Annotated in this window: 101 protein-coding genes, 2 tRNA genes and 1 pseudogene (2 of these 104 only partly in view); 28 read left to right on the top strand and 76 right to left on the bottom strand. The window is 64.8% G+C overall.

What is annotated here, in order from left to right; genetic code table 11:
- Together MY55_RS08675 and rnk are read left to right on the top strand one after the other, a co-directional pair.
- Positions 1-404, top strand: partial view of a flagellin N-terminal helical domain-containing protein gene (locus MY55_RS08675; protein ID WP_047243169.1) — the end only. 442 nt of this gene lie to the left of the window's left edge; the window shows 404 of its 846 coding nt (coding positions 443-846); its start codon lies off the left edge, out of view; it ends in the stop codon at positions 402-404.
- Positions 405-565: 161 nt separating this feature from the next.
- Positions 566-970 carry a nucleoside diphosphate kinase regulator gene (gene rnk, locus MY55_RS08680; protein ID WP_043572188.1) on the top strand — a complete coding sequence of 135 codons (405 nt, stop codon included), beginning with the start codon at positions 566-568 and terminating at the stop codon, positions 968-970.
- A gap of 27 nt (positions 971-997) precedes the next feature.
- Here the strand turns inward: rnk and MY55_RS08685 are convergent, their stop codons facing one another.
- The 7 genes from MY55_RS08685 to MY55_RS08715 all read right to left on the bottom strand — a co-directional run bounded on the left by MY55_RS08685 (position 998) and on the right by MY55_RS08715 (position 9635).
- Positions 998-2098 carry an HD-GYP domain-containing protein gene (locus MY55_RS08685; protein WP_047237179.1) on the bottom strand — a complete coding sequence of 367 codons (1101 nt, stop codon included), beginning with the start codon at positions 2096-2098 and terminating at the stop codon, positions 998-1000.
- The gene (locus MY55_RS08690) at positions 2095-5187 is read right to left on the bottom strand and encodes a response regulator (protein ID WP_160309796.1); all 3093 of its coding nucleotides are present in this window, start codon (positions 5185-5187) and stop codon (positions 2095-2097) included. Before MY55_RS08690 ends, MY55_RS08685 begins: the two co-directional genes overlap by 4 nt.
- 192 nt (positions 5188-5379) lie before the next feature.
- A complete protein-coding gene (locus tag MY55_RS08695; protein ID WP_043572192.1) occupies positions 5380-5955 on the bottom strand; it encodes an HD domain-containing protein in 576 nt (191 codons plus the stop codon).
- 56 nt (positions 5956-6011) lie between these two features.
- Positions 6012-6620, bottom strand: a complete 609-nt coding sequence (locus MY55_RS08700) for an alpha/beta hydrolase (RefSeq protein WP_043572193.1) — start codon at positions 6618-6620, stop codon at positions 6012-6014.
- On the bottom strand, positions 6620-6928 hold the full coding sequence (locus MY55_RS08705; RefSeq protein ID WP_047237180.1) for a (2Fe-2S) ferredoxin domain-containing protein: 309 nt from the start codon (positions 6926-6928) through the stop codon (positions 6620-6622). The genes MY55_RS08700 and MY55_RS08705 overlap by 1 nt, the downstream gene beginning before the upstream one ends.
- Before the next feature lie 22 nt (positions 6929-6950).
- Positions 6951-8360, bottom strand: a complete 1410-nt coding sequence (gene dnaB, locus MY55_RS08710) for a replicative DNA helicase (protein ID WP_043572197.1) — start codon at positions 8358-8360, stop codon at positions 6951-6953.
- A 102-nt stretch (positions 8361-8462) separates the two neighbouring features.
- A complete protein-coding gene (locus MY55_RS08715) occupies positions 8463-9635 on the bottom strand; it encodes a BaiN/RdsA family NAD(P)/FAD-dependent oxidoreductase (RefSeq protein ID WP_043572199.1) in 1173 nt (390 codons plus the stop codon).
- A 110-nt stretch (positions 9636-9745) separates the two neighbouring features.
- Here MY55_RS08715 and sodB point away from each other — a divergent pair, with 110 nt between their 5' ends.
- Positions 9746-10327 carry a superoxide dismutase [Fe] gene (sodB, locus tag MY55_RS08720; RefSeq protein WP_043572201.1) on the top strand — a complete coding sequence of 194 codons (582 nt, stop codon included), beginning with the start codon at positions 9746-9748 and terminating at the stop codon, positions 10325-10327.
- A gap of 64 nt (positions 10328-10391) precedes the next feature.
- On the opposite strand, the gene MY55_RS08725 is transcribed toward sodB, so the two are convergent.
- From MY55_RS08725 to MY55_RS08800, 17 genes and pseudogenes are all read right to left on the bottom strand, one after another.
- Positions 10392-11591: an EAL domain-containing response regulator gene (locus tag MY55_RS08725; RefSeq protein WP_043572206.1), complete on the bottom strand. Its 1200-nt coding sequence runs from the start codon at positions 11589-11591 to the stop codon at positions 10392-10394.
- Between the two features lie 3 nt (positions 11592-11594).
- A complete protein-coding gene (locus MY55_RS08730; RefSeq protein ID WP_047237181.1) occupies positions 11595-12686 on the bottom strand; it encodes a protein-glutamate methylesterase/protein-glutamine glutaminase in 1092 nt (363 codons plus the stop codon).
- Complete coding sequence (locus MY55_RS08735) at positions 12683-13531, bottom strand: CheR family methyltransferase (protein ID WP_043572215.1); 849 nt, start codon at positions 13529-13531, stop codon at positions 12683-12685. The genes MY55_RS08730 and MY55_RS08735 overlap by 4 nt, the downstream gene beginning before the upstream one ends.
- A 15-nt stretch (positions 13532-13546) precedes the next feature.
- Positions 13547-14086: a chemotaxis protein CheW gene (locus MY55_RS08740; protein ID WP_043572217.1), complete on the bottom strand. Its 540-nt coding sequence runs from the start codon at positions 14084-14086 to the stop codon at positions 13547-13549.
- A gap of 11 nt (positions 14087-14097) precedes the next feature.
- Positions 14098-15192, bottom strand: coding sequence for a methyl-accepting chemotaxis protein (locus tag MY55_RS08745; RefSeq protein ID WP_236687613.1), 1095 nt, complete (start codon positions 15190-15192; stop codon positions 14098-14100).
- Positions 15193-15219: 27 nt separating this feature from the next.
- Positions 15220-15780 (bottom strand): annotated as a pseudogene (locus MY55_RS24605) (MCP four helix bundle domain-containing protein); the annotation flags it as partial.
- 45 nt (positions 15781-15825) lie between these two features.
- Positions 15826-17994 (bottom strand): chemotaxis protein CheA, encoded by a 2169-nt coding sequence (locus tag MY55_RS08750; RefSeq protein WP_065202270.1) that lies wholly within the window; start codon positions 17992-17994, stop codon positions 15826-15828.
- A complete protein-coding gene (locus tag MY55_RS08755; protein WP_047236777.1) occupies positions 17984-18316 on the bottom strand; it encodes an STAS domain-containing protein in 333 nt (110 codons plus the stop codon). The genes MY55_RS08750 and MY55_RS08755 overlap by 11 nt, the downstream gene beginning before the upstream one ends.
- Before the next feature lie 12 nt (positions 18317-18328).
- Positions 18329-18697 (bottom strand): response regulator, encoded by a 369-nt coding sequence (locus MY55_RS08760; protein WP_047236778.1) that lies wholly within the window; start codon positions 18695-18697, stop codon positions 18329-18331.
- Between the two features lie 42 nt (positions 18698-18739).
- A complete protein-coding gene (locus MY55_RS08765; RefSeq protein ID WP_157889281.1) occupies positions 18740-19891 on the bottom strand; it encodes a methyl-accepting chemotaxis protein in 1152 nt (383 codons plus the stop codon).
- A 135-nt stretch (positions 19892-20026) separates the two neighbouring features.
- On the bottom strand, positions 20027-20770 hold the full coding sequence (locus tag MY55_RS08770; protein WP_043572231.1) for a substrate-binding periplasmic protein: 744 nt from the start codon (positions 20768-20770) through the stop codon (positions 20027-20029).
- Positions 20771-20876: 106 nt separating this feature from the next.
- Positions 20877-22409: an amidophosphoribosyltransferase gene (gene purF, locus MY55_RS08775; protein WP_043572233.1), complete on the bottom strand. Its 1533-nt coding sequence runs from the start codon at positions 22407-22409 to the stop codon at positions 20877-20879.
- A 96-nt stretch (positions 22410-22505) separates the two neighbouring features.
- The gene (locus MY55_RS08780) at positions 22506-23018 is read right to left on the bottom strand and encodes a CvpA family protein (protein ID WP_043572236.1); all 513 of its coding nucleotides are present in this window, start codon (positions 23016-23018) and stop codon (positions 22506-22508) included.
- 5 nt (positions 23019-23023) lie between these two features.
- Complete coding sequence (locus MY55_RS08785; protein ID WP_047236780.1) at positions 23024-23758, bottom strand: SPOR domain-containing protein; 735 nt, start codon at positions 23756-23758, stop codon at positions 23024-23026.
- A 7-nt stretch (positions 23759-23765) separates the two neighbouring features.
- Positions 23766-25034, bottom strand: coding sequence for a bifunctional tetrahydrofolate synthase/dihydrofolate synthase (gene folC / locus MY55_RS08790; RefSeq protein WP_047236781.1), 1269 nt, complete (start codon positions 25032-25034; stop codon positions 23766-23768).
- The gene (locus MY55_RS08795; protein WP_047236782.1) at positions 25031-25489 is read right to left on the bottom strand and encodes a protein YgfX; all 459 of its coding nucleotides are present in this window, start codon (positions 25487-25489) and stop codon (positions 25031-25033) included. The genes folC and MY55_RS08795 overlap by 4 nt, the downstream gene beginning before the upstream one ends.
- A gap of 8 nt (positions 25490-25497) precedes the next feature.
- Positions 25498-25854 carry a hypothetical protein gene (locus MY55_RS08800; protein WP_043572246.1) on the bottom strand — a complete coding sequence of 119 codons (357 nt, stop codon included), beginning with the start codon at positions 25852-25854 and terminating at the stop codon, positions 25498-25500.
- 143 nt (positions 25855-25997) lie between these two features.
- Here MY55_RS08800 and MY55_RS08805 point away from each other — a divergent pair, with 143 nt between their 5' ends.
- Positions 25998-27926: an ATP-binding cassette domain-containing protein gene (locus MY55_RS08805; protein ID WP_047236783.1), complete on the top strand. Its 1929-nt coding sequence runs from the start codon at positions 25998-26000 to the stop codon at positions 27924-27926.
- A 156-nt stretch (positions 27927-28082) separates the two neighbouring features.
- Positions 28083-28880 carry a substrate-binding periplasmic protein gene (locus tag MY55_RS08810; RefSeq protein ID WP_047236784.1) on the top strand — a complete coding sequence of 266 codons (798 nt, stop codon included), beginning with the start codon at positions 28083-28085 and terminating at the stop codon, positions 28878-28880.
- Positions 28881-28884: 4 nt separating this feature from the next.
- Here MY55_RS08810 and MY55_RS08815 read toward each other — a convergent pair whose 3' ends face one another.
- The gene (locus MY55_RS08815; protein ID WP_047236785.1) at positions 28885-29877 is read right to left on the bottom strand and encodes a substrate-binding domain-containing protein; all 993 of its coding nucleotides are present in this window, start codon (positions 29875-29877) and stop codon (positions 28885-28887) included.
- Positions 29878-30180: 303 nt separating this feature from the next.
- On the opposite strand from MY55_RS08815, the gene MY55_RS08820 reads away from it, so the two are divergent.
- The 4 genes from MY55_RS08820 (at position 30181) to MY55_RS08835 (ending at position 33139) form a co-directional block, all read left to right on the top strand.
- The gene (locus MY55_RS08820) at positions 30181-30750 is read left to right on the top strand and encodes a C40 family peptidase (RefSeq protein ID WP_047243179.1); all 570 of its coding nucleotides are present in this window, start codon (positions 30181-30183) and stop codon (positions 30748-30750) included.
- A gap of 287 nt (positions 30751-31037) precedes the next feature.
- Entirely contained in the window at positions 31038-31868 is an 831-nt protein-coding gene (dapF, locus tag MY55_RS08825) for a diaminopimelate epimerase (protein ID WP_043572258.1), read from the top strand.
- A 54-nt stretch (positions 31869-31922) separates the two neighbouring features.
- Positions 31923-32573: a DUF484 family protein gene (locus tag MY55_RS08830; RefSeq protein ID WP_047236787.1), complete on the top strand. Its 651-nt coding sequence runs from the start codon at positions 31923-31925 to the stop codon at positions 32571-32573.
- The gene (locus MY55_RS08835; protein WP_065202271.1) at positions 32570-33139 is read left to right on the top strand and encodes a hypothetical protein; all 570 of its coding nucleotides are present in this window, start codon (positions 32570-32572) and stop codon (positions 33137-33139) included. The genes MY55_RS08830 and MY55_RS08835 overlap by 4 nt, the downstream gene beginning before the upstream one ends.
- An 84-nt stretch (positions 33140-33223) precedes the next feature.
- On the opposite strand, the gene MY55_RS08840 is transcribed toward MY55_RS08835, so the two are convergent.
- From MY55_RS08840 to MY55_RS08875, 8 genes are all read right to left on the bottom strand, one after another.
- Positions 33224-34171 carry a DMT family transporter gene (locus MY55_RS08840; RefSeq protein WP_047236789.1) on the bottom strand — a complete coding sequence of 316 codons (948 nt, stop codon included), beginning with the start codon at positions 34169-34171 and terminating at the stop codon, positions 33224-33226.
- A gap of 168 nt (positions 34172-34339) precedes the next feature.
- Entirely contained in the window at positions 34340-35122 is a 783-nt protein-coding gene (locus tag MY55_RS08845; RefSeq protein WP_146008292.1) for an amino acid ABC transporter substrate-binding protein, read from the bottom strand.
- A 66-nt stretch (positions 35123-35188) separates the two neighbouring features.
- Entirely contained in the window at positions 35189-35800 is a 612-nt protein-coding gene (locus MY55_RS08850) for a PqiC family protein (protein ID WP_080509415.1), read from the bottom strand.
- Positions 35797-37422 carry a PqiB family protein gene (locus MY55_RS08855; RefSeq protein ID WP_043572266.1) on the bottom strand — a complete coding sequence of 542 codons (1626 nt, stop codon included), beginning with the start codon at positions 37420-37422 and terminating at the stop codon, positions 35797-35799. The genes MY55_RS08850 and MY55_RS08855 overlap by 4 nt, the downstream gene beginning before the upstream one ends.
- Positions 37412-38032 (bottom strand): paraquat-inducible protein A, encoded by a 621-nt coding sequence (locus MY55_RS08860; protein WP_043572268.1) that lies wholly within the window; start codon positions 38030-38032, stop codon positions 37412-37414. The genes MY55_RS08855 and MY55_RS08860 overlap by 11 nt, the downstream gene beginning before the upstream one ends.
- Positions 38029-38664, bottom strand: a complete 636-nt coding sequence (locus MY55_RS08865) for a paraquat-inducible protein A (RefSeq protein WP_043572271.1) — start codon at positions 38662-38664, stop codon at positions 38029-38031. Before MY55_RS08865 ends, MY55_RS08860 begins: the two co-directional genes overlap by 4 nt.
- On the bottom strand, positions 38652-38942 hold the full coding sequence (locus tag MY55_RS08870; RefSeq protein ID WP_047236790.1) for a helix-hairpin-helix domain-containing protein: 291 nt from the start codon (positions 38940-38942) through the stop codon (positions 38652-38654). Before MY55_RS08870 ends, MY55_RS08865 begins: the two co-directional genes overlap by 13 nt.
- A gap of 99 nt (positions 38943-39041) precedes the next feature.
- Positions 39042-39806, bottom strand: coding sequence for a sulfite exporter TauE/SafE family protein (locus MY55_RS08875; protein ID WP_197465929.1), 765 nt, complete (start codon positions 39804-39806; stop codon positions 39042-39044).
- A 90-nt stretch (positions 39807-39896) separates the two neighbouring features.
- Here MY55_RS08875 and MY55_RS08880 point away from each other — a divergent pair, with 90 nt between their 5' ends.
- Positions 39897-40811 (top strand): LysR family transcriptional regulator, encoded by a 915-nt coding sequence (locus MY55_RS08880; protein WP_065202272.1) that lies wholly within the window; start codon positions 39897-39899, stop codon positions 40809-40811.
- A gap of 51 nt (positions 40812-40862) precedes the next feature.
- Here the strand turns inward: MY55_RS08880 and MY55_RS08885 are convergent, their stop codons facing one another.
- The 8 genes from MY55_RS08885 to tig form a co-directional block, all read right to left on the bottom strand.
- Entirely contained in the window at positions 40863-42704 is a 1842-nt protein-coding gene (locus MY55_RS08885) for a SurA N-terminal domain-containing protein (protein WP_065202273.1), read from the bottom strand.
- A 72-nt stretch (positions 42705-42776) separates the two neighbouring features.
- Positions 42777-42853 (bottom strand) — tRNA-Asp (locus MY55_RS08890).
- A 6-nt stretch (positions 42854-42859) separates the two neighbouring features.
- A tRNA-Val gene (locus tag MY55_RS08895) sits at positions 42860-42935 on the bottom strand.
- Positions 42936-42986: 51 nt separating this feature from the next.
- Positions 42987-43256 (bottom strand): HU family DNA-binding protein, encoded by a 270-nt coding sequence (locus tag MY55_RS08900; RefSeq protein ID WP_043572292.1) that lies wholly within the window; start codon positions 43254-43256, stop codon positions 42987-42989.
- 174 nt (positions 43257-43430) lie between these two features.
- Complete coding sequence (gene lon / locus MY55_RS08905; protein ID WP_043572294.1) at positions 43431-45845, bottom strand: endopeptidase La; 2415 nt, start codon at positions 45843-45845, stop codon at positions 43431-43433.
- A gap of 144 nt (positions 45846-45989) precedes the next feature.
- Entirely contained in the window at positions 45990-47270 is a 1281-nt protein-coding gene (clpX, locus tag MY55_RS08910) for an ATP-dependent Clp protease ATP-binding subunit ClpX (protein WP_043572296.1), read from the bottom strand.
- A gap of 16 nt (positions 47271-47286) precedes the next feature.
- Positions 47287-47919, bottom strand: coding sequence for an ATP-dependent Clp endopeptidase proteolytic subunit ClpP (clpP, locus tag MY55_RS08915; RefSeq protein ID WP_043572302.1), 633 nt, complete (start codon positions 47917-47919; stop codon positions 47287-47289).
- Between the two features lie 22 nt (positions 47920-47941).
- The gene (gene tig, locus MY55_RS08920; protein ID WP_065202274.1) at positions 47942-49249 is read right to left on the bottom strand and encodes a trigger factor; all 1308 of its coding nucleotides are present in this window, start codon (positions 49247-49249) and stop codon (positions 47942-47944) included.
- A 424-nt stretch (positions 49250-49673) separates the two neighbouring features.
- On the opposite strand from tig, the gene MY55_RS08925 reads away from it, so the two are divergent.
- The 3 genes from MY55_RS08925 (at position 49674) to pbpC (ending at position 58450) form a co-directional block, all read left to right on the top strand.
- Positions 49674-55355 carry an alpha-2-macroglobulin family protein gene (locus MY55_RS08925; RefSeq protein ID WP_065202275.1) on the top strand — a complete coding sequence of 1894 codons (5682 nt, stop codon included), beginning with the start codon at positions 49674-49676 and terminating at the stop codon, positions 55353-55355.
- A 148-nt stretch (positions 55356-55503) separates the two neighbouring features.
- Positions 55504-56199 (top strand): DUF1963 domain-containing protein, encoded by a 696-nt coding sequence (locus MY55_RS08930; RefSeq protein ID WP_047236799.1) that lies wholly within the window; start codon positions 55504-55506, stop codon positions 56197-56199.
- Positions 56200-56236: 37 nt separating this feature from the next.
- The gene (gene pbpC, locus MY55_RS08935) at positions 56237-58450 is read left to right on the top strand and encodes a penicillin-binding protein 1C (RefSeq protein ID WP_244270673.1); all 2214 of its coding nucleotides are present in this window, start codon (positions 56237-56239) and stop codon (positions 58448-58450) included.
- An 18-nt stretch (positions 58451-58468) separates the two neighbouring features.
- Here the strand turns inward: pbpC and MY55_RS08940 are convergent, their stop codons facing one another.
- The 3 genes from MY55_RS08940 to MY55_RS08950 all read right to left on the bottom strand — a co-directional run bounded on the left by MY55_RS08940 (position 58469) and on the right by MY55_RS08950 (position 60661).
- Positions 58469-59173, bottom strand: a complete 705-nt coding sequence (locus MY55_RS08940; RefSeq protein ID WP_155419288.1) for a hypothetical protein — start codon at positions 59171-59173, stop codon at positions 58469-58471.
- 1 nt (position 59174) lies between these two features.
- A complete protein-coding gene (locus MY55_RS08945; RefSeq protein WP_043572313.1) occupies positions 59175-59726 on the bottom strand; it encodes a neutral zinc metallopeptidase in 552 nt (183 codons plus the stop codon).
- A 212-nt stretch (positions 59727-59938) separates the two neighbouring features.
- A complete protein-coding gene (locus tag MY55_RS08950) occupies positions 59939-60661 on the bottom strand; it encodes an SDR family oxidoreductase (RefSeq protein ID WP_047243189.1) in 723 nt (240 codons plus the stop codon).
- Between the two features lie 110 nt (positions 60662-60771).
- Between MY55_RS08950 and MY55_RS08955 the strand changes: the two genes are divergently transcribed.
- On the top strand, positions 60772-61629 hold the full coding sequence (locus MY55_RS08955; protein ID WP_065202276.1) for a LysR family transcriptional regulator: 858 nt from the start codon (positions 60772-60774) through the stop codon (positions 61627-61629).
- On the opposite strand, the gene MY55_RS08960 is transcribed toward MY55_RS08955, so the two are convergent.
- Both MY55_RS08960 and MY55_RS08965 read right to left on the bottom strand, forming a co-directional pair.
- Positions 61599-62234: a LysE/ArgO family amino acid transporter gene (locus MY55_RS08960; protein WP_043572597.1), complete on the bottom strand. Its 636-nt coding sequence runs from the start codon at positions 62232-62234 to the stop codon at positions 61599-61601. The two genes, MY55_RS08955 and MY55_RS08960, sit on opposite strands and share 31 nt — an antisense overlap.
- A 66-nt stretch (positions 62235-62300) precedes the next feature.
- The gene (locus tag MY55_RS08965) at positions 62301-64679 is read right to left on the bottom strand and encodes an EAL domain-containing protein (RefSeq protein ID WP_047237986.1); all 2379 of its coding nucleotides are present in this window, start codon (positions 64677-64679) and stop codon (positions 62301-62303) included.
- Positions 64680-64890: 211 nt separating this feature from the next.
- On the opposite strand from MY55_RS08965, the gene MY55_RS08970 reads away from it, so the two are divergent.
- A complete protein-coding gene (locus MY55_RS08970; RefSeq protein WP_043572321.1) occupies positions 64891-65820 on the top strand; it encodes an ArgP/LysG family DNA-binding transcriptional regulator in 930 nt (309 codons plus the stop codon).
- Between the two features lie 80 nt (positions 65821-65900).
- A complete protein-coding gene (locus MY55_RS08975; protein WP_047249418.1) occupies positions 65901-66338 on the top strand; it encodes a cytidine deaminase in 438 nt (145 codons plus the stop codon).
- A 72-nt stretch (positions 66339-66410) separates the two neighbouring features.
- On the opposite strand, the gene MY55_RS08980 is transcribed toward MY55_RS08975, so the two are convergent.
- The 4 genes from MY55_RS08980 to MY55_RS08995 all read right to left on the bottom strand — a co-directional run bounded on the left by MY55_RS08980 (position 66411) and on the right by MY55_RS08995 (position 71948).
- Positions 66411-67256, bottom strand: a complete 846-nt coding sequence (locus MY55_RS08980; RefSeq protein ID WP_065202277.1) for an HvfC/BufC N-terminal domain-containing protein — start codon at positions 67254-67256, stop codon at positions 66411-66413.
- Complete coding sequence (gene bufB / locus MY55_RS08985) at positions 67234-68118, bottom strand: MNIO family bufferin maturase (RefSeq protein WP_081284657.1); 885 nt, start codon at positions 68116-68118, stop codon at positions 67234-67236. The genes MY55_RS08980 and bufB overlap by 23 nt, the downstream gene beginning before the upstream one ends.
- Positions 68119-68131: 13 nt before the next feature.
- Positions 68132-70165 carry a ferritin-like domain-containing protein gene (locus tag MY55_RS08990; RefSeq protein WP_065202278.1) on the bottom strand — a complete coding sequence of 678 codons (2034 nt, stop codon included), beginning with the start codon at positions 70163-70165 and terminating at the stop codon, positions 68132-68134.
- A 178-nt stretch (positions 70166-70343) separates the two neighbouring features.
- Positions 70344-71948 carry an NAD(P)/FAD-dependent oxidoreductase gene (locus MY55_RS08995; protein ID WP_065202279.1) on the bottom strand — a complete coding sequence of 535 codons (1605 nt, stop codon included), beginning with the start codon at positions 71946-71948 and terminating at the stop codon, positions 70344-70346.
- A gap of 374 nt (positions 71949-72322) precedes the next feature.
- On the opposite strand from MY55_RS08995, the gene MY55_RS09000 reads away from it, so the two are divergent.
- The 4 genes from MY55_RS09000 to MY55_RS09015 all read left to right on the top strand — a co-directional run bounded on the left by MY55_RS09000 (position 72323) and on the right by MY55_RS09015 (position 76675).
- Complete coding sequence (locus tag MY55_RS09000) at positions 72323-72643, top strand: hypothetical protein (RefSeq protein WP_043572332.1); 321 nt, start codon at positions 72323-72325, stop codon at positions 72641-72643.
- An 87-nt stretch (positions 72644-72730) separates the two neighbouring features.
- Complete coding sequence (locus MY55_RS09005) at positions 72731-73936, top strand: EAL domain-containing response regulator (protein WP_047237993.1); 1206 nt, start codon at positions 72731-72733, stop codon at positions 73934-73936.
- 24 nt (positions 73937-73960) lie between these two features.
- Entirely contained in the window at positions 73961-74473 is a 513-nt protein-coding gene (locus MY55_RS09010) for a putative pterin-binding protein (protein WP_043572335.1), read from the top strand.
- Between the two features lie 3 nt (positions 74474-74476).
- Complete coding sequence (locus tag MY55_RS09015; RefSeq protein ID WP_052877923.1) at positions 74477-76675, top strand: ATP-binding protein; 2199 nt, start codon at positions 74477-74479, stop codon at positions 76673-76675.
- Positions 76676-76682: 7 nt separating this feature from the next.
- Here MY55_RS09015 and MY55_RS09020 read toward each other — a convergent pair whose 3' ends face one another.
- From MY55_RS09020 to MY55_RS09105, 18 genes are all read right to left on the bottom strand, one after another.
- Positions 76683-76898, bottom strand: a complete 216-nt coding sequence (locus MY55_RS09020) for a hypothetical protein (RefSeq protein ID WP_043572338.1) — start codon at positions 76896-76898, stop codon at positions 76683-76685.
- 36 nt (positions 76899-76934) lie between these two features.
- Complete coding sequence (locus tag MY55_RS09025) at positions 76935-77444, bottom strand: DNA-deoxyinosine glycosylase (RefSeq protein WP_065202280.1); 510 nt, start codon at positions 77442-77444, stop codon at positions 76935-76937.
- Between the two features lie 2 nt (positions 77445-77446).
- Positions 77447-78034 carry a ribonuclease HII gene (gene rnhB / locus MY55_RS09030; protein ID WP_173427785.1) on the bottom strand — a complete coding sequence of 196 codons (588 nt, stop codon included), beginning with the start codon at positions 78032-78034 and terminating at the stop codon, positions 77447-77449.
- Complete coding sequence (gene lpxB / locus MY55_RS09035; RefSeq protein WP_043572342.1) at positions 78025-79197, bottom strand: lipid-A-disaccharide synthase; 1173 nt, start codon at positions 79195-79197, stop codon at positions 78025-78027. The genes rnhB and lpxB overlap by 10 nt, the downstream gene beginning before the upstream one ends.
- A 5-nt stretch (positions 79198-79202) precedes the next feature.
- Positions 79203-79979, bottom strand: a complete 777-nt coding sequence (gene lpxA, locus MY55_RS09040; protein ID WP_047243195.1) for an acyl-ACP--UDP-N-acetylglucosamine O-acyltransferase — start codon at positions 79977-79979, stop codon at positions 79203-79205.
- Positions 79980-79981: 2 nt separating this feature from the next.
- Entirely contained in the window at positions 79982-80434 is a 453-nt protein-coding gene (fabZ, locus tag MY55_RS09045; protein ID WP_043572347.1) for a 3-hydroxyacyl-ACP dehydratase FabZ, read from the bottom strand.
- Positions 80427-81473, bottom strand: coding sequence for a UDP-3-O-(3-hydroxymyristoyl)glucosamine N-acyltransferase (gene lpxD / locus MY55_RS09050; RefSeq protein WP_043572350.1), 1047 nt, complete (start codon positions 81471-81473; stop codon positions 80427-80429). Before lpxD ends, fabZ begins: the two co-directional genes overlap by 8 nt.
- 51 nt (positions 81474-81524) lie before the next feature.
- The gene (locus tag MY55_RS09055; RefSeq protein ID WP_043572353.1) at positions 81525-82010 is read right to left on the bottom strand and encodes an OmpH/Skp family outer membrane protein; all 486 of its coding nucleotides are present in this window, start codon (positions 82008-82010) and stop codon (positions 81525-81527) included.
- A gap of 21 nt (positions 82011-82031) precedes the next feature.
- The gene (gene bamA, locus MY55_RS09060) at positions 82032-84344 is read right to left on the bottom strand and encodes an outer membrane protein assembly factor BamA (RefSeq protein ID WP_043572356.1); all 2313 of its coding nucleotides are present in this window, start codon (positions 84342-84344) and stop codon (positions 82032-82034) included.
- A 9-nt stretch (positions 84345-84353) separates the two neighbouring features.
- A complete protein-coding gene (gene rseP, locus MY55_RS09065) occupies positions 84354-85697 on the bottom strand; it encodes an RIP metalloprotease RseP (RefSeq protein WP_043572360.1) in 1344 nt (447 codons plus the stop codon).
- The gene (ispC, locus tag MY55_RS09070) at positions 85691-86875 is read right to left on the bottom strand and encodes a 1-deoxy-D-xylulose-5-phosphate reductoisomerase (RefSeq protein ID WP_043572363.1); all 1185 of its coding nucleotides are present in this window, start codon (positions 86873-86875) and stop codon (positions 85691-85693) included. The genes rseP and ispC overlap by 7 nt, the downstream gene beginning before the upstream one ends.
- Before the next feature lie 17 nt (positions 86876-86892).
- On the bottom strand, positions 86893-87699 hold the full coding sequence (locus tag MY55_RS09075) for a phosphatidate cytidylyltransferase (protein ID WP_043572366.1): 807 nt from the start codon (positions 87697-87699) through the stop codon (positions 86893-86895).
- A gap of 6 nt (positions 87700-87705) precedes the next feature.
- Positions 87706-88437: an isoprenyl transferase gene (locus tag MY55_RS09080; protein ID WP_043572369.1), complete on the bottom strand. Its 732-nt coding sequence runs from the start codon at positions 88435-88437 to the stop codon at positions 87706-87708.
- 34 nt (positions 88438-88471) lie between these two features.
- On the bottom strand, positions 88472-89029 hold the full coding sequence (frr, locus tag MY55_RS09085; protein WP_047237963.1) for a ribosome recycling factor: 558 nt from the start codon (positions 89027-89029) through the stop codon (positions 88472-88474).
- A 75-nt stretch (positions 89030-89104) separates the two neighbouring features.
- On the bottom strand, positions 89105-89824 hold the full coding sequence (gene pyrH, locus MY55_RS09090; RefSeq protein ID WP_043572372.1) for a UMP kinase: 720 nt from the start codon (positions 89822-89824) through the stop codon (positions 89105-89107).
- Between the two features lie 89 nt (positions 89825-89913).
- On the bottom strand, positions 89914-90780 hold the full coding sequence (gene tsf, locus MY55_RS09095; RefSeq protein WP_043572375.1) for a translation elongation factor Ts: 867 nt from the start codon (positions 90778-90780) through the stop codon (positions 89914-89916).
- Positions 90781-90855: 75 nt separating this feature from the next.
- Positions 90856-91587: a 30S ribosomal protein S2 gene (gene rpsB / locus MY55_RS09100; RefSeq protein WP_043572377.1), complete on the bottom strand. Its 732-nt coding sequence runs from the start codon at positions 91585-91587 to the stop codon at positions 90856-90858.
- A gap of 159 nt (positions 91588-91746) precedes the next feature.
- Positions 91747-91938: a hypothetical protein gene (locus MY55_RS09105; RefSeq protein ID WP_043572379.1), complete on the bottom strand. Its 192-nt coding sequence runs from the start codon at positions 91936-91938 to the stop codon at positions 91747-91749.
- A 52-nt stretch (positions 91939-91990) separates the two neighbouring features.
- On the opposite strand from MY55_RS09105, the gene MY55_RS09110 reads away from it, so the two are divergent.
- Complete coding sequence (locus tag MY55_RS09110) at positions 91991-93049, top strand: NAD(P)H-dependent flavin oxidoreductase (protein WP_279625443.1); 1059 nt, start codon at positions 91991-91993, stop codon at positions 93047-93049.
- Between the two features lie 49 nt (positions 93050-93098).
- Here the strand turns inward: MY55_RS09110 and MY55_RS09115 are convergent, their stop codons facing one another.
- The 4 genes from MY55_RS09115 to nrdD all read right to left on the bottom strand — a co-directional run bounded on the left by MY55_RS09115 (position 93099) and on the right by nrdD (position 98243).
- Positions 93099-94298, bottom strand: coding sequence for an MFS transporter (locus MY55_RS09115; RefSeq protein ID WP_047237961.1), 1200 nt, complete (start codon positions 94296-94298; stop codon positions 93099-93101).
- Positions 94299-94405: 107 nt separating this feature from the next.
- The gene (locus MY55_RS09120; protein ID WP_081284658.1) at positions 94406-95197 is read right to left on the bottom strand and encodes a substrate-binding periplasmic protein; all 792 of its coding nucleotides are present in this window, start codon (positions 95195-95197) and stop codon (positions 94406-94408) included.
- A 417-nt stretch (positions 95198-95614) separates the two neighbouring features.
- Entirely contained in the window at positions 95615-96100 is a 486-nt protein-coding gene (gene nrdG / locus MY55_RS09125; RefSeq protein WP_043572386.1) for an anaerobic ribonucleoside-triphosphate reductase activating protein, read from the bottom strand.
- A gap of 7 nt (positions 96101-96107) precedes the next feature.
- Positions 96108-98243 (bottom strand): anaerobic ribonucleoside-triphosphate reductase, encoded by a 2136-nt coding sequence (gene nrdD / locus MY55_RS09130; RefSeq protein WP_065202283.1) that lies wholly within the window; start codon positions 98241-98243, stop codon positions 96108-96110.
- Between the two features lie 249 nt (positions 98244-98492).
- On the opposite strand from nrdD, the gene MY55_RS09135 reads away from it, so the two are divergent.
- The gene (locus tag MY55_RS09135) at positions 98493-99047 is read left to right on the top strand and encodes a hypothetical protein (protein ID WP_043572390.1); all 555 of its coding nucleotides are present in this window, start codon (positions 98493-98495) and stop codon (positions 99045-99047) included.
- 77 nt (positions 99048-99124) lie between these two features.
- Here MY55_RS09135 and typA read toward each other — a convergent pair whose 3' ends face one another.
- Positions 99125-100942: a translational GTPase TypA gene (gene typA / locus MY55_RS09140; protein ID WP_043572393.1), complete on the bottom strand. Its 1818-nt coding sequence runs from the start codon at positions 100940-100942 to the stop codon at positions 99125-99127.
- Positions 100943-101131: 189 nt separating this feature from the next.
- Between typA and MY55_RS09145 the strand changes: the two genes are divergently transcribed.
- Together MY55_RS09145 and MY55_RS09150 are read left to right on the top strand one after the other, a co-directional pair.
- On the top strand, positions 101132-102004 hold the full coding sequence (locus tag MY55_RS09145; RefSeq protein WP_043572395.1) for a hypothetical protein: 873 nt from the start codon (positions 101132-101134) through the stop codon (positions 102002-102004).
- Between the two features lie 169 nt (positions 102005-102173).
- Positions 102174-103490 carry an enoyl ACP reductase FabMG family protein gene (locus MY55_RS09150; RefSeq protein ID WP_047237121.1) on the top strand — a complete coding sequence of 439 codons (1317 nt, stop codon included), beginning with the start codon at positions 102174-102176 and terminating at the stop codon, positions 103488-103490.
- A 56-nt stretch (positions 103491-103546) separates the two neighbouring features.
- Here the strand turns inward: MY55_RS09150 and MY55_RS09155 are convergent, their stop codons facing one another.
- The gene (locus MY55_RS09155) at positions 103547-104542 is read right to left on the bottom strand and encodes an NAD(P)H-quinone oxidoreductase (protein ID WP_047237120.1); all 996 of its coding nucleotides are present in this window, start codon (positions 104540-104542) and stop codon (positions 103547-103549) included.
- 144 nt (positions 104543-104686) lie between these two features.
- Between MY55_RS09155 and MY55_RS09160 the strand changes: the two genes are divergently transcribed.
- The 4 genes from MY55_RS09160 to MY55_RS09175 all read left to right on the top strand — a co-directional run bounded on the left by MY55_RS09160 (position 104687) and on the right by MY55_RS09175 (position 110133).
- Positions 104687-107122, top strand: a complete 2436-nt coding sequence (locus MY55_RS09160) for a heavy metal translocating P-type ATPase (protein ID WP_047257661.1) — start codon at positions 104687-104689, stop codon at positions 107120-107122.
- Positions 107122-107289 (top strand): cbb3-type cytochrome oxidase assembly protein CcoS, encoded by a 168-nt coding sequence (ccoS, locus tag MY55_RS09165; RefSeq protein WP_043572402.1) that lies wholly within the window; start codon positions 107122-107124, stop codon positions 107287-107289. The genes MY55_RS09160 and ccoS overlap by 1 nt, the downstream gene beginning before the upstream one ends.
- A gap of 157 nt (positions 107290-107446) precedes the next feature.
- Entirely contained in the window at positions 107447-108748 is a 1302-nt protein-coding gene (locus tag MY55_RS09170; protein ID WP_065202284.1) for a NupC/NupG family nucleoside CNT transporter, read from the top strand.
- Positions 108749-108816: 68 nt separating this feature from the next.
- The gene (locus MY55_RS09175) at positions 108817-110133 is read left to right on the top strand and encodes an MFS transporter (RefSeq protein WP_043572408.1); all 1317 of its coding nucleotides are present in this window, start codon (positions 108817-108819) and stop codon (positions 110131-110133) included.
- A 58-nt stretch (positions 110134-110191) separates the two neighbouring features.
- Here the strand turns inward: MY55_RS09175 and MY55_RS09180 are convergent, their stop codons facing one another.
- Together MY55_RS09180 and MY55_RS09185 are read right to left on the bottom strand one after the other, a co-directional pair.
- A complete protein-coding gene (locus MY55_RS09180; RefSeq protein ID WP_065202285.1) occupies positions 110192-112483 on the bottom strand; it encodes a CHASE domain-containing sensor histidine kinase in 2292 nt (763 codons plus the stop codon).
- 151 nt (positions 112484-112634) lie between these two features.
- A protein-coding gene (locus MY55_RS09185) for a dihydrolipoyl dehydrogenase (protein ID WP_065202286.1) crosses the window boundary here: on the bottom strand, positions 112635-113974 show its 3' portion. 64 nt of this gene lie beyond the right edge of the window; the window shows 1340 of its 1404 coding nt (coding positions 65-1404); its start codon lies beyond the right edge, outside the window; its stop codon occupies positions 112635-112637.

The raw sequence follows: 113974 nt of genomic DNA on the forward strand, positions 1-113974 counted from the left end.
GCACCAGTTCCAACCAGCTCACCGTGCCCGGCATCAATCTGTCGGCGGCGCCGGCGTCCGGCGGCCTCAACAGCTACAACGCCAACCTGGCGGCGACCAACACCATAGACATCACCACCCAGGCCAACGCGCTGACAGCCCAGCAATCCGCCCAGAACGACCTGAATGCCATCGGCGCGCAGCGGACCACGCTGGGAGCGGTCAACAATAGTTTCAATTCGGTGGTGGACAATCTGCAGACTTCCAACATCAGCACGCAGGCCGCCAACAGCCGGATCAGCGATGCGGATTACGCCGCCGCCAGCGCGCAGCTGGCTTCGCAGCAGATACTAGGCCAGTCGGCGGCCCTGGCGCAGCGGCAGGCCAACATCGCGCCGCAAGCCGCCTTGTCACTGCTAGGGTGAGGCAATATTCGGAAAAGTTCCACGGGATGAGGGGTAAATAATTGCGGGATCGGCCTTGTTGGCGCAGCTTTGAATCCTTTATGATCAAGATATGAATCCATCCAGGATTTGTCCATCGGGCACCCGTCGCGGTGCCCTTTGTCCATCTGAAGGAGTCTCATATGTCGATCACCCCAGCCATCACGGTTTCCTCTCTCGATTACGAGCGCCTGGCCGCCTTGCTGGAAACCTGCGAACAGGGGCACCCCGTTGCCGGACGCCTGGAAGCGGAACTGGAGCGTGCCGAGGTGGTGGAGCCTGAAGCCATGCCCGCAAACGTCATTACCATGAACAGCCGCGCCCGCATCCGCCTGGGCGACGGCCAGGAAAAGCTGCTCACCCTGGTGTATCCGCGCGAGGCGGATAGCGAACAAGGCCGGATTTCGGTGCTCGCGCCGATCGGGGCGGCGCTGCTTGGCCTGTCCATCGGCCAGGACATGCAATGGCCGACTCCCTCCGGCACTACCCGGCTGACTGTTCTGGAAATCGTTTACCAGCCGGAAGCTGCCGGCGAATACCACCGCTAAGCGTTAGCCGCGGCCGGGATCGTCCTGCTAGGAATTGTCGGCGTAGCGCAGCGCGATGGCGTGGAACTCGTCGGCGATCTGCAAGAAGGCCTTCACCATCTCCGGGTCGAAATGCCGGCCGCTGCCCTCGCGTATCATGTCCACCGCCTGGCTGTGAGGAAACGGCGGCTTGTAGGTTCTGCGCGATATCAACGCGTCGTAGACATCCGCCAGCGCCATCAATCGCGCGGAAACCGGTATCGCGTCGCCGGCCAGCCCTTCCGGATACCCGCTGCCGTCCCACTTTTCCTGATGGCTGTGGGCGATCTCCCTGGCCAGCCGCAGGAAATTGCTGGGCGTATCCAGCATTTTTTCCGCGGCCGCGATGGTATCCCGGCCCAGCGTGGTGTGGGTTTTCATGATTTCGAACTCCTGCGGCGTTAGCGGGCCGGGCTTGAGCAGGATGTGGTCCGGGATACCAACCTTGCCAATGTCATGCAATGGCGCCGACTTGTACAACATCATGATGGTTTCGTCGTCCAGTCCCTTGCGGTATTTGGGGTGGTTGCGCAGCTCCATCGCCAGCGCGCGGACGTAGTTCTGGGTTCGGCGCAGGTGGTTGCCGGTTTCGTGATCCCTTGTCTCCGCCAGCGAGGCCAGCGCCATGATGGTGACGTCCTGGATCACCTGCACTTCGCGGGTGCGCCGCTCCACCTCGCTTTGCAGAAAGGCCGCCTTGTCTTCGAGAAAATCCGAAGCGGCCTTGAGACGGAGATGAGTGGTGACGCGCGCCATGACGATAGGCGGCGAAATGGGCTTGATGATGTAGTCGACCGCGCCGGCATCGAACCCCGCTTGCTCGTCTTCGTTCTCGCTCATCGCCGTCAGGAAAATCACCGGGATTCCCATGGTGCGCGGATCGCTTTTCAGCCGGCGGCACACTTCCAGCCCGCCGATGCCCGGCATCATCACATCCAGCAGCACCAGATCGGGCAGGACATCGCCGGCGACGATCTGCAGCGCCCGCTCGCCGCTGTTGGCGATCTGGGTACGGTAATGATCCTTCAGCAAGCCATAAAGCTGGGTGAGGTTCTCCGGCGTGTCGTCCACGATCAGGACAGTCTGGCGCCTCAGTTCTGACGTGTTCATGATGCATCCTCAGGAAGGGCGATGCCGTGCTGTGTTGCCGCCGTGCGCAATGATGTCAAGGCGGTGGCGAAGTCGAAATTCGTCAATGCCTTTTCGAATGCGGCGTAGTCTCCGCCGGGGAAGGTTTCCCTCACTTCGGCGGCGTGCGACAGGAAATACCCCAAGGCTTCCCCGTCGCTGGCAGCCAACAGACGGGACAGCTCAAGCAGCAATTTACCTCCCTGCGCCACACCCTGATCGGGAGCCGGCGCCAGCGCGTCGAGCCCGCCCTTAAGCGCAGCCACCGCGCGCTCCATCTGCCGCATCAGCGTCGCCACGCCTTCTTTGCATTCGGTTCGGGAACGGATCGCCTGCTCCAGCTTCGCCGCGGTTTCGGGCAAGCCGGCCAGCCCTATGCTGCCGGTGGTGCCTTTCAGCGTGTGGGCGATGCGCTCGGCCAACGGATAGTCGCCGTCCTCCAATGCCTCGTCAAGCCGCGCGGCGGCGCCCGCCTCTTCAGCGACGAACTGCCGCAGCAGGTGCAGGTACAGCTCCCGATTGCCCGCGACGCGCCGCAGTCCTGCGGCGCTGTCGAGGCCTTCGATAAGCGGAATGACCCGTTCCTCTTGGTTTGGTTCCTGCTTTCGCGCGGGAGGACTCTCTACCGGCCGGGTCCAGCGCTTCAGCGTGGATAACATCAGATGGGGATCGATAGGTTTGGCGATATGGTCGACCATGCCAGCGCTCAGGCACCCTTCCCGCTCTTCCACCAGCGCGTCGGCGGTCATCGCGATGATGGGCAGCGCGGCGAAGCGGGCGTCCGCGCGTATCCGCCGCGTCGCCTCGATCCCGTCCATCACCGGCATCTGCACGTCCATCAATACCGCGTCGAATCCTTCCGGGCCATAGGTCTCCAGCTTGTCCAGCGCCAGCTGGCCGTTACCGGCGACCGTAACAGTGGCGCCCGCGCCCTCCAGCAGCTCCACCGCGATTTGCTGGTTGATGGCGTTATCTTCCGCCAGCAGCAGGTGCAGGCCGTTCAGACTGGTGAAATCATCGTTTTTCCGCGGCGACTCCGTCCGCGCGCCGCCGCCGAACACCTCCACCAGCACGTCGAACAACGACGACTGGCTGACCGGCTTCACCAGGAAGGCATCGCTGCCCGCCGCTTTGGCATCGGCGCGCACATCATCGCGGCCGAAGGCGGTCACCAGGATGATGTGCGCGGTGCGGGTGATTTCGCGGATGCGTCTGATCGTTTCGATGCCATCCATCTCCGGCATCATCCAGTCGATGAAAACGGCGTCGTAGGGTTGGTTGAGCGCCGCCTGGCGCACCAGCGGAATGGCCTCGCTGCCCAGCGTGCAGGTGCTTACCACGAAATCCAGCGCGCGCAGCTGTTCAGACAGGATGTCGCGCGCGGTGGCGTTGTCGTCCACCACCAGGATGCGCATGCCCTTGATATTGTGGGGCAAGGAATCGAGGCGAGCGTCGACAGCGCGCGACAAGCCGAGCCAGGAGCTGAAGATGAAGGAGCTACCCCAGTCGGGCGCAGACTCCACCTGTATCGTGCCGCCCATCAGCTCCACCAGCCGCCTGGAGATGGCTAGGCCCAATCCGGTGCCGCCGAAGCGGCGGGTGGTGGAGCCATCCGCCTGGCTGAAGGCCTGGAACAGCTTGGCTACCTGCTCTTCTGTCATGCCGATGCCGGTATCGTGCACGCAGAAGCGCAATTGAACCTTGTCGCCGATGCGGTCGGCCAGGGTGATGATGATGGCCACCTGGCCTTTCTCGGTGAACTTGATCGCGTTGTTGACCAGATTGGTCAGAATCTGCCCCAGCCGCAACGCGTCGCCCACCAACCCTTGCGGCACTTCCTTTCCCATCTCGAAAAGCAGCTCCAGGTTTTTGTCGGCGGCTTTTTGAGCAACCAGCGAGGAGATGCTCTCCAGCACGTCGTCCAGCCAGAACGGCTCAGACTCCAGGTCTAGCTTGCCGGCCTCCACCTTGGAAAAGTCCAGGATGTCGTTGATGATGCCCAGCAGCGAGGTGCCGGCGTTGTGGATTTTGCCGACATAATTGCGCTGCTGTTCGGTCAGCTCGGTTTTCAGCGCCAGATAGGACATGCCGATGATGGCGTTCATCGGCGTGCGGATTTCATGGCTCATATTGGCCAGGAACATCGATTTGGCTTGGGTTGCGGCTTCGGCCGCCTGTTTGGCGTCGCGCAATTCCGCCGACGAAGCGGCCAGCTTGGCGTAAAGCTTGCCGTTTTCCAGCAACAAGACGATCAGCACGAAGCTGGCGGCCATGAGGCCATAGACGCGGCCGACATAGAAGCCCAGATCGAAACGGCCGGCATTGAGCATGGCCGACAAGGCGACATCGCACAGCCAGGCGAACAGCACCACCATCAGCCACAGGTCTAGCAAACTGCGCGGACGCCTGAGGCCGACCGCCACCAGCGCCAGCAGGCTCATCCCCCAGACGCTGGACACCACTACCCACAGCAGCGGGCTATAACGGTTGCCTTGCATGATCACCGGCAGAAAGCCGTGGCCGGATGTGGCTAACGCCAGGAAGGTGAGGACCAGCACCAATGTCAGCAGAACCGATGCCAGGATGGAGCGCCCCACTCTGGCTGGCGACGGTTCCAGCAGCGGCCTGTCCGCCATCCAGGCATAAACCACCACTACCGCGGGGAAGCCGCCATGCCAGAACATATACATCCAGGCCGTGGTCTGCGCGCCCGAGCCCAGCAGCCCGTGTTCGGCGAACAAGCCGGGAAAGGTCAGCGAGTGCGCCATCGCCATCAGCGCGGTATACAGATAACCTATCGCCAACAGTTGCAGCGAGCGCAGCCTCAAGATGGCAAACTGGCCGAACAGTAGCACCGCGGTGACCAGATCGTTGATGGCCAGCGCCGACTGGTATACCGGAATGAAGGCCCACACCTTGGCCAGCGGAATTTTGGCGAACGGCACCGTAATGACGAACACCAGCGCGGAGATCAGCATGGCGCTGTAGGCCAAAGCGCTCTGGCCGCGCGTAGGCGGCAGGGTTGAGAGAAATTCCGGACTCTGGAGGTTCGCCGAGTCTGATTGCTGCATAAGCATCACTCTCCGCGGAAGCATGTCGCACCATTACCCAGCGTAGAGAACGATCAGGGTCGGCCGTGTCATTGTCGTATGATATCCAGCATAGGTGGAAAACCGGATTGCCGCATCTTTCCCGACTTGCTGACGGGATGAAAAGGCGGGCGCCATTCGCGCCCGCCTTTGGATGCTTGCCGCGTTGAGCGCCTATTTCAGCCAGCCGCTATCCCTGGCCTTCTCCAGCCGGCCTTCCAGGTATTCCCACATCGCCGGACAGCCCTGGCGCACCGGCGGGCCGATCCGGCTGACCACCTGCTCGTGGCGGATGCCGTTTTCCCGCCAGCTCTGGCCTTTGTTGGCCAGGTTCAGCAATACCGGCATCGCGCGGTCGGCGGCGTGGGCGAAACGCGCTTCGGCGCTCTCCCCGGCTTCGAACTCCTGCCACAAGGCGAGGAAGCGCCCGCCCTGCTCGGGCGGCAGCATGCCGAAAATGCGGGTGACGCAGGCCAGTTCCTGCGCCTTGCGCTCCTCCCAGCCGCCTTCGGCGTAGACGATGGTGTCGCCGGTTTCGATCTCGCCGATATCGTGCACCAGCAGCATCGCCACCACCTTGGCGATGTCCACCGGCTCGGCGGCGTAAGGCTGCAAGGATGCCGCCAGCAGGGCGATCTGCCAGCTATGCTCGGCCGAGTTTTCATAACGGTCGCTGTTCAGCACCCGGGTCTTGCGCGTCACTTGCTTCAGCTTGTCGATTTCCAGCACGAAATCCACGATGTCTTGCATTGGTTTTCTTTCTGTCGATACAAAAAAAGCAGACCGCGGTCTGCTTGCGCCGGCGCTCACCAGCACCGTTGAATCATCTGGGCCAACTGCACCAAGCGGCCGTGGAAAAAATGGCCCGCGCCGGGGAACACCAGCACCGGCAGGCTTTGCGGCCGCGCCCATTCCATCACCGCCGCCAGCGGAATCACTTCGTCTTCTTCGCCGTGGATCACCAGCGTGTCGGCAGGCACCTCCGGCGTCGGAATCGGGTATTTGCCCACCGCCACGCCCATCAGCAGCAGCTTGTCGGCGTCGATGCGGGCGCGGGTACGGGCGGCGACGAAGCCGCCGAAAGAAAAACCGGCCAATGCCAGCGGCAAGCCCGGATATTGCGATTTGGCATGGTCGACCACCGCGATGGCGTCGTCCACCTCGCCGTTGCCGTAATCGTGTTCGCCTTCGCTGTCGCCGACGCCGCGCAGATTGGGGCAATAGCAGACATAGCCCAGTTGCGACAGGGCCTTGGCCGCAGTCTGCACCACCTTGTTGGTGTGCGTGCCGCCTTGCAGCGGATTGGGGTGGCAGATCACCGCGACGCCGGTCGCTTCGCCCTGGGCATCCACCACGATGGTGTCCAGCATGCCGGCCGGGCCGGCGATGCCGACCTTGTTCATCGCCTTCAGCATCAGATCTTCAGCCTTTCCACCACGCGGCCGTTGACCATGTGCTCGTTGATGATCTCGTCGATGTCGTCCTTGTCGACGAAGGTGTACCAGGTTTCCTCCGGGTAGACCACCAGCACCGGGCCCTCGTTGCAGCGGTCCAGGCAGCCGGCCTTGTTGACGCGGATCTTGCCCTTGCCGGACAGGCCCTTGGCCTTGATCTGTTCCTTCATGTACGCGTGCAGTTCGCTGGCGCCCAGGTTGTTGCAGCAGCCCTCGCCGTTGGCGCGCTGGTTGCAGCAGACGAATACGTGCTTGTCGAAATAGCTCATCGGAATCTCTTGGTTGTGAGGGTCAGGAGTCGCTGTCGGCCCAGCCGCTGACGCCGACGGTGGCGGCGTTGTCGAACTTGGCGTATTTGCCGACGAAGGCCAGTCGCACCGCCCCGGTCGGGCCGTTACGGTGTTTGCCGATGATGGCTTCGGCCAAGCCCTTCACTTCCTGGTTGTCCGGACTGTAATACTCTTCGCGGTACATGAACACGATCAAGTCGGCGTCCTGCTCGATGGCGCCGGATTCTCGCAAGTCCGACATCATCGGCCGCTTGTTGGGACGCTGCTCCACCGCCCGCGACAGCTGCGACAGCGCGATCACCGGTACCTGCAGCTCTTTGGCCAGACCCTTCAGGCCGCGCGAGATTTCGCCCAGTTCTGCGGTACGGTTGTCGCCGCGGCCGGAGCCGGACATCAGTTGCAGGTAGTCGATCACGATCAGGCCGAGCTTGCCGCCGTGCTGGCGCGCCAGGCGCCGCGCGCGGGCGCGCACTTCCAGCGCGGTCAGCGCCGGGGTTTCGTCGATGTACATCGGCGCTTCCGACAGCTTGCCTATCGCGTAAGTGAGCTTCTGCCAGTCGTCGTCGCCTAGCTTGCCGGTGCGCAGCGTGTGCTGGTCCAGCCGGCCCACCGACCCCAGCATCCGCATCACCAGCTGCGCGCCGCCCATTTCCATCGAGAACACCGCCACCGGCAAGTGGGTTTCCACGGCCACGTGCTCGGCGATGTTCATCGAGAAGGCGGTTTTACCCATGGACGGCCGGCCGGCGACGATGATCAGGTCGCCCGGCTGCAGGCCGGAGGTTTTGGCGTCCAGGTCGACAAAGCCGGTGGGGATGCCGGTCACTTCGTCCGGGTTGTCGCGGCTGTACAGCATGTCGATCCGCTCCACCACTTCCTTCAGCAGGCCCGGCATTTCCAGGAAGCCCTGTTTGGACTTGGCGGTGGATTCGGCGATCTGGAACACTTTGCCTTCGGCTTCGTCCAGCAACTGCGAGGCGTCGCGGCCCATGGGCGAATATGCGGCCTCGGCGATTTCGGTGCCCACCAGCGCCAGCTGGCGCATCACCGAGCGTTCACGGACGATTTCCGCATAACGGCGGATATTGGCGGCCGACGGCGTGTTTTGCGCCAGCGTGGCGAGATAGGCCAAGCCGCCGATATTGCCGAGCTGGTCGTTCTTGTCCAGCGATTCCGCCACCGTCACCACGTCGGCCGGGCGCCCCAGCTCCACCAGTTTGGCGACATGCTTGTAGATCAGCCGGTGGTCGTGGCGGTAGAAGTCGGCCTCGGACACCACGTCGGCGATCTTGTCCCAGGCGCTGTTGTCCAGCAGCAAGCCGCCGATGACCGACTGTTCGGCCTCGATCGAATGCGGCGGCGTGCGGATGGCGGCCATCTCGCCATCAAAATTCTCGTACTGTTCTGTCATGTATATCCGGGGTGCTCAGCGCCGGATGGCGCCCAAAAGGCAAAAGACGATTCTAACCCGAAACCCGGCCCGGCTCACGCGCTTTGGCCGGGCTGCGGCCTGTCAGCAGTTCATTCCGGCCACGTAGCCGGACGACCAGGCCCACTGGAAATTGTAGCCGCCCAGCCAGCCGGTGACGTCCACCACCTCGCCGATGAAAAACAGGCCGGGCACATCGGCCGCCATCATGGTCTTGGACGACAGGGCCTTGGTGGAAACGCCGCCCAGCGTGACTTCGGCCTTCTTGTAGCCCTGGGTGCCGTTGGGCTTCACCCGCCAGCGGTGCAAGCTCTCCGCCAGCTGTTTGCGCTGCTTAAGCCCCAGGTCCTTCAGCCGCTTGTTGAAGCCCTCGCGGTCCAGCCAGGCCTCGGCGAAGCGCTTGGGCCAATGGAATTCGCCCAGCGCGTTGGAGATCAGCTGCTCGCTGCCCGCCCTTTCCTCCAGCCAGGCTTCTGCATCGGCGTCCGGCAGCAGATTGAGCGTCAGCTCCATGCCGGGCTGCCAGTAAGACGATATCTGCAGGATGGCCGGGCCGGACACGCCCTTGTGGGTGAACAGCACGTTCTCGCGGAACTTGCCCTTGCCGGCGCGCGCCTCGACGTCCAGCGACACCCCCGCCAGCGGCGAAAACGTGTCGGCGTCCTCCACGTGGAAGGTCAGCGGCACCAGCGCCGGCGTCAGCGGCGTCAACGGCAAGCCGAACTGCTCGGCCAGCTGATAGCCGAAAGGCGTCGCGCCTATCTGCGGGATGGACAGCCCGCCGGTGGCCACCACCAGAGATTCGGCGCGCAACTCGCCCATCGAGGTTTGCAGCGCGTAGCCCGACTCGACGCGCGCCACCTGCGAGATAGTGGTCTCCATCCGCCGCTCCACGCCGGCCTGCCGGCATTCCTCGTCCAGCATGGCTATAATCCGCTCGCTGCCGTCGTCGCAAAACAACTGGCCCAGCTTCTTTTCGTGATACGCGATGCCATGGCGCTCCACCATGGCGATGAAATCCTGCGGCGTGTATTGCGCTAGCGCCGAGCGGCAGAAATGCGGGTTGTCCGACAAGTAGCAGTCGAACTTGGCGTAAAGGTTGGTGAAGTTGCACCGCCCGCCGCCGGAGATGCGGATTTTTTCCGCCAGTTTGGCGGCATGGTCCAGCAACAGCACCTTGCGGCCGCGCTGGCCGGCGGTGGCGGCGCACATCAAACCGGCCGCGCCGGCGCCGATGACAATCACATCAAATTGCAAATTTCTATCCTTACCATTTCGGTCAACTATTGGCCTGTCCGCGCATCTTCCAGTAAACTGCGCGTAAAGCATCCGCTTATGCGGCTTACTTTCTCAACCAGGAGAGCATAATGGAACACAAACTGCCTGAACTGCCGTACGCGCTGGACGCCCTGGCGCCGCACATTTCCAAGGAAACCCTGGAATTCCACTACGGCAAGCATCACCAGACCTACATCACCAACCTGAACAACCTGATCAAGGGCACCGAGTTCGAGAACGCCTCCCTGGAAGAGATCGTGAAGAAATCCTCCGGCGGCATCTTCAACAACGCCGCTCAGGTTTGGAACCACACCTTCTACTGGTTCGGTCTGGCGCCGAACGCGGGCGGCGAACCGACCGGCGCGCTGGCCGACGCCATCAAGGCCAAGTGGGGTTCGTTCGAGGAATTCAAGAAGGCCTTCACCCAGACCGCCGTCGGCACCTTCGGTTCCGGCTGGGCCTGGCTGGTGAAGAACAGCGACGGCAGCCTGGACCTGGTATCCACCAGCAACGCCGCCACTCCGCTGACTACCGACAAGAAGCCGCTCTTGACCTGTGACGTGTGGGAACACGCGTATTATATCGATTACCGCAACAGCCGCCCGAACTATCTGGACAGCTTCTGGAAGCTGGTGAACTGGGACTTCGCGTCCAAGAACTTCGCCGCCTGATTCCGGCGCGCAAGACCAAAGGGGCTTCGGCCCCTTTTTTATTGTCGGCGGCCAAGCGGGCGGTTCAGCGCTCGGCCATCCACTGCAGGAACATTTCCGCCGACAGCGGACGGCTGCTGTAATACCCCTGCGCCACATCGCAACCCAGCGCCGACAGCTGCCGCCAGTCTTCTTCGTTCTCCACCCCTTCCGCCACCGACGACAGCCGCAGACGCTGGCACATGGCGATGGCCGCGGTGAGAATGGCCAGCTTCTTCGGACTGCTGGATGCGTCGTGGACGAATTCGCGGTCGATTTTCAGTTCGGTGAACGGGCTGCGCGACAGCTGCTTCATCGATGAGTACCCGGTGCCGTAGTCGTCCATCGCCAGGCCGAAGCCATTCAGCCGCAAGCGCGCCAGCGTGCCCAGCGAGGCCGCCAGGTTGGACATCAGCGAGGTTTCCGTCACCTCCACCACGATGGCATGGCAGGTCAGTCCGCATGACTGCACGATGCAGGTCATTTCATCCACCAGATTGGCGTCGTTGAGCAGCGGAACCGGCAGATTGATCGACGCGTGCAGATCCGGCTGCACGGCGAGAAAACGGTTCAACTCCAGGCAAACCTGGCGCAAGAACTGGTAAAAGAAGCGCAGCGCCAGCGGCCCCTGTTCCAGGTGATGGACGAACACCGCCGGCTGCAGCACGCCGAACTGCGGGTGCTCCCAGCGCACTAGCGCCTCCATCCCGAACAGACGTCCGTCGCCTATCGAGATCTTGGGCTGGAAGTACGGCACCAGTTGCCCCAGGCCCAGCGCCAGCGCCACCTCTTCCTGGCTGAGCTTGAGATTGCTGATGACGGCGCCGGACAGGTGCCAGTCCGGGTCGCAGCCGTCCAGCACCCGCCGCACTTCCGCCAGGCTCAGCGGCTTGGGAAACACCGCCAGCAGGTCCAGCTCGGACGCGTCCACCACCCCCTGCACCGTATCCAGCACGTCGCGCGGCACGCCGCTCATCACCGCGACGAACTTCACCTTGCCCTTGCAGGTCTTGGCGATGCTCTCCAGCAGCTTGACGCCGTCCATGCCGGGCATGTTGAGGTCAGTCACCACCAGGTCCACCGACGCCAGCACAGCCAATTGTCCCAGCGCGTCCAGTCCGTTCTCCGCCTCGTGCACCACGGCAAAACCAAACTCGCGCAACAGTCCGGCTGCCACCATGCGCTGGCTGGGGGAGTCGTCCACCACCATCGCGCTGCGGCCCAGCCATTTTTCCAGATGCGTCATGGTTCAACCCCTGATTCCGGCCAAGGTGTGGGTAATGCGCTCCAGCGACATCACCTCGTCCACCCCGCCATGGCTGATGGCCTCGTTAGGCATGCCGAACACCACGCAGGACTCCTCGTCCTGCGCCAGCGTCCGCGCGCCCGCGTCGTGCATCTCCCGCATGCCGCGGGCGCCGTCGTCGCCCATGCCGGTCATGATCACTCCCACCGCATTTTTGCCGGCATTCACCGCCACCGAGCGGAACAACACATCCACCGACGGCCGGTGGCGCGACACCAGCGGGCCGTCCTTGACCTCCGCCATGTATTGCGCGCCGCTGCGCTTGATCAGCAGATGCTTGCCGCCGGGGGCGATCAGCGCCACGCCGGAAATCAGCCGGTCGCCGCTTCTCGCCTCCCTCACCTCCACCTTGCATAGCCGGTTGAGGCGATCGGCGAAAGACGCGGTGAACTTCTCAGGCATGTGCTGCACCACCGCCACGCCGGGGCAGGTGGCGGGCAGCCTGGGCAGCAGATATTCCAGCGCCTGGGTGCCGCCGGTGGAGGTGCCGATGGCGATGATCTTCTCGGTGGCGTGGTATTTCTCCAGGCCCGATGGCGCGTCCAGCACCACATCGGCGGTAAGCTTGGGCGCCGGGCCTTGCTCGCCGCCCCTGGGATTGGCCGCGCTGCTGGCGATGCGCTTGAACACGCCCATCCGCGCGCCGGCGGCGTCGCGCACTTCCTGGATCAGTTCCTTGGCCGCCTCCTGCAGAAAGGATTTCAAATTGATGGTGGGCTTGGTGATGATGGCCACCGCGCCGGCCGACATCGCGTCCAGCGTGATGCGGGCGCCTTTTTCGGTCAACGACGAGCAGATGATGACCGGCGTCGGCCGCTCCTCCATGATTTTGCGCAGGAAAGTCAGGCCGTCCATCCGCGGCATCTCGATGTCCAGCAGGATCACGTCCGGCCAGCGCAGCTTCATCCGGTTCATCGCGAAGATGGGGTCGGGCGACGCGCCTATCACCTCGATGTCCGGCGCGGTGGCCAGCATCTGCCCCAGCACTTCGCGCACTACGGCGGAATCATCCACGATCAGGACGGCGATGCTCATTTCCCTCCTCCTCTCATCCGCGAGGCATCCAGCCGGTAGCGGGACGGTTCCTCCTGGACCAGCGGCAGCGCCAGCTTATGCAGCGATTCGGAATGCCCGATCAGCAGATGGCCGCCCTGCTTCATCCGGGTGCACAGATTGGACAGCACGCTCAGCTTGGTCGTCTCATTGAAGTAAATCAGAACATTGCGCAAAAAGACAATATCGAATTCGCCATGGTGGAACTTGTCGCAATGCAGCAGGTTGAGATTGGCGAAATCCACCCGCCGCGCCAGTTCCGGCGCCACCTTGACCATGCCTTCGTATTCATCGTGGCCGCGCAGAAAATATTTCTGCCAGAAATGCGGCGGCGTGCGGCGGGCGCGCTCTATCGGATACACCGCGCGCTTGGCGGCGGCCAGCACCTTGGTGTTGATGTCGGTGGCGTAGATCTTCCAGTTGCCGCTCAAACCCAGCGCCTCGGCCAGCACCATGGCGATGGTGTAGGGCTCTTCGCCGGTGGAACAGGCCGCCGACCACACTCTGAGCATGCCCGGCCGGATATCGCGCAGATGCTGCGCTTCCCGTTCCAGCCAGTGGAAATGCTGGGGCTCGCGGAAAAAATAGGTTTCGTTGGTGGACAGCAGGTTGATCGCCCGCTGGCGCTCGGCATGCGCGCTTGGGCTGCGCAGCAGCTGCCAGTAGGCCGAGTAGCTGGCCAGCCCCAAGTGGCGGATGCGTTTGGACAGCCGCGACTGCACCAGCGAGCGCTTGCCCGGCGGCAGGTCTATCCCCGCCTCGCGGAAAATGAACTGGCGGAAAAAGGCGAATTCCTCATCGCTTAGCACCGGGTCACGATTCAGCACGCGCCGCTCCCGCCCTCAGGCCACCTCGGCATCGTCGTTGAAGTGCTGCTGGGCGACCGACTCCGCCATCGCGCTCAACTCCGTCACCGACAGCGCCTGCTGCACATTCAGCAGAATGGCGAAGCGCTCGTTGATGGTGGCGATGCCCTGGATGAAATCGCCGCGTATGCTGACGCCGAAGGTCGGCGATGGGTCGATGTCGGTCTCCGGTATCTCCAGCACTTCGCACACCGCGTCCAGCAGGATGCCCACCTCGTTGTAGCCGTTGTCCAGCCCCGGCAGCGACAGAATGGCGACGCAGGTGGACGGTTTCAGCTCGGTCAGGCCGCGGCCGAAGCGGATCGACAGGTCTATCACCGGCACCACCGAGCCGCGCAGATTGATGATGCCGCGCACGAAGCTCGGCATCATCGGCACATGGGTGATGCCGTCCAGCTCGATGATCTCGCGGATGAAGTTGATCTGGATGCCGAACAAATCCTCGCCCAGGATGAAGGTGACGCAATGGAACTTGCCGCTGCCATGCGCGGCGCCCGGATTAGCGCGCTCGGTCATGTTGGTTCTCCTCAGTATTTGGAAAACTTGTCGTCGTCCACGCCTTCGTCGAAATCATCGTCGTCCGCCTGCATCGAGTGCGGCGGCGCCGAGGCCGTTTTGCGCGCGCCGCCGGCGCCATGGCCGCTCATGTGCAGCGATATGCCCTTGCGCGCGTGGCGGCTGCTGCGCAGCTTGAACTGCTGCATCAGGTCCTGCAGCTGCATCGCCGCCGAACTGAGCTCTTCCGAGGTGGAGCTCAGTTCCTCCGCCGACGACGCCGACGACTGCATGCCGGTGCTGATCTGCGAAACCGCGGTGTTGATCTGGTCGATGCCGGTGCGCTGCTCGCGCGAAGCGGCCGATATTTCCTGCACCAAGGTGGCGGTCTGGTCTATCCCCGGCAGCATTTCCTGCAGCAGCACCCCGGCGCGCTCCGCCACGCTGACCGAGCGCCCGGCCAGATCGCCGATTTCCTTGGCCGCCACCTGCGAGCGTTCGGCCAGCTTGCGCACTTCCACCGCCACGGTGGCGAAGCCCTTGCCGTGTTCGCCGGCGCGGGCCGCTTCGATCGCCGCGTTGATCGCCAGCAGGTCGGTTTTGTTGGCGATGTCGTTGATCACGGTGATGCGCGAGGCGATTTCCTTCATTGCGTGCACCATGTCGCCCACCGCCTTGCCGCTTTCGGTGGCGCTGTCGGCCGACTTCGACGCGATGCCCTCGGTGACGCGGGCGTTATCGGCGTTCTGGGTGACGGTGGACGCCATCTCCTCCACCGACGCGCTGGTTTCCTCCACGCTGGAGGCCAGTTCCGACGCCGTCTGCGCCAGCGAGCTGGCGGTGGACGACACCTGTTCCGACGCCGCGCCTATCGATTCGGACATCGAGCTGACCTCGGCCAGCGTATCGGACAGCCGGTGCGCCATGCCCTTGATCGAGTACAGCAGGCTGCTGCTGTCGTTGCCGTTCAGCTTGATCGGCACCGACAGGTCGCCGTCGGCCACCCGCGCCACCACCTGCATCGCGTAGGATGGATCGCCGCCCAGCTGGCGCAGGATGCTGCGCGTCACCAGCAGGGACAGCGCGCCGCAAATGAGCAATGAAATGATCGAAAGGGTGATCACCACTCGCGTTGTGGAGGCATATGTCTCCTGACCCAATGTATGCGTCTTTTCAGCGACTCTCTCATTCACTTCTTTCACGAGCGTCAGTGATTGCTCGACAATATCAAAAGCGGGTCGCGCCTTGCTTCTCACAATCTCCATTGCCCGTTTGCGCCCTTCCCCCGTGCCTGGGTCTTCATAAGCCAGCTTCATGGCTTCCTTGCTTGCGCTCAAATAAATAGGCCATTGCGTCTGCCAGCGCCTATTGGCATCAGCTTCTTCTGGCTCCATGGTCGAGCCTAGTTCCAACTTCATCTGCTGGAACAACTCCTTGTCATATTGATCCATGTGCGCCGCGGCATCATCCATTTTGGCCTTGTCGGTTTCTGCCAGATATCGATAAAGCGCTCGGTTGTGCGTCATCGCCGCGACTCTGGCGTTGCTGATGCCGATCAGTGGGCTGAACTGATTGGTGAATAAATCCTCGAGACCCGCATTCACTCTTGCGCTGGCTTGGTAACCGACGATACCCATCGTCAACAACAACGCCAGAAGCACGCCGAAACTAAGCAGCAGCTTGGTCCTGACTTGCAGGTTGTGAAACCAGTTCATGACAGACCTCTCTCCTGAAATTGTCAAAATTAGAACATTCAAGCTCTAATCCCAGTGCGTCGCCGCTTCCGTGCCCTGTTTTATCAACCGGCGTTCGCGCCGGCAGGCGTGATGGATCAACTGCGGAATGTCCAGCACCAGCGCCGGCTTGCCGTTGCCCAGGATGGTGGAGCCGCTGATGCCGCGCAGCGATTTGAAGATCTCGCCCAAGGGCTTGATCACCGCCTGCACTTCACCCATCAGCCGGTCCACCACGATGCCGGCGCGGTGCTCGCCGTAATGGACGATCACGATGTATTCCGGCTGGCCCGATGGCGGCAGGCCGAACAGCTCGCGCAGGGAGACGAAGGGCAGCCAGTCGCCGCGCAGGTTAACCTGGCGCGCGCGCTGGCTCATCGCGCCGGGCGGCATGTCCACGCATTCGATCATCATGTCCAGCGGCATCACCAGCGCCGATTCGTTCACTTCCACCCGGAAGCCGTCGATGATGGCCAGCGTCAGCGGCAGCCGCAGCCGGAAGGTGGAGCCCAGCCCCGGCTGCGACTGAATCTCTATCTCGCCGCGCAGCGATTCGATATTGCGCTTCACCACGTCCATGCCGACGCCTCGGCCGGACAGGTCGCTCACCGCTTCGGCGGTGGAAAAGCCGGGCAGGAAGATCAGCTGCAGGGTTTCCTGGTCGCTCAGAACCCGGCCCTCGGCGACCAGGCCGCGCTCCACTGCCTTGGCCAGCACCTTTTCGCGGTTGATGCCGCCGCCGTCGTCCTTCACCTCCACCACCACCGAGCCGGCGTCGTGGTAGGCATTCAGCGTGACCGTGCCCTCTGGCGGCTTGCCGGCGGCCAGGCGCTTGTCCGCCGACTCCAGGCCGTGGTCCACCGCGTTGCGGACGATGTGCATCAGCGGGTCGGTCAGCTTTTCCACCATCGATTTGTCGATTTCGGTGTCGCCGCCCTTGATTTCCAGGTGGATGGTCTTGCCCAGCTGCTTGGACACTTCGCGCACCATGCGCGGGAAGCGGCTGAAGATTTCGTCCACCGGCACCATGCGCAGGGTCAGCGCGTCGTCGCGTATGCTTTCCACCAGGGTGTTGATCACCGCCACCGATTCCAGCAGCTCGGCATCGCCGCGCGCCTGGGCGATCAGCTTGGTGCCGGACGAGGCGATCACCAGCTCGCCCACCCGGTTGATCAACCGGTCCAGCTTGCCAGCCTCGATGCGGATGTATTGGCCGTCGCCGCGGCCGGGCTTGCTTGGCGCGCCGCCGGCCGGCTGCGCGGCCGTTGACGCCGGCGCGGGGCCTTCCAGAACTGCGGCGGTTTCGGATTCGGGCTCGGGCTGCCCCAGGTCGCCGCGCTCAATGCGGGCGGCTTCGGCCTCGGTCAGCGCTCCCCGCCTGAGCCAGCGCGCCAACTGCTCGTCCAGCGGCTCGCCCAGGCGTTCCGCCAAGGCCAGGAAATCCGCCAGCGAGGCGTGCGGCGGCAGGATGCCGATCAGGCTGTCCTCGGCGATGAATTCGAAGGTGCCCGCGATGCGCTCCGGGCTCTCCGCCGACTCCAGGCTGAGATCCAGGCCCATGAAGCACTCGGTGGCGTCGAACAGCGGCAGCGGCGGCCAATTGCGCCACACCGGCTCCGCCTGCAGCACGGTGCCGCATCCGGCCAGATAGCGCAGAAAGGACAGCGGATCGAAGCCGTGGCGGAAGGTGTCGGCGTGGAAGCGCAGCGACAGCTGCCAATAAGGCGTCTGCGTCGCGACGGACTCGCTGGCGGCCGCTGCGGGCGGCGCAGCGCCCTCCGTCTGCGCGTCGGTTTCGACCGCCTCGCCGTCCTGATAGCGCCGCAGGCTGAGCAGCAGCGGCTCGCCTTCGGGCAGATCCTGGCGCGCCATATCGTCGCTGATCGAGGCGCTGTCCAGCAGCCGGCGCAAATGGTCATTGCAGGACAGCAGCAGGCCGATCAGGTCGTCGCTCAGCGCCACCTGTCCCGAACGCAGCCTTTCCAGCACGTTTTCCACCACGTGGGCGAAGCGGACCAAGGCGTCCAGGCCGAAAATGCCGGCCGACCCCTTGATGGTATGCGCGGTGCGGAACAGCAGGTTGTAGGTTTCGGCATTGGGCGGATAGGCCACCGGGTCGAGCAGCGCCGTTTCCAGCCCGTCGCACAGCTCGCGCGATTCCTCGAAGAATACCGCCTTGGCCTTGCTAAGATCCATGCTCCCCCTCCCCCGCGCTCTCCATCCGCGCGGCGCCTGTTTCTGCGGCGAAACCCAGCCAATTGCCCACCTCGTCCACCAGCGCGTTGCTGCCGGCAATGGAGACATCGCGCTCCATCCGCCGCGCCTCGGCCAACAGCACGCACAGCAATTGGGCGCCGCAGCCATCCAGCTCCGTTACTGCGGATAGGTCAAGCCGCACGCTTGGGTGATTGAGCAGGCCAAGCAGCTCATCCTGCAGCATCTCAATGGTGAAGATGGTCAATTCGCCGTCGATTGCGGCCCGCATCGCCTCGCCATCCTGCGTCACTTGAATCGGCATGATGGTTTCGGCTTATGGCTGGATCAGCTTGGACACCGCGTCCAGCAGCTTGAGCGGGTCGAAAGGCTTGACGATCCAGGCTTTGGCCCCGGCCTCCTTGCCCTGCATCTTCTTGTCGTCGCTGCCTTCGGTGGTCAGCATGATCACCGGCAGGAAACGGGTGGCGGCGCCTTCCTTCAGCCGCTTGAGCAAGGTGATGCCGTCCATGCCGGGCATATTGACGTCGGAGATGATCAGATTGACGCGAGCGCCGTTCAGCTTGGCCAGCGCGTCGTTGCCGTCGCAAGCCTCTATCACCTCGTAGCCGGCCCCCTTCAGCGCGATGCTCACCGTGGCGCGGATGCTGGCCGCGTCGTCGACTATCAGGATGGATTTGCCCATTGACACCTCCGGGTGGCGGACAGCCCCGCTGTCCTGGTCGGATCAGAAAAAGTCCACGTCGCCTTGCGAGGCCTGCGCCTTGGCGCCGGCGCCCTGATGCAGCGCCGCCTGCTCCAGCGTGGTATAGGTCGACTCCAGCCGCTTCATCCATTCCTGGCTGCTGATGGCGGGCGGCTCGCAGCCGGTTTTGCGCGCCTCGCGCGTCTGGCGCAGGTGCTCAAGCATGCGCTCCAGGTCGCTGGCGACATGCTGGATGATCTGGCTGACCCGGTCCTGGTATTGCAGCGCGACCAGCGAGGCGTTCAGTTCGCGCTCCACCTGCGAGCCGTCGCTCTGCATTTTCTGGTTGATTTCGGCCAGCCGGCCGGCGGCGGCGCTGAAGTCCTGCACCGAGGCGTCCAGCAAGCCCAGCGCGCCATTGCCCTTGTCAGCATCCTGGGCGCCCAGGCTGGTGGTGGATTGCCGGGTCTGCTCCAGCGCGGCGTTGATGGTTTCCACCTTTTCCGACATTTTGATGCCGGTTTGCGCCGATTGCTGCGACAGCTTGCGCACCTCGTCGGCCACCACCGCGAAGCCGCGGCCGAATTCGCCGACGCGCGCGGCTTCGATGCTGGCGTTCAGCGCCAGCAGATTGGTCTGATTGGAGATATTGCCCACTTCTTCGGCCATGGCGCGCAGCTCCACGGAAAAAGTGGTGAGCTTGGACACTTCGTCTATCAGCAACTGGCGATGGCTGACGATTTCCGACAGCACGTGGGAAATTTCCCGGCTGAGCATGCCGGCGTCGCTCACCATCTTATCCAGGCTGTCGGCGCCGATATCGGTGGCGGCCGAGCGCGAAGCCTCGATGGTGGCATGCAGGCTGCCTGCGATGGCGCTCAAGGTGGCGGCCACTTGGTTGCTGCCGGAGGTGGACTGCTCCAGCACCAGTTGCAGATTGCCCATCCAGCGTTGTATCACCGCCTCCAGCAAGGCGAGATTCTCATCGGCAGGCCCCTGGCCGGCATGGCTGGCAGAGGCAGGCTCCTCTCGCGGCGAAATGGGAGACTCCTGCTTGCCCGCCAGCAAGCAAGCCGCCGCGCCGCCGCTGCCGGCCATCAGCCAGCCCAGCCAGGGCGACAGCCAAACCAGCGCCAGCGCCGCCAGCGCGCAAAGTATGAGGTAGGCGATCAGAAAACGATTGCGGTTTGGCATGCTGGCCATGCTCCCGACTGTATTGTGAATCGCGCGCGACAGCCCTCGGCCGATCGTGTGCCGCCGCTTCTGGCGGAAATTCGCCATCGGCTGACGCGCTAGATCGTTTCACTTAAGATGTCGGCGTTGACGGTGTCAAGGCGCGGCGCTCAGGCGCGCGTAGCTGCCGTCCCGCTTCATCGCCGCCAGCGCGGCGTCGAAACGCTGGCGCAGCCCGGCGAGGCTGCGCTTGCGCGCGAAAGCCATATAGCTGGGAATGGCCTCCAGCGGCGGCGACAGTTCGCGCACCAGGGCCTCCTCGTGGCGACGGCGCAAGATATCGCGCGCGCCCAGCCGGTTGCTGACCAGGATGTCGAAGCGCTGCGCCAGCAGCATGTCCATGTTCTGCTCGCCGCTGGCGGCGACTTCGCCCACTTTGATCTGGCCGCTCTTCACCGCCTGGTCGAAAACCACGCCATAGCTGACGGCGCGCACCACGCCGAAACGGTAAGCGGACAACGCATCCAGGCGACCGCCGGACGAAATGGGCGAATCCTTGCGCACGAACAGCGACACCTCCTGCTGCGCCAGCGTCTCATTGGAATAATCGAGCAGCGCTTCCCGTTCCGGCGTGCGGTACAGCGTGAAGATGGCGTCGGCGCGTCCGTCCGTCACCATGGCGATGGAGCGCCCCCAGGGGTAGACGCTGATATGGACCGCCAGATTCAGTCTGCGGAAAGCCTCGCGCACCAGATCGGCCGCGAACCCCTTCACCTCGCCGTTTTCCTGATACTGGTACGGCGGGTACTGCAGCGTGACCAGCTCCAGCGCCGGGGCGGCGCGCGCCGGCGTCCCGCAGCACAATGCGAACAGCAAGCCCGCCAGCGCGATTCTCGACATTGGCCCTTTCCCATAAGACAGCGGCCGAAGCCCGCTCCCGGCCGGGAGAGCGCTTCGGCCGCCCATGGCGGGGATCCCCCACCGAGGTATAGCCCAATGGCGAGGGTCAGATCAGGTTCTGCTCCGCCACGTTCAGGTTCAGGTCTATCATTTGCTCGCTGCCCGCCTGGTCCTGCTGCTTCAGGTCCAGCCGCGCGCATTCGATGGCGTCCAGATAGGCGGCGGTGATGTCGCCGGTGATGTATTCGCCGTCGAAGCAGGAGCTTTCGAAGTCGTGCAGCTCGCGATTGGCGCTGCGCACCGCGTCCTTCAAGGCTTCTAGGTCCTGGTAGATCACCGCGTCGGCGCCGATTTCGCGGGCGATCTCCGCCTCGTCGCGGCCGGTGGCCAGCAGCTCGGCGCGGGTGGGCATGTCGATGCCGTAGACGTTGGGGAAGCGCACCGCCGGCGCGGCCGAGGCGAAGTACACCTTCCGAGCACCGGAATCGCGCGCCATCTGCACGATTTCCTTGGAGGTGGTGCCGCGCACGATGGAGTCATCCACCAGCAGCACGTTGCGGCCGGCGAATTCCAGCGGCACCGGGTTCAGCTTCTGGCGCACCGACTTCTTGCGCACCGCCTGGCCGGGCATGATGAAGGTGCGGCCGATGTAGCGGTTCTTGATGAAGCCCTCGCGATACGGCAGGCCCAACGCGTTGGCCAGCTGCAACGCGCTCTGGCGGCTGGAGTCGGGAATCGGGATCACCACGTCGATGTCCAGCTCCGGCAGGTCGCGGCGGATCTTCTCCGCCAGCGTCTCGCCCATGTTCAGCCGCGACTGGTACACCGACACGCCGTCTATCACCGAGTCCGGGCGGGCGAAATACACGTACTCGAACAGGCAGGGCGCGTGGCGGGTGTGCTTGGCGCAGGGGCGGGAGTGGAATTCGCCGTCGAAGCTGATGAACACGCCCTCGCCCGGCTGCACGTCGCGCAGCAGCGTGAAGCCGGAGCAGTCCAGCGCCACCGACTCGGACGCCAGCATGTATTCGGTCTTGGGCAGGCTGTCGTTGACGCCTATCACCAGCGGGCGGATGCCGTTGGGGTCGCGGAAGGCCACCAGGCCGTAGCCGGCGATCATCGCCACCACCGCGTAGGCGCCTCGCACCCGGCGGTGCACCGCCTCGATGGCGCCGAACACCGCGTCCACGCTCAGGTCGTGGCCCTTGACCCGCTGCGCCAGCTCATGCGCGAACACGTTCAGCAGCACTTCCGAATCGGAGTTGGTGTTGATGTGGCGCAGGTCGTGGCGGAACATGTCCGCTTTCAGCTCTTCGGTATTGGTCAGGTTGCCGTTATGCGCCAGCACGATGCCGAACGGCGAATTGACGTAGAACGGCTGCGCCTCGGCCAGGCAGGAGGCCGAACCCGCAGTCGGATAGCGCACGTGGGCGATGCCTGCCGCGCCCAGCAGCGAGCGCATATTGCGGGTGCGGAACACGTCCCGCACCATGCCGCTGCCCTTGTGCATGTGAAAGGTCTTGCCATTGGCGGTCACGATGCCGGCAGCGTCCTGCCCGCGATGCTGCAGCACCTGCAGGCCATCGTACAGCAGCTGATTGACCGGGGATTGACCGACCACGCCTAGAATTCCACACATCTTTAAGCTCTCTTCCCAACTACCTGAAAACAGACAAGACAAAGAAAAAGGCGGAATCTTGAAGTGAAGATATCAAGAGATTCCGCCTTATTCACCTTAACTATCCGGCGCCTGGCCGGTGGTGTAGTGGAGGTTGTCCGCCAGTATCGGCGGCAACCATGGCCTTAATGACAAGGCCAATGATTCGAATGGCACCGAGAGCACCGCATTCCTCCACATCGGTTTCTGCGGCAAACTGCTCAAGCCGCCTATCAATACCAGCGCCGTCACCAGCACCACGCCGCGGGCGAAGCCGAACACGCCGCCCAGCAGGCGGTTGATCAGGCCCAGGCCCACGCTGTCCAGCAAACCGGTGAGGGTGACGCGCAGCAGCGCGCTGGCCAGCCACACCAGGAAAAACACCAGCACGAAGCCGGCCACCAGCCGAATGCCCTCGCCGGGCAGGCTTTCCGGCAGAAAGCCCGCCGCCAGCGGCGAAAACTGCTTGGCGCACCAGAAGGCGATCAGCCAGGAGCCCAGCGACAGCACTTCGGCGATCAGCCCGCGCATCAGCGCCACCAGCACCGAGCCGCCGATGACGGCAATAGCGATATAGTCGAACACAGTCATGGCGGCTACTTGTTAATGATGATGCCGTTGATGCCGGACTTCGCCAGCTTCTGCAGCGTGCTCTGCGCTTCCGCCTGGCTCGCGAACGGGCCGACGCGCACGCGGGTCACTTCGCCCTTGCTGGTTTCCACCTTGGAGAAGTGGGCGCTGACGCCTATGCCGGACAATTTGGCGCGCAGCGCGTCCACTTTGGCCGGGTCGGACAGCGCCGCCAGCTGGATGATGGATTTGCCGTGAGTTTCGGCCTTGGCCGGGCGCGGCTCGGGATCGAAGCGGCCTTCCAGAATGGCGGCCGGGTCGGCCTTGCGCGGCTTGCTCTCCGCTTTGGGCTCGGTCTTGGGCTTGGCTTCGGCCTTCGCTTCCCTAGGCTTGGGCTCCGCCGCCTGGGCGACGGCCGGCTTCGCCGGCGCCGCTTGGGGCTTCACTGTTTCTTTTTCCGCCGGCAGCGGCGCGGTGATGGTGGACAGATTGGCCGGCAGCTCGGTGGCCGGCGCAGCCGCCGCTTCGGCCGCCGAGCCCGACGCGGTATGCTTGCTCCCCAGCGGCGCCGAGGCAGGCACCGGGGCGGAGGCCGCGCCCATGATTTCAATCGATTCGGGCTTCATCTGCTGTTCCGGCAGATGGCCCACTACATTCCACAGTACGACGGTGGCAATCGAAACCAGCACCAGCGCGCCGACCAGACGGCGGCGGGCGCGCTTGCGCAGCAGTATCAGTTCATCGTGGCTGGACAGTGCCATGCATTCCTCAAACCGGGTGACGCCGGGCTTCCATCACCTCGGCGACGGTGTGGAAAGATCCGAAAACGACGATTCTATCATTGTCGCCGGCCCGAGATAAGGCGGCAGACCACGCATCCGCCACAGAGCCGAAGCTTTCGACATTGGCGAGACCCGCCTGGCGCAACGCCGCGGCGATGGTTTCGCCGCTTTGGCCGCGCGGCATGTCCAGCCCCGCCGTCAGCCAGTGGTCGAATTCGCCGCGCGCCAATTCCGCCACCGCGGCCAGATCCTTGTCCGCCAGCATGGAGAACACCGCGTAGCGGGTTTCCGCGTAAGGCAGCTGCCGCAGCGCCGCCAGCATCGCCTTGACCGCGTGCGGATTGTGGCCGACATCCAGCACCACCGCCGGCCGCCCCGGCAGCACCTGGAAACGCCCGGGCCACTCCACCTCCACCAGGCCCTGCTTGATGGCGCCGATGCCCACCGGCAGCGTCTCCTTCAGCGCATCCAGCGCCGCCAGCGCCGCGCAGGCGTTGACCATCTGGTAAGCCCCGCGCAAGGCGGGGATGGGCAGCGCGTGGCGCTGATGGCCGCCGCAGCGGAACGACCATTGATTGTCCATGCGGGTAAAGCCGAAATCGCGGTCGTACAGCTTGAGATCGGCGCCGATGGCGGCGGCATGGTCCAGCAGCCGCTGCGGCGGATTGGGGTCGGCGCAGATGGCGGGCTTGCCCGCCCGGTAGATGCCAGCCTTCTCGAAGCCGATGTCCTCGCGGTTGTTTCCCAGTATCGCCTGGTGGTCCAGGTCGACGCTGACCACCACGGATACGGCAGGCTCGAAGATATTGACCGCATCCAGGCGGCCGCCCAGCCCCACTTCCAGGATGATCACATCCACCTTCTCGGCGATGAAGCTATGCACCGCCGCCAGCGTGCCGAATTCGAAATACGTCAGCGAAGTCTCGCCGCGGGCGGCGTCTATCGCCGCGAAGCTGGCGACGATGCGCTCGTCGCTGGCCGGCTGCAGATTGATGGCGATGCGCTCGTTGTAGCGCAAGATGTGCGGCGAAGTGTAAGTGCCCACCTTGAATCCCGCGGCGCGGAATATGCTGGACAGCATCGCGCAGGTAGAACCCTTGCCGTTGGTGCCGGCCACCATGATCACCGGGCAATTCGGCGCAAGATCCATGGCCTGGCGCACCTTTTCCACCCGGGCGAGCCCCATGTCGACGGCGCTGAGGTGCAGCCCTTCCTGCCAGCGCAGCCAGTCGTCCAGTGTCTTTCTTGCGGTCATGGTGTGGTTTCCGTTGTATCTGATGGCTGCGGCGGATGGAACCACAGCAGGTATACCCTGAGCTGGCGGCGCGATTCGGCATCGGCCGAGTCCGGCCACAGCATCAGGCTGACGCGGCGGCCCTCCAGCCGCAGGTTGAGCACCGTCAGCAGCGGCGTGACGAAGCAATCGTCCAGCACCTGCGCCTCCCGGCTCTCGGCGGCCGCGCATAGGCTGAGGCGGCCCTGGGGGTCAACCTCCAGCCGCTGCCAGGCGCCGTTCCGCCGCCAGCCTCCGGCGCGCAGGGCGCGCCAGGCGAAATAGCCCGCCGCCGGCAGGCTGAGCAGATAAGCCGGCGGCAGATAGCGCGACAGCAGCAGCGCGTAGGCCAGCCAGCTCGCCAGCACCAGCGCCAGCCACAGCCGCGACGGCCGCATGGCGACGGCGAACGGTTGCAGCAGCGGCCGGTCTCGCATGCCGGGTGTTACAGGTCATTGGCCGGGTGGTTGGTGATGTCGGCGTCGACGCTGTCCATCACCATCGAATGGATCTCCACGTCGAACCATTCCCAGAAAGCCTTCAGCGACAGGTCTTTCGGCCATTTCGCCTCGTCCTCGTCCCAGGAGGCGAGCTCCATCTTGAACAGCTGCTCGCTGATTTCGTCGATATGGGCGACGCCCTCTTCCGGCTCGACGAATTCCGGCAGCAGGATGGCGGTGCAGTCGCTGCGCAGGCTGTCCAGCGTCAGATCGATCATGTCGGTGTCCGGCAGCTGGTTCAGCCAGTCCAGGAACGGTTGCTTGGGTTTGATGACGGCGACGGCGCGATCGACGAAGTACATGGTGCGGCCTTTCTGGGCAAAACGATTTGGCGCGCATTGTATCAGTCCGCCCGCGGCTAGGCGACCCGTTTGCCTGCAGGGTTTGCCGCCGCATGCCCGTGTTACACTATGCGCCGTTTTTCCTTATCGCTAGACACATAAACATGGCCCTCATCACCGTCGAGAAAGCTTGCCTGGCTTTCGGACACCACGCGCTGCTGGACAATGTCGACTTTTCGCTGGAGCCCGGCGAAGTCATCGGCCTGATCGGCCGCAACGGCGCCGGCAAATCCTCCTTGCTCAAGAGCATCGCCGGCGCAGTGCAGCTGGACGACGGCCGCATCAACATCAAAGGCGACGTCAAGGTGGCCTATGTGCCGCAGGAGCCGGAATTCAACCTTGAGCATACCGTGTTCGAGGCGGTGGCCGAAGGCCTGGGCGACCTGAAGGCGCTGCTCACCGACTACCACCACATCACCCACCAGCTGACGCAGGCGGACGCCGACCACGAACAGGCGCTGGCGCGGATGGAAAGCATCCAGCAGCAACTGGAAGCGCGAGACGGCTGGCAGTTCGACGCGCTGATCAGCTCGGTGCTCAGCCACCTGGAGTTGAATCCCGACGTGCGCATCGGCGCGCTGTCCGGTGGCTGGAAAAAGCGGGTGGCGCTGGCGCGCGCGCTGGCGTCCAAGCCCGACGTGCTGTTGCTGGACGAGCCGACCAACCACCTGGATGTGGCCGCCATCGAATGGCTGGAAGGCCTGATCAAGAATTTTGCCGGCAGCGTGCTCTTGATCACCCACGACCGCCGCTTCCTCGACAACGTCGCCAGCCGCATCGTCGAGCTGGACCGCGGCCTGCTGCGCAGCTATCCGGGCAGTTTCAGCGCCTACCAGACGCGCAAGGCCGAAGAGATGGCGGTAGAAGAAGAGCAGAACCGCATCTTCGACAAATTCCACGCCCAGGAAGAAGTGTGGATACGCAAGGGCATCGAGGCGCGCCGCACTCGCAACGAAGGCCGCGTGCGCCGGCTGGAGGCCATTCGCCGCGAACGCTCCTCGCGCCGCGAGCGCGTGGGCCAGGTGAATTTCCAGCTGGACGCCGGCGAGCGCTCCGGCAAGCTGGTGGCCGAGCTGGAGCACGTCAGCAAGGGCTTCGGCGATAAACAGCTGATCCGCGATTTCACCAGCCGCATCCTGCGCGGCGACAAGATCGGCCTGATCGGGCCGAACGGCGCCGGCAAGACCACGCTGCTGAAGCTGATCCTGGGCGAGCTGCAGCCCGACGCCGGCGTGGTGAAACAGGGCTCCAAACTGGAGATCGCCTATTTCGACCAGTTCCGCGAGCAGCTGGACGAAGACATGAGCGTGGCCGATGTCATCAGCCAGGGCAACGACTTCGTCGAGATCGGCGGCGCCAAAAAGCACGTGATGAGCTATCTGGAAGACTTCCTGTTCTCGCCGCAGCGCGCCAGAAGCCCGGTGAAGTCGCTGTCCGGCGGCGAGCGCAACCGCCTGCTGTTGGCGCGCCTGTTCACCCGCCCCGCCAATGTGCTGGTGCTGGACGAGCCGACCAACGACCTGGACATCGACACCCTGGAGTTGCTGGAAGACGTGATCGCCCAGTACTCCGGCACCGTGTTCCTGGTCAGCCACGACCGCGCCTTCCTCGACAACGTCGTCACCCAGGTGATCGCCTTCGAAGGCGCGGGCCGGCTGGAAGAATACCCGGGCGGCTACCAGGACTGGCAGGACACCCGCCAGCGCATGGCGGCGCTGGGCGCGGCGGACAAGCCCAAGGAAGCCGCGCCGGCCGCTGCCGCCGCGCCGGCGCGCCAGGACAAGCCCAAGGCCGCGCGCGGCAAGCTGTCCTACAACGAGGGACGCGAACTGGCGGCCTTGCCTGACCAGATCAGCGCGCTGGAGGCGGAACAGGCCGAGCTGAACCAGCGCCTGCTCGACCCGAACTGCTACCGCGACACCCCGCGCGAAGCCGTGGCCTGGCAGCAGCGCATCGAGGAAATCGACGAGCTGCTGCTGGAGAAGCTGGCGCGCTGGGAAGAGCTGGAAGCCGCGCAGCAACGCACGCGCTGAGTCCGCCGCCTTTGCCGCGCGCCGGTGCATGAACTACACAAGTAGAAGACTGCAATACCGGACGCCGGCCGGCACGGGAGCGGACAGCGCTTTTCCCTGCCGCGCTGGCGCGCGCTGCGCCGCGGCGAAGCGGCTCTATCATCGGGGGCAAGGCGGATGGGGTTCACACTCGCGGGCTGGCAAGGCAGGCGCGTCCGGGCTTGGCGCCTGGCCGCGTGGCTGGCGCTTGCCGCCGCCGCCGCGCACGGCGCGCCGCTGCGCGCTTGCGCCTCCGATATCGACTTCCCGCCCTTCGTGCTGACCTCCGGCTTCGCCGAAGGCGCGCAAAGCACCGGCCTCGCCATCAATGTGCTGCAGCGGGCGCTGCGGCGCGCCGGCCGCGAACCGGCGGTGGTGGAGCGGCTGCCCTGGCGCCGCTGCCGGGAGACGGTGGCCTACGGCCAGCGCGACATCGCCATCGGCGTGCCGACCCGGGAGCTGGACCCGCGGCGCTTCCGCGCCACCCAGGCTTTCGCTTCCGTCCACCTGCTCTATTTCTATTCGGCCAAACGCCATCCCGAAGCCCCACCGCTGCGCACGCTGGCCGACCTCCGGCGCTACACCGTCTGCGGGCTGCTGGGCAGCCGCCTCGACGCTTTCGGCATCGCGCCCGAGCATCAGGACACCGGCTCGAAAAACGAGCGCAGCGCCATCGTCAAAGTCATCGAAGGCCGCTGCGACCTGTTCATCGAAGTCAGCGAAGTGATAGACAGCCTGTCCGCGCACGACGCGGAGCTGCGCGACTTGTTCAACGCTTCCGCCATCCGCCGCGCCGCCTTGCCCGGCAACACGCCCACCGGCCTGCATTTCGAATTCAGCCGCGCGCTGAAGGACGCCCCGGCGCTGCAGCGCTCGTTCGACGCCACCATCCAGGACCTGATCCGCAACGGCGAAATGACGCGGATGACGCCCTAGCCGCTCACTTGCCCGCCCTGCCGAACACCGTCCGCGCCGCGATCGGCATCAACTGGTCTACGTTGCGGCCGGTGGCCACCAGGATGGGCACCAGAATTTCCTTCGCCGGCTGGTGGCCGCGTAGCGAGGACAGCAGCGCCCCGGCGGCGGTGCTGCCCATCAGATAAGGCTGCTGCATGCCGACCGCGATCAAGTCGCCGCTTTTCAGCAGACGCGCGACCTCTGGCATCGCGTCGAACGAAACCAGCAGCACCTGCCCGCTCTTGCCGGCCTCGCGTATCGCCCGCATCGCCCCCTCCACCGGCTGATCGGTTTCGATGAAAAATCCGCGCATCTTCGGCCTCGCCGCGAGAATCTCCCTGACATAGCGGTAACTTTCCTCGGCCGAGTAGTCCTTCATCTGCCGCAACGCGGCTTCGGACGCGAAGCCGGCATCCTTCATCGCGTCGCGGAAGCCGTCGGTGCGGTCCTGGCCGTTTTTGCGCGTCAGCTCTATCGTGATCATGCCGTAGCTGGCGCCAGTCCAGCCGCGCGATTTCAGCGCCGCCGCCAACTCTGAGCCGACATCGTAAGCGCCGCGGTAATTGTCCGACTTGACGAAGCTGACGTAGTCGCCGCCATTGCTGCCGATATCGGCGATGGCGATGGGAGTGTTGGCCTTTTTCGCCAGCCTCAGCGCGTCTTCCGCCGATTTGCTGTTGGTCGGCGAAATCACGATGCCCGCCGCCCGCCGCTCTATCGCCTGGCGCACATTCGCCAGCTGCGCATCCGCGCTGAGCTTGCTGTCCAGCATCGAAAACGTGTATCCGCCGGATTCGGCCGCGGCCCTGACGCCCTTGCCGACCGTGTCCCAGAACGGCAGATCGGCCTTGGCGGCGATGTAGACGATTTCCGCCGCCATCGCCGGCGCCGCCGCCAGGCCAATGGACAAGGCCAGGGCCGCCAGCTTGGCCAGCCAGGCGGAGCCACGCGCGCATCTTGCTGCTTTGCCACTCATCTCGATTCTCCCCGAACCCTGCCATATCTCCATTCTAGTTTGCCCGGCGCGCTCGGCAGCGTTGATGCGGCGCTTCAGGCCATGGGCATCGCCCAGTCACAGGTCATCGCAATTTGCCGCCAGGATTTACATAGGCTTAACGGCGGGCCGGCGGACTCGCGCTATACTTTCGGCAAAGCGTTGGTCCTGGCTCCCCCGCGGAACAGTCAAGACACGCCAGCCATGCCCGTTCATGCGGCCGCGCCGCCAGATCGCGCAGAAATCGCCAAGCGCCGCATGAACCTGACAGGAGTCCAAGCCTCGATGAAAGAAGATTTACCGATCGAAACCGGCCCAAGCCGCCGCCGTTTGCTGCAGAGCGCGGCATTGGCCGGCCTCGCTGCCCTGCTCGCCGCCTGCGGCACCACCCCGCCGCAGAAAACCAGCCAGCGCCCGCCCTACCGCCCCGGCAAACCCGGAGGCGATGTCTCGCTCTCCAATCTGCAGGCGGATGGCAACGGCCGTGAAATCCTGCTGTACACCATAGGCTTGCTGGATGGCGGTTACCAGTTCGGCGGCAATAACCCGGAAGCCGGCCTCGACTGCAGCGGCATGGTCAGCTACATCTATCAAAACGCCGTCGGCATCAAGCTGCCGCATAACGCCGCCAAGATCGCCGGCCTCGCCCGGCCCATCCCGGACAGCCAGATGCAGGTCGGCGACCTAGTGTTCTTCAACACCATGAGCCGCCCGTTTTCGCATATGGGCATCTTCATCGGCGACGGCAAGTTCGTCCATGCGCCGCGCACCAACAGCACCATACGCGTGGCCCGTCTGGACAATGTCTACTTCGCGCCCCGCTACGAAGGCGCCCGCACCGTATTGCGCACCTGAATCTGGCCGCCATTCGGCCCGGGATGCAAAACGTGGCGCTGTCGGGAACAATCGCCCTCCCTGCCGCGTATATCCTGCTGGGAGCGAGACATCATTACCGCTCCTCCGCCCGCCCTGTCATGCCTCATGCATGGGCAGCGCCAGTCCTGGCTTCTCTCTCCCGGAGCGCCAGGACGACGCGCTACGCCAGCCGTGGGCGCTGCCCCAGAGCGATCCGGTGCCCGCAGATGTAAGCCCGGAATGGCTGTGATAAGCTGCCGCATCCACAATGCATTCCGCGACCCGCAATGAAACTGAAATTCAGCAAGATGCACGGCCTGGGCAACGACTTCATGGTCATCGATGGCGTCAGGCAGGCCGTGGCGCTCACGCCGGAGCGCATCCGCCAACTAGGCGATCGTCAGATGGGCATAGGCTTTGATCAGCTGCTGCTGGTGGAGGCCCCGCGCGAGGTCGGCCATGATTTCCGTTACCGCATCTTCAACAACGACGGCGGCGAGGTCGAGCAATGCGGCAACGGCTCGCGCTGCTTCGTCAAATTCGTCTGCGACGAGGGGTTGAGCGACAAGTCCGGGATCGCGGTGGAAACCGCGCGCGGCGTGATCCGCCCCGAATATCTGGGCGACGGCATGGCCCGGGTGGACATGGGCGTGCCCCGCTTCGCGCCCGTAGACATCCCCTTCATCGCCGAACAGGAAGCGCTGAGCTATCCGCTTGAGCTGGAAGACGGCCCATGCGTCGTCAGCGTCGCCTCGATGGGCAACCCCCACGCCGTGCAGCTGGTGGATGACGTGGACACCGCCCCGGTGGCGGCCATCGGCCCGCAAGTGGAAAGCCACCCGCGCTTCCCCGAGCGCGTCAATGCCGGCTTCATGCAGATCGTCTCGCGCGGCGAGGTCCGCCTGCGCGTCTACGAGCGCGGCGCCGGCGAAACCCTGGCCTGCGGCACCGGCGCCTGCGCCGCGGTGGTGAGCGGCATCCGCCTGGGCCTGCTGGACGCGCGCGTGCTGGTCCACGCCCGCGGCGGCGACATGGTGATCGAATGGGCCGGCGCTGGCTGCCCGGTGATCATGACCGGCCCCGCCGTCACGGTTTTTCAGGGCGAGATAGAACTTTAACGCCCTTAGAGACACCAACCCCACTAGCCGCATCATTTCGAAAGGACAAGGCAGATGCACAGCGAACAGGTTCTGGCTTTTCTCGATGAACACCCCGACTTCCTGCAGCAGCATGCCGCTCGCCTCAACCTGCAGGCCGCGCCGCAGAACGGCGAACGGGTGGTGTCCTTTGTCGAGCGCCAGTTGCTGGAGCTCAAGGACCAGAATCGCCAACTGGAAGCGCAGCTGCAGCAGCTGGTCGAGCGCGCGCAGACCAACGAGCGCACTGTCGCACGGCTGCACCGCCTGACGCTGGGCCTGCTGGCCAGCCGCGAGCTGAAGCCGCAAATCGAGGCGCTCAAGCGCAGCCTGCACCAGGAGTTTCAGCTGGACCGCGTCGCGCTGAGGCTGTGGCACCCGGCGGCGGAAAGCGAGGCCGGGCATTACAACGCGCAGAACGACGTGCAAGGGCTGGCGCGCAATCTCACCACGCCCTACTGCGGCCCCTATGTCAACGACGAGGTGATGAGCTGGTTCCCCGCCACCCCCGTGCTGCAGTCATTCGCCCAGGTGGCGCTGCGCGGATCGGACGGCCAGGCTTTCGGCCTGCTGGTGCTCGCCAGCGACGATGCGCAGCGCTTCACCTTCGACATGCATACCCAGTACCTAAGCCAGATCGGCGAAGTCCTGTCCGCCGCCCTGCTGGGCGCGCTGGAGGCTAAATGACGGCAACGCCGGTCGGAGTATCGCTGCTGCTGGTCGTGCTGCTGTTCTTCCTGCATGCCTCATGGCGGCTGATCGCCAGCCGCAGCGGCAGCGCCATCGCCTGCTTTCTGGCCGCTTACGTGATGCTGGCGGCCCTGCTGAACTGCCACCCCGAGCCTATCTCGTTGACCCCGCTGCTGCTGCCCTTCATCTACGCCTATGCTTGGCTGGGCATCGCCGCGGCGCTGTGGGCGGCGGTGATGATGCGGGTGACGCGCAAGGCGCTGCTGTTTCCGGGGCAAGACAAACGGCTGGCCGCGCTGTTCTCCAGCCAGCTGGCTTTGCATGTCGGCGTGTTTGGCCTGTCGCCGTGGCTGGATTGGCGGCCGCTGGCCGCTTACGCGATGGCGCCGCCGCTTCTGGCCTTCGTCAGCTACTTCGCCTATCGCGCGCAGCTGTTGGCCATGCGCCGGCGGGAGGATTGCGGCGCGTCTTGGGTATCCTGGGGCGCCATGTGCCTGTTGTTGCCGTTGATCCTGATGTGGCTGGCGCAATGGCTGACTCCCGCCATCCTGGATCTGACCTGATCTGCCCCATGCCCCTGGGCATGAGAAAGCGGCGCCGATTTTCGGGGCCGCTTGCGTTTGGACTCCGTTTCCGGCGCCGCGCGTTCAGGTTTGCGGCTCTTGCCGTCGCACCGTAGCTTGCGTGTCCGTGGCCGCCCGGCTGCGGGTGAGCGAACTGAGCGCGATGCCGCTGAAGATCGCAGCCAGGCCGGCAGCGTGGTACCTGTGCAGCTCCTCGCCCAAAAACCAGATCGATTGCAGCGCGCCGAAGGCCGGCATCAGATACAGGAAACTGGCCGCCTTCGCCGTGCCCACCATGCCGATGGCGCGGTTGTACATCAGATAGGCGGCGACCGACGGCAGCACGCCCAGATAAATCAGGCTGGCCAGCGCGGGGCCGTCCAGCGCCGGCAGCCCCCGCCCGGCGGCCTCCGCGGCGAACAAGGGCAGCAACAGCATCTCGCCCACCGCCAGCAGCACGCTCATCAGCACCAGCGAGTCTATGCCCGGCTTGAGTTTGCGCAGGCCCAGCGTGTAAATCGCCCAGCTCAGGCCGCCGGCCAGCACCAGCAGGTCGCCGCCGCCGAAATGGAAGCTGGACAAGGCTGCCGGATCGCCCCTCAGCACGATCAGCAAGGCGCCGGACAGCGCCACCGCCATGCCGCCCCACTGGCGGCGGCTCAGCCGCTGGCGAAAATACAGCGAACCCAGCAGCAGCACCATCACCGGCGTCGCGCTGTTGAGGATCACGGCGTTGGTGGCTGATGTGGTCTGCACCGCCCAATAGACGAAGGTATTGGTCAGGCCTATGCCGAAAACGCCCAGCAGCAACAGCAAAGGCCACTGCGCGCGCAGCTTCGCCAAATTGCCGCGCAAACGCGGCAGCGCGAACGGCAGCAGGCAGCACAGCGCGATGCCCCAACGCGAGAAGGCCAGCGTGAACGGGCCGACCTGGCTATGCAGCGCGCGGGCGATGACGAAATTGGTGGACCACATCAACATGGTCAGCACCAGCAGGAGATAGGCGTTGCGGGAGGTGGAGCGGGCAGACATGGCAAGCTTTTGAATGAAAGTGCGCCATTTTAAAACATGTCAATGATTTATTATGCTCAATGTTGTTTATTTATTAAAATAAACAACCATTTTAAAGTAAATAAATGGATTAATTTTCCAGTAAATTCGCAAATCACGACTTATACAACCTAAGCAAGGCAGCCAGCGTCACGGCTGCCAGTCCTGATAAGGCTGATGCACCTTGGCGTAAGCCTTCTGCAGTTCGCCGCTATCCCGGGCGGCGCGTATCGCCGCGCTCATCGCTTGGTTGACGAAGTCGCCGCGCTTGTTGCAGGAGAAGAACAGCACATCCGGATAGTCGTCCAGATGCTCGCGATGGATATGGCCGAGTCCGTCCTTGCGCACCAGGTAGTCCGCATCCTCCTGCGCCCATATCACCGCGTCTATCCGCCCCAGGTTCAGCTGTTTCAGCGACAGCTCCAGATTGATCACCCGACTGGCGGGAAAGTCCCAGCTGGCCGGCGGCGCGTGTATCGCCACCTCGTACTTGGGCAGCGTGGCCATCCGCAGCAGGTCGGCCTTGCCGAACGGTTTTTCCTTGTTGGAATAGATGACGAAGCTGACCTTGCCCAACATTTCATGGGAAAACTGGAACGGCGTGCCCCGATCGGCGCCTTCGCGGATTTTCATGATGGGAAAACGGAAATCCACGCTTTTGTCGGAGGTGTCCAAGTACACCCGCTTGACTGGCTCGATGCTGAAGCGTATCCGCCCGGCCGGATAATGGCGGCCGACGACTTTCAGCAGGTCGGCGAAAGGCCCGGAATCGCTGCTCTCCAGCACTTTGGGCAGATACACCGCGATGCCTTGCAAGTCGGGCGCGTCGACTGCGGCCGCGCTGTCGGGTGCCGGCGCGCCGTCGCAGGCCCGAGCCGGCAAGACGAACAGACACGCCAGAAGCGCGCCAAGCCAAGTGTGCACCGGTGTCATCGCCATCGCTCCCGCCAAGTCCGCCCTGGTTCAGGTGTAGCACAGCCAGGACGGAACGGCGCCGGCTCAGGAGCGGCCGGCCGGCGGCTGCCACCATTCAGGATGCTGGCGCAGCGGCTGCGCCATTTCGCCGGACAAGGCGTCCAGCAGGCTTTGCAGGCCGGCCAGCGCCGCGTCGACGCCGGGGGCGGCCAGCGGGATGCTGCGGCTGAAGCTGCCGGCGGCCAGCAGCTTGCCGTCGGACACGCCTTGCAACTGCCACACCACCTCCAGCGCAGCCTGGCGTCCCGGCTGCAGGCTGAGCCGCCGCACGTCCAGCGCGTAGCGCAGGTCGCCGCCGTCCATTGTCGGCTGCGGATAGGCGTAGACGCTGGCGACGCCGCTGCGGCGCGACACCGCCAGCGTCAGGCTCTGCGCCAGCAGCCGGTCCAGCGGCGCGCTCCAGCGGTCGAACTCTTGCAGCCGCAACCGGCCGCCGCCGTCGTCCAGCACCAATTGCGGCCTGTCCAGCGCCGCCGGCAGGCTTACCGGCCCCAACATCACGCGTTTGCCGAATTGCGCCGGCTCGCCGGATGCGGCGGACGCGGATTCCAGGCTGTAAAAGCGGGCTTGCGGCGACGCGCAGCCTGCCAGCGCCAGCAACAGCATGCCGGCGCCGCTCCATCGTCGCAGACTCATGGCTGCGCCTCCTTGCCCCGCACCAGCGCTTCCGGGTGGCGGTCCAGATAGTCTGCCAGCGCGCGGAAGCTGCGCGCGGTTTCCTTCACTTCCTGCGCCGCCGAGCGCACGTCTTGCTGCAGCGGCGAGTCTGCCTTCATGGTCTGCCGGGTAGCGTCCAGCGTCTGCTGCAGCTGCTCCAGCGTCTTCAGCGTCTGCGGCAGCATTTCGCCGTTGATGCCGTCGGACAGCTTGCGCATGCTGTCCAGCGTCTGGTGCAGCGACTTCAGCGAGGCGTCCATCTCCTGGCCTATGCTGTCGAACGGCACCGCGTCCAGCTTTTTGGCGATGCGCTGCAACACGCGCTGCAGCTCTTCCAGATCGCCCGGGATGGTGGGCAGCTCGGCGATGCCGCCGCGCACCACCAGCTTGGCCGGCGGCGCGTCGCGGAAGAAGTCCAGCGCCACGTACAGCTGACCGGTGATCAGGCTGCCGGAGCGCAACTGCGCGCGCATGCCGTTGGCCACCAGCTGTTGCGACGACAGCTTGCGCGAGATGCGCGAGCCGTGCGACAGGCTGTCCAACCGGCTGGGGTAGGTGCGGATGTCCACCGTCATGTCGAAGTCCTTGCGTTCCGGCACGTATTCCACGCCTATCGCCGTCACCTCGCCGATGATGATGCCGCGGAAGTCCACCGGCGCGCCGATAGCCAAGCCGCGCAGCGACTGGCGGAAGCGCAGGCGGAAGGCCTGCATTTCGCGGTCGGGGTTCTGCAACGCTTTATCGCGGGTGTCGTGCAGGATGAAATTGCGGTCGGACAAAGGGATGGCGGCATTGTCCGACAGCGGCGTTTCAAAGGCGATGCCGCCCAACGCGATCGCCGCCAGCGACTGCGTGTTGACGTTCAGCCCGTTGGCGCTCAGCGACACGTCGACGCCGCTGGCGTGCCAGAAGCGGCTGTTGGCGTTGACGAAACGGTCGTAAGGCGCGTTGATGAACACGCTGACGCGCACGAAACTGCCCTTCTGGTCCAGTTCGTACCCCACTACTTGGCCCACCGGCACCCGGCGGAAATACACCGGCGAGCCGGTGTTGAGCGAGCCCAGGTTGTCGGCGCGCAGGAAGAAAGTCTGCCCCGGCAGGTCGGCGTTGATGATGGGCGGCGTTTCCAGGCCGACGAATTCGGTCTTGCGCGCCAAGCTTTTGCCTACGTCCATGCCGATATAGGAGCCCGACAGCACGGTGCCCAGCCCCGACACGCCGCCGCCGGAGACGCGCGGCCGCACCACCCAGAAGCGGCTGTCCGCCGCGAGGTAGTCGTTGGCCTGTTTGCTCAGTTCGGCGGTGGCCAGGATGGACTGGCGGTCGGCGCTCAGCGCCACTGCCGTCACCTCGCCGATTTCCACATCCTTGTATTTGATTCTGGTTTTGCCGGCCTCTATCCCTTCGGCGTTCTGAAAGGATATGGTGATGGTCGGCCCGCGCGACATGATGGCGTGCGCGGCCAGCCAGCCGCCTATCAGCGCGGCCACCACGGGGATCAGCCACACCAGTGACGGCGCCCAGCGGCGGCGCTTCAACACCACGGCCTGCGGCAGTTGCGGCTCCTGGCCTTGCGGTTCTACCGGTTCTTCACTGCTCATCTTCTTCCTCTACGGGATCCCAGATCATTCTGGGATCGAAACTCATTGCGGCCAGCATGGTCAGCACCACCACCGCGCCGAAAGCCACCGCGCCGGCGCCGGCCTTGATGCTAGCCAGCGACTGCCATTGCACCAGGGCCACCATCAGCGCCACCACGAAAATATCCAGCATCGACCACGGCCCGATCAGCTCTATCAGCCGGTACAGCCCGGTGCGCTGCCGCGGCGCCCATGACCAGCGCCATTGCACGCTGCACAGCAGCAACAGCAAGGCCAGTATCTTCAGCAACGGCACCAGCACGCTAGCGGTGAACACCACCAGCGCCAGCGGCCAGGAGTCGTTGTTCCACAAATAGACCACGCCGCTGAGTATGGTGTCGCGCTGCACGCCGGTCAGCGCGGTGGTTTCCATGATGGGCAGCAGGTTGGCCGGCAAATAGCTGATGATGGCCGCCAGCAGCAGCGCCCAGCAGCGCTGCAGCGCCGCCGGCCGGCGCAGGTGCAGCGGCGCCCTGCAACGCGGGCAAACGCCGGCGGCGCCGGCCTCCAGCCGGCATAGCAGGCCGCAGCCGTGGCACAGCGCCAGGTTGCGCGCCGCCGCGCTTTTCATTCCGTAGCCTGGCATGCCTGGTAGCGCTCCCACAGTTGCACCGGCTTGAAGCGGCTGGCGCAAGCCGCCATCAGCACGATCAAACCGAAAAAAGCCCATAGCCCGATGCCGGGATGCACTGCCGCCAGATGCACCAGCTTGACCAGCGAAACCAGCACCCCCAGCAGGAAAACCTCCACCATGCACCAGGGCCGCGCCAGCTGCCGCAGCCGCATCACCGCCGCAAAGCCCGGCGGCGCGCGTCCGTACTGCAGGGGCAGCAGCAGGTACAGCATGCTGGCCAGCTCCAGCGCCGGCATCACGATGCCGGTGAACAGCACCAGCAGCGCCACTTCCGCCATCCCCTGCCCTTGCAGCGCCAACGCGGTCTGCCACAGCGTGGCGGCGTTGCGGTTGCCGGCGATTTCCAAGACCAGCACCGGGTAGCTGTTGGCGATGACGAAGGCCACCGCGCCGGCCACCGCCAGCGCCGCGCCGGCATGCAGCGCGCCGTCGGCCTGCTCGTGCAGCAAGGCGCCGCAGCGCGGGCAATGGATGCAGGCGCGGTCGGCGGCGGCGGCCGGCAGCCGCAGCAGCAAATCGCAATCATGGCAGGCGGCCAGCGGCCCGCGCGGCGGCGTCACTGCGGCCATCGGCGCTTGCGCTCCGCGGTGAAGCTCCACCAGCTGCGAGCTTCGCCGGTGTCCATGTAATGGCAGATGGACAGCATCACGTCCAGCACGCAGGGATCATGCCGCTGGCCGGTTCTATCGCACAACTCCAGATAAAGCTGATGAGGATCGCGGCCGCGCAGCTGCCCTGGCTCTTGGATGCCCAGGCGTTCCAGATCGGCAGCCGCGCGCGGCCCGACATTGGGCAATTGCAGCAGGCTAAACGCCGCGTCTGGCGCGGGGCAACGAGATGGATGCATGGAAAGGAACCGCCAAGTAGTCATTCTGCCTACATGATAAAGGAGCGGGACGCGCAGTTCAAAGCGCGTCCCGCTCCCGGCGGCCAGGCCGGCGCGCGATCAGCCGCGCAGAATGTCCCAACCCAGCTTGCAGATCAGCACGCTGGTCAGCATCAAGAACAAGATGCGGACGAAACCGGCGCCCTTTTTCATCGCCAAGCGCGTGCCCACCATCGCGCCGGCCATATTGGCCGCCGCCATCGGCAGCGCGTAGGCCAGCAGGATATGGCCGCCGATGGCGAAGGACAGCAGCGCCGCCACATTGGTGGTGAGATTGACGACCTTGGCCGCCGCCGAGGCGTGCAGGAAGTCGAAGGCGAAAAAGCGGATGAACAGGAACATCAGGAAACTGCCGGTGCCGGGGCCGAACAGGCCGTCGTAAAAACCGATGGCGCCGCCTATCGCCATGCCCATCAGCAACTCGCGCCGGCCTATCGCCACCGGCTTGTGCAGCTTGCCGAAATCTTTCTTCCACAGCGTGTACGCTGCCATGATCAGCAGCAGGGTCAGCACCAAGGGCCGGATCACGTCCTTGGGTATCAGCGCCACCACCTGGGCGCCGGCGAACGAAAACACGAAGGCCATCGCCGCGCAAGGCAGCACCAGTCGCCAAGGCAACCGCACCCGACGCAGATAGGAGCGCGCCGCCGACAAGGTTCCCACCGCCGACGCCAGCTTATTGGTGCCGAACAAGGTGGCCGGCGCCACATTCGGCAAGGCGCTGAACAGGCCCGGAATCTGGATCAAGCCCCCGCCGCCGACAGCGGCGTCGACCAGTCCGGCAAAAAAAGCGATCACGCACAAAAAACTCAAGCTCAACAACATTGGCATTCTCCTCCTTGCACGCATTCTAAGGCCTGGGCCAGATTCATGCTTGCAATGTAATATTGCAATAAACGCAATACTGGAGGCGCGATGAAGCCGCTATGGGGAGTCAGGATATTTTGCGCGGTGGTGGAGCGCCGAAGCTTCGTCGCCGCCGCGCGCCAGCTGGGCACCTCGCCCAGCAGCGCCACCCGCGCGCTGCAGGCGCTGGAAGAGGAAATGGGCGCGGCGCTGCTGGCCCGATCCAGCAAGCAGGTGGAGCTGACCATGGCCGGCGAGGCTTATTATCCTATCGCCCGGCAGATGCTGGACCTGCAGCAGCAGGCGGAAGAGGAACTCAATCAGCAAGTCGCCGCGCCGCGCGGCCTGCTGCGCTTCTCCGCGCCGGAAACGCTGGGGCGCGGCATCCTGCCGCGGGTGCTGGCCCGCCTCGCCGAGGAAAACCCGGACCTGCGCTTCGACGTGCTGTACAGCGACGCCACGCTGGAGCCGATTCGGGAAAAGCTGGATTTCGCCATCCGCGGCGCGTTTCCCGCCTCCAGCGAACTGATAGGCTATCCGCTATGGGACTACCGGCGCCATCTATATGCCAGCCCCGCCTACTTGGCGCGCCACGGCGCGCCGGCCAGCCCGCGCGAGCTGCCTGAGCACCGGGTGATCATCCACACCGCGCCGCGCGTGCTGAAAGCCTGGAACTTCGTCAGCGCGGGCAGCCAGATCAGCCTCAACCTCAGCGCCTGGCACCGCAGCAACTCCGGCAACGGCGTGCTGGAGGCGATTCGCGCCGGCATGGGCATCGGGAGGCTGGGAGACTGGTTGGCCGAGCCATTGGCGGCAAACGGCGAACTGGTCCGGCTATGTCCTGAGTTTCGCATCGTCTCCAGCCATGGCGACGATCCGCAAATGCACGCGGTGTTCCCCAGCCGCAACATTCCGCGCAAGGCTCGGGTGCTGCTGGATGCGCTGCGCCAAGAGGGGCGCGCCGCGGCGATACCCGCGCCATGAAAGCGAAAACCCCGCCGAGAGGCGGGGTTGGCGGAGCGAATGCGTCCGAGCTTACTGGCTATTGTCGTTCAGCGACTGCTTGCCGGCCGTCACCGGGTACTTCTGCCGCAGCGCCTGCAGATAGCTGCCCAATTGGTTATTGGCGGAGATCTCTCCCAGCACCCCGCCCAGCTGGGCGCGATCGGCTTCGCTGACAGCGGGAGCCGCAATCACCTTGTTCACGCGGTAAATCACATACTCGCCGGTATCGTGGCGCACGCCGGCGAACCCCGGCAGCTTGGCTGCGGCCACGCTGAACACCACGCGCGCATCGGCCATCGGCAGGCCGCCAGACGCGCGGCGCGATACCGTCTGCTCGGCGCCCCACTTCTGCGCGTCCACGCCCTTCCCAGCCTTCAGCTCGGCCAGCAATGCCTGGCCTTTCTTGTCGGCCAGCTTGGCGCCTTCGCGCTCAACCAGTTCGCGCCTGATGTCTTCGCGCACATCCGCGACCGGGCGCTGGCGCTCTGGCTGATGCTCGGCCACGCGCGCCACCACCAGACGGCCGCCGCCGACATCCACGACTTCGCTGTTGTGCTTTTTCTTCAGCACATCGTCGCTGAACACCGCCGCCAGCAACTTGTCGTTGCCCAGCAGCTCATCCTTGCCCGGCTGATTGCGCTGCAGCCAGTCGGAGTGTTTGACTTCCAGCTTCAGCGCATCGACCACGCCCTTCAGCGAGTCGGCCTGCTGGTAAGCGACTTCGTTCAGCTTGTCCGCTTGTTCGCGGAACAGGGCCGAAGCTTTCTGCTTCTGCAGTTTGTCGACGATGGCGGCCCTGGCCTCTTCCAGCCCCTGGGTCTTGATCGCATCCAGGCGAATGATGTGGAAGCCGTAGTCGGTTTCCACCAGGTCGCTGATCTGGCCAGGCTTCATCGAGAACACGGCGTCGTCGAACGGCTTGACCATCATGCCGCGCGCGTTGAGACCCAAATCGCCGCCCTTCTCCGCCGAGCCCGGATCCTGCGACTTGGCCTTGGCGATTTCGGCGAACTTGCCCGGATTGGCGCGCACTTCCTTCAGAATGGCCTCGGCCTCCGCCTTGATCTTGGCCTTCTGCTCAGGTTTTGCGCCCTTCGGCACCGTCAGCAGGATGTGCGAGGCGCGGCGCTGCTCGCTGGCGAGGTCCGACTTGTGCTGATCGAAATACTTCTGCACGTCGGCGTCGGACACCTTGACGCTTTGCGCCAGCGCGTCTTGCGACAGCACCACGTAATCCAGCTTGACGCTTTCCGGCGTGCGGAAGCGCTTGGCGTTGGCGTCGTAGTAGGCCTTGACCGCCGCGTCGTCGGTTTTCACTTCGGCGGCGAAATCGGACGGCTTCAGCGTCAGCGGCTGCAGCACGCGGCCTTCGCCCAGCAATGCCGCCATGCGGGTCACCACGGTGTTGGACACGAACTGGGTGCCGGCGACGGCTGTCAGCTGGTTCCTGATCAGCATGTCCTCGCTGATTTCGGCTTCGAAATCGGCGGCGGAGCGATAGCGGTTTTTCAGAAACTCCTCATAGCGCTGCGGGCTGAACTGGCCGTTGTCCTGAAACAGCGGAATGGAGGCGATGACTTTGCGCAGCTGGTCCGGGCTGATGGCGGCGCCATGATCGCGGGCGTCGGCCAGGACCAGCTTGTTGCGGATCATTTCCTCCAAAGCGGCCTGACGGGTGGCCGGATCGCTGGGCTTGCCCTCCAGCGCGCGATCAAGATCGCGCTTGGATATCTTGACGCTGCCCACCTTGACCAGATAGGGGTCTGCGGTGACGTCGCTGTAGCTGCTGACGCCGAAGCCGACGAAAGTCAGCGCGACAGCCCCCAGGATGACTTGAATGACGGTTTTGTTGTTCTGGACAAACTCGAACATGACGATTGGCTAAGGCCACCCCTGTAAAAAAAAGGTGAACGCGTTGAACCGGTTCACCTTCTCTCGTGTATTTGGCGGAGCGGACGGGGCTCGAACCCGCGACCCCCGGCGTGACAGGCCGGTATTCTGACCAACTGAACTACCGCTCCGGACCTTGGTGGGCGTTGACGGAGTCGAACCGCCGACATTCTGCTTGTAAGGCAGACGCTCTACCAACTGAGCTAAACGCCCGTCTGCCCCGCCGCGGAACCGGTCAGACCGGCCCTGCGGCAGGGGCGCCGATTATAGCGCGTCTTTCAGTGCCTTGCCAGCACGGAACTTCGGAGAACGTGCAGCCGGGATCTTGATGGTTTCGCCGGTCTTCGGATTGCGGCCGCTACGCTCTGCGCGCTCGCCCACATAGAAGGTGCCGAAACCCACCAGAGTCACGGTATCGCCTTTTTTCAGGGCGTCGGTAACGGCAGCAACCATGCCGTCCAGAGCTTTCGCGGCAGCGGCTTTGGAAATGTCGGCTTCTGCCGCGATGGCGTCAATCAGTTCAGACTTGTTCACGTAAGTCCCCTTTCGTCGTTCTTCGGTCTACGTAATTCGGATAAAAACGCTTGCTTTATAGCAAGGCGGAAATCCTTGTGTCAAGCGGCTTCCACGGGTGTTTTGCTAATTCGCAAGCACATTTGGAAGCCGCGAAACCACAAGATATTCACAGCTTCGGTAAGGCCATGATTCTTAATGCTTCAAAACCGACACTCCGCCGGAAGCATCTTGCGCAGGAGGAATGTCCGCGGACTGTTCTTCTTGCGACAATTCTTCCGGCTGACGCTCCAGCGCCAGCGCCAGCACCTCATCGATCCATTTCACTGGATGGATTTCAAGCTTCTGCTTGATGTTGGACGGGATCTCCGCCAGGTCTTTCTCATTGCCCCTGGGAATCAGCACGTGGCGAATGCCGCCGCGATGCGCCGCCAACAACTTTTCCTTCAAACCGCCGATCGGCAGCACTTCGCCGCGCAGCGTGATCTCGCCGGTCATCGCCACATCGGCGCGCACCGGAATGCCGGTCAGCACCGACACGATGGCCGTGGTCATCGCGATGCCCGCGCTCGGGCCATCCTTGGGCGTCGCGCCTTCCGGCACGTGGATGTGCATGTCGCTCTTCTCGTAGAAGTCCGGCTTGATGCCCAGGCTTCTGGCCCTGCTGCGCACCACGCTCATCGCCGCGGTGATGGATTCCTGCATCACTTCGCCCAACTGGCCGGTGCGGACGATATTGCCCTTGCCCGGCAGCGTGACCGCCTCAATGGTCAGCAGCTCGCCGCCCACTTCGGTCCAGGCCAGGCCCGTCACCTGGCCGACGCGGTTTTCCTCTTCGGCCAGGCCGTAGTCGAAGCGCCGCACGCCCAGATACTTGTCCAGATTCTTGGCCGACACCGTCACTTTGCCCGTCTTGCCCGGCTTGAGCAAGGCGCCGGTCACCACTTTGCGGCAGATCTTGGCCACTTCGCGGTCCAGGCTGCGCACGCCGGCCTCGCGGGTGTAGTAGCGGACGATGTCGCGGATGGCGGACTCCTGCACCGCCAGCTCGCCCTCGCGCACACCGTTGGCCTCCATCTGCTTCGGCAGCAAATACTTCAGCGCGATGTTGACCTTCTCGTCTTCTGTGTAGCCGGAAAGACGGATGATTTCCATCCGATCAAGCAAGGCCGGCGGAATATTCAGCGAATTGGCGGTGGCGACGAACATCACGTCGGACAGGTCGTACTCAACCTCGGCGTAATGGTCGATGAAGGCGTGGTTCTGCTCGGGATCCAACACCTCCAGCAGGGCGGACGACGGATCGCCGCGGAAGTCCGCGCCCATCTTGTCCACCTCGTCCAGCAGGAACAGCGGGTTCTTGACGCCGACCTTGGACATGTTCTGCAGCACCTTGCCCGGCATCGAGCCGATATAGGTGCGGCGATGGCCGCGGATTTCCGACTCGTCGCGCACGCCGCCCAGCGCCATGCGCACGAACTTGCGGTTGGTGGCGCGGGCCAGCGACTGGCCCAGCGAGGTCTTGCCGACGCCCGGAGGGCCTACCAGGCACAGGATGGGCGCCTTCAGGCGATCGACGCGCTGCTGCACCGCCAGGTACTCCAGAATCCGTTCCTTGACCTTCTCCAGGCCGAAGTGGTCCTCGTCTAGCACAGCCTCGGCCGCGGCCACGTCCTTGCTGATCTTGGTCTTCTTCTTCCACGGCAGGTCAAGCAGGGTGTCGATGTAGTTGCGCACCACGGTGGCTTCCGCCGACATCGGCGACATCATCTTCAGCTTCTTCAGCTCGGCCAGGGTCTTGTCGCGGCCTTCCTTGCTCATGCCGGCAGCCTTGATGCGGCGCTCCAGCTCGTCGAGGTCGCTGACCTCGTCCATCTCGCCCAGCTCTTTCTGGATGGCCTTGACCTGCTCGTTCAGGTAGTACTCGCGCTGGCTCTTTTCCATCTGGCGCTTGACGCGGCCGCGGATGCGCTTTTCCACCTGCAGGATGTCGATCTCGCCTTCCAGCTGCGACATCAGATGCTCCAGACGTGTCTGGACATCGAACATCTCCAGCACTTCCTGCTTTTGCTCCAGCTTCAGCGGCAGGTGGGCGATGATACTGTCGGCCATGCGGCCGGCGCGGTCGATGCCGGCCAGCGAGTTCAGCACTTCCGGCGGGATCTTTTTGTTCAGCTTGACGTACTGCTCGAACTGGGCGAGCAGCGCGCGGCGCATCGCCTCGGTCTCGTTGGACTCTTCCAGCTCGCTGGACAGCGGGCTGAATTCGGCGACGAAGCAGCCGTCCTCCTCGCCCACTTCCTTGATGGTGGCGCGCTGGCGCCCTTCCACCAGCACCTTGACGGTGCCGTCCGGCAGCTTGAGCATCTGCAGCACAGCGGCGATGGTGCCCACGCCGTACAGATCTTCGGCGGAGGGTTCGTCCTTGGAAGCCGAGCGCTGGGCTACCAGCAGGATCTGCTTGCCTTCGTCCATCGCCAGCTCCAGCGCACGGATCGACTTGGCCCGTCCGACGAACAGCGGGATGACCATGTGCGGGAAGACCACCACGTCGCGCAGCGGCAACAGCGGCAGCGTGGTCTCTTCTCTGATTTCTGCGGGTTGGGACATATCACCTAACCTTAGCTTTGGGGAAACAATGCATGGAAAATGGGGTGCAAGGCCAGAATATCAACACCCCATACTAAAACAGATTACATGGACGACAAATAAAAAACCGCCCTGCCGGGCGGTTCAGTCATTCAGGCCAGGCTATCAGGCGGATTGTGCCACACCGCCCTCTTCGCGATAGATGAAAAGCGGCTTGTCGCCCTTCTCGATCACCTTCTCGTCCACCACGACTTTTTCCACGTCCTGCATGGACGGCAGATCGTACATGGTGTCGAGCAGCGCGCGCTCCAGGATGGAGCGCAGGCCGCGGGCGCCGGTCTTGCGGATCAGCGCCTGCTTGGCGATGACGCGCAGCGCCGACGGACGCACCTCCAGTTCCACCGACTCCATCGAGAACAGGCGCTGGTACTGCTTGATCAGCGCGTTCTTCGGCTGGGTGAGGATGGTGACCAGCGCCTCTTCGTCCAGTTCCTCCAGCGTGGCGACCACCGGCAGGCGGCCGATCAGCTCGGGAATCAGGCCGAAGCGGATGATGTCCTGCGGTTCGACATCCTTGAACAGCGTACTCAGGCTCTTGCCGTCGTCCTTGGAGGACACTTCGGCGCCGAAGCCGATGCCGCCCTTCTCGGAGCGTTGGCGAATGATCTTCTCCAGGCCGTCGAAAGCGCCGCCGCACACAAACAGGATATTGGTGGTATCCACCTGGATGAATTCCTGGTTCGGATGCTTGCGGCCGCCCTGCGGCGGCACCGATGCCACCGTGCCCTCGATCAGCTTCAGCAGCGCCTGCTGCACGCCCTCGCCCGATACGTCGCGGGTGATGGACGGGTTTTCCGACTTGCGCGAGATCTTGTCGATCTCATCGATGTAGACAATGCCGCGCTGGGCCTTTTCCACATCGTAGTCGCACTTCTGCAGCAGCTTCTGGATGATGTGCTCGACATCCTCGCCGACATACCCCGCCTCAGTCAGCGTGGTGGCGTCGGCGATGACGAAGGGCACGTCCAAGAGGCGCGCCAGCGACTGCGCCAGCAGGGTCTTGCCGGAGCCGGTGGGGCCGATCAGGAGAATATTGCTCTTGGCCAGCTCCACGTCGTCCTTGCCGCTCTTCTGGTACAGACGCTTGTAGTGGTTGTACACCGCAACCGACAGGGTTTTCTTGGCGAAATCCTGGCCGATGATGTACTGGTCCAGATCCGCGCGAATTTCCTGCGGCGTCGGCAGCGGGCGGTCGGCGGACGCGCCGCCCACCACTTCGCTGCTGCTACCCTTCTCCAGCTCTTCGCGGATGATGTCGTTGCACAGCTCGACGCATTCATTGCAAATGAATACCTGCGGGCCGGCGATCAGCCGCTGCACTTCGTGCTGGCTCTTTCCGCAGAAAGAGCAATAGAGAAGTTTCTCGTTGCTGTTTTTGTCAGCCATTAGCCAATTCCACTACTTACGCCGTGACATCCTTGCGGGAAGACAGCACTTTATCGATCAGGCCGTAGACACGGGCCTCTTCCGCCGACATGAAGTTATCACGCTCGGTATCCGCCTCCAGCTGCTCCATGGTCTTGCCGGAGTGCTTGGCCATCAGCTCGTTCATCTTGGCTTTCACCTTGACGAGTTCGCGGGCGTGGATTTCGATGTCGGTCACCTGGCCGGACAGGCCGCCGCCGTACAGCAGCGGCTGGTGAATCATCACCCGGCTGTTCTCCAGCGCGAAACGCTTGCCCTCGGCGCCTGCCGACAGCAGGAAGGCGCCCATGCTGGCCGCTTGGCCAATGCACAGGGTGGAAACGTCCGGCTTGATGAAGTTCATCGTATCGTAGATCGACATGCCGGCGGTGATGGAGCCGCCCGGCGAGTTGATGTAGAAATGGATGTCCTTGTCCGGATTTTCCGACTCCAGGAACAGCATCTGCGCGACAACCAGGTTGGCCGATTCGTCCGAGACGGGGCCGACCAGGAAGACGATGCGCTCCTTCAGCAGACGCGAATAGATGTCATAGGCGCGCTCGCCGCGACCGCTCTGCTCCACCACCATGGGCACCAGGCCCAACCCTTGCGGTTCCATCATCGATTTCATCGGCCACTCCTAGAGGTTGTTATCAGGCTTGGCTGCCCATCAGTTCGTCGAAGGACAGCGCCTTCTCTACTACATTGGCCTGAGACAGCACAAATTCAACCACGTTGTCTTCCAGCACCATCGAGGTCGGGCCTTCCAGGCGGTCGGCGCTCTCGTAGTACCAGGCCAGCACGTCTTCCGGCTCTTCGTAGCTGTCGGCGAATTCGACGATCATCGAGCGAACCTGTTCCGGCTTGGCTTCCAGCTTGTTGGCTTCCACCACTTCGGACAGGATCAGGCCCAGCTTGACGCGGCGTTCCGCTTGGGCGGTGAACAGCTCCGGCGGGAACGGCATGTCTTTGACGTTCATGCCGCGTTGCTGCATGTCGCGACGGGCCTGCTCGACCAGACGGCCGATTTCCAGGCCGACCAGCGCCTTCGGCAGTTCGATTTCGGTCACGTCGATCAGCGCCTGCATCACGTTTTCCTTGGTGCGGGCCTGCAGGCGGCGCTTCACTTCGCGCTCGACGTTCTTGCGGATTTCGCCGCGCATTTTTTCCACGTCGCCTTCGGCGATGCCCAGCATCTTGGCGAACTCTTCGTTCACTTCCGGCAGGATGGCTTCGGCCACGTTCTTCACCAGGATTTCGAACACGGCGGTTTTGCCGGCCACGTCCTTGCCGTGGTAATCAGCCGGGAAGCTCACTTCCACGCTCTTGATGTCGCCTTCTTTGGCGCCGACGATGCCGGCTTCGAATTCGGCCAGCATCTGGCCTTGGCCCAGCACGAAGGGGAAGTTCTCGGAGGAGCCGCCTTCGAAGGCCACGCCGTCGATGGCGCCCTTGAAGTCGATGATCACGCGGTCGCCGACGGCGGCTTCGCGCTCAACGCGGTTGTAGCGGGTGCGCTGCTTGCGCAGGATGTCGATGGTCTTCTCGATTTCGGCGTCGCCCACGGTGACGGCCGGCTTCTCGATTTCCTTGCCCGCCAGCTCGCCAACCTTCACTTCCGGGTACACTTCGAAAGTGGCGGCGAACTTGAAGTTTTCCTTGTCGTCGCCAGCGGCAACCGGCTCGAAGCGCGGGTAGCCGGCAACGCGCAGCTTCTGCTCGGTCACGGCCTTGTAGAAGCCTTGCTGAACCTGTTCACCCATAACTTCTTCACGCACCTGGGCGCCGTAGTTCATCTCCACGATCTTCAGCGGCGCCTTGCCCGGGCGGAAACCTTGAATCTTGGCGCTGCGGGCCACGCGCTTCAGGCGCTCGGTGATTTGCGAATCAATGGCGGCCATCGGCAGGGCGATGTCCATGCGGCGTTCAAGATTGCTCAGTGTTTCCAGCTGTACTTGCATGTTAAATCCTTCGAAGTGTGACAGGTTGTAGTCATCTGGGACGGTACGACGCCGGACGGCGCGCTCCCGCGGGCGGGAAAGCTGCCGCTCAGGCGCTGCGCGGAGTTACACCGCGCACCCAACGAAACGCACAGTATATCACGCACCTCGCGCTTGTCTGCCCCCGCGCGGGCCGCCCGACCCGCCAGCGGCGGGCGCCGCCAGCCCGCCCGGACCGGCCTTGGCGCCCAGGCGCCGCGCCGGCCTTTCGCTTGCCGTTTGATATTGCTGGACAATTTCGCCGCGCCGCTCCCGGCCCGGCCAGCCATCTGCTATGATTCCGCATCATGCGAATTGCCAGCCAAGACAAGAAAAATATCCGTTCAGAATGACACGCCCGACAGCCGACTCCCGCCCGAAACCCGATCCGCACCATGGTGACGCCATGAAAACACCGCTGCGCCCAGGCCTGATCGCCGCCTGGCTGCTCCTGCCCGGCCTTTGCGCCGCCGCCGGAGTCACCACCTTCAGCCCGCAAGGCGAAGTGAAGGAAGTCACCCAGGTACGCGCCACCTTCAACAGCAGCATGATCGCGCTGGGCAACAGCGCTGCGCCGGCGCCGTTCGCCTGGAGCTGCGGCTTGAAGGGCAAGGGCCACTGGGTGGACGACAAGACCTGGACGCTGGACGTGCGCGAAACGCCGCCGGCCAATACTGATTGCCGCTTCACCCCCAAGCCTGGCCTGAAGGACCTGCAGGGCAACGCCGTAGCATCGGGCCAAAGCTACCGCTTCTACACCGGCCAGCCCATCATCGCCGCAAGCTGGCCTTCGGATGGCCGCATCGAAGAAGACCAGGCCTTCGTGCTGCGCTTCAACGCCAGCGGCGTCAAGCCCGCGGCGCTGTATTGCCAGTCGTCCAGCCTGCCCGAGCGCATTCCGGTGCGAACGCTGGCCGCGGCCGACCGCGCCGCGCTGCTCAAACACCTGAAACTGGAAAAACAGGCCGCCAACGTGCTGACCGTGCGCTGCGACCAGCGCCTGGCGCCGGACAGCAAGCTGACGCTGGTGCACCTGCGCGGCGCCAGCGCGCCGGACAAGCAGCAATACCAGGTGCGGCCGGCCTTTGCCGCCAGCATGAGCTGCCAGCGCGAAAACGCCAAAGGCGCCTGCATTCCGTTCAAGCCGATCACGCTGAATTTCAGCTCGCCGGTGCCGGCCAAGCTGGCCCAGGCGATCCGGCTGTCCGGCGGCGGCGCCGAGCGCGCGCCGCAAGCGGAGCAGCGCAACAAGGGCGAGCCGGTGGACAACGTCAGCTTCGCACCGCCCTTCCCGCCGCTGGCAACCCTGACCCTCGCGCTGCCCAAGGACTTCCGCGACGAAGTGGGCCGGCAGCCGGTCAACGCCGGCCGCTTCCCGCTGTCGATCAAACTGGCCGACTACCCGCCGCTGGCCAAGTTCGCGGCCGCGCCGTTCGGCATCATCGAATCCGGCGCCGACGCCGCCCTGCCCATCACGCTGCGCAGCGTGGAGGGCGACCTCAACATCAAGTCGGTGCAACTGGGCGGGCAGGCGCTGCGCCTCAGCCGCGACGCCGACATGATGGCCTGGCTGGCCAAGGTGGAACGCTACCATGAGAGCAATCTGCCGGCCGGCAAGGACAAGACGGTGGAAAGCCGGCGCGTGTCGCTGCTGAACAAGAACCGCGACGCCGTGCCGCTCAAGCTGCCGGCCAAGCCCGACGGCAACGGCAAGTGGCCGTTCGAGGTGGTGGGCATCCCGCTGCCCAAGCCGGGCCTCTACGTGGTGGAGGTGTCGTCCCGGCTGCTGGGCAAATCGCTGCTGGCCGCCAACAAGCCGATGTACGTGCGCACCGCCGCGCTGGTCACCAACCTGGCGGTGCATCTGAAAAAATCCGGCGAAAACGCCGCGGTCTGGGTCACCACGCTGGACAAGGGCAAGCCGGTGCCCAATGCCCGCATCAACATCTACGACTGCAAGGGCAACGCGCTATGGAGCGGCACAACAAACGCCCAGGGCAGCGCGCTGGCCAAGAGCGCGCTGCCGGCCGGCGATTGCTCCGACGAAGAACTGTCCGGCCTGTTCGTCACCGCCCGCGCCAAGGACGCGCAGGGCAACGAAGACGTGTCCTTCGTCCGCTCCAGCTGGAACCGCGGCATAGAGTCCTGGCGCTTCCCCTTCCCGACCCAGGGCGGCGACGGCCCGGCCATCATCGCCCACAGCATCCTGGACCGCGCGCTGTTCCGCGCCGGCGAAACGGTGTCGATGAAGCACCTGCTGCGGGTGCAGGCCGGCAAGGGCCTGGCGCAGCTGAAACCCGGCCAGCTGCCGCAGCAGCTGCGCATCGTCCACGACGGCAGCGGCGACGAAGTCAGCCTGCCGCTGACCTGGCGCAAGGGCCGCTACGCCGAAAGCAGCTACGCGCTGCCCAAGGAGGCCAAGCTGGGCGAATACACGCTGTATCTGGAACGCAAGGGCACTCGCGGCCCGGCCGACCAAGGCAAGCCGTCCAGCCCGGAGCTGGACGGCTACTCGCTGCAAAGCGGCAGCTTCCGGGTGGAGGAATTCCGCCTGCCGGCGATGACCGGCCGCATCGCCACCGCCAAGAACGCCGGCATCGCCCCGGCGCAGGTGCCGCTCAATGTTTCGCTGTCCTGGGGCAACGGCGGACCGGCCAAAGGCTGGCCGGTGGAAGTCAGCGCCATGCTGGCCGACGGCTACCAGCGGCTGAAAGCCTACGACGACTTCAGCTTCTCGCCGCCGCAGCGCAGCCGCGAAAACAGCGAGGCCTCGCTGGACGGCAAGGTGGTGCTGGACAAAGCCGCCATCCAGCTGGACGGCAACGGCAACGGCAAGGCCATCGTCGACAAGCTGCCCAAGCTGGACCGCCGCTACGACCTGGTGACCGAAGCCGCCTACCGCGATCCCAACGGCGAAACCCAGACCCTCACCCGCCGCATCGCGCTGTGGCCGTCCGCCGTGCAGGTGGGCATCAGCGTGGACAGCTGGATCACCGCCGGCCGCGCCTTGCAGATGAAAGCCGTGGCGCTGGACACCGCCGGCAAGCCGCTGGCGGGCAAGGACATCAAGGTCACCCTGCGCGAGCATCGCTACCTGTCCAGCCGCAAACGGCTGGTGGGCGGCTTTTACGCCTGGGACCACAACGAGGAAACCGACGACAAGGGCAAGGTGTGCAGCGGCACCACCGACGGCCGCGGCCTGATCTACTGCGAGCTGAGTCTGAAAGACGCCGGCGACATGGAGCTGATCGCCGAAGCCAAAGATGAGCAAGGCAACGTCGCCCGCAGCTCGCAATCGGTATGGGTCAGCCAGCACGACGAGCTGTGGTTCGATGTCGACAACAACGACCGCATCGACGTGCTGCCGGAAAAAACCAGCTACGCGCCTGGGGAAACCGCCCGCTTCCAGGTGCGCATGCCCTTCCGCAAAGCCACCGCCTGGGTGGCGATAGAACGCGAAGGCATCCTGGAAACCCGCGTGGTGGAACTGGAAGGCAAGAACCCGTCGATCGAACTGAAGATCGCGCCGGACTGGACGCCGAATGTCTATGTTTCGGTGCTGGCCGTGCGCGGCCGCATCCGCGACGTGCCCTGGTATTCCTTCTTCACCTGGGGCTGGAAGAGCCCGTCGGAATGGTGGGACGCCTACTGGAACGAAGGCGGCGACTACGCGCCGCCGACCGCGATGGTGGACCTGTCGCGCCCGGCGTTCAAATACGGCATCGCCGAAATCCAGGTCGGCGACGCCGCCAAGCGCCTGAGCGTGGAAGTGACGCCGGCCAAAAAAACTTATGGCATCCGCGAAACCGCCGACGTCGCCATCAAGGTGAAGCTGCCCAACGGCAAGCCGGCGCCGGCCGGCACCGAAGTGGCTTTCGCCGCGGTGGACGAGGCGCTGCTGGAGCTGCAGCCCAATCACAGCTGGGAGCTGATGCAGGCGATGTACCAGCGGCACAGCTACGGCGTGGAAACCGCCACCGCCCAGCTGGAAGTCGTGGGCAAGCGCCACTACGGCCGCAAATCGCTGCCGCCGGGCGGCGGCGGCGGCAAGGCGCCGACCCGCGAGCTGCTGGATACCCTGCTTACCTGGCAGCCCCGGGTGACGCTGGACGCCAACGGCAGCGCCCGCGTCAAGGTGCCGATCAACGACGCCCTCACCCGCTTCCGCTTGGTGGCGGTGGCCGATCTCGGCAATGACCAGTTCGGCACCGGCGAAGCCGGCTTCAATGTGACGCAAGACCTGCAGCTGACGTCCGGCATCCCGCCGCTGGCGCGCGAAGGCGACCAGTTCCAGGCCGGCGTCACCGTGCGCAACGGCGGCGACAAGACGCTGAACATCAAGGTGCAAGCCGGCGCGCCGGGCCTGCCGGCGCTGCCCGCGCGCCAGCTCGCGCTGCCGGTGGGCGAATCGCGGCTGGTGAGCTGGCCGGTGACCGTGCCCAGCGACATCAAGGAGCTGAAGTGGACGTTCAGCGCCCAGCAAGTGGACGGCAAGGCCGCCGACAAGCTGGCGATCAGCCAGCGGATCGACCCGGCGGTGCCGGTGACGGTGGAACAGGCCACGCTGCAACGGGTATCGCCTGAGCTGTCCATCCCGGTGGCGCTGCCGCCGGGCGCGCTGCCTGGCCGCGGCGGCATCCGCGTCAGCCTGCAGGCCAAGCTCGGCAACAGCCTGCCCGGCGTGCGCCGCTGGTTCGAGGACTACCCCTACGCCTGCCTGGAGCAGCGCAGCTCGATCGCGCTCGGCCTGTCCGACCGCAAGCGCTGGGATCAGCTGATGAGCGAGCTGCCGCTGTATCTGGACGGCAACGGCCTCGCCGCCTACTTCCCGCTGGGCGAAGGCGCGCCGGACCGCGGCAGCGACGTGCTGACCAGCTATCTGCTGGCCGTCGCCGGCGAAGCCGGCATGGAAATCCCGGAAAGTCCGCGCGGCAAGATGCTGGACGGCCTGTCCGCCTTCGTCGAGGGCCGCCTCAAACGCGATCTGCCTATCAACCGCCAGGACGCCGACGCGCGCCGCCTGGCCGCGATGGACGCGCTGTCGCGCTACGGCCGCTTCCGCCCGGCCATGCTGGACGTGCTGGACCTCAATCCGCAGAAGATGAGCACTTCGATGCTGGCGGACTGGCTGTCGCTGCTGAACCGCGCGGCCGACATCCCGCAACGCGCCGCCCGCATCAGCGAAGCGTCCAACCTGCTGCGCGCCCGCCTGACCTACCAGGGCACCCGGATGGGTTTCAGCACCGAGTCCGGCGACAACGCCTGGTGGCTGATGGGCAACGGCGACGTCAACGCCGCCAAGCTGCTGCTGGCCGTCCGCAAGCTGCCCGACTGGCAGGCCGACATGCCGCGCCTGCTGACCGGCCTGCTCGCCCGCCAGCAACGCGGCCACTGGGACACCACCACCGCCAATATGTGGGGCTCGCTGGCGGTGGCGCAGTTCTCCCGGCAGTTTGAGAACGCGCCGGTGAGCGGCCAGACCCGCGCGCTGCTCGGCAAATCCAGCCTCAGCCTCGCCTGGCCGCAGGAAGGCGTCAAACAGCTGGGCCTGCTGCCGTGGCCGGCTGGCGGGGCCAGCCTGCAGCTCAAGCACGCCGGCTCCGGCGCGCCGTGGGCCACCATCCAGGCGGAAGCCGCCATCCCGCTGAAAACCGCGCGCTACGCCGGCTACAGCATCAAGAAGACGCTGACGCCGGTCAGCCAGAAGGTGGGCGGCCAGTACCAGCCCGGCGACGTGGTCAAGGTGACGCTGGAAATCCGCGCGCAGAACGACATGAGCTGGGTGGTGGTGGACGACCCGATCCCGGCCGGCGCGGCGATTCAGGGCAGCGGCCTGGGCCGCGACTCCGCCATCGACGCCAAGTCCGGCAACGGCGGCGACTACGCCGACTACATCGAGCGCCGCTTCGCCGGCTACCGCGCCTACTACAGCTACGTGCCACGCGGCGAGTTCAAGGTGGAATACACGATGCGTTTGAACAATCCCGGCGCCTTCAAGCTGCCACCCACCCGGGTGGAGGCGATGTACGCGCCGGAGGTGTTCGGCATGGCGCCGAACGGGGTGTTCCGGGTGATGGACGGACAATGACGCGAACGGTCCCTCTTCGCAATCGAAGAGGGGCCTGTTTCATTATGACGCCGATCCGGTCGCTATGCCGCGCGGTTCGCGTGGTAGAAAATCAGAGGCGAGGCCCAAGCCCTCCACTCTGCAAACCACTACCGCATCCGACATGGCCATGGACATCGAACAGATCAAAACCCTGCTGGCCAAACCCATCGCCAAACTGACCGCCGGCGGCTTTCGCCCCACTTATCAGGAAACGGAAAGTTGGCTGGGCAAGGTGTCACTATTTGCGCCTGGCGAAGCCATTCCGCTCGACGATGCGGGCAAGCCGATGCTGCCGCTAGCCCAGCTTTGCATTCCGGCTCTGCCTGTCATCTCGCCGCGGCTTGCCGATACCAGGCTTTTGACGGTATTCATTTCCGCCACGCTGCCAGAACCATTCGAAGCGATGGGGGCCAACTGGCTCGTCAGGGAATATGGGCATGGCGATTTGCTGATCCGCCAGGATTTCCTGCCTCAGGGCCCCAGCCTGAAAGCCTTTCCGCTGCAAGCGGAGCGCATCGACGAGGACTATCCGCTATGGGACAGCGGCGACATTCCCCTGGAGCTGGAGAGTGAGATCCTCCGCCAGGAAAGAGCCGGCAAGATCGCTGGCTATTACGATTTGACCTGCCACACCTATACACACAAAATTGGCGGTTATCCTTCTTATTACCAGTCGGGCGTGGGTCTTGGCGAAGGTTTTGAATTTGTTTTCCAGATTGCGTCCGACTCCAAAATCCATCTCAACATCATCGACAACGGCTGCCTGATGTTCTGGAAGCACAAAACCACTGGCCAATGGGCTCTCTACTACGATTTTTATTGAGGCACGCGCCTGACGCTCCGCCCCGCGAAACCACACCATGCCGCTGAACGACTCATCCCATCACATTGCACCGGCCAGGAAGCTCGCGCCGGCCCCCTCGGCTCGCCGCCGGCCAAAGCTGTCGCTCGTCCTGCTCGCCCTCCTCTCCGCCCCCGTCTGCGCGCAGCCCACCTTCAAGGAAGTGAAAGCCGCCTGGCAGCCGTCCGACGTGACGCTGCTGGACCGCCACGGCCAGGTGCTGCAGCGGCTGAGGGTGGACAAACAGGCGCGGCGGCAGGATTGGGTTGGCCTGGCCGACACCTCGCCCGCCTTCCGCCAGGCGCTGGTGCTGTCCGAGGACAAACGCTTCTACCAGCACAGCGGAGTGGACTGGTCCGGCGCGGCCGCGGCGGCCTGGGCCAACTTGTGGAACACCCGCACCCGCGGCGCGTCCACGCTGACCATGCAGCTGGCCGGCCTGCTGGACGATGATCTGAAAGCCGGCAAGGGCGGGCGCAGTCTATGGCAGAAGATGGGGCAGACCTGGTCCGCCGCCTGGCTGGAGCGGCACTGGAGCAAGGCGGAGATTCTGGAGGCCTATCTCAATCTGGTGGGGTTCCGCGGCGAATTGGTGGGGCTGTCCTCGTTGTCGTCCACATTATTCGGCAAATTGCCGGCGGGGCTGAATCTGGAAGAGTCGGCGATCGCGGTGGCTTTGATCCGCGCGCCCAATGCCGCGCCGGACAAGGTGGCGGGCCGCGCCTGCCGCATTTTGCAGGACATGGGCCGCAAGCCCGACTGCGGCGTCGTCGCCGTCCACACCGCGCAGGCGCTGGCCAAAAGCCGCGCCGCCAACCCGCTGGCCGAACAGGACGCGCCGCACTTCGCGCAAAAGCTGCTGCAAAGGCAAAAGCTGGCGGCCGGCAGCCGGGTGGCCACCACGCTGGACCTGCCGTTGCAGCGCTATGCCAGCGCCGCGCTGCGCCGCCATCTGGCCGCGCTGTCGCAACGCAATGTCCAGGACGGCGCGCTGGTGGTGCTGGACAACCAGAGCGGCGACATCCTGGCCTGGGTGGGTTCCAGCGGCCGCGGCCTGTCCAATGCCGCCCAGGTGGACGGCGTCACCTCGCTGCGCCAGGCCGGCTCCTCGCTCAAACCCTTTCTTTACCAGATGGCGCTGCAACAGCGCTACCTGACCGCCGCCTCGCTGCTGGACGACAGCCCGCTGGACCTGCAAACCGGCGCCGGACTCTATGCGCCGCAAAACTACTCGAAAGATTTCAAGGGCCTGGTGCCGGTACGCACCGCGCTGGCGTCGTCATTGAACATCCCGGCGGTGCGGACGATAGAAATGGTCACCCCCAACGCCTTCCGCGACCGGCTGGTCCAGCTGGGCTTCGCCAGCCTGACCGAAGACGGCGACTATTACGGCTACAGCCTGGCGCTGGGCGCGGCCGACATCCGCCTGCTGGATCTGGCCAACGCCTATCGCACGCTGGCCAACCAGGGCCTGGCCAGCCCGCCGCGCTGGACGCTGGCCGACGCCAAAGCGAAGCCGACTCGGCTGCTGGATGCGGCCAGCAGCTTCATCATCGCCGACATCCTGTCCGACCGCACCGCGCGCGCGCTCACCTTCGGGCTGGAAAGCGCGCTGTCCACCCGTTACTGGAGCGCGGTGAAGACCGGCACCAGCAAGGATATGCGCGACAACTGGGCGGTGGGCTTCTCGCGCCGCTACACGGTGGCGGCCTGGGTGGGCAACGCCGGCGGCGAGCCGATGTGGGACGTGTCCGGCATGCATGGCGCGGCGCCGATGTGGCAGACGGTGCTGGATCGCGCCCAGCAATCGGCGCCGCCATCGCAGCCTCCGGCGCCGCCGCCCGGTCTGGCACGCCAGCGCGTGCGTTACCAGGGCGATGTGGCCGCGCCGCGCACCGAGTGGTTCCTGGCCGGCACCCAGCGCGCGCTGATCGTGCCGCAAAAGGGCTCCGCCGCCGACCTGACGCCGGGCATCGCCGCGCCGGTGGACGGCAGCATCTTCGCGCTCGACCCGGACATTCCGCCGGCCAACCAGCGCATGGTGCTGCGCGCGCGCGGCGTCGCCAAGCCGCAGTGGTGGCTGGATGGCAAGAAGCTGGGCAATGGCGCGGAGCTGGCCTGGTTTCCCTGGCCGGGCCGGCATCGGCTGGAGTTGCGCGCCGGCGACGGCAAGAGCGTGGAGAAGGTGAAGTTCGAGGTGCGCGGCGCCGCGGCGAAGCCTAAGCCGCGCTGAAGAGCCGCGCATGCCGCCCTATGCCGGTTTGCGCCGCGCGAGCGATTGCATCAGCTGATCCGCCCGTTGCGCCGCGCCGGCCTTCTGCTGATCGGTCAGCGCCTGGTAGTCCTTGGTCTTCAGGAACCAGTCGGCGCTGAGCGCATCGCCTGAACGGCGCGCCACCTGGTTCCAGGCCGCGGCCTCCAGCGGCTGTTTTTCCAGCAGATAGCTCTCCGAAATCATCGCCGCCGCATGCATATTGCCCAGCGCGTAGGCCTGCTGCAGCGCCTCGCGCGCTTCGTCGCGGTAGCGGAAGCCAGCCTCGTAGCCGGGCTCGCCCGGATGGCCGTCCAGCTGGAACAGGTAGCGCTCGGCCAGATGCGTCAAGGCCTGCACGTTGCCTTGCTTCGCCAGCTCGCGCAGTTGCGCCAGCGACATCTGGTAATAGCGCGCCTCGATCTGGTAGCCAAGCTTGCGCAACTGCTGCTTGCGCTGGCGCTCGGCCGGCGTTTCCGGCGGCGGCGCCGCCTGGCCTTGGACAGCGGGATTGCCGCCCACCGCGAAGCTGAAGCCGTCAGCCGGCGCCGCGGCCGCCACCGCCCGTCCCGCCGCCGGGCCGGAAGTCGGTTGCGACGCATGCGTCGCCCCGGCCGCCGGCCCCTGCGCGCGGGGCCCCCATAGCCAGCCCGCCGCCACCGCCGTCCCAACGGCGGCGACGAGCAACAAGGGTGCGCCCCTCATGTCAGATCCGGTTCAGGCAAGTGTTGAGGCCGTTGGCGTAGCCGTAGCGCGAGTAGTAGTCGCGTTGCGACGGCGTGCCGTGCTCGGCGTAGTCGGCCGCGTCGCGGGCGGAGGCCACCGCGTTTTCGATGAAGCTTGGGTAGCGCAGATTGGTCTCGGCGTACTTGGCGAAGGTGCCGCCCACGCAGTCCGCCTGCAGCTCTTGCATCGGCGGCTGGCGGTTGATGCCGCGGGTGAACTGGATGGTGTGGCCCCATTCGTGCGCCAGGATGAACTTGGCCACGTAGTTGCCGTAGCTGCTTTCCTGCTGCTGCAGGAAGCCGACGCCGACGCTGATGGTGTACGGACCGCAAGCCATCGCGCTGGCCTGGCCTTCGCCGCAGGCCGACTGGTCGACATACACCGTCGGGCGGGAGTACGAGCCGAGCTGGCCGCGGATCTCATTGGCGCTGGACTGGATGTAGGCGTTGCTGACCGGCATGGCCAGCGCGCCGGCCGCCTGTCCCGCGATCGCCACTGCCAGGGCTGCCGCGTTGAAGATTTTCCTTGTCATGATCTCTTTCTCCTTGGGTTGTTACATCAGGGAGATTTGTTTATGCGATATAAATAAATCATTTTGAAAGAATTATTTTGCCTAAAAATTCAATTCAATATGCTCGTTATATGTCAATGTATTATTTACATCAAGATCAGACAATCTCTGCAGATACTGAATAAAAAAAGGGCGGCCCATTGCCGCCCCTTTTCCGTCAAGCCGATCCGGACTCAGGCCGCCTGCCCGGTCGCCGCCAGCACGATCTCGCGGATGCATACCCGCTGCGGCTGGCCATAGGCGTAGGCGATGGCCTCGGCCACGTCCTGCGCCTCCAGCACGCCGCCAATGCCCTGCTTCCACTCCTGGTAGCCTGCCTTGATCGCCTCGTCGGTGGTGTGGCCCAAAAGCTCGGTCTCCACCGCGCCCGGGGCAATGGTGATCACCCGCACGCCGCTGCCCGCCACCTCCTCGCGCAAATTCTCCGAAATGGCGTGCACGGCGAACTTGGTGCCGCAATAGGCCGCGTGGCTGGGAAAGGTTTTCCGCCCGGCGATCGAGCTGATGTTGATGATGCTGCCGCGGCCGCGCGCCTGCATGCCGGCCAGCACCGCGTGGATGCCGTTGAGCAGGCCCTTGACGTTGACGTCCAGCATCGCCTGCCATTCGTCCGGGTCCTGCCGCGCCAGCGCGCCCAGCAGCATCACGCCGGCGTTGTTGACGATGGCGTCGGCCGGACCGAAGCGGGCCTCCGCCTCGGCCACCGCCGCCAGCATCGCGGCGCGATCGGTCACGTCCACCTGCCGGCACAGGGTGTCCGGCAAATCCAGGGCCTGCAGGCGGTCGATGCGGCGCGCCAGCAACAGCAGCGGGTGGCCTTGCTGGGAAAACAGTTTGGCGGCGGCGGCGCCGATGCCGGAACTGGCGCCGGTGATCACGATCAGGGCTTTAGTCATAATTGGGCTCTCCATAGAAAAATACGATGTGTTTTTGATGGCTGGAGTATATTCATCGCAGTGCGGCTCTGAAAAATGATAAAAATCTCTACCTGGCATCGAAATTTTCTATGGATATCCGTCAACTAAAGGCCTTCATCGCGGTTTTCGAGGAACGCAGCATCACGCTGGCCGCCCAGCGGCTGTTCGTCACCCAGCCAACGCTGTCGGTCACCATCCGCCAATTGGAAGAGGCGCTGGGCGCGCAGCTGTTCGAACGGCTGCCGCGCGGCGTGGAGGTCAGCGAGGAAGCCCGGCTGCTGTATCCGCAGGCCAGGCGGCTGGTGGCCCAGGCCGAGGCGCTGGCGCGGATGTTCCGCCAGCCGCACGATTGCCTGCCGCTGACCCTGGGCGTGGACGCAGATGTCGGCCCCGGGCAGCTGGAAGCATTTCTCGCCATGGCCGCGCGGGCCTCGCCGGCCATTCTGCTCAGCGTGGAGGAAGGCTGCGTCGGCGACGCCAGGCTGGCGGCGGAGGACAGCCGCTGCGAGGACGAGCTGTTTGTCCCGCTATGGGAGGAAAGTTTTGTGCTGGCGGTTACGGCCAGACATGCGCTGGCGGAACGGCGGCAGGTGGAGATGAGCGAACTGGCCGGCGCCGACTGGGTCACCTGCCCGGCGCACGCGTCGCATCAGCGCCTGCTGGATCTGCATGGCGCGGTGGCGCCGGAACTGGCGCTGGCGGCACAGGCCGGCAGCCTGCGGCTGGCCGCGCGCATGGCGGCGGCGGGACTGGGCTTGGCATTGCTGCCGGCCTCACTGCTGGCGGGCGCGGACGGGCTTGCGCCCATTCCGCTGGCCGGCGCCACGTTGACGCGCCGCGTCGGCCTGTGCCACGCGGCGCAGGCGCAGGAGCTTCCCGCGCTACAGGCGCTGCTGGCTTGCCTGCCGGCCCAGGATCACAGCGGCAGCGGCGCGGACAAGCCGTAGTTGCCGATCAGCATCGCCGCGGTGAACAGCATCACCAGACCGATCACGCAATCCAGCACCTTCCAGCTGGATGGTTTCTGGAACAGCGGCGCCAGCTTGCCGGCGAACAGCCCGATGGCGCCGAACCACAGCACCGACGCGCACAGGCTGCCCAGCAGGAAGGACAGCGCGCCGTGCTCGCCGTACACCGAGGACACGCCGCCTATCAGCACCACGGTATCCAGCCAGACATAGGGATTGAGCAACGTAACCGCCAAAATGGTGCGGATGGCGCGCTTGCGGTCGCGCTCCACGCTGCCCTCCAGCGACATCGCGCCGGCGGAAAAGGCGGAGCGGAAGGATTTGAAGCCCAGCCACAGGATGAAAGCCGCGCCGCCCCAGGCGACCACGCCGACAAAACCGGGAATGCCGGCCACCACCTTGCCCATGCCCAGCACGCCGCTGGCGATCAGCAGAATGTCGGCCACGATGCAAATCAGGATGATGGGCACCACATGGCTGCGACCGATGCCCTGGCGCAGCACGTAAGCGTTCTGCGGGCCGATGCCCACGATCTGGCTGAAGGAAATGCCCAGTGCGGAAAGAAATACGCTGAAGTTGAACACAGTCTGCTCCAAAATTATTCTATTACAGACTACCTGCGCATTTTCATTCAGTAAAACTAATAAAAATCATGATACATAAGAATTATTAATATCTGCCGTCGCACCCTTGCGCAGCCAATTTCGGGTCCACGCCGGCAACTCGGCGGCGGCCAGCGGCGGCGAAATGCCGTAACCCTGGCCGTCATGGCAGCCTATCTCCAGCAAGCGGCTCCAGATGGCGCGGCTTTCCACCCCCTCCACCACCAGCTTGCGCCCGGTATAGTGGGCGAAGGACACCATGCTGCGGATGATGGCTTCGTTGCCCGGCATTTCCAGCAACAAGCGCACGAAACGCTGATCGATCTTGATGGTGTCGAATGGCAACTGCTGCAGATGCACCAGCGACGAGGCGCCGGTGCCGAAATCGTCCAGCGCGATCGACAGGCCCAGGTCGCGGCAGCGCTCCAGCTTGGAAGTGATCTGCTCCGCCTCCTGCTGGGTGACGCTTTCCAGCACCTCCAACTCCAGGAAGCCGGCCGGCAGCGGATTGGCCTCCAACAGCGCTTCCAGCGTGCGCAGGAAATCGTCGTGCTTGATGGTGGCGGCGGACAGGTTGACGCTCACCGGCATCGGCAGCCCCTGCTGGCGCCACTCGCAAGCCTGGCGCACCGCTTCGCGCAGCACCCACCAGTCCAGCTCGCGCATCTGATCGGTGTTTTCTATCGCTGGGAAGAACTCCCCCGGCGCGATCAGCTGGCCGTCGCGCGTCCAGCGCACCAACGCCTCGGCGCCTTCTATCCGGTGGTTTTGCAGATTGATCTTGGGCTGGTAGTAAAGCATCAGCTCGCCGCGCGCTATCGCCAGCGCGAAAGCGCTGCGCAGCGCGTGCAGCTTGTGGATTTCCTCATCCATCGCCGCGTCGTAATGGCGGAAATGGCCGCCGCCCTGGGCCTTGGCCCGGGTCAGCGCCAAGTCGGCGCGCCGCAACAACGCGGCGGCGTCGCAAGGGCCTGGGCTGCTCACCGCTGCGCCGACGCTGCAGCGCATTTCCACTGCCACCCCCATCGCGTCCACCGGCCGCGGCAGGCTCTGCAGCACGGCATCCGCCAGCGATTGCAGCTGATCGATCCGCTCCGAGCACGCGATGAAGCGCGACGCGCCCACCCTGCCGACGTAGCCGAACGGATAGATGGCCTGGCGCAGCCGCCGCGCCATCTCGCACAGCACCGCGTCGCCGCCGTCATAGCCCAGCCTGGCGTTGATGTCGTGGAAACCCTCCACCGCGATGGCCATCACCGCCACTTGCCCGTCGTTGAAGCGGGCTTGCAGCAGCCTGGCGATCAACTCCTGCATCTGGCTGCGGTTGGGCAGGCCGGTCAGCGCGTCGTGGCGGGCCAGGAAAGCCAGTTCGGTTTCGGCGCGGTGGCTGCGCTCCAGCGCGTCCAGCCGCTCCAGCGCGCGGCCTATCTCGCGCGCCATCACATCGAACAGCGCCAGTTTCGCTTGGTCGAAATAAGCGGTCTCGCGCGAATACAGCGACAAGGTGCCCACCACTTCGCCGCGGACCAGCAAAGGCGCCACCAGCAAGCTGTTGATGCCGTGGCGGCGCAATTCCGACTGCCAGGGCTGCAGCGAGGCGTCGCGCCTGGCGTGGTTCACCACCTGGACCACCCGGCTGCGGATGGCGCGGCCACTGGGGCCGAGTCCATATGGATTGTCGGGGTCGCCCGAGACATTCGGGGCATTGGTCAGCGGCGTCATGCCGCAATTGGACAGCGCCGCCACCTGGACATGGCGGCGGGTCGGATCCAGCATGCCGATCCAGGCCATGCCGAACTTGGCTTCGCGCACGCAGACGTCGCATACGGCCTGCAGCAAGGCGCGCCGGTCCGGGCTTTCCGCCAGCGCGAGACTGACGCCGCTGAGGGTGGCGTACAGGCTGGACATTGTCTGGAAGTGCCCGCGCCGCCGCGCGGCCTCGCCATGCAGGAAGCGCTGGTAGCCGTGGATTTTCAGCATCTGGTCCAGTAGGATGCGCTTGCGCAGCAGGCGGGAGAGCGCCTCTTGGCCGGCGGCGCCGGGCAAGGCCGCCAGGCTCGCCAGCAGGTGCGTCTGGCAACGCTCGTACAGGCCAAACAGCCAGCCCAGGCTCACGCCCAACTGGCAATACAGCTCGCCCTGCTCGGCCAGCTTGCGCGCGCCGCCTTCGTCCAGCGGGTCGCGCAGCAAAGCCTCCCACTCCCGCAGCAGGCGCGCCGCCAGGGCTTCCATCGCCTCGCCGTAGTGCCGCTGCAACGGCTCAGCCTCCTGCGGACTCTTCAGCAAATGCCAGTACAGCTCCTTGGCCAGCAGTTCGCTCCTCGCCAGACAGGCGTCGGCCTGAAGCGACAACGCGGCCAGGTGTTCGGTCCGGATCCCGATAAAGCGGCACATGCCTGCCAGGAGCGCCATATTATCCGTCTGCATCTTGTTTTCTGCGCCTGTCGTGGCCAGGGCGCGCTCCTGCCGGCACGCGCCCTCCTTGCTGTCTTGCCCGCCTGCCCGAAAGCAGGCGATTATTGTCGGCGCAAGCGCCTTGCGCCGAAGCCTGCCAAAATGCCACGGCGCTGGCTTTTAAGCAAGTCCACGGGCATTATTAACCAGATAATTATTTTTTAGCGGCATTGGAAAGCGTTTCGTGCTTGATCCCCGACAATTGCAGACTCTGGCCGCGGTGGCGGAAACCGGCGGCTTCGACAAGGCGGCGAAAAAGCTGTTTCTGACCCAGTCGGCCGTATCCCAGCGCATACGCCAGCTGGAAGAACAGCTTGGCCAACCGGTGCTGACCCGCACCTCGCCGGCCGAGCCCACCGAGGCCGGGCGACAGCTGTTGCAGCACCATCAGCAGCTGATGTTGATGGAAAACCAGCTGTTGAGGCAGCTGAGCCCGGCGCCGCGGCAGCGCGAATTCACCACGCTGGCGGTGGGCGTCAACGCCGACAGCCTGGCCACCTGGTATCTGCAGGCGGTGGCGCCTGCGCTGGAAGAAAACGACCTGCTGCTGGACATCGTGGTGGACGACCAGGACCACACTCACGAACTGATGCGCACCGGCCATGTGATAGGCTGCGTCAGCACCCGGCCGGTGCCGATCCAGAGCGGCATCCAGCACTATCTGGGCGCCATGCGCTACCGCTGCCTGGCCACGCCGGCCTTCGCCGAACGCCACTTTCCGGACGGCGTCAGCCATGCCGCGCTGGCGCGCGCGCCCAGCATCATCTTCAGCCGCAAGGACGCCGTGCACGGGCAATTCCTGCTGCAGGCCGCCGGCTACCAGGGCCATTTCCCCTGCATGACGGTGCCCACCGCCCAAGGCTTCGTCGAGCTGACCCGCCAGGGGCTGGCGTATTGCCTGCTGCCGGAGCTGATGCTGGACGACGACCTGGCCAGCGGACGGCTGGTGGACCTGTTTCCCGGCCAATGGCTGGACATCCCGCTTTACTGGCACCACTGGCGGGTGGAGTCGCGGCTGTCGCAGGCGTTGACCGAAGCGATGCTGGCCTATTGCGGCCGCCACTTGCGCCAGGACAAGGACGCCGCCCCCGCCGCCGGCGGAGAATGCCGCTGACAACGCTCGACAGGCGCCGGATTGACAAGGCAAGGGTCCTGGCGCATCATCCGTCGCCGACCTGGTTTTATGGAGGCAGCATGACCAGCAATCAACAAGCACCCAGCAAGGCACAATGGGCCGAACTGGAAACCGCCGCCCGGCAGGCGGCCAGCCAAGCCTACGCGCCATACAGCAAGTTTTCCGTCGGCGCCGCCATTCTCGACGGCGCCGGCAAGATCCACATCGGCTGCAATGTGGAAAACGCCTCATACAGCCTGGGCAACTGCGCGGAACGCACCGCGGTGTACTCGGCCCGCGTCAACCACGGCATGCGCGAGGTGGTGGCGGTCTGCATCTACACTCCCACCGCGACGCCCACCCCGCCCTGCGGCGCCTGCCGCCAGGTGCTGAATGAGTTCGGGCCGACGATGCGGGTACGCGCGATCTGCGACGGCGGCGACGTGATAGACGCCACGCTGGACGCGCTGCTGCCCGGAGCCTTTGGCCCTAAAAATCTGCAGGACGCCGCCGGCTGAAGCGCCGCCCCGTCCTTGCCCGCCACGCCAGCGGAAGCCTAGCGCTTCCGCTTTCTTTTTGTCCGCGCCGGCTCAAACCGCCTCGCGGCGGCGCACCAGCCCCAAGTCCTGCGCCGTCGGCAGCCAAGCGGCGGCCCGGGCGCGCAGCCAGGCCGCCTCTACGCCGGCTTGCTCGGCCGCCTCGGACAAAGCCTTTTCGCCGCCGCCCAGCCGCGCCATAGCCTGCAACAACTCGAATTGCCACGGCTCCAGCTCGTGCGCGCTCACTCGCCATTGCCGCCGCGCCAGCGCCAAGCGCCCTTCCGCCAATGCCGGCACCGCCAGTCGCTGTCCGCGCTGCAGCTCATGCCAGCAGGCCAGGAGCGGCAGACTGGTTTTCAGCAGCCGCACGCTGTCCGGCAGCGCCATGCCGGCCAACGGACTCTCCGCGCCCAGCAGGACCAGCCAGTCGTCGAATGGCGGCGGCGACGCGCCCTCCACGCCTTCCGCCCGGCCTATCTCGGCATGGGCCCGCTCCAGCCGCGCCAGCTCCACCGGCAGCCGGCACTCCGCCGCGTCCGGGTCTGGCTGGCTGGCCGCCAGAAAATCGGCGAAATCCGCGCCCAAGTCATGCAGCGACGGCGAGCGCGATGGCCGCGACGCGATGTAGCCGCGCGCCAGCAGGTCGAACAAGGGCTGGCCCAGCAAGACGAGCAGCATCGGATAGTCGGCGCGCAGGCACTCCAGCAGCCGCGCCCAATAGCCATGCTGATATACGCCGATGCGATCGCGCCGCTTGCCGCGCGGCGGCTCGGCCACCAGGTCTTCGCCCAGCCCGCAGCGGGACCGCGCCAGCGCCAGGCCCTGCTCCAGCGCGCCGCCGGCCGTCATCGCCGTCAGCAGCCACGTCTGGCTGTCAAGCAAGGCAGGCCGGCTCATGGCTTTCCTTTCCTCCCGGCAGCGCCTGCGGCGCGTATTCGGCCAGCAAGCGCCTGGCCTTGTCCAATTCTGCCAGCAGCTCCGGATACGGCGGAATGTCGGCATCCCACTCCAGCAGCGTGCTGACGCCGCCGCAAAGCCGCTGCGCCAAGAGGTAGAGCTGCCAGACGCGCTCCGGCACCGGATGGTCGTGGGTATCGATCAGGCAATCGCCGCAGTCGCTCGGCCCTGCCAGGTGGATTTGCACGATATGGTCGGCCGGCAGCTGGCGGATATAGTGCTCCGGATCGAAGCCGTGGTTGTAGCCGGAAACGTAGACGTTGTTGACGTCCAGCAGCAGGCCGCAGCCGCATGCCTCGGCCAGCCGGGACAAAAACGCCCATTCCGGCATCGTGGAGTGGGAAAACTGCAGATAGCTGCTGGGATTTTCCAGCACCAGCGGGCGGCCCAAAAAGTCCTGGACCTGCAGCACGCGGTCCCGCACATGGCGATAGCTTTCCTCGGTCAACGGCATCGGCAGCAGGTCGTGGGAATTGACCGACGCCACGCCGGTCCAGCACAGGTGGTCGGACAACCACGCCGGCCGCAACTCATCGGCCAGCCGGCGCAGTTGTTCCAGATAGCCCCGGTTCAGCGGGTCGCTGCCGCCTATCGACAGCGACACCCCATGCATGACGATGGGAACCTGCTGCCGCAGCTGGTCCAGCATGTGCCGGGCGTAGCCGCGGTGGCCGATGAAGTTCTCGCTGATGATCTCGAACCAGTCGACGCCGGCGCCGTGCTCGGCAAGGTGCTGGAAATGCACATTGCGCAAGCCGACGCCGAAGCCCAGGTTCGGCAAACCCAAACGGGGCAAGGTCACATCGCGCTCCTTTTCAGGTCGAGGGCGGCAGGGCCACCCGCAGCGGCGTAGGCGTCGGCGGATCGCCGGCAGGTTTGCCGCCGCTGGCGGCCATCACTTCGCGATAGGCTTGCCAGGCCTTGTCGTATACCGATTCGCCGACGGCGAAATCCAGCGTCTTCGGCAACGGCTCGCTGGCATGCATCGGTCCGACGAATTTGTACAGCAGCATCGTGCCCTGGCTAGGGAACAATTGCGACGCCGAAATCGGCACCGCGCAGCCGCCGAAGCTGGCGCACTTGTTGTCGCTTGGCGCGCTGAAGGCATCCGTGGGCGGGGTTGGCTCCGGCGGCATGCAGCACTGCGCGCCGGCGGCCGCGTTCAAATTCGGCGCGGCGCGGCGCATCGCCGAACAGGAGCCGCCGCCCTTGTCGCTCTGCACAAAGCCGCAGCCGCCTTCCGCCTTGCAGCTGTTGGAGCCGCGGCAGGTGTGGTAAACCTCGATCGCCGCGCAGGTTTCCCCGCTTGAGCCGTCCAGATTCATGCCCTGGCATGCGTGGTACAGCTTGCCGGCTTCGCGCTGCCCGACGCCCAGCGCCAGATTGGGCGCCTTGCCCAAAGCCGCCCAGCACAAGGAAACGCGGTCGCCCGAACCCACCATGGAAGGATATGGAAAAGTGGTCTGCTGCTTCTGCCAGTAGGTGTTCAACACCGTGGTGACGCCGGCGATGGCGCCCGCCGATACGAAGCTCAGCACCCGGAACATCGACGGGTCCTGCTTCAGCGTGTTCAGCGCGTCGGCCACTTGGCTCGGAGACGGGATGTTCTTCGGCGCGATGGCCGGGTCGTACGCCGGATTTTTCAGCATGTCCGCCGTCCAGCGATTGCCTTTGGCATGCCATTGCTCCCAGGTTTCCACCTGCCGCAGCAACGCGTACAGTTCGGCGAAACGCTCGTAGTGGGTCCAGGCGGCGCTGTCGCAGCGCGCGGCGGCATCGGCCGACGGCACCGGCTTGCCGGCGCCGTCGTAGGACGGATAGTCCACCTCCAGCGCCTTGCGGTCCTCGCGGTAGGGCTCCTTCACTTCTTGCAGCATGCCGCCGCGGCGATAGCGACTGAGGCTAGTCTGCGCGCCCTCGCCCTGATCGGTGATGGCCGCCATCATGTCGATGGCCTTGTTGAACGAGCGATCTTTGCCGCTGAAGTCTTCCGGGACGAACAGCGTCGACAGCTGCGGAAATTCCCGCATCGGGTGGCCGCCGCCCTGGGCATTGAACAAATCCTGCTGTACCGAATTCGCCCCTGCCGTCACCCCTGGCTGGTCTGCGCTGGTCAGGTAGTCCCACAGCGACTTGCCGCTGGCGTATTCGATGCTGACATATTGGGCCAAGCACTCGTACATCCAGCCTATGGTGCCGAACAGCGGCAGGTTCTGCACCCCCATGTCCGGCTTCCAGCCGGCGAAAGGCACTTTCGGGAAATACTTGGCCTGCACCGGCGGCGGCTGCCTGGCCAGCTCGGCCCGCGCCGCGCCTTCCGGCTGCTCGATAGCGCGGAACAATTCGATCTGGTTTTCGTTCAAGGCCTCCAGATTGACCCGCACCTTGTTGTAGGTGCTGGTATCGCGCAGGTCGATGATATGCGGCAGCATCGACTGCTGCGGCCCGTAGCAGATCCAGCCCAGCCGCTGGTCCACCAGTCCCGGCGGCGTGAAGTCGGGCTGCACGCCCATCGCCGTGGCCAGGTTGGCCGCCATCTGCAGATGCAGCATTTCCTGGATGAACACGCTGAAAATGACATTGAACGCGCGCTCGTTGCTGTTGCGCGGCTGGCTGACGGGCGCGGAGCCCGGCCATTGGCGGCCGCGATAATAATCCAGGTTCTTGCTGTTGATCTGGTGGGTGCCCTGAATGGAGTACATGGTGGTCATGTACAGCGGGATGGTGAACAACTCCACGCTGACCGCAGCCTGAATGATGGCGCGGGCCGCCGACTTGTCGCTTTCCAACTCGTTCAGGCTGCGATCGGTGATTCGATTCAAACTGGCGCCGAGAACAGGAATTTCCATCTCATCCTCCTAAAAAGCGCGCGAGGCGCAAGGCTGGGGTGCTGCCTTATAACCTTAGGAGTCCGGATGCACGGAGAAAGCGCATATGAGCGGGACTAAGAAATAGTACTTATGAGCGGCCGTGAAAAACCCGCCGGCAAACCGGCGGGTTTCAGAGGCTTCGCGGCGGCAAACTGCCTCAGCGGCCTGCCAGGATCGCCTGCGCGACCGCCTCGGCGATCTTGATGCCGTCCACGCCGGCCGACAAGATGCCGCCGGCGTAACCGGCGCCCTCGCCCGCCGGGAACAGGCCTTTGATGTTCAGGCTCTGCAGGTCTTCGCCGCGGGTGATGCGCAGCGGCGAGCTGGTGCGGGTTTCTAGTCCGGTCAGCACCGCGTCGTTGAGGTCGTAGCCGCGGATCTGGCGCGCGAAATGCGGAATCGCCTCGCGCATCGCCTCCACGCAGAAGTCCGGCAGGATGCGCGCGAGGTCGGTCATGGTCACGCCCGGCTTGTACGACGGCTCCACCTCGCCCAGCTTGGTGGACGCCTTGCCGGCCATGAAGTCGCCCAGCAATTGCGCCGGGGCGAAGTAGTCGCCGCCGCCCAGCTCATACGCCTTGCTTTCCAGTTCGCGCTGGAAATCCAGGCCCGCCAGCGGGCCGCCCGGGTAGTCCACCTCCGGCGAAATGCTGACCACGAAGCCGGAGTTGGCGTTGCGCTCGTTGCGCGAGTACTGGCTCATGCCGTTGGTGACCACGCGCTTCTCTTCCGAAGTGGCCGCCACCACGGTGCCGCCCGGGCACATGCAGAAGCTGTAGACCGCTCGTCCATTGCTGGCGTGGTGCACCAACTTGTAGTCCGCCGCGCCCAGAATCGGGTGGCCGGCGTACTTGCCCCAGCGCGCCGCGTCGATCAGCGATTGCGGATGCTCGATGCGCACGCCGATGGAGAACGGCTTGGCTTCCATATAAACGCCGCGCTGTTCCAGCATCTGGAAAGTGTCGCGCGCGCTGTGGCCCAGCGCCAGCACCACGTGATCGCTGAAAATCTCGCCGCCGTCGGCCAACTTCACGCCGCGCACGCGGTCGCCATCCAGGATCAGATCGTCCACCCGCTGCTCAAAGCGGATCTCGCCGCCCAGCGCGATGATTTCGGCACGCATATTCTCCACCATGGAAACCAGACGGAAGGTGCCGATGTGCGGGCGGGCCAAGTAGAGGATTTCCTCCGGCGCGCCGGCCTTGACGAATTCGGTCAGCACCTTGCGGCCCAGATGGCGGGGGTCTTTGATCTGGCTGTACAGCTTGCCGTCGGAGAAGGTGCCGGCGCCGCCTTCGCCGTATTGCACGTTGGATTCGGTATTGAGTTCGCTCTTGCGCCACAGGCCCCAGGTGTCCTTGGTGCGCTGACGCACTTCCTTGCCGCGCTCCAGCACAATGGGCTTGAAGCCCATCTGGGCCAGGATCAGCGCGGCGAAAATGCCGCAGGGACCGAAGCCGACCACCAGCGGGCGCTGTTTCAGCTCGGCCGGCGCCTGGCCGGCATAGTAGTAATCGGTGTCCGGGGTGGGCATCACCCGGCGGTCGCCCTTGAAGCGGGAGAACAGTTTGTCTTCATCGACCGCATCGACGTCGATGATGTAAACCAGGCTCATCACGCCCTTGCGCGCGTCGTAGCTGCGCTTGAACACGGTAAAGCCGCGAACGTCACCGGCCGCGATCTTCAAAAAGCCGGCAACGGCAGCCGCCAACTCCTCCGGGGAGTGATCCAGCGGCAGTTTCAGTTCGGAAATACGCAACATAAAAAATCCAGTACCAGGTTGGTGTCTATTCAACGAGGCGCCATTGTAACGGCAAACCGCCCAGCGAGCACGGCCATGGCCCAGCCTGCGATTGCAATTCACCCGCGCCTTGGCTATAGCGTACTGTGGCTCCATGTGGGCCGCGGCGCCGCATGCCTTGCGCCTGCGGCATCCCCGTTTGCCGCCGGCGCGGTGACGTGGCCATCCAAGCCGCACGGCTCCAGACAGTGCCGGCTGGACATCAAGTTGCAAGTGATCGGACCGCTGCGATTTTGCCGCGCCCGCCGCGGCGGCAACAAGGCGACATCGCCATGCGCGCGGCCTTTGCCAGAAAGGTCAAGGCGAGCGGGAAGTTTTGCACCAAGGAGAACCTCATGGATCTGGACATGCTCACCCAGCCGGTGGTGCGGCTGGCGATAGAAGCGTTGCAGCAAGGCAACGAAATCATTTGGCTGGAGCAATTCGTCCCCGACGCGACCCTAACCGACGACGGCCTGCCCGCCAACTTCCACAAATTCAGCGAACATGCCATGGGCCACGAGCGCTTCACCCGCATCGACCGCGTGGAAAACCAGGGGCTGGACATCTACGGCGCCTTCCACAGCGACCGCTGGGGCGACTTCGACGCCTGTTTCAAGTTCCGCCTCGACGCCAACGGCAAGATCTGTCAATTGGACATAGGCCAGGCAGCCTGACCTCTCTCCCTCGGCGGACTCCCGCGCAATGCCCGCTATAATGCAGAGCGCGCGCTTGCAACCGGACGCTTCCGCCGAGGAGAGGCAATGCACCAGATACTGATCGTGGATGACGATGCCGTATCTCAGCAATTCCTGCTGATGGTGTTGCGCCGGCTCGGCCATGACAATATCGCGGTAGCCAACGACGGCATAGACGCGCTGATCCAGCTGGACGCCGGCGACCGGTTGTTCGACGTGATTTTCTGCGACCTGGACATGCCGCGGATGGACGGCATCGAATTCGTCCGCCATCTGGGCGAGCGCGGCTATCAAGGCAAGCTGCTGATTTCCAGCGGCTTCGACGAGCGCGTGCTCGAATCGGTAGCCGAACTCGCGCGCCTGTACGACCTGTGGCTGGCCGGCCTGCTGCCCAAACCCATCAACCACCAGCACCTGCAGGCGCTACTGAGCCAGCCGCCGCCTAGCATCCGCCGACCCGGCAATATCAGCCACCCCTCGGAAGACGATTTGCGCACCGGCATCGAAAAAGGCGAGTTCCGCCCCTTTTTCCAGCCGCAAGTGGAAATGGCGTCGGGAGTGGTCCGCTCAGTCGAAGTGCTGGCGCGCTGGCAGCACCCCCGTCTCGGGCTCACCAGCCCGCTCCAGTTCATCGAACTAGCGGAGACTTCCGGCCTGATCACGGATCTCACCAAGCGCCTGCTGGACGATGCCGCGCAGATCGTGGCCAAGCTGCCGCCAGATCCGCCGCTCCACATGTCGATCAACCTGTCGATGGCCTCGCTGAGCGAAACCAGCTTGGTCGCCGAATTCGAGGCCATCTTGCGCAACAATGGCTTTCCCATGTCGCGGCTGACGGTGGAAGTCACCGAAAGCGGCCTGATGGCCAATCCAACCCGGGCGCTGGAAGTGCTGTCGCGCCTGCGGCTGAAGGGCGCCGGACTGTCGATAGACGATTTCGGCACCGGATTCGCCAGCATGGACCGTCTGTCCCGCATCCCGTTCACCGAGCTGAAAATAGACAAAGGCTTCGTCATCGACGCGCTGCAGAACCCCACCAATATGTCCATCCTGCGCGCCAGCGCCGAACTGGGGCGCCAGCTAGGCCTGAAGGTGGTGGCCGAGGGCGTCGCCTCTTTCGCCGAATGGCAACTATGCCGAGACCTGGACGTGGAAATGGTGCAGGGCTCGTACATTTCCCCGCCGGTCGATGCGGAAAGCTTTCGCCGCTGGCTGTTGAAGCACCAGGGAAGCTTCCCGCTGCCGCCGGCCGCCGATGCCGGCCCCGCTTAATCCCCATCATCAAGGAGCCTTACCATGCGTACGCTGCGCGTTCTCCTGATATCGATCCCGCTCCTGTTTTCCGCCGCGCCGCGCGCTCAAGGCGAAGCCATGCTGGAGAAGCCCGCCGGCAAAGTGGTGCTGACCATCAGCGGCCAGATCAGCAACAAAAACCACGACAATGACGCGGTGTTCGACATGTCCATGCTCGGCAAGCTGCCGCAACACACCATCGCCACCCATACGCCATGGCTGCCCGGCGTCAGCCGCTTCACCGGCCCCTACCTGGAGGACGTGCTCGCCTTGGTCGGCGCCAGGGGCAAGATGCTGAAGGCCATTGCCTTGAACGACTACAAGACCGACATTCCACTGGAAGACGCCTCCCGCTTCAATATCGTGCTGGCCTTGCTGTTGAACGGCAAACCGATGCCGGTGCGCGACAAAGGCCCGCTATTCATCGTCTATCCCTACGACAGCCAGCCGGAGCTGCGCTCGGAGCTCTATTACAGCCGCTCGGCCTGGCAACTGAAAACCCTGCAGGTGGAGTAAGGCATGTCCGTCCTCAAACGGCAGCGCCTGGATTGGCGGATGCTGATCGCGATCGGCGCCACCTTGATCTGCGTGTTCATCGGCGTCGCCTATATCCAGTTCCGTCAATCTGAGATGCTGGCCGGCGCGCTGCGCGACCAGAACGACAACGTCACCTGGGCGTATTTCCAGCTGGAAACCGAAGGACTGCGCCTGCAAGCGGCGCTGCAAAAGGCGCAGCGCCGCCGCGTCGATCCCGAGGAGCTGCAGCAGCGCTATGACATTTTCGTCAGCCGCGTCGGCATCATCCGCAGCGGCCTGTATCAAAGCCTGCTGCAGGACCAGCCTGAGTATCGGACAATGCAGCCGCGGCTGGACCGCTTCATCCGCCAGGGCGACGCCCTGCTCTCCCGCCCCGGCGCGCTCCAGGATCCGGCGGCGCTGGAAAGGCTGGCCAGCCAGTTGGCCAGCCTCGCCGACGGCCTGCATGACATGTCGCTTAGCGCCAACCAGGCCATGGCCGAACGCTCCGACCTGCGCAACCGGGCGATGGAGCAGCACATCGCCATCGGCAACTGGCTGATGGGCTTCGAATGGGCGCTGGCGCTGGGCTTCGGCTTCACCGTCATCCGCCAGTTGCGCCAATTGGAGAAGCGCCGCCAGACGCTGGAAATCCTCACCGCGCGGCTGGAGGAGGCGCGCAAGCAAGCCGAAGCCGGCAGCTTGGCCAAGAGCGTCTTCCTCGCCAATATGAGCCATGAAATCCGCACCCCGCTCAACGGCGTGCTGGGCATGCTGTCGCTGCTGGCCAGCGAAGCCCCCAGCCCGGTCCAGGCCGGCTATATCCGCACCGCGGAAGAGTCCGCCAAACACCTGCTGTTGCTGCTCAACGATGTGCTGGACGCCAGCAAGCTGGAATCCGGCAAGCTGGAGCTGGCGCCGGTCACCTGCAATCTCAGCTACCTGCTGCGGCAGCTCGCCAAACTGATGAGCGCGCAGGCCCAGGCCAAGGGCCTGATGCTGAGCCTGGACATGGCGACCGCGATTCCGGAATGGGTGGAGGTCGATCCCACCCGGCTGCGGCAGATCCTCCTCAATTTGCTGAGCAACGCCGTCAAGTTCACCGAGCGCGGCGGCGTCGCCATCCACGCCTCCTGCACACCTGGCGCGCGCGCGGACCAGTGCAATCTGCAGCTGATCGTCACCGACACTGGCGTAGGCATGAGCAAGGAAACGCTGTCCCGACTGTTCAGGCGTTTTTCACAAGGGGATAGCTCCACCGCGCGCCAGTATGGCGGCAGCGGCCTGGGCTTGGAGATCTCCCAGAGCCTGGCCGCGCTGATGGGCGGCGAGATTTCGGTCACCAGCGTCCTGGGGCAAGGCAGCTGCTTCCAGCTGAGCCTGCCCTTGAAAATCATCCAGGCGCCGCAGTTGCCTGAAGAGGCGGCCAGCCCGCCGCTCCGGCTGGATGATGGCTCGCCCCGCCGCGTGCTGGTGGTGGATGACAACGAGGTCAATCGCAAATACATCCAGGCGATGCTGGAGCGGATGAACCAGCAGCCGACGATGGCGGGCACGGGTCCGGAAGCGCTGGAAATCGCAAGAAAGCAGCCGTTCGACCTGGTGTTGATGGATTTGCACATGCCGGGCATGGACGGCATCGAGACCAGCCGGCGCCTGCGCGAGGAGGCGCTGACGCCGCGAATGGCCATCGTGGCGCTGACTGCCGATGCCTTCCCCGAAACGCGGCAAACGACGCTGCGCCAAGGGCTGGACGGCTTTCTGGCCAAACCTGTCGATGGCGATCAACTGCTGGCGGCGTTGCGGCGGCATTTGCCGCCGGCCGCGCCAGTCGCTGCGCTCGACGATGCGCCCGAGCTCGACGAAAAAACCATCGCCGGCTTCATCGAATTGCTGTCGCCCGCCAAATACCGCGAACTGGCCACCCAGTTTTTCTCCAACCACGAATCCACGCTGCGGCTGCTGGAAGCCAACCGGCAAGCACCCGACCGCGACCAGTTGTTCCATCTGGCCCACAGCCTGAAGGGCGGCGCCCTGACCCTGGGATTCTCCGGCCTAGCCCGGCGCTGCCAGGAACTGGAGCAGGAAGCCCAGCAGGACGTCTGCGCGCCAGAGCAGATCATCGGCCAGTTGGCGGCGCAATTCCGCGCCACGCGGGAGGCCTGCGTGCGGCAAGGCTATCTCGCCTGCGCCGCCGGCTAACAAGGCCTCAGGCGACGCGCGCCAACCGGCCGCCGTCAGCCTCGGGAACCTCGAACCGTTTCCAGTCGACGATCATCACCTGGCTGAGGCCGCAGTCCAGCGCCAGCTGGGCTTCGATCTCTTCCAATACCTGGTGGCAATGGATGACGCCATTGATGGCGACCTCGGCCCGACGCATCACGCTGTCGTCGGCGGTGACAAACCAGATGCAGTATCGGCTCATCGGCTACCCTCCCGCAAAGTGCCGCAAAACACAGGCTCAGGAATGTAAATATCGGTCCAATTGCCGCCAGACTGCAAGTTTTGCCTCGAAGGCCAGGGTATGCGCGGGGCTGGACGAAGGCAAGGCGAGCCAAGCCTCCTTGCGGCCGGCCAGTTGCGGCGCGGCTTTGGCGGCGGTCGCGCCATTGAAGGCCACCGCCCGAAGGCCGGGAAGGCTATCCAGCAAGCGGCTCAGATCGTTGCGGCGGACGTCGCGCAGATCGGCATCCAGGCTGCCCTTGCGGCTTGCCTCGGCCACCACGTCCCACAAGCCTATGCCTGCCCCCTGCAACGCCGACAACTTGTCCGGGTAAGGCAGCGCGTGCAACTCCCGCCCCAGCAGCGCGCCCAACAGCCGCCAGAACTGGTTGCGCGGATGCGCGTAATACTGGCTGGCAGCCAGCGAAGCGTCGCCCGGCAGCGAGCCCAGTATCAACACGCGGGTATTGGCGTCGACCACGGGAGGGAAGCAGCGTTTCTGTTCCACTGCGCTCAGCGGAGTATCCATGCTCAGAATAGCTGGCCCTGGTGGCTGGCCAGCCAGGACCGGACCGGCCCGAAGGTTTTGCGGTGTTCCGCCAGCACGCCATGGCGCTCGATGGCGGCCAGATGCTCGGCGGTGGGATACCCCTTGTGGCGCGCGAAACCGTACTGCGGGTGCCGCGCGTCCAGCGCCACCAGCTCGGCGTCGCGGGCGGTTTTGGCCAGAATCGAGGCGGCGGAGATCGCCGCCACCTTGGCATCGCCCTTGACGATGGCCTCGCCCGGCACCGGCAGATGCTTGGGCACGCGGTTGCCGTCTATCTGCGCCAGGTCCGGGCGCGTCGACAAGCCTTCCACCGCGCGGGTCATCGCCAGCATGGTGGCATGCAGGATGTTGAGCTTGTCGATCTCTTCGACGCTGGCGCTGGCGATGCACCAGGCCAGCGCGTCGCGCTTGATCCAGGCGGCCAATGCGTCGCGCTTCGCCTCGCTCAGCACCTTGGAGTCGGCCAGCCCGGCGATGGGCTTGGCCGGATCCAGGATGACCGCGGCGGCGAACACCGCGCCGGCCAGCGGCCCGCGGCCGGCCTCGTCGACGCCACAAATCAATGGCATCGCGCCACCTCCAGCACCGCGCGCGCGGCGCGGGTGGCGGTGTCCTGACGCAAGGCCAGATGCAGCTCGGTGAACGCCTTTTCCATATCCGCGCGCGCCGCGGAGTCGGTGTACAGCCGTTGCATCTCTTCGGCCAGCTTCTGCGGGGTAGCCTGGCCTTGCAGCAGCTCCGGCACCACGAAGCGCCCGCACAGGATATTGGGCAGGCCGACATAAGGCAGCTTGATCTTGCGCTTGACCAGGCGGTAAGTGAACGCCGACAGCTTGTAGCTGATCACCATCGGTCGCTTGGTCAGCGCCACCTCCAGCGTGGCGGTGCCGCTGGTCACCAACACCACGTCGCTGGCGATGGTGGCCATCTGCGCGTGGCCGAACAGCTTGCGGATCGGCAGATCGCGCGCCTTGTAGCGGTACAGCATCTGCTCGAACAGGTCCAGCGTGGCGCGGGTGGCCAGCGGCACCAGGAACTGGGCGTCCGGATACTGGCGCAGCAGCAGGCGGGCGGTGTCCAAGTATACCGGCACCATGTATTCCAGCTCGCTCTTGCGGCTGCCGGGCATCAGCGTGAACACCGGCACCTGCAGCGGCACGCCCAACTGCTCACGCATCGCGTCCTTGTCGGGATCAAGCGGGATTTCGCTGGCCAGCGGGTGGCCGACATAGGTCACCGGCACGCCGGCCTGGCGGTACAGCGGCGGCTCCATCGGAAACAGGCACAGCACGTGGTTCACCGACTTGCCTATCTTCTGCACCCGCTCCGGCCGCCAGGCCCATACTGACGGGCTGACGTAATGCACGGTGGGAATGCCGCCCTTCTTCAACGCGCCTTCCAGCGCCAGGTTGAAATCGGGGGCGTCCACGCCGATGAACACATCCGGCCTTTCCGCCAACAGGCGGTCGCGCAGCTGGCGGCGGATGCGCAGCAACTCCGGCAGGCTTTTGATCACCTCGGAATAGCCCCGCACCGCCAGCTTTTCCTGCGGCACCATGCTGTGAAAGCCGCGGGCTTCCATTCTGGGGCCGCCGATGCCGGCGAATTCGATATCGCTGCGATGGGCGCGCAACGCATCCATCAGATGGGCGGCAAGAAGGTCGCCAGAGGCCTCGCCGGCCACCATGGCGACCTTCAAGGCCCCCTTGCGCTTGAACAAGTGATCGCTCATAGGGCTTAGCGGATGATGCCTCGCGCCGATTGTCCGAAGAAGCGGGTGAACGCCTCCAGCTCGACGTGCCCTTCGGCCGCCTCGGCCAGGATCGCTGCCTTGGCTTCATCGTAGCTCAAGCCCTGGCGGTACAGCGTCTTGTAGGCGCTGCGCACGCGGCGGATCTGCTCCGGCGTGAAGCCTCGGCGCTTCATGCCCTCGGCATTGATGCCGGAAGGCACCGCGCGGTTGCCATGCGCCGTCACGTACGCAGGAATATCCTGCGCCACGGCGCTGGCGAAAGCAGTCATCGCATGCTCGCCGACAATGACGAACTGGTGCACGCTGGTGAAACCGCCCAGGAACACCCAGTCGCCGAGATGCACATGGCCGGCCAGCGTCGCATTATTGGCCAGGATAATGTGGTTGCCGACCTGGCAATCGTGCGCGATGTGCACGTAGGCCATGATCCAATTATCGCTGCCGATGCGGGTGATTCCGCCATCCTGCACCGTGCCGGTGTTGAAGGTGCAGAATTCGCGGATGGTATTGTTGTCGCCGATTTCCAGACGCGTCGGCTCGCCCGCGTATTTCAAATCCTGCGGGATAGCGCCCAGCGAGCAGAACTGGAACACGCGGTTGTTCTTGCCGATGCTGGTGTGGCCCTCGATCACCACGTGCGGGCCGATCCAGCTGCCGGCGCCGATGCTGACATTCGGGCCGATGATAGAGTAAGCGCCGATTTCGACATCGTCGGCGATCTGCGCCTTGGGATCGACAATGGCGGTCGGATGAATAGTCATGCTCACACCTCGCGACGGGCGCACATGATTTCGGCCTCGCAAGCCACCTGGCCGTCCACCAGCGCGCGCGCGGCGTACTTGCCGATGCCGCGCTTGACGGTCATCTGCGTCACTTCGAACACCAGTTGGTCGCCCGGCACCACCTGGCGCTTGAAGCGGGCATTGTCGATGCCGACGAAGAAGTACAACTCATTCTCCGAGCGCTCGCCCTGGCTCTTGATCGCCAGGATGCCGGCGGCCTGCGCCAGCGCCTCGATGATCAGCACGCCCGGCATCACCGGATATTGTTCGAAATGGCCGACGAAGAACGGCTCGTTGATGGTGACGTTCTTCAGCGCCTTGATGCGCACGTTGGCTTCCAGCTCGGTGACGCGGTCAACCAGCAGGAACGGGTAACGATGCGGCAGGCAGCGCATGATCTCGCGGACATCGATCGAGACAGCGTGTTCACTCATGAGGTTCTTCCTTCGATTTTTTCAGTGTTTCCAGTTCCCGCTCAAGCTGCTTGACGCGCTTGGCGAAATCATCCAGATGACGCACGTGGACGGCGTTGGACAGCCAGTCCTTCATGCTTTGCAAAGGGTAGGACGAGGCGTAATTGCCCGCTTCCTTGATCGACTTCGACACCAGGGTGCCGCCGCCGATATGGGTGCGGTCGGCCACTTCGATATGGCCGACGAACATCGCCGCGCCGCCGACGGTGCAGCGCGCGCCGATCTTGGCGCTGCCGGCGATGCCGACGCAGCCCGCGATGGCGGTATGCTCGCCGATTTCGACGTTGTGGGCAATCTGCACCAGATTGTCTATCTTGGCGCCCTTGCGGATCACGGTGTCAGCCATCGCGCCGCGGTCCACCGTAGTGTTGGCGCCAATCTCGACATCGTCTTCCAGCACCGCGCGGCCGGTCTGCGGAATCTTGAACCAGTGGTCCTTGTCCCAGGCCAGGCCGAAGCCGTCGGCGCCTATCACGCTGCCGGAGTGCACGCCGACTCGGTTGCCGATCACGCAGCCATGATAAACCGTGACATTGGGATGCAGCGTGACATCGTCGCCGATCACGCAGTCGTCGCCCACCACCACGCCCGGCAACAGGCGGCAGCGCTCGCCGATGACCACCCGGTCGCCGATGGTGACGTTGGCGGCGATCTCGCTGCTGGCGGCGATGCGCGCGCCCTCGCCCACCACCGCGCGCGGATGGATGCCGGCGCGCGGCTGCGCTTGCGGGTGGAACAGGCTGGCCAGCCGGGCGAAATACAGGTAGGGATCGGCGGCCACGATCAGCGAACGGCCCTGCAGCTCGGCTGCCAGAGCTTCGGTCACGATCAGCGCGCCGGCGCCGCTCGCCAGCATCTGGCGGCGGAGCTTGGCGTGCGCGACGAAGGCGATCTCGTCGGAACCGGCCCGCTCCAGCGGAGCCAGCCTGACGACCGCCAGATCGTCGCCGCGCAATTCGCCGCCCAGCTGTTCAACAATATAAGCAAGTGTATAGGACATCAAAAACAAAGCCGACCGGGGGTCGGCTTACTCCGGTGACGGTTGAGACGACTACTTGTCCAGTTCTTTCAACACCTGCGGCGTCAGATCGAACTTGGGATTGATGTAGACCGCGTCTTGCAGGATCAGATCATATTGCTCGCGCGCGGCGATCTCCTTGACCAGGCGATTGGCGCGCTCGGTGACCCCGGCGAACTCCTCATTGCGGCGCTGATTGTAATCTTCCGCCAATTCGCGCGTCTTGGCGCGGTAATCGCGGTCCAGGCTCGCGTACTCGCGCTCGTAACGCTTGCGGTCTTCCTGCTGCAGGCTGTTTTTGCCCAGCAGGGTTTCCAGCTCCTTGGCGCGCGCCTCCATCTGCTTCATCGCCTCGCGCCGGTCGGCGAACTCCTTGTCCAGCTTCTTGTAGATGGCAATGGACGCGCCCGCCTCCCGGTAGATGCGCTCAACGTTGATGTAGCCCAGCTTGAAGTCGGCAGCGTGAACCGGCAAGGCAGCCACGCTCAAAACCGCGAGCCACCATTTCAATGCTTTCATGATTGCATCCTGAGAATCGGGTTAGAACGAAGCGCCCAACTGGAATTGGAAGCGCTGGATCTTGTCATTCGGTTCTTTCTTCAGCGGATTGGCAATACTGAATTTCATCGGTCCCATCGGCGACAGCCAAGTCAAGGCCAAGCCGGCGGAATAGCGCAGGCCGTTGCTGGCATTGCTGGCGGTTTGCGGATCGTTCGGACCCGGGGTCCAGCTGGTGTTCCACAAAGTGCCGGCATCGAAGAACAGGCTGGTCCGCAACGATTTATTATCCTTCATCCCCGGGAAGGGGAACAGGATTTCCGCATTGGCCACCACCTTGCGGTTGCCGCCGATGAAGTTGCCGCTGCCGTCTACCGGGCCGATGCTGCTGGTATCATAGCCGCGCACCGAGCCCAGGCCGCCCATGTAGAAGTTCTGGAAGAACGGCAGCTGCTTGGTCTTGCCATAACCGTCGGCATAGCCCAACTCGCCATTCAGCATCAAGGTGAAGTCTTTGGACAGCGGGAAGAACCAGGTCTGCTGATGAGTCAGCCGGTAGTACTGCATGCTGCCGCCAGGCAAGCCGGCGTCGGCGTTCACCTTGATGGAGGCGCCGCGAGTCGGCCACAGCGCGCTGTCGCGGGTGTCCCGCGCCCAGCCTACCGTGCCCAGAACGGTGTAATTGCTGTTGCCGTATTTGTTGACGAAATCGATGTATTGCGACGGGCTGTTCGCATACGTGGTGATATCGGTTTTTTCGGCGCCCAGCGTGAAGTTGATGCGATCATATTCAGTGATTGGCACCCCGAAACGCACATCCGCGCCGACCGTGCTGGTCTTGTACGCCGAAATCGACGTGGCGTCCGGGTTGTAGACGCGGTCATAAATGTCATAACCCAGGCTCACGCCGTCCGGCGTGAAGTAAGGGTCGGTGAACGACAGCGAGTAATTCTTGTTGACCTGGCCGGTGGACATGCTCAGCGACATGTACTTGCCGGAGCCGAAGATGTTGCTCTGCGAAATGCTGGCGCCCAGCACCAGGCCTTCGCCCTGCACATAGCCCAAACTGCCGGAAATGCTGCCGGTGGAGCGCTCTTTCAGGCTGATGTTCATGTCGACCTGGTCCGGCGCGTCGGACACCGCCGGCGTTTCGACGTTGACGTCTTCGAAGTAGCCCAGCAGCTCCAGTCTTTCCTTGCTGCGCTTGACGTCGGCGGCGTTGTACGGCGCGCCCTCCAGCTGGCGCAGCTCGCGGCGGATCACTTCATCGCGGGTCTTGCTGTTGCCGGCCACGTTGACGCGGCGGACGTAGGTCTTGCGGCCCGGGTCCACGAAGAAGGTGAAGGCGGCGGTTTGTTTGTCGTGATCGATGTCCGGCAGCACGTTGACGTTGGCGAAGGCGTAGCCGGCGACGCCCAGGCGGTCGCTGATCGCCTTGACCGACTCGGTCACTTTCTCGTTGTCGAAGGTGTCGCCGCTCTTGATCAGCACCAGCTTGCGCAGCTCGGCTTCCGGCACTTTCAGGTCGCCGGCCAGGCGCACGTCGGACACGGTGAACTTCTTGCCCTCGTGCACGTTGATCACCAGATACATTTCCTGCTTGTCCGGACTGATCGACACCTGCGAGGAATCGATCGCGAACTCCATATAGCCCTGATTCTGGTAGAAGGCTTTCAGCTTCTCCAGATCGCCGGTCAGCTTCTGCTTCGAGTATTGATCGTCCTTGGTGATCCAGGACAGCCAGCCGCCGGTGGTCAGGCTGAATTCGTCCAGCAGCTTCGACTGGGCGAAGGCGTTGGCCCCGACGATGCGGATTTCCTTGATGCGGGCGGTGACGCCCTCGTTGATGTCCAGCGTCACCGAAACGCGGTTGCGCTCCAGCTTGGTCACCGACGGGGTGATTTCCACCGAATACTTGCCGCGGCTATAGTATTGGCGCTTCAGTTCCTGCACCGCGCCGTCCAGCAGCGCCTGGTCGAAGATCAGCGATTCGGCGAAACCGTTGTCCTTCAGCGCTTTCTTCAGCTGGTCCTTGCTGAATTCCTTGGCGCCGTTGATGTTCAGCTGGGTGATCACCGGACGCTCGGCGACGGTGACGATCAGCGTGTCGCCGCGGCTTTCCACCCGGACATCGTTGAAGAAGCCGGTGTTGAACAGGGCCTTGATCGACTCCTGCGCCTTGGCGTCGGTGAAGGTGTCTCCCACCTTGACCGGCAAATAGTTGAAGACCGTGCCCGGCTCGGTACGCTGCAGGCCTTCAACGCGGATATCCTTGATTACAAACGGGTCAGCAGCCATGGCGACGGAGGCCATGGACAGGCCCAATACGGCCGCTGCGAGTCGCTTCAATTTCATAGGTGTGCTTTAACCCCCAAATAGCCGGCTGAAATCATTCAGGATGGCGAACGCCATCAAAGACGCCAGCAATATGAAACCAATTTTCTGTCCGAGCAATTGCACCCGTTCGCTGACGGGCTTACCTCTAACCAGCTCCGCGACATAATACATCAAGTGCCCACCATCCAGAACCGGTATAGGCAGCAGATTCAATATGCCGATGCTGACGCTGATCAGCGCCAGGAACTCCAGATACGGCGTCAAGCCTTCACGCGCGGTCTGGCCGGCGACATTGGCGATGGTCAGCGGGCCGGACAGGTTGTCGAGTGAAGCGTGGCCGATCAACATATTGCCAAGGAACTTGACGCTCATCCAGGCGGTGTCGCCGGTCTTGGTCGCCGCGGCCAGCAAGGCCCCCATCGCATCGTAATGCAGAGTGAAGCCCAGCTTGTCGTTCCAGGCGCGGTCGGGCATCGGCCCCACGCCGATCCGCCCCACCACCTCGTCATCCTGCGTCACCGCCATCGGCCGCAGTTTGACTTCCATGTCCTGCCCCTTGCGTTCTATGCGCAGCGCCAAATCCTTGCCGGGACTGTTGCGCACGATCTGCACCCATTCCTCCCAGCTGCGCAGCATCACCCCATTGACTGCCAGCAGCTTGTCGCCGGTCTTGAGACCGGCCCGCGCCGCCACGCTGTTTTCCTCCAGCGCGCCCAGCACCGGCAGGAAGCGCGCCGGAGACAGGCCCGGATCGCCCTGCTGCAAGGCCTGCGCCGCCTTGTCGCCGAAACGTTGGGCGTCGATGCGGCGCTCGCGGCTGGCGCCGGAAGCGTTTTGCACCACCACCGGCACCGCGCCGCCCGACATCGCCGCATCCACCAGCGCCAGGCGGACATCCTGCCAGCTGGACACCCGCTGCCCGGCTACGCTCAGAATGCGTTCGCCTTCCTGAAAGCCGGCCGCCGCCGCCGGCGTCTGCCCGATCACAGTGCCGATCAGCGGCTTCAACTGCGGCACGCCCTGGGCGATCACGCCCCAGTACAGCAGCACCGCCAGCAGCAGATTGGCCGCCGGCCCCGCCGCCACAATGGCCATGCGCTTGAGCACATGCTGATTGTTGAAGGCGCGGCCGCGTTCGGACGGCGCGACGAAACCCTCGCGCTCGTCCAGCATCTTCACATAGCCGCCCAGCGGGATCGGACACACCACCCACTCGGTTTCGCGCGGGCGAAAACGCAGCAAGGGCGAGCCGAAACCGAGGGAAAAGCGCAGCACCTTCACGCCGCACAGCTTGGCGACCCAATAATGGCCAAGCTCATGAAAAGTCACCAGCAGGCCGATGGCCAACAAAAAAGCCAGGAGCGTCAGCATGCCGCCACCCTGCCGCGGGCGAAGCGCCGCGCATCCTCATCCCGCGCCAGCAGCGCGTCCAGGCTTGCGCTGGCGGCCAGGTCCACTCCCGACAAGGTCTCGGATACCACCTTGGGAATGTCGACGAAGCGCAGCCGCCCGTTCAGGAAGGCGTCCACCGCCACCTCGTTGGCAGCGTTCAGCACCGCCGGCGCGTCGCCTCCCATCGCCAGCGCGTCGAAGGCCAGCCGCAGGCAGGGGAAATTCGCCAGATCGGGCTTTTCGAAACTCAGGCTGGACAGCGAGAAGAAGTCCAGCGGTTCTACGCCGGCGTCGATGCGCTCCGGCCACGCCAATGCGCAGGCGATCGGCGTGCGCATGTCGGGGGAGCCCAGCTGCGCGATCACGGAGCCGTCGCGGTACTGCACCATCGAATGGATCACGCTCTGCGGATGCACCACCACCTCGATCTGCTCCGGCGGCACGCCGAACAGCCAATGCGCCTCTATCACCTCCAGCCCCTTGTTCATCAAGGATGCGGAGTCGACCGATATCTTGCGCCCCATGCTCCAGTTGGGGTGGCGGCAGGCGTCGGCCGGCGTCACGTCCAGCAGCTCGGCCGCGCTCTTGCCGCGGAATGGCCCGCCGGAGGCGGTGAGAATGATTTTGCGGATGCCCGCCAGCGCAGGCTGGCCGGCATAGTCAGCGGGCAGCGACTGGAAAATCGCGCTGTGCTCGCTATCGACCGGCAACAGGCCGGCGCCGCTGCGCCGCACCGCGTCCATGAACAAGCGCCCCGCCACCACCAGCGATTCCTTGTTGGCCAACAGAATGCGCTTGCCGGCGCCGGCGGCCGCCAGCGCGGAAGGCAGGCCGGCCGCGCCGACGATGGCCGCCATCACGGCATCCACCTCGGGCAGGCGGACGATCTCCTCCAACGCCTGAGGCCCATGCAGCACCTCGCCCGGCAGGCCAGCCTGCTCCAGTCGCAGCGCCAGTTGCGCGGCGGCGTCAGCATCGGCCACAACCAGGTAATCCGGCCGGAAGCGGCTGGCCTGCTCGAAAAGCTTGTCCAGCTGGCGATGGCCGCTCAGCGCCACCACCCGATAGCGCTCCGGATGCCGGGCGATCACGTCCAGCGTGCTGCAGCCGACGCTGCCGGTCGCCCCCAGCACGGCAATACCCTGAGGTTTGGTCATTTGAATCGATTCCAGAATTACATGCCGCCCAGCGCGCGCAGGGCATTGCTGACCGCCAGCACGGCGATCAGGCTGTCGATGCGGTCGTACACGCCGCCATGGCCTGGCAGCAGACGGCTGCTGTCCTTGACGCCCGCGGCGCGCTTGAACCACGACTCAAGCAAATCGCCGCACACGCTCACCGCCGTCAGCGGCAAGGCCAGCAACAACAGCCCCCACAGCGGCAGCTTGATGTCCAGCCAGCCGAAATGATCCACCAATGCGACGTAAACCGCCACGCAGATCACGGCGCCATATACGCCCTCCCAGCTCTTGCCGGGGCTGATGGCCGGCGCCAGCTTGCGTTTGCCGAACGCCTTGCCGGAAAAATAGGCGGCGATGTCCGCCACCCATACCAGGCCCATCACCGCCAGCAGGGCCAAAGCATCGTGCCGGCTAGGCTGCGGGCGCCACTCCAGGAAGGCAAACCAGGCCGGCAGCATCAATACCCAGCCCAACAGCCAGGCCGGCGCGCCGCCCGGGATGGTCCAGCGCCGCGCCAGCCAGCACGGCATCAACGCCAGCCAGAACGCCAGCACCACGCCATGCAGCAGCGGCCCCGCCTTCCAGCCCATGGCCCAGCAAACGGCGGCCAGCAGCGAAGAGAGAACCAGGTAACAGGCCTGCTGCGGCCGGCCCATGCCGGCCATGCGGGAGTACTCCCACAACGCCAGCCCGACGATCAGCCAGGAAAAGCCGGCCCAGATGGGGGCCGGAAAAAAGAAAAGCGCCGCCAGCATCAAGGGCAGCAGCGCCAGCGCGGTCAGAATTCGCGTTTTCAGCATGAATGGTCAGGGTGTGTCGCGGCGCAAATGTTCCGGCAATTGCTCGCTGGTGCGACCAAAGCGCCGTTCACGCTGCCAATAGGAAGAAATCGCCTGCTCCAGCGCCGCGCGGTCGAAATCGGGCCAAAGCAGATCGGTGAAATACAATTCCGAATACGCCAACTGCCACAGCAGGAAATTGCTGATGCGCTGCTCGCCGCCGGTGCGGATGAACAGATCAGGCTCCGGCGCCCAGGACATGGCCAGACGCTTGGTCAGCGCCTCTTCGGTAATCGGCGCCACGCCTTCCGCGACCAGTTGATTCACCGCGTTGACGATATCCCAGCGACCGCCGTAATCGGCGGCGATGGTCAGAACCAAGCCGTCGTTGTCGGCGGTTTTCGCCTCGGCGCGCGCGATGCGCTCAGACAGCTCCGCGCTGAAGCGCTCGCGCGAGCCCAGCACCTGCAGGCGGATATTATTGCTGTGCAGCTTGCTGACCTCGTGCTCCAGCGCGCGCAGGAACAAGTCCATCAGGAAGGTCACTTCCTCCTGCGGCCTGCGCCAGTTCTCAGTGGAAAACGCGAACAGAGTCAGATAGCCGACGCCCATTTCCTTGCAGGCGCCGACCACCTCGCGCACGGCGTCCAGCCCGCGCTTGTGCCCGGCCACCCTGGGCAGGAACCGCTTCTTGGCCCAGCGGCCGTTGCCATCCATGATGATGGCCACATGCCGGGGCGGCTGGCGCCCCTCCGGCATTGGTTTCAAAGAACCGGAAAACAAGGCCTGCCCCTTATACTGCGAGCAGGTCGGCTTCTTTTGCGGCCAGCGCCTTGTCGATCTCGGCGGTGTACTTGTCGGTCAGCTTCTGGATCTCGTCCTGGCCGCGGCGCTCGTCGTCCTCGGTGATGGACTTGTCCTTCAGCAGATTCTTGAATTCGGTGTTGGAATCGCGGCGGACATTGCGCACCGCCACGCGGGCGCCTTCGGCCTCGGCGCGCACCACCTTGATCAGGTCCTTGCGGCGCTCTTCGGTCAGCATCGGCATCGGCACGCGGATGATCTCGCCCATGGAAGCCGGATTCAGGCCCAGATCGGAATCGCGGATGGCTTTTTCGATCTTCGCCACCATGGGTTTTTCCCAAGCCTGGACGCCGATGGTGCGGGCGTCGATCAGGGTGACGTTGGCAACTTGATTGACCGGCACGTCGCTGCCGTAATAATCAACCATGACATGATCCAGAATGCCGGTATGGGCGCGGCCGGTGCGAACCTTGGACAGATCGTTTTTGAACGATTCCAGTGTTTTTTGCATTTTTTGTTCGGCCGACTTCTTGACGTCGTTAATCATGTCCACTCCCATCAAAACTTCAAATGACAAGGCGAAAACAGCCATTGCCGTTTTCGCCCTCAGCAATTTTCAAACTCAGCAGTGTACCAGCGTGCCTTCGTCTTCGCCAAGCACGACCCGCTTGAGCGCGCCGTTCTTGAAGATGCTGAAGACCTTGATATTCAGATGCTGATCGCGGCACAGCGCGAAGGCGGTGGCGTCCATCACCTTCAGGTTGCGCGAGATGGCCTCGTCGAAGGTCACGCTCTGATAGCGGACCGCATCGGGATTCTTTTTCGGATCATCGGTATACACGCCGTCGACCTTGGTGGCCTTCAGCATGATGTCCACATTCATTTCCATGCCGCGCAAGGCGGCGGCGGTGTCGGTGGTGAAGAAGGGGTTGCCGGTGCCGGCGGCGAAGATCACCACTTTGCCTTCCTCCAGATATTGCATCGCCTTGCCGCGCACATAGGGCTCGGCGATCTGCTGCATGGTCAGCGCCGACTGCACGCGGGCGATCAGGCCCACCTTAGTCATCGCATCCTTCAGCGCCAGCGCGTTCATCACGGTGGCCATCATGCCCATGTAGTCGGCCGTAGCGCGATCCATGCCCGCGGCGGCCGGAGCCACGCCGCGGAAGATATTGCCGCCGCCGATCACGATGCCCACTTCGATGCCCAGCTCGACCACTTCCTTCACCTGGCCCACGATCTGCTCAATGGTGGTGCGATTGATGCCATAGCTGTCGTCACCCATCAGGGCTTCGCCGGAAAGTTTCAGCAGGATGCGTTTATAGGCAGGAACTTGGCTCATGATGTCCTCGGATTGGCGATTTGTGGTTTTCAGTTTGCAAAACGGCACCCTGCAGGCAGGGTGCCGTCAATAAAGCGGTAAGCCTGGGCTTACAGCTTGGCCGCGGCGGCAACTTCCGCTGCGTAGTCTACTACCTTCTTCTCAATGCCTTCGCCTACTACGAACATGGCGAACGCCTTGACGGAGGCTTTCTGCTCGGCCAGCAGCTTCTCAACGGTCAGGTCCGGGTTCTTGACGAACGGCTGACCCAGCAGGGTCACTTCAGCCAGGAACTTGTTGATGCGGCCTTCAACCATCTTGGCGACGATGTCGGCCGGCTTGCCGGATTCGGCAGCCTGAGCGGTGTAGATCTTGCGCTCTTGCTCCAGGGTCTCGGCCGAAACCTGATCCTTGGAAACACAGATCGGCTTGGAGGCGGCGATATGCATGGCCACGTCTTTGCCCACGCTCTCGGCGCCGGCGTAGTCGACGATCACGCCGATCTTCGCGCCGTGCAAGTAGGTGGCGATAGCGCCTTCGGTCGAGTAGCGAACGAAGCGACGGATGGTCATGTTCTCGCCCAGTTTGGCGATGGCGGCCTTGCGGATTTCCTCAACGGACACGCCGTCGATTTCAACCGCGGACAGGGCTTCCACGTCGGCCGGATTGGCGATGACGGCGGCCTTGGCTGCGGCAGCGGCCAGAGCCAGGAAGGTCGGATCCTTGGCAACGAAGTCGGTTTCGCAGTTCACTTCAACCAGCGCGCCTACGCCGCCTTCAACATGGGAACCGATAATGCCTTCGGCAGCCAGACGACCGGCCATCTTGGAGGCCTTGGTGCCGGACTTGATGCGCAGGATTTCTTCAGCCTTGGCGGCGTCGCCGTCCGCTTCAACCAGAGCCTTCTTGCACTCCATCATGCCGAGGCCGGTGGCCACGCGCAGATCCGAAACCATTTTTGCGGTGATTTCCGCCATGTTTCACTCCTAATGATTTAGATTACGTAAACGATCGGGTCCAAAAAAAGGGGCTTGCGCCCCTTTCTGGTCCGCTTACTCGGCTTGCGCCGGCTCAGCGGCGGCGACGATCTCTTGCAGAGAGTGCGCGCGGCCTTCCAGTACCGCGTCGGCGATGCCGCGAGCGTACAGGCGGATGGCGCGGCTGGAGTCGTCGTTACCCGGGATTACGTAATCGATGCCGTCCGGGGAGTTGTTGGTGTCAACAACGCCGATAACCGGGATGCCCAGTTTCTTGGCTTCGACGATGGTACCCTTCTGGTAGCCGGTGTCGATAACGAAGATGGCGTCCGGCAGGCCCTTCATATCCTTGATACCGCCCAGCGAGCGCTCGAGTTTGTCGACTTCGCGCTGCAGATCCAGCAGTTCTTTCTTGTTGTAACCGGTATCGCCGGAACCTTCCAGGATGGCGCGCTTCTCTTCAAGACGCTTGATCGACTGCTTCACGGTCTTGTAGTTGGTCAGCATGCCGCCCAGCCAGCGGTGGTCAACAAACGGCATGCCGCAACGGGCAGCTTCTTCACGTACGATCTCACGCGCTTGACGCTTGGTGCCGACGAACATCACGGTACCCTTGTTGGCGGCCAGGCGACGCACATACTCCTGAGACTCTACGAACAGCGGCAGGGTCTTTTCCAGGTTGATGATGTGGATCTTGTTGCGGCTGCCAAAGATGTACTTGGCCATCTTCGGGTTCCAGAAGCGGGTTTGGTGGCCGAAGTGGACACCGGCCTCAAGCATTTGACGCATGGTAACGTTGGTGGACATGCAAAAACTCCTAAAGGGTTAAGCCTCCATCCGCGCAGACAACCCGCCTGAACGCAAGTTCAGCCAGGCACCCTTTTGCGCGGATGTGCGTAGTTTGGTTTATATCCCCCGCCAGAATGGCAGAGAACACGAGATTCTAGCACCCAAAGGCCCGCCAGCTCAAGCTTTGCCGGCATCTTTCTCCGCCGCGCGGCGGCGGCGCAGCTTGTTGCGCGTCGCCCACGCCACAAACCAGGTCGGCAGCACGCCCAGAAAGAAGGCGACCGCCAGACCGCCCGCCACGCTGCCCTGGGTCAGCGCCAGCATCAGCACCACGTAAAGCCAGCCCATCAGCACAATGATCAGCGTCATGAATTAAACAATCGTTTGAATTTTAGGACGAATACATCAACAATAGACCCGCATTGTAAACCAGCCGCGAGTTCCAGCCATGCAAACCGCCATTACCCGCCTGTTCGATATCCGGCATCCGCTGATTTGCCCCGGCATGAGCTATATCGCCACGCCGGAATTGGTCGCCGCCGTCGGCAATGCCGGCGGCCTCGGCATCCTGGCCAGCGGCCCGCTGTCGGCCGACGCCACCCGCGCCGCGATCCGCCGCATCCGCGAATTGAGCGACCGCCCCTTCGGCATCGGCGCCACTCTGATGATGCCCGGCGCTGCCGACAACGCCCGGGTGGCGTTGGAAGAACAAGTCCCCGTCATCAACTATTCGCTGGGCAAGGGCGACTGGATAGCCGAAGCCGCCCATCGCTATGGCGGCAAGGTGGTCGCCACCGTCACCACCGAAAAACATGCTGTCTCGGCGGAAAAAAGCGGCGCCGACGCGCTGCTGGTCACCGGCCACGAGGCCGCCGCCCACGGCGGCAGCGCCACCTCGCTGGTGCTGATCCCCGCCATCCGCAAGGCCAGCCGACTGCCCATCATCGCGGCCGGCGGCTTCGCCGACGGCAGCAGCCTGGTCGCCGCGTTGGCGCTGGGCGCCGACGCCGCGGCGATGGGCTCGCGCCTGGCCATGACGCGGGAAAGCCCGGTGCACGCCAAGACCAAGGACATGATCCGCGAACGCGGCGTGGCCGACACGCTGTACTCGAAGAATTTCGACGGCCTGTGGTGCCGGATGATGGACACCCCGAACGCCCGCGCGGCCTGCCGCAAGCCGCTGGGCCTGCTGCCGGCGGCGTTCCGCGCCAGCCGGATGGCGCGGCGCATGGGCATGCCGGTGTTGAAAGTGGCGCTGGGCGGCATGATCAGCCAGCCGCAGGCGCTGCGCCAGTTGGCGCTGTTCGGCGCGGCGACCGAGTCGATACGGTTGGCGATACAGGATGGCGACCACGACAAAGGCGTGCAGCTGATAGGCCAGGCCCAGGGCCTGATAGACGATGTGCCGACGGTGGCCGAGCTGTTCGAGCGCATCATGCAAGAAGCGCAAGCCTGCCGGCAACGGCTGGCCGGCTACTGAAAGCGCGGGCGAAAGCCGGCGCCCCCGCGCCGGCTGCCCGCCCCCAGCCCTAGCCTGACACGCGCATATCCTCGCCGCGCCGCTCGCGGCTGAAGCGTATCAACACCGCGATGGCGATCGCCACAATGCCGGCGACCGTAGCCATCGCCAGGCCGTAATCGCCGCCGTTCATCTTGGCCATATGCGCCTGCATCGGACTGTTTACCGAAGCCAATAGATTGCCCAGTTGATAGACCAGGCCTGGAAACGTGGCGCGCACCGCAGTTGGCGAAATTTCATTGAGGTGCGCGGGAATCACCCCCCAGGCGCCCTGCACCGCGATCTGCATCAGGAAGGCCCCGGCGGCCAGCATCAACGGCGTGGACGAGAACGCCCACAGCGGCAATACCGGCAAGGCGAACAGCGCCGCCAGCGTGATGGCGTTGCGGCGCCCTATCCGCTCCGACAAGCCCCCGATCGCCAGCCCGCCGACGATGGCGCCCACATTCAGGCAAATGGCGATGGTCTGCACGGTATGCGGATCGAACTTGTGCTGCACCCTAAGAAAAGTGGGGTACATGTCCTGGGTGCCGTGCGAGAAGAAGTTGAAACAGGTCATCAGCACGATGGCGTACAGCGACAAGCGCCATTGCGCGGCGATGGCTTGCAGCAGCCCCGGCTTTTCCTGCCCCCTCGCCGCCTCCCAGCTGGGACTTTCCGGCACGTTGCGGCGGATGTACAGCGTCAGCAGCGCCGGCAGCAGGCTGAGCATGAACATGCCGCGCCAGCCTATGTGCTCGAACAGCTGGCCGAAAGCCAGCGTCGCCAGCAGGTAGCCGCTGGGATAGCCGGCCTGCAGCAGGCCGGACACGAAACCGCGCGATTCGCGGGGAATGCTCTCCATGGTCAGCGACGAGCCCACGCCCCACTCCCCACCCATCGCCACGCCGAACAGCGTGCGCAGAATCAGCAAGACCATCAAATTGGGCGAAAACGCCGACGCGAAGCCCAGCACCGAATACATCACGATATTGGCCATCAGCACCGGACGGCGGCCATAGCGGTCGGCCAGCCGGCCGAAGATCAGCGCGCCTATCGGCCGCGCCGCCAGCGTCAGCATGGTGGCCCAGCTGACCGCCTCGACATCGGTGCCGAACTCGCGGGCGATGTCCTTCAGCACGAACACCATCAGGAAAAAATCGAACGCATCCAGCGTCCAGCCTAGATAGCAGGCGAAAACTGTTTGCCTCTGCTCTTTGGTCCATGCCATTTCCATCTCCTCACATCATTCTTCTAACAGCGCACGCTTCATGATATGTGAGTTTTTTGGCGAAGAAGCCGCAAGACAGAATTTGCAACACATTCGCCCGCGGCCGTTCAATAGGGCTGCGGATCGTATTTGCCCGCGGCGAAATCACGCGCCATCTGCCGATACTCGGCGCTCGCCTTCAATTTGGCCAGCCCGGCGTTGAAGCGCCGCAGCAAGGCCTCGCCGCCCGGCTGTTTGCGGCTGAACATCACACCATATTCAGCGCGCACGAACACATGCGGCTCCGCCACGATCGCCGCCTGCTCCCTGGGAGTGAAATGCTGGCGCAACACGCTGAAACCCACCGAGCGGATCAAGGGAATGAAATCCAGCCTGCCGATCAGCAACTGGCGCATCCCGGCCTCGATGTCCTTGACGACGTAACTGCGGATGCGGCCGGCATCTATCGCCTCCTGCCACGCCCCCAGCCGCGAGCCGTTGAAAGTCGCCATCGTCAGGCCGTAGAAATCCTCGATGCGCTCGGTCTTCATCTTGCGGGTGGCAAGATGGAACACCACCTCGTCGTCCACGATCACCGGATCGCTGAACCAGGCGAATGCCCGCCGCTGCGGCGTTTCAGACCATACCAGCGAGCCGGCCACGCCGCCGCCTCGCACCATGGCCTCAGCCCTGGCCCAGGGATAAAAACGGTAAATCACCTGAATCCCGGCCAAACGGAACGCCTCGCTGACCACGTGAGAGGCGAAGCCCTGATGCGGCAGCTTCGCCGACTGATACGGCGCCCATTCGCCATTGGCGAGCACCACCTCATCCAGCGCCCATGCCCGCGCCGCCGCCCCGGCCAAGCACAAACCGCACGCGATCCAGGCCAGGCAACGCATCCTCATCTCCCCGCGCATCACTGCATCCAGCCTAGCCGCTGCCGCCTCCGCCCGCCACCACGCCAACCCGGCCTTCACCCAAAAGCTTGCGGGGGAGATGGCGATGGAGAATACGGACAGCCTTGCTCTGCCTGGCCTGCTGCGGCCACCTGGACATCAGCGGCCTGACCGCGCCCTATCGGCCGCAGGCCTGCGGCTTGGCCAACGCCATCCAGTCCGCCTGCCCATCGCCAGCCTCAGCAACGCCGGTCGCCATCCGGGACTCGACGTGCGGCGCCAACGGGCCGGGATCGGCCGCTTCAACAACAGGGACGCCCCGATCTCCGCCCTCTATCGGCATGGACGGCGCCTGAGCGGGCCGACCGCAGCCGCCAGCGATTTCAAACAAATCGCGATTGACGGGCGCGACCGCAGCGACGTCGGCTGCCAGAGCAACTACGTCAGCTGCGTCACCGGCAGCAACGGCCGCCCCCGCGCCGGCGCCAGCCTGAACAGGCGCTGATTGTCCGACCCCCGCCAGGGCTTGCTGGTCGGCAAGTCCCGGCGGTAGCGGCCATCGATCAGCACATCGACGAAACGCAGGATCTCCAACTCCCGCACCTCTTCGTAGTCGTAACCAGTCCACAGCCAGATGCTCTTGCCCGGATAGCGTTGTTTGAACGCGCGGCACAGCGACAGGATTTCATCGCGATTGGCCGGCAGCAGCGGATCGCCGCCGGACAGGCTGAGGCCGTCATGGCCGGCGCAATGCGCCAGCAGAGCCTCCCGCACCTGGGCAGTGAACGGCCGCCCGCTTTTGCGATCCCAGGTGGAGCGGTTGTGGCAGCCCTCGCAGGCATGCGCGCAGCCGGTGACGAAGAGCGTGACGCGCACGCCCTCGCCATTCACCAAATCGCAGGTGTAGTAGCGATCGTAATTCATGGATCGATCAATGCTCGCCGCCGAAGTGCTTGACCCGGCGCATCATTTCCTTCTGCTTGCCGGCATTGAACGGACGCGCATTGGGACTGCCCAGGTAGCCGCACACGCGGCGCGTCACCGACAGCGAGGCGCTGTCGCGATTGCCGCATTGCGGGCAGCTGAATCCATCCGCCGCGGCCAGCGCCTCTCCCATGAAGCCGCAGGCGCCGCAGGAGTCCACCGGCGTATTGCTGCCGAAATACGGCACCCTCTCCAGCGCGTAATCCCAGATCCGCTCCAACGCCTGCAGATTGTGCTTCATGTTCGGCAATTCGACATAGCTTATATGGCCGCCGCTGGCCAGCTCGGCATAGCCGGTTTCAAAGTCTATCTTCTCGAACGGATTGACCTTGCGGAACACATCCAGATGGAAGGAATTGGTGTAATAGCCCTTGTCGGTCACTTCGGCGATGTCGCCGAAGCGCTCCCGGTCCAATTTGCAGAAACGGTTGCACAGCGACTCGCTGGGCGTGGAGTAGAGCGAGAAGCCGAAACCGGTTTCGCGCTTCCACTGCGCAGCGGCCTCGCTCAGGCGGGCCACCACCCGGCGCAGAAAAACCTGAGCAGGCTCGCTGTCGGCCGGATGCGCGCCGAACAGCAGCACGCCGACTTCGTGCAGGCCGATGTAGCCGAGCGAGATCGACGCCCGGCCGCCCTGAAACAGCGCCATGATGTCTTGATCCGGCTTCAGCCGCGCGCCAAAGGCGCCCTCGGTATACAGAATCGGCGCGACATTGGCCTTGACGCCGCGCAGCCGCTCGATGCGCAGCATCAGCGCGCGCAAGCATAGGCCCAAGCGCCCCTCCAGCAGCGCCCAGAACGCCTGCGCGTCGCCCCTCGCCTCGATGGCGATGCGCGGTAGATTCAAGCTGACCACGCCCAGATTGTTGCGGCCATCCAGCACCTCCCGGCCCGCCTCGTCGCGCCAGGCCGGCAGGAAGCTGCGGCAGCCCATCGGCGAAACCGGCACCGATGAGCCGGTGATGCGTCGGCTGAGCTCGGCGGAGATGATGTCCGGATACATGCGTTTGGACGCGCACTCCAAAGCCAGCTGCTTGATGTCGTAATTCGGATCGGCCGGCCGCAGATTGACGCCCTGGTCGATGAACATCACCAGCTTGGGAAAAACCGGCGTGACGCCCTCTTTGCCCAGCCCCTTGATGCGCACGCGGAGGATGGACTGCTGTATGATGCGCGCCTCCCAGCCCAGGCCCATGCCGAAGGAGAAGGTGACGAAGGGCTGCTGGCCATTGGAGCTGAACAGGGTGTTGATCTCGTACTCGCAAGCCTGGATGCCGTCGTACGTTTCCTTTTCGGCGCGCTCGCGGGCATAGCGTTCTGGCTCGGTGATGCCGTACTCCCGGGCCACCTCCAGATTTTTGCGATAGCTTTTCAGCACATAGGGCGCCAAAACCTGATCGATATTGGGAATGGTGGTGCCGCCGTACTGGTGGCTGGCCACCTGGGCGATGATCTGGGCGGTGACGGCGCAGGCGACGCCTATCGACCTGGGGCTTTCGATCTGGGCGTTGCCGAGGCGGAAGCCCTGCTCCAGCATGCCTTTCAAATCCACCAGGCAGCAATTGGTGAACGGCAGGAACGGCGAGTAATCCAGGTCATGGAAATGGATGTCGCCGCTGTTGTGAGCAGCCAGGATGTCCTTGGGCAGGAAGTTGCCGGCAAACTGCTTGGAGACGATGCCGGCCATCAGGTCGCGCATCACCGGAAACACATTGGCGTCCTTGTTGGCGTTCTCAGTGGCGGCCTCTTCGTCGGTTCTGTGCACCAGCCCCATCAGCTTGGCATGCAGCTCGGAGCCGCGCGCGCGCACGCTGTCGCGGTCATGGCGGTACTGAATGTAAACCCGCGCCACTTCGGGATACTCGCGCATCAGTTCGTCCTCAACCAAACGCTGGATCGCCGCGATGCTGATCCGCCCCTGCGCCGAGCGCTCGCGGCAGCGGCGCTCCACCGCGGCGGCGATGGCCAACGCCAACGCGGCCGGCGCCGCATGGCCGGCCGCCGCCGCCGCCCGCTGGCATGCATTGGCGATCTTGCCGATATCGAATTGCGTCACTGCGCCGTCGCGCTTGCTCACTTGCACATCGCACCTCCTGGCATGGCTATCCAACCGGCCGGCTTGCCGCCGGCCGGGAAACGTTGCCACTGTATGCGATTTGCCAGCAGGCTGCCGCGCTATTTTTACAAAATGTAGATATGGAATTTGCTCGTAATCAATATATGGTGCTTTCGCCTGCCAAGTCGGCTTGGGCGGACATCCTGCGGAACCATTTCACGCCATTGGCATCATACAGCGCTATATTCATCCTTTTATCCTGACAGCGAGCCCGCCATGCACTCCCCGCTTCCCGCCCTGCTGCTGACCCTGCCGCTTGCCAGCTACGCCCACGCCGCCGAACAAGTCCAGGGCCAGGGTGGGCGCATCCTGCATTACAGCTCCACCCAGACCCGCTCCGACCTGGACCACGAGGAGCAAAACCGCTACCGCAACCATCGCGACCACCAGTTCAACGGCGCCAGCCTGGCCGCCGTGCTGCAGGCGGCGCAGAGTGCGCTGCATCAGCACGGCTACGGCCAGATCGAAGCGGAACCGGATTACCACGTGATTCGCGCGCTCAGGCACGAGCAGCTGGTCAGCCGCGGCCGCCAGGTGCTGCGCGGCATCCTGAAGCTCAAGCTGCCGATGCCGGGCAAGCCCGACCACCAGAGCACCGAGCTGTTGCTGATGCTGCGCCCCGGCAGCCAGCCGCAGCAGGTGCTGGCACGCGCGCGCCTGGAAACCACCGTCTGGGACAGCAACGGCAACTCCCACACCAAGCTCGACAGCGATCCGGACGACTACCGCCAGCTATACGGCCATATCGACGCCGCGCTGCGAGGACGCTAAGGCCGCCAAACAAAACACCCCGCTGCCTGCGAACAGGCGACGGGGTGCGGGTCTTGCGCGAAGCGCGGTCGGCCGGCTTAGTTGCTTTCAGCCTTGGACATGCGGCGACGCTCGTTTTCCTGCAGGTAACGCTTGCGGATGCGGATGGATTTCGGGGTGATTTCCACCAGCTCGTCGTCGTCGATGAACTCCACCGCCGATTCCAGCGTCAGCTTGATCGGGGTGGTCAGACGAACCGCTTCGTCGGTGCCGGAGGCGCGGACGTTGGTCAGCTGCTTGCCCTTGACCGGGTTCACCACCAGGTCGTTGTCGCGGCTGTGAATGCCGATGATCATGCCTTCGTACAGTTTTTCGCCCGGGGACACGAACATGCGGCCGCGGTCTTCCAGCTTCCACAGCGCGTAAGCGACGGCTTCGCCGTTTTCCTGCGAGATCAGCACGCCGTTGTGGCGGCCCGGCATGTCCGGCTTCACCGGCGCGTAGTCGTCGAACACGTGGCTCATCAGGCCGGTGCCGCGGGTCATGGTCATGAAGTCGGACTGGAAGCCGATCAGGCCGCGGGCCGGAATGTGGTATTCCAGGCGGGTGCGGCCCATGCCGTCCGATTCCATATTGGTCAGCTCGCCGCGGCGGCGGCCGATTTCTTCCATCACGCCGCCCTGGTGGTCGTCTTCCAAGTCGATGGACAGGTTTTCGTACGGCTCGCACTTCTGGCCGTCGATTTCCTTGTAAACCACGCGCGGTTTGGCGACGGCCATTTCAAAGCCTTCGCGACGCATGTTTTCCAGCAGGATGGTCAGGTGCAGCTCGCCGCGGCCCGAAACGCGGAAGATGTCCGAATCTTCGGTGTCTTCGACGCGCAGCGCCACATTGGTCAGCAGTTCCTTGGTCAGGCGATCGCGGATCTGGCGGCTGGTGACGAACTTGCCTTCGGTGCCGGCCAGCGGCGAGGTGTTGACCATGAAGTCCATGGTCAGGGTCGGCTCGTCCACGCCCAGCACCGGCAGGCCTACCGGCTGCTCTTTGTCGCAGATGGTGACGCCGATGCCGATGTCGTCCAGGCCGGAGATGATGATGATGTCGCCGGCTTCGGCGCCTTCCACCGGCACGCGGTCCAGACCCTGGTAACCCAGCACCTGGTTGATGCGGCCGGAAGCCACTTGCTCTTCATGGTTCATCACCACCACTTGCTGGCCCGGCTTGATGCGGCCGTTCAGCACGCGGCCCACGCCCAGGCGGCCGGTGTAGGTGGAGTAGTCCAGCGCGGAAATCTGCAGCTGCAGCGGCGCGTCGGCGTCGCCCGGCGGGGTCGGAACGTGCTTGAGCACGGTCTCGAACAGCGGACGCATATTGTCGGAGGTTTCTTCCAGTTCCAGCTTGGCGAAGCCATTCAGGCCCGAAGCATAGATGATCGGGAAGTCCAGCTGCTCGTCGGTGGCGCCCAGCTTGTCGAACAGGTCGAAGGTTTGGTCCACCACCCAGTCCGGACGCGCGCCCGGACGGTCTACCTTGTTGATCACCACGATCGGACGCAGGCCCAGGGCCAGCGCCTTCTTGGTCACGAAGCGGGTTTGCGGCATCGGGCCTTCAACGGCGTCCACCAGCAGCAGCACGCCATCGACCATGCCCAGCACGCGCTCTACTTCGCCGCCGAAGTCGGCGTGTCCCGGAGTGTCGACGATGTTGATGTGCACGCCTTCGTATTCGATGGCGGTGTTTTTGGCGAGAATGGTGATGCCACGTTCTTTTTCAAGATCGTTGCTGTCCATTACGCGCTCGTCAACCTGCTGGTTTTCGCGGAAAGTGCCGGACTGGCGCAGCAGTTGGTCAACCAGGGTGGTCTTGCCGTGGTCAACGTGGGCGATGATGGCGATGTTACGAATTTGTCGGGTCATGTCTCAGGCGGCTATCTGGAAACAGAAAAATCGAAAGATTATAGCATGATAGCCAAGCACCAAGAAAATTTCGGTAAAAACAGATTACCGTTTTGTATTTTTCACGTTAAAGCGATGGCGGCGGCAAACTCGTCGCGCGGCGGTTTTGCCATTAAACTGCCAGCCATCAGGCAACAAGGAACACAAGACATGTACGACTGGAACGCATTGTGGCATGAGCGCGAAGCCTACCGCACCGGTTACGACATCCACCACGGCGACGCCAATATGCTGGCCGAGCCGCTCAAGGCCAAGCTGATCCACGCCGCCGAAACGCCGGACCAGGTGGCGGTGTACGAAGACGCCCACCGCTACATCCTGGCCGGCCACGCCGACGGCCTGCAGCTGCTGGAAGTGTTCAAGCACGGCCTGTTCGACATCACCCTGCGCTTTGTCGGCGAAGACGAGGGTCAGGACGCCGCCGTGCCTTATATAGAGCTGCATGTCGACAACCTCGCCACCGAGGAGCAGGCGGTATGGCGCGGCGAGGCGCAGCTGGATGAAGAAGGTCGCGTCTGGATAGGCAAGCGCACGCTGGACGAAGACGTGCTGCCGGCGATGCCCTTCGACGAACTGTCCTTTACCGACCAGGCCGTCTTCCGCGACGAACTGGCCCGTGTCTGGCATGAAGACCTGCCGCAATTGCGTCCGCTGATCGAAGCCTGGTTCCGCCACGACGAACTGGCGGCGCCGCAGGACGAGCCGGCCCACTACGGCGACCAGGAGCGCGTGATGCAGATCTGCGACCGCTACGCCGAAATCGTCCGCCGCGAACAGGCGGCGCTGTCGCGGCTGTTCAGCGACGACGAGCTGCGGCTGATGGCCGGCGTGATCGGCAGCGTGCATTTCGACAGCGCCGCCTCCTGCCGCGGCGTCTGGCTGGCCGTGGAGGCCCGCATCATCGAAGACGAGCTGGATCAGCAATTCCAGCTGGACGGCGAGGCGCTGCTGGCCAAGATGAAAGGCTTGAGCTACGCGCAGGAAGTGGCGCTGATCGAGGCGCTGTCGCCGCTGAAATCCTGAGAGCATGGGCCAAAAGCGGCGATCGCTGGTATCATGCCGCCGGATTTCGAGCAATCACACTAAACCTTATATCGCGCCGCGGACGCCATCGCGCGCGGCGCGCCGCTGGCCCGAACGCCTCCAGACAAGGAGCCGATCGGCGCCTGAAACCCACCATGGAGAATGCAATATGGCTCAGCCGATTGCCCTGAGAAACCTGCCGCAAAGCAATATCTTCCGCCCCGGCGACGTATTCGTGCTGTTCGGCGAGCTGTTCGGCCGCGGCTACGCCAATGGTCTGGTCAACCAAGCCCGCCAGGCCGGCATGGAGATCATCGGCATCACCGTCGGCCGCCGCGACGACGACAACCGCCTGCGCCCGCTGAACGACGAAGAACTGGCGGCCGCCGAGGCCAATCTGGGCGGCAAGATCATCAACGTGCCGCTGATGGCCGGCTTCGAGCTGGACGCCCCCGCCGGCGAAGCCACCCCGACCGAGCTGCTGGGCGGCCTGACGCTGAAAGGCTGGCAGGACGACAAGCTGGACTGGGCGCATATCGAAAAATGCCGCCAGGTCGGCGTCAAGCGCTTCCAGGACGGCGTCGCCGAAGTGATGGCCAAGCTGGACGGCATGATCGCCGACGGCCGCAACGTGTTCTTCGCCCACACCATGGCCGGCGGCATTCCCAAGGTCAAGGTGTTCCTCGCCATCGCCAACCGCATCTACAAGGGCCGCGGCGACCGCTTCCTGTCCTCGCAGGCGCTGCTGGACAGCGACCTGGGCAAGCTGATCCTGCAAAACTTCGACGAAGTCACCGCCAACACCTTCCAGCACCTGATAGCCGGCAGCGCGGCCTTGCGTCGCCGTCTGGAAGCCAGCGGCGGCCAGGTGCGCTACACCGCCTACGGTTACCACGGCACGGAAATCCTGATCGACGGCCGCTATCAGTGGCAGACCTACACCAACTACACCCAGGGCTACGCCAAGATGCGGCTGGAGAAGGTGGCGCAAGCCGCCTGGGAGCAAGGCGTCAAGGCCACGGTGTTCAACTGCCCGGAAATCCGCACCAATTCCTCCGACATCTTCGTCGGCGTCGAGCTGCCGCTGTTCGCGCTGCTGCGCGCGCTGAAGAAGGAAGCGCCAGGTGCCTGGACCGATAGCCAATGGCGGGACTGCGCCAGCCTGCTGAAGGACGGCCACGCGCTGGAAACGCTGCTGGAAAAGATAGACGCGCTCAACGACGGCGCGGTGATGCAGGGCTTCCGCCGCTTCGACGCCTGGCCGATGCCCAACAGCCCCGAGCTGGCCGAGGTGATGATAGGCACGTCGGACGAGCTCACCGACATGCACCTGGACCGCAAGGCGCTGATCACCGACCGCCTCAGCGCGCTGGTGATCGAAGCCGCCGGCCCGCTGATGTTCGGCGAAGCCTCGCAGCCGTCCGGCCCGGTGCTGTGGCTGAACCACGACATCATCGCCAGCCAGCTCAAACAGCTGCACGGCTGATCGCGGCCTCCCCCCGCGCGAAAAACCCCGCAGCCGTCAGGCCGCGGGGTTTTCTTTTAGCCGGCGGCCTGCGTCGAGAACATCGTCAGCACCACCTTGCCCAGATTACGGTTTTCCTCGACGTAGCGATGGGCGTCCCGCACCTGGGTCCACGGAAAGCTGCAGTCCACCACCGTGCGCAAGCGTCCGTCCAGGATGCCGGGCAGGATGCGCTCGCGCAGCGCCGCCGCCAGCCTGGCCTTCGCCGCGGGCGGCTGCGGCCGCAGCGTGGAGCCGATCAGGCTGATGCGCTTCATCAGCAGCCGGCCGAAATCCAGCTCGGCCTTCAAACCGCCCATCAGCCCGATGTTCACCAGCCTGCCGTCCGGATTCAAGGCCTGCAGGTTTTCCGCCAGATAGGCCGCGCCCACCGGGTCCAGCACCGCGTCCGCGCCGCCCCAGCTTTTGACCAGCTCGCTGAAAGCCGGCGTTTCCCGATAGTTGAATACTTGCGCGGCGCCCAGTTCGCGGCAGAATGCCAGCTTTTCCGCGCTGCCGGCGCTGGCGAAAGCCCGCGCGCCCAGCAAGCCGGCCACCTGGATCGCCGCCACGCCGACGCCGCTGGCACCGGCGTGCACCAGCACATTGTCGCCTGCGGCGACGCCGGCCTTCTCCGCCAGGTTGAACCAGGCTGTCATCCAGGCCTCCGGCAGGCTGGCGGCCTCCACCCAGGACAGCGCGTCCGGCTTGGCGATGGCCAAGGCTTCGTCCAGCAGCGCGTACTCGGCATAGCCGCCGCCCTCAACCAGGCCGAACACCGCGTCGCCGGGCTGAAAGGCTGAACCTTCCGCCGCCTCTTCCACCCAACCAGCCACTTCCAGGCCCAGCAGCGGGCTAGCGCCGGGAGGCGGCGCGTAACGGCCCTCGCGCTGCATCATGTCGGCCCGATTCACTCCGGCCGCCATCACCCGCACCAGCAGCTTGCCAGGCGCCAGCTGCGGCCGATCCCATTCCGCCAGCTCCATCGTCTCCGCCCCGCCCGGCCCTTGCTGGACCACCGCCTGCATTTTCATCGCGCTCTCCTTCGCATTGAGTCCACAGCACATGAGGCCGGCCGCCGCCTATCTCAAGTCAATGCGCGAAATATTCGAATACGGCGACATATGCCATGAGCTGGATCAAGCAATGGCGACCGGCTTTGATTACAATGCCCCGTCATGAGCGAGAACTGTTTCCATTGCGGCTTGCCGGTCCCGCCCGGCGCCGATTTCCCCATCCGCTACCGCCAGCGCGATGAGGCCGCCTGCTGCGCCGGCTGCCAGGCCGTGGCCGCCACCATCATAAATTCCGGCCTGTCAGACTACTATCAGCACCGCACCGAGGGCGCGGCCCGCGCCGAAGCGCTGCCGCAGAATCTGCTGGAACAGATCCGGCTGTACGATTCCGACGAACTCCAGCGCGGCTTCGTCCACATTGACCGCGACCAGGTGCGCGAGGCTGCGCTGATGCTGGAAGGCATCACCTGCGCCGCCTGCATCTGGCTGAACGAACAGCATCTGCGCCGGCTGCCGGGCGTGGTCGGCGTCGACATCAATTACAGCACCCAGCGCGCCCGCGTGCGCTGGGACAACAGCCGCGTCAAGCTGTCCGCCATCCTGGAGGCGGTGGCAGCGATAGGCTACCGCGCCCACCCCTACGATGCCGAGCGCCAGGAAAAGCTGCAACAGAAGGAGCGCAAGCAGGCGCTGAGCCGGCTATGGGTGGCCGGCTTGTCGATGATGCAGGTGATGATGTACGCGGTGCCGGTCTACCTGGCGCCGGACGGCGACATCGCGCCCGACCTGCTGTGGCTGCTGCACTGGGCCAGCTTCATCCTCACGCTGCCGGTGCTGCTGTATTCCGCGCTGCCGTTCTACCGCGCCACCTGGCGCGATCTGAAAAGCGGCCGCGTCGGCATGGACACGCCGGTGACCATAGGCATCCTCACCGCTTTCTGCGCCAGCTTCTGGGCGCTGATCCACAAGTTCGAGCATGGCATCTATTTCGATTCGGTATCGATGTTCGTGTTCCTGCTGCTGGGCGGCCGCTACCTGGAATCGATCGCCCGCCGCAAGGCCGGGGCCGCCAGCGAAAGCCTGGTCAAGCTGGTGCCGGCCTTCGCGCACCGGCTGGACAATTGGCCCGCCAGCCGCGACAGCCATGAAGCCACCGTCGCCAGCCTGCGCCGCGGCGACGTGATCCTGGTCCGCCCGGGCGAAACCATCCCCGCCGACGGCGTGGTGCTGGATGGCCAAAGCGCCAGCGACGAGGCCTTGCTCACCGGCGAAAGCCGGCCCATTCCCAAAACCGCCGGCGACGCGGTGATAGCCGGCAGCGTCAACACCTCCAGCCCGCTGCTGCTGCGGGTGGAGGAAAGCGGGGAGTCGACCCGGCTGGCCGGCATCGTGCGCCTGCTGGACCGCGCGCTGGCGGAAAAGCCCCGGCTGGCGGTGCTGGCCGACCGCTTCGCCAGCTGGTTCGTCGCCCTGCTGCTGCTGGCCGCCGCCGCCAGTTATCTGGCCTGGCATTTCTTGGACCCCGGCCGCGCGCTGTGGATCATGGTGGCGGTGCTGGTCATCTCCTGCCCCTGCGCGCTGTCGCTGGCCACCCCGGCGGCCCTCACCGCCGCCGGCGGCAGCCTGGCCAGCCTGGGCGTGCTCGCCACTCGCGGCCACGCGCTGGAAACGCTGGCCAAAGTGACCGACGTGGTGTTCGACAAGACCGGCACCCTTACCCACGGCAGCATGAAGCTGCTGGACGTCGCCATCGAGGGCAGCCTCGCGCCGGAACAAGCGCTGGCGTTGGCCGCCGCGCTGGAGCACGGTTCGGAACACCCGCTGGCGCAGGCGCTGCGGCAAGCCGCCGAAGGCCTGGCCGCGCCGCGCGTCGAATCGCCGCTCAACCACCCGGGCCACGGCGTGGCAGGCGTGATGGCCGGGCGCGAATGGCGGCTGGGCTCCGCCCCCTTCATCGCCGCCTGGCTGCGGCAGCCGCAGCAAGACGTCGCCGACTGGCACGCCGGCAGCACCCAGGTGCTGCTGGCGAATAGCGACGGCGTGCAGGCCCGTTTCGCCATCGGCGACGCCGTGCGCGCCGACGCCGCCGAGCTGGTGGCGCGCCTGCGCCGGCGCGGACTGGCCGTGCATCTGCTCAGCGGCGACGGCGAACAGGCCGTCTGCGCGCTGGCGCGCGAGCTGGGGCTGGAACGCGCGCGCGCGCGCGCCACGCCGGAAGACAAGCTCGCCTACGTCGGCGCGTTGCAGGACGCCGGCCGCCGCGTGCTGATGGTGGGCGATGGCGTCAACGACGCGCCGGTGCTGGCCCGCGCCGACGTCTCCATCGCCATGGGCGGCGGCACTGACGTGGCGCGCACCAGCGGCGACATGGTGCTGATCGCGGACCAATTGGGCCTGATAGACGCGTCGCTGGACATCAGCCGGCGCACGCTGACGGTGATACGGCAAAACCTGTGCTGGGCGGCGGGGTATAATCTGGTGGCCTTGCCGCTGGCCGTGACCGGCCACGTCACGCCCTGGCTCGCCAGCCTGGGCATGGCGCTCAGCTCGCTGCTGGTGGCCGGCAATGCCCTGCGCCTAGTCAAACGGAAGAACTGATGGAAAGCCTCTACCTGCTCATCCCGCTCAGCCTGGTGCTGGCCTTCGTCATCGGCGCCATCTTCTGGTGGGCCACCCGCTCCGGCCAGTTCGACGACATGGAAGGCCCGGCCCACCGCATCCTGATGGACGACGACACCCCGCGCCGGGAGGACGATCAGCAGTAGTCCCTCCCGGCGCGGGATGGCCGCGAATTGACAAATCACGATTCGCTTATATAATCGCCCTCTTTTTTGCGAACAGCTTCCCGGCAACCGCCGCGCCGCCAGGCGCCCCGCTGCGGCCATCGCGCCCCTGCCGCTGTTTCACTCCCGAAGGGCATCCGTGAATACCATCCAAGCACTCGCCGGCATGTTGCTGCTGGTCGGCGTAGCCTATGCTTTTTCCACCCGCCGCGACGCCGTCAACTGGCGCACCGTGCTGATCGGCCTCGCCATCCAGAGCGGCTTGTTCCTCTTGATCAACTATATCCCGGCCATTCACCACGGTTTCGCCGCCTTCGGCGCCGGCTTCGCCAAAGTGCTGAGCTTCGCCGGCGAAGGCGCCGGCTTCGTCTTCGGCGACCTGGCCAAACCTGGCGGCAAGCTGGGCTTCCTGTTCGCCTTCACCGTGCTGCCGGTGATCATCTTCTTCTCCGCCTTCAGCGCGCTGCTCTACCATTTCGGCATCCTGCAGCGCGTGGTCGCCGCGCTGGCCTGGGCAATGAAGCGCAGCATGCGCATTTCCGGCCCGGAAAGCGTGGTGGCCGCCGCCAATATCTTCCTGGGCCAGACCGAGGCGCCGCTGCTGGTCCGCCCCTACATCCGCCACATGACCCGCTCCGAGTTGGCCTGCATCATGATCGCCGGCATGTCGACGCTGTCCGGCGGCGTGCTGGCCGCCTACGTCGCCTTCCTGGGCGGGCCGGACGCCGCCGAGCAGGCGCGCTTCGCCACCTACTTGCTGACCGCCTCCTGCATGAACGCGGCCGGGGCGGTGGTGTTCTGCAAGATCATGTTCCCGGAAACCGCCCCCGGCGAGCTGTCCAGCACCAAGCTGCAGGCGTCCAAGGAAAAGAGCGGGGGCAATTTCGTCAGCGCGGTGGTGACCGGCGCGCTGGACGGCATGAAAATGGCCGCCGCCGTGGCCACCATCCTGCTGGCCATCGTGGCGCTGATCGCGCTGGCCAACTTCCTGGTGAAGGACGGCCTGGGCCAGATGCTGGGCGTCAACGCCGCGATCCAGGCCTCCACCCACGGCATGTTCGACGGCCTGACGCTGCAATACTTGGCCGGCCAAGCCTTCCGGGTGTTCGCCTTCCTGATGGGAATCGGCTGGGATGAGACGCTGGGCGTCGGCAGCTTGCTGGGGCAGAAGATCGTTCTCAACGAATTCATCGCCTACCTCGACCTGGCCAAGATGAAGGCCGCCGGCACGCTGTCGGCGCCGACGGTGATGATTTCCACCTTCGCGCTGGCCAGCTTCTCCAACCTGTCGTCGGTGGGCATCTGCGTGGCGGGCATCGGCGCGCTGGCGCCGGAGCGGCAGCAGGAGCTGGCGCAGATCGGCATGCGCGCGCTGCTGGCCTCCATCCTGACCGGCTTCATGACCGCCTCCAGCGCCGGTTTGTGGCTGTCGCTATTCTGATCGGCACCTGACAGTGCGGCGGGAATCAGCTAGCATGCGATTCCCGCTTTTTACCAGAACGGCCATCCGTGAAAGCAGATTTCTCCTTTTTCGCCACCCGGCGCTTCCTGCCCTTGTTCGGCACCCAGTTCCTAGGCGCCTTCAACGACAATATGCTGAAAACCGCCATCGTGGTGCTGATCAGCTTTCACGGCCTGACCCTAGCCGGCCTGCCGCCGGAAATGCTGGTCAATCTGGCGGCCGGCATCTTCATCCTGCCCTTCTTCCTGTTTTCCGCCAGCGCCGGCAAATTATCCGAGCGTTACGACAAGGCGCGCATCGCCAGGCTGATCAAGCTGGCCGAGATCGCCATCATGCTGCTGGCCGGCGCCGGTTTCCTGTGGCAATCGGCCGGGCTGCTATTGTCAGCGCTGTTCCTGATGGGCACCCACTCCGCTTTCTTCGGCCCGATGAAATACTCGGTGCTGCCGCAATACCTGCGCGAAGACGAACTGGTCGGCGGCACCGGCCTGATCGAAATGGGCACCTTCCTCGCCATCCTGCTGGGCCAGCTGCTGGGCAGCGTGCTCACCCACAACGGCTCGCTGCTGATCATCGCCGCGCTGCTGGTCACCGCCGTGCTGGGCTATTTCAGCAGCACCGCCATGCCGGCGGTGGCGCCCGGCGCGCCGCATCTCAAGCTGTCGTGGAATTTCCTCGGCGATTCGGTGCAACTGGTGGGCAAGGCCTGGCGCATCCACGACGTGCGCTGCTCCATCCTGGGCATTTCCTGGTTTTGGCTGATGGGCGCGGTCTACACCACCCAGCTGCCCACCTTCACCCGCATGCACCTGGGCGGCGACGCCGACGTCTATACCCTGCTGCTGGCGCTGTTCTCCATCGGCATCGGCATCGGCTCGGTGATTTGCGCCAAGCTGTCTCACGGCAAGCTGCAGCTGGGCATCGTGCTGCTGGGCAGCGCCGGCATGACTGTGTTCGGCGGCGACCTGGCGCTGGGCGCGATGCCTCATTACCACGGCCCGCTGGCGACGCTGGCCGAATTCATGGCCCGCGCCAGCAGCTGGCGCAGCATCGCCGACGTGGCGCTGCTGGGCTTCTTCGGCGGCTTCTTCACCGTGCCGCTGTACACCTGGCTGCAAACCGGCAGCCCGGATGAGTTCCGCTCGCAGGCGGTGGCCGCCAACAACATCATCAACGGCTTTTACATGGTGGCGGCCGCCATCGGCAGCGTGCTGATGCTGAAATGGTTCGACAGCATCTCGATGCTGCTGCTGGCGGTGGCCGCGCTCAACATCCTCGCCACCGCGCACCTGGCCTGGTGCGCGCCGGACATCTGGCGCCAGCGCTTCAGCTGGATCGCGCCGCTGTTCGCCGGCAAGGCCTGAGCCGATAAAACGACAACGGGGGCAAACGCCCCCGTTTCGCATTGCCCGCCCGGCGCGCTCATTCGCCAGCCCCGTGCGCGGCAGCCTCCTTCTCCCCCAGCAGCAGCGACAGGCGCTCCATGGTTTTGCTGTTCTCCGCGTCCGGCAGCGAAACGAAGAAGCAGATCCCGCCCGCCGGCAGGTTTTCCGCGTAAATGCTGCCGGCGTGCGCCAGGGCGATCTGCCGGCAGATCGCCAAACCCAGCCCGGTGCCGCCGGAACCGTTGGCGGTGGCGCTGCTCTGCACGAACTTGTCGAAAATTCGCTCCAATTCGGCTTCCGGCACCCCCGGCCCCTGATCGGCCACCGACAGGGTGACGATGGAGCCGAAATGCTGCAGACCGATGCGGATCCGGCCGCCATGCGGCGAGAACTTGATCGCATTGGACAGCAGATTGGCCAATATCTGCTGCATGGACTTGCGATCCACCCAGGCGAGCAGCGGCAGCGGCGGCAACTCCAGCTTCAAGCCGATGCCCGCCTCCGCCATGCGCCCCTCTTCCGCCTGCGTCATCAGGCGGACCAGCTCGCATAGATCCACGTCCTCGCGGTGCAGCGCCATGCGCCCCGACTCCAGCTTGGCCAGATCCAGCAAATCGTTCAGCAAGACCAGCAGCCTGGCGCCGCTGGCATGGATATTGTCGAAATAGCGCTTGATCCGCTCCGGCGGCGCCTGCCCGACCTTGTCGCCGCCGATCTCGGCGAAGCTGAGTATGCCGTGCAGCGGCGTGCGCAGCTCATGCGACATATTGGCCAGGAATTCCGACTTGGCCTGATTCGCCCGCTCCGCCTCCTCCTTCGCCTGCAACAAGTCGGCGGTGCGTTGCGCGACCAGCTCCTGCAAATGATTGCGGTGGCCGTACAACTCTTGCTCCGACCGCTTGCGTTCGGTGATGTCGCGGCCGACGCCGCGATAGCCGCACAGCTCGCCGTCCGCGCTCAGCAGCGGACAGGCGTTGATGGCTATCCAGCGCTCCTCTGCGCGCCGCCGGTAGCTCAGCTCGAAATCCCGCACCTCTTGGCGCCCGGCGAACAGCCGCGACAGCCGCTCAGCCTGGTCGCGGTTCGCGCGCACCGGCCGCCACTCCCGCCAGTGGCGGCCTAGCAGCTTGCCCAGCGGCACGCCGGTCAATTCGCTGAAATGCTCGGAACAGTAGCTGAGCCGTCCTTCGGCATCCAGCTCCCACAGCCAGTCCGAGGCGATGCTGGCGAACATGCGGAAACGCTCCTCGCCCTGCCTTAGCGCGCGGGCGCTTCGGCTGGCCAACTCTTCCGCCACCTCGCGGCGCCGGTGCAGCAGGTTCAAGTAAATGCCGAGCAGCAGCGTGAACCCCATGCCGGCCGGCAACACCAGCAGCGCCGCATGGCTGCCGCTGGCCTCCAGGTAACGCGGCAGCGCGCGCAAGGTCACCTTCCAGACCCGCCCGCCTATCGCCAGCTTGCGGCTCAGCCACGGGCTTCCCGGACTCGCTCGCTGCGTCGGCGCCACCAGGCTGACCGTGCCGCCGCCGCCGACATCGTCCAGCTGCAGACTGATCCCTTTTTCAGCCAGCGCCGGGAGGGCCCGCGCCGCCAGCCGGGCGGCGTTGATGCCGCCCACCACCACGCCGCCGCGGACGCCGGGCACAGGAATGATCATCGACACCCCCTTGCCGGAGTCGTCGTTGAACTGGGCCAGGATCAGCGGCTCGCTGATCCTGGCCTGGCCGCTGGCCAGCGCGCGGCGGATGGCTTCGCGCCGCCTGGGCTCCGACCACAGGTCGAAACCCCATACTTTCGGATTGTCTTCCTTGGGCGCGATATAGGTCACCGGATAGTATTCGGGCCGGATGCCGGCGGCGACAATGCGGCCATCGGCCCGCTTCTCGCGGACCTTGCCGTACTTCGCCTCATAAGCCGGCCGGCCGGCCTGCGGCACCAGCGGCGCCCAGCCTATCCCTTGAAACAGCGGCCGGCTCGCCACCAGCGGCCTGGCGAAACGGTAGAAATCATCCTGGCGGATATTGGGCGCGTTGCCCATGAAAAGCGCCAATGAGTCCAGCGCGTCGACATCCTGCTGGATCGCGCTCGCCAGTTGCTCGGCCGCCGCCCCGGCATCGTGGCGGAAATTGGACTCGGTCGCCGCCCGCTCAGCCCTGTCGAAATGACGCGACAATATGACGGTGAGCAACAACGGCGCCAGCAGGATCAGTCCCTGCACCTCGCGCCGGGCCACCATGCGCCGGCAGCGCGCCGCGCCGGCCCGCGCGCGCGGCCAGCGCCACAAGACACCGGCCAGCGCAGCGCTCTTCGCCGGCCAGCCTTGGCTCACCTCAAACTCCCGCTAAAGCGAAAACCCCGCGCCAACGCAAAGCCGGCACGGGGTTTTCGGGACGGGGCTCCAGCCCCGCTCTGGGCGGCGAAGGACATGAATCACTCCAAGCGCGATGCTTATGGAATATTCATAGCCGCTGCGGCCTCACTTAGGCAAGCGCTATCGCATCCAGCTTCGCCTTCGCGTCGCGCAGAGCGGTGCGCAAGCCTTCTTCTATCACCGGGTGATAGAAAGGCATTTGCAGCATTTGCGCCACCGTCAGCTGTTGCTGATGGCTCCAGGCCAATAGATGCGCCAGATTCTCCGCCCGCGGGCCTATCATCTCGGCTCCCAGGAAGCGGCCGGTTTCCTTGTCCGCGTATACGTGCAACAGGCCTTTGTTGATCCCCATCACCCGGCTGCGCCCCTGGTCCTCGAAGCTGACCTCGCCCGCCACGAAACCCTCGTCGGCCAGATCGGCGAAACGGCGGCCCACCATCATCATCTGCGGATCCGAAAACACCACCGCGATAGGCGAACGGCGCAATCCGGCCGTCAATTGCGGGTAAGACGCGGCATTGCCGCCGGCGGTAGCGCCTTCGTCGGCCGCCTCATGCAGCAAGGGGAGGATATCGTTGGCGTCGCCGGCGATGAAGACCGGCGCGCCGACGCACAGCAGCGTTTCCGGGTCGAACATCGGCACGCCGCGGGCATCCAGCAGCACGCTGGTATTCTCCAGACCGAGGCCGCGCACATTGGGGGCGCGGCCGGTGGCGGCCAACACATAATCGAAGCGCTCCTCCACCTCCGCGCCGTCCAGGCTCACATAGCGGATCCGCGCCGCGTCGCCATCATTGGCCATTTCCAGCACCTTGGCGTCCGGGTCCAGGTAAAACTCGTTGCCCAGCGCCTGGCGCGCATAGTCGCGCACCGCCGGATCGCTCAAGGGTCCCACGCCGCCGCGGGCGCCGAATACCTTCACCTTCACGCCCAAACGCGACAGCGCCTGTCCAAGCTCCAGGCCGATGACGCCGGGGCCGAACACCGCCACGCTTTGCGGCAGGTCTTCCCAATCGAACACGTCATCGTTGATGATCAGGCGGTCGCCGAAGGCCTGAAACGGCGGCGGGATCACCGGCGACGAACCGGTGGCGATCACCACGCGCTTGGCCTGTACCAAGGTATGCTCGTCCACCTGCAAGGTGGTGTTGTCGATGAAGCGGGCATAGCCGCGCAGCTTGTCCTCGGTCGGAATGCCATCCACGCTTCGCACCACGAAGCCGACGAAGCGGTCGCGCTCGCTCTTGACGCGAGCCATCACTTCGCGGCCGTCGATGCGCACCTCGCCATCCACATGCACGCCGAACATATCTGCATGGCTCGCATGGTGGGCGGCCTCGGCGGCGGCGATCAGCAGCTTGGACGGCATGCAGCCGACGCGGGCGCAGGTGGTGCCGTAAGGCCCGCCCTCGATCACGATGGCGGAAGCGCCGCCGGCCTTGGCGGCGC

This window comes from Chromobacterium subtsugae (assembly GCF_001676875.1).
In the GTDB taxonomy this organism is placed as follows: Bacteria; Pseudomonadota; Gammaproteobacteria; order Burkholderiales; family Chromobacteriaceae; genus Chromobacterium; species Chromobacterium subtsugae.

What these genes read in the sequence shown, in the direction of transcription:
- clpP (WP_043572302.1), bottom strand. Translation starts at nt 47,919, where the DNA reads ATGAAATCGATGATGGAACCGCAAGGGTTGGGCCTGGTGCCCATGGTG.
- MY55_RS09000 (WP_043572332.1), top strand. Translation starts at nt 72,323, where the DNA reads ATGGATCTGGACATGCTCACCCAGCCGGTGGTGCGGCTGGCGATAGAA.
- MY55_RS08860 (WP_043572268.1), bottom strand. Translation starts at nt 38,032, where the DNA reads ATGAAAAGCGCGGCGGCGCGCAACCTGGCGCTGTGCCACGGCTGCGGC.
- MY55_RS08695 (WP_043572192.1), bottom strand. Translation starts at nt 5,955, where the DNA reads ATGCAAGACATCGTGGATTTCGTGCTGGAAATCGACAAGCTGAAGCAA.
- MY55_RS08750 (WP_065202270.1), bottom strand. Translation starts at nt 17,994, where the DNA reads ATGGATCTTAGCAAGGCCAAGGCGGTATTCTTCGAGGAATCGCGCGAG.
- MY55_RS08765 (WP_157889281.1), bottom strand. Translation starts at nt 19,891, where the DNA reads ATGCCAAACCGCAATCGTTTTCTGATCGCCTACCTCATACTTTGCGCG.
- MY55_RS08965 (WP_047237986.1), bottom strand. Translation starts at nt 64,679, where the DNA reads ATGCAGACGGATAATATGGCGCTCCTGGCAGGCATGTGCCGCTTTATC.
- rnk (WP_043572188.1), top strand. Translation starts at nt 566, where the DNA reads ATGTCGATCACCCCAGCCATCACGGTTTCCTCTCTCGATTACGAGCGC.
- lon (WP_043572294.1), bottom strand. Translation starts at nt 45,845, where the DNA reads ATGTCCCAACCCGCAGAAATCAGAGAAGAGACCACGCTGCCGCTGTTG.
- MY55_RS09055 (WP_043572353.1), bottom strand. Translation starts at nt 82,010, where the DNA reads ATGAAAGCATTGAAATGGTGGCTCGCGGTTTTGAGCGTGGCTGCCTTG.
- MY55_RS09015 (WP_052877923.1), top strand. Translation starts at nt 74,477, where the DNA reads ATGTCCGTCCTCAAACGGCAGCGCCTGGATTGGCGGATGCTGATCGCG.
- dnaB (WP_043572197.1), bottom strand. Translation starts at nt 8,360, where the DNA reads ATGACAGAACAGTACGAGAATTTTGATGGCGAGATGGCCGCCATCCGC.
- MY55_RS08930 (WP_047236799.1), top strand. Translation starts at nt 55,504, where the DNA reads ATGGACATCGAACAGATCAAAACCCTGCTGGCCAAACCCATCGCCAAA.
- MY55_RS08995 (WP_065202279.1), bottom strand. Translation starts at nt 71,948, where the DNA reads ATGTTGCGTATTTCCGAACTGAAACTGCCGCTGGATCACTCCCCGGAG.
- lpxD (WP_043572350.1), bottom strand. Translation starts at nt 81,473, where the DNA reads ATGTCCTATACACTTGCTTATATTGTTGAACAGCTGGGCGGCGAATTG.
- MY55_RS08880 (WP_065202272.1), top strand. Translation starts at nt 39,897, where the DNA reads ATGAAGCCGCTATGGGGAGTCAGGATATTTTGCGCGGTGGTGGAGCGC.
- MY55_RS08850 (WP_080509415.1), bottom strand. Translation starts at nt 35,800, where the DNA reads ATGAGTCTGCGACGATGGAGCGGCGCCGGCATGCTGTTGCTGGCGCTG.
- purF (WP_043572233.1), bottom strand. Translation starts at nt 22,409, where the DNA reads ATGTGTGGAATTCTAGGCGTGGTCGGTCAATCCCCGGTCAATCAGCTG.
- MY55_RS08875 (WP_197465929.1), bottom strand. Translation starts at nt 39,806, where the DNA reads ATGTTGTTGAGCTTGAGTTTTTTGTGCGTGATCGCTTTTTTTGCCGGA.
- MY55_RS09075 (WP_043572366.1), bottom strand. Translation starts at nt 87,699, where the DNA reads ATGCTGAAAACGCGAATTCTGACCGCGCTGGCGCTGCTGCCCTTGATG.
- MY55_RS09135 (WP_043572390.1), top strand. Translation starts at nt 98,493, where the DNA reads ATGCACTCCCCGCTTCCCGCCCTGCTGCTGACCCTGCCGCTTGCCAGC.
- MY55_RS08940 (WP_155419288.1), bottom strand. Translation starts at nt 59,173, where the DNA reads ATGAGGGGCGCACCCTTGTTGCTCGTCGCCGCCGTTGGGACGGCGGTG.
- MY55_RS08705 (WP_047237180.1), bottom strand. Translation starts at nt 6,928, where the DNA reads ATGAGCTATTTCGACAAGCACGTATTCGTCTGCTGCAACCAGCGCGCC.
- frr (WP_047237963.1), bottom strand. Translation starts at nt 89,029, where the DNA reads ATGATTAACGACGTCAAGAAGTCGGCCGAACAAAAAATGCAAAAAACA.
- MY55_RS08780 (WP_043572236.1), bottom strand. Translation starts at nt 23,018, where the DNA reads ATGACTGTGTTCGACTATATCGCTATTGCCGTCATCGGCGGCTCGGTG.
- MY55_RS08690 (WP_160309796.1), bottom strand. Translation starts at nt 5,187, where the DNA reads ATGCAGCAATCAGACTCGGCGAACCTCCAGAGTCCGGAATTTCTCTCA.
- MY55_RS08800 (WP_043572246.1), bottom strand. Translation starts at nt 25,854, where the DNA reads ATGTACTTCGTCGATCGCGCCGTCGCCGTCATCAAACCCAAGCAACCG.
- sodB (WP_043572201.1), top strand. Translation starts at nt 9,746, where the DNA reads ATGGAACACAAACTGCCTGAACTGCCGTACGCGCTGGACGCCCTGGCG.
- MY55_RS09155 (WP_047237120.1), bottom strand. Translation starts at nt 104,542, where the DNA reads ATGAAAATGCAGGCGGTGGTCCAGCAAGGGCCGGGCGGGGCGGAGACG.
- MY55_RS08980 (WP_065202277.1), bottom strand. Translation starts at nt 67,256, where the DNA reads ATGAGCCGGCCTGCCTTGCTTGACAGCCAGACGTGGCTGCTGACGGCG.
- MY55_RS08870 (WP_047236790.1), bottom strand. Translation starts at nt 38,942, where the DNA reads ATGCATCCATCTCGTTGCCCCGCGCCAGACGCGGCGTTTAGCCTGCTG.
- MY55_RS08760 (WP_047236778.1), bottom strand. Translation starts at nt 18,697, where the DNA reads ATGGGCAAATCCATCCTGATAGTCGACGACGCGGCCAGCATCCGCGCC.
- MY55_RS09080 (WP_043572369.1), bottom strand. Translation starts at nt 88,437, where the DNA reads ATGCCGGAGGGGCGCCAGCCGCCCCGGCATGTGGCCATCATCATGGAT.
- MY55_RS08685 (WP_047237179.1), bottom strand. Translation starts at nt 2,098, where the DNA reads ATGAACACGTCAGAACTGAGGCGCCAGACTGTCCTGATCGTGGACGAC.
- MY55_RS08885 (WP_065202273.1), bottom strand. Translation starts at nt 42,704, where the DNA reads ATGTTCGAGTTTGTCCAGAACAACAAAACCGTCATTCAAGTCATCCTG.
- dapF (WP_043572258.1), top strand. Translation starts at nt 31,038, where the DNA reads ATGAAACTGAAATTCAGCAAGATGCACGGCCTGGGCAACGACTTCATG.
- MY55_RS08865 (WP_043572271.1), bottom strand. Translation starts at nt 38,664, where the DNA reads ATGGCCGCAGTGACGCCGCCGCGCGGGCCGCTGGCCGCCTGCCATGAT.
- rseP (WP_043572360.1), bottom strand. Translation starts at nt 85,697, where the DNA reads ATGCTGACGCTCCTGGCTTTTTTGTTGGCCATCGGCCTGCTGGTGACT.
- MY55_RS09010 (WP_043572335.1), top strand. Translation starts at nt 73,961, where the DNA reads ATGCGTACGCTGCGCGTTCTCCTGATATCGATCCCGCTCCTGTTTTCC.
- MY55_RS08810 (WP_047236784.1), top strand. Translation starts at nt 28,083, where the DNA reads ATGGGGTTCACACTCGCGGGCTGGCAAGGCAGGCGCGTCCGGGCTTGG.
- MY55_RS08925 (WP_065202275.1), top strand. Translation starts at nt 49,674, where the DNA reads ATGAAAACACCGCTGCGCCCAGGCCTGATCGCCGCCTGGCTGCTCCTG.
- MY55_RS08820 (WP_047243179.1), top strand. Translation starts at nt 30,181, where the DNA reads ATGAAAGAAGATTTACCGATCGAAACCGGCCCAAGCCGCCGCCGTTTG.
- MY55_RS08755 (WP_047236777.1), bottom strand. Translation starts at nt 18,316, where the DNA reads ATGCCGATTCAAGTGACGCAGGATGGCGAGGCGATGCGGGCCGCAATC.
- MY55_RS08785 (WP_047236780.1), bottom strand. Translation starts at nt 23,758, where the DNA reads ATGGCACTGTCCAGCCACGATGAACTGATACTGCTGCGCAAGCGCGCC.
- MY55_RS08975 (WP_047249418.1), top strand. Translation starts at nt 65,901, where the DNA reads ATGACCAGCAATCAACAAGCACCCAGCAAGGCACAATGGGCCGAACTG.
- MY55_RS09005 (WP_047237993.1), top strand. Translation starts at nt 72,731, where the DNA reads ATGCACCAGATACTGATCGTGGATGACGATGCCGTATCTCAGCAATTC.
- MY55_RS08740 (WP_043572217.1), bottom strand. Translation starts at nt 14,086, where the DNA reads ATGACCGAGCGCGCTAATCCGGGCGCCGCGCATGGCAGCGGCAAGTTC.
- MY55_RS08835 (WP_065202271.1), top strand. Translation starts at nt 32,570, where the DNA reads ATGACGGCAACGCCGGTCGGAGTATCGCTGCTGCTGGTCGTGCTGCTG.
- MY55_RS08730 (WP_047237181.1), bottom strand. Translation starts at nt 12,686, where the DNA reads ATGAGCATCGCCGTCCTGATCGTGGATGATTCCGCCGTAGTGCGCGAA.
- MY55_RS08845 (WP_146008292.1), bottom strand. Translation starts at nt 35,122, where the DNA reads ATGACACCGGTGCACACTTGGCTTGGCGCGCTTCTGGCGTGTCTGTTC.
- nrdG (WP_043572386.1), bottom strand. Translation starts at nt 96,100, where the DNA reads ATGAATTACGATCGCTACTACACCTGCGATTTGGTGAATGGCGAGGGC.
- MY55_RS08830 (WP_047236787.1), top strand. Translation starts at nt 31,923, where the DNA reads ATGCACAGCGAACAGGTTCTGGCTTTTCTCGATGAACACCCCGACTTC.
- MY55_RS08815 (WP_047236785.1), bottom strand. Translation starts at nt 29,877, where the DNA reads ATGAGTGGCAAAGCAGCAAGATGCGCGCGTGGCTCCGCCTGGCTGGCC.
- MY55_RS08700 (WP_043572193.1), bottom strand. Translation starts at nt 6,620, where the DNA reads ATGCTGAAGGCGATGAACAAGGTCGGCATCGCCGGCCCGGCCGGCATG.
- MY55_RS08950 (WP_047243189.1), bottom strand. Translation starts at nt 60,661, where the DNA reads ATGACTAAAGCCCTGATCGTGATCACCGGCGCCAGTTCCGGCATCGGC.
- MY55_RS08945 (WP_043572313.1), bottom strand. Translation starts at nt 59,726, where the DNA reads ATGACAAGGAAAATCTTCAACGCGGCAGCCCTGGCAGTGGCGATCGCG.
- fabZ (WP_043572347.1), bottom strand. Translation starts at nt 80,434, where the DNA reads ATGAGTGAACACGCTGTCTCGATCGATGTCCGCGAGATCATGCGCTGC.
- MY55_RS09115 (WP_047237961.1), bottom strand. Translation starts at nt 94,298, where the DNA reads ATGGCATGGACCAAAGAGCAGAGGCAAACAGTTTTCGCCTGCTATCTA.
- MY55_RS09120 (WP_081284658.1), bottom strand. Translation starts at nt 95,197, where the DNA reads ATGCGCGGGGAGATGAGGATGCGTTGCCTGGCCTGGATCGCGTGCGGT.
- typA (WP_043572393.1), bottom strand. Translation starts at nt 100,942, where the DNA reads ATGACCCGACAAATTCGTAACATCGCCATCATCGCCCACGTTGACCAC.
- MY55_RS08955 (WP_065202276.1), top strand. Translation starts at nt 60,772, where the DNA reads ATGGATATCCGTCAACTAAAGGCCTTCATCGCGGTTTTCGAGGAACGC.
- lpxA (WP_047243195.1), bottom strand. Translation starts at nt 79,979, where the DNA reads ATGACTATTCATCCGACCGCCATTGTCGATCCCAAGGCGCAGATCGCC.
- MY55_RS09020 (WP_043572338.1), bottom strand. Translation starts at nt 76,898, where the DNA reads ATGAGCCGATACTGCATCTGGTTTGTCACCGCCGACGACAGCGTGATG.
- folC (WP_047236781.1), bottom strand. Translation starts at nt 25,034, where the DNA reads ATGACCGCAAGAAAGACACTGGACGACTGGCTGCGCTGGCAGGAAGGG.
- MY55_RS09025 (WP_065202280.1), bottom strand. Translation starts at nt 77,444, where the DNA reads ATGGATACTCCGCTGAGCGCAGTGGAACAGAAACGCTGCTTCCCTCCC.
- MY55_RS09145 (WP_043572395.1), top strand. Translation starts at nt 101,132, where the DNA reads ATGTACGACTGGAACGCATTGTGGCATGAGCGCGAAGCCTACCGCACC.
- pyrH (WP_043572372.1), bottom strand. Translation starts at nt 89,824, where the DNA reads ATGAGCCAAGTTCCTGCCTATAAACGCATCCTGCTGAAACTTTCCGGC.
- MY55_RS09150 (WP_047237121.1), top strand. Translation starts at nt 102,174, where the DNA reads ATGGCTCAGCCGATTGCCCTGAGAAACCTGCCGCAAAGCAATATCTTC.
- ispC (WP_043572363.1), bottom strand. Translation starts at nt 86,875, where the DNA reads ATGACCAAACCTCAGGGTATTGCCGTGCTGGGGGCGACCGGCAGCGTC.
- ccoS (WP_043572402.1), top strand. Translation starts at nt 107,122, where the DNA reads ATGGAAAGCCTCTACCTGCTCATCCCGCTCAGCCTGGTGCTGGCCTTC.
- MY55_RS08805 (WP_047236783.1), top strand. Translation starts at nt 25,998, where the DNA reads ATGGCCCTCATCACCGTCGAGAAAGCTTGCCTGGCTTTCGGACACCAC.
- MY55_RS08770 (WP_043572231.1), bottom strand. Translation starts at nt 20,770, where the DNA reads ATGTCGAGAATCGCGCTGGCGGGCTTGCTGTTCGCATTGTGCTGCGGG.
- tig (WP_065202274.1), bottom strand. Translation starts at nt 49,249, where the DNA reads ATGCAAGTACAGCTGGAAACACTGAGCAATCTTGAACGCCGCATGGAC.
- MY55_RS08725 (WP_043572206.1), bottom strand. Translation starts at nt 11,591, where the DNA reads ATGACGCATCTGGAAAAATGGCTGGGCCGCAGCGCGATGGTGGTGGAC.
- MY55_RS09160 (WP_047257661.1), top strand. Translation starts at nt 104,687, where the DNA reads ATGAGCGAGAACTGTTTCCATTGCGGCTTGCCGGTCCCGCCCGGCGCC.
- lpxB (WP_043572342.1), bottom strand. Translation starts at nt 79,197, where the DNA reads ATGAGCGATCACTTGTTCAAGCGCAAGGGGGCCTTGAAGGTCGCCATG.
- bamA (WP_043572356.1), bottom strand. Translation starts at nt 84,344, where the DNA reads ATGAAATTGAAGCGACTCGCAGCGGCCGTATTGGGCCTGTCCATGGCC.
- tsf (WP_043572375.1), bottom strand. Translation starts at nt 90,780, where the DNA reads ATGGCGGAAATCACCGCAAAAATGGTTTCGGATCTGCGCGTGGCCACC.
- MY55_RS08990 (WP_065202278.1), bottom strand. Translation starts at nt 70,165, where the DNA reads ATGGAAATTCCTGTTCTCGGCGCCAGTTTGAATCGAATCACCGATCGC.
- clpX (WP_043572296.1), bottom strand. Translation starts at nt 47,270, where the DNA reads ATGGCTGACAAAAACAGCAACGAGAAACTTCTCTATTGCTCTTTCTGC.
- MY55_RS09105 (WP_043572379.1), bottom strand. Translation starts at nt 91,938, where the DNA reads ATGACGCTGATCATTGTGCTGATGGGCTGGCTTTACGTGGTGCTGATG.
- pbpC (WP_244270673.1), top strand. Translation starts at nt 56,237, where the DNA reads ATGCCGCTGAACGACTCATCCCATCACATTGCACCGGCCAGGAAGCTC.
- rnhB (WP_173427785.1), bottom strand. Translation starts at nt 78,034, where the DNA reads ATGCCATTGATTTGTGGCGTCGACGAGGCCGGCCGCGGGCCGCTGGCC.
- rpsB (WP_043572377.1), bottom strand. Translation starts at nt 91,587, where the DNA reads ATGTCCACCAACGTTACCATGCGTCAAATGCTTGAGGCCGGTGTCCAC.
- MY55_RS08855 (WP_043572266.1), bottom strand. Translation starts at nt 37,422, where the DNA reads ATGAGCAGTGAAGAACCGGTAGAACCGCAAGGCCAGGAGCCGCAACTG.
- MY55_RS08795 (WP_047236782.1), bottom strand. Translation starts at nt 25,489, where the DNA reads ATGCGAGACCGGCCGCTGCTGCAACCGTTCGCCGTCGCCATGCGGCCG.
- MY55_RS08840 (WP_047236789.1), bottom strand. Translation starts at nt 34,171, where the DNA reads ATGTCTGCCCGCTCCACCTCCCGCAACGCCTATCTCCTGCTGGTGCTG.